This is a genomic window from Sphingobium sp. TomTYG65 (genome assembly GCF_055395525.1).
Map to the genome: position 1 here is coordinate 54,478 of NZ_AP027330.1, position 108,082 is coordinate 162,559.

Below are 108,082 nucleotides of genomic sequence, written 5' to 3' on the forward strand. Positions count from 1 at the left end.
GGTGCGATGACCGAAGCATGTGTGGATAGACGGACGCTGCTGCTGAGCGGCGTTGCGGCGGCTGGTGGGTTGATGCTGGGCGGGACGGCTTCTGCCGCGCCCTTCACGTCGCGGCGGATCGCGGTGACGGTGCGGGGCGCCGGGCGCGACGTGCTGTTGATCGCTGGCCTGGCGAGTGGGCCGGGGCTTTGGAACGGGTTGATGGCGGCGGTGCCGGGCTATCGCTGGCATCTGGTGCATGTGCGCGGCTTTGCCGGGCTGGCGGCGGACGCCAATGCCAGCGGGCCGCTGGTGCAGCCGCTAGCCGATGAGATCGCCCGCTATGCGAGTGCGGCGGGGCTGGTGCGTCCGGCGGTCATCGGCCATTCCATGGGCGGTACGCTGGCGATGATGCTGGGGTTGAAGGGCGTAGTTGGGCGGCTGATGGTGGTGGACATGCTGCCGGAGGGTGCGGCCATGGTGGGCGGCACGGCGCAGGGCATGGGCTATCTGGCCGATCAGCTGGGCCAGTATTTTACCGGGACCAAGGCGGGCCGCGCCTATCTGGCGCAGATACTCGCGCAGGCTCCGGGCGCGAAAGGGAGCGACCCTGACGTCATCACCAATGCGCTGCGGGACCTGGCCAATATCGACCTGGGGCCGCAGCTTGGGCGGATCGATGCGCCGATGCAGGTGGTCTATGCGGTGGGCAGCGACCCTGCGCAGGCCAGTGCGATCGGGCGCACCTTCCGAGCTGCTTATGCCGCGAAGAAGGGCGTGCGGCTGGTGCCGATCGGTCCCAGCGGGCATGTCGTCATGGCGGACCAGCCTGCGCGCTTTGCAGCGACGGTCAGGGACTTTCTGAGCCCCTGATCAGGGGGCCAGCACGGTATCCACTGCTTCGGGCAACATGTCGGGATAATCGAGCGTATAGTGTAGGCCGCGGCTTTCCTTGCGGCGCAGCGCCGATCGGACGACGAGCCGCGCGACCTCCAGCAGGTTTCGAAGCTCGATCAGGTCGGGCGTCACGCGGAAATGGCCGTAATATTCGTCGACTTCCTTGGCGAGCAGGTCGATGCGGTGCTGCGCGCGCTCCAGCCGCTTGGTGGTGCGGACGATGCCGACATAGTCCCACATGAAGCGGCGGATTTCCTTCCAGTTATGCTGGACGATAACCTCTTCGTCGCTGTTGGTGACGCGGCTTTCGTCCCACGGCCGGATCGGCGGGGGGGAGGGGAGTTCATCCCAATGGGCGCGAATGTGGCGGGCGGCCGTCTCGCCAAAGACGAAACATTCGAGCAGCGAGTTGGAGGCGAGGCGGTTCGCGCCGTGCAGCCCGCTTTCGGTGACTTCGCCAGCGGCATAGAGGCCGGGCAGGTCGGTGCGGCCGTCGAGATCGATCACTACGCCGCCGCAGGTATAATGCTGCGCCGGGACGACCGGGATCGGTTCCTTGGTGATGTCGATGTCGAGATCGAGCAGCCGCGCATAGATGGTGGGGAAGTGCGTGCGCACGAATTCCGGCGGCTTGTGGCTGATGTCGAGATGGACATAGTCGAGGCCAAGGCGCTTGATCTCATGGTCGATCGCCCGGGCGACGACGTCGCGCGGAGCGAGCTCAGCGCGCGGGTCGAAGCGAGGCATGAAGCGCTCTCCGCCGCCGGGAACGCCGGGGGGGAGCTTCAGGTGCCCGCCTTCGCCGCGCACGGCTTCGGTGATCAGGAAATTCTTGACCTCCAGATTGTAGAGGCAGGTCGGGTGGAACTGGTTCATCTCCATGTTGGAGACGCGGCAACCCGCGCGCCAGGCCATGGCGATGCCGTCGCCGGTCGCGCCACGCGGGGCGGTGGAGAAAAGATAGGTGCGGCCTGCCCCGCCGGTGCAGAGGATCGTCGCCTTCCCAAGCAGCGCATCGACATGCCTGGTCTTTTTATTGAAGGCGTAGACGCCCCAGACATGGCCGTCGCCGGAATATTTCTCCCCATGGCGGCTGGTGATGAGGTCGATCGCGACCATGTCTTCCACCAGCGTGATGTTGGGATTGGCGCGGGCGGCCTTCAGCAGGGCGACCTGTACGGCATGGCCGGTGGCGTCATCGACATGGACGATGCGGCGATGGCTGTGCCCGCCCTCCCGCGTCAGGTGCCAGCGTTCGCCAAACTCTTCGCCCCCGTTGAAGGGCACGCCGAGTTCCGCCAGCCGGTCGATGGCGGCAGGGGCTTCGGAGACGACGAACTCGACCGTTTCGCGATTGTTGAGGCCAGCGCCCGCGACCATCGTGTCGTGGACATGCGCCTCGAAACTGTCACCGGCGTCGAGTACCGCGGCGATGCCGCCCTGCGCCCAGTTGGTCGACCCACTGTCAAGCGCGGCTTTGGCGAGCACCACCACCTTGCGATCCTGCGCAAGGTTGATCGCGGCGGTGAGGCCGGCGGCGCCGGAGCCGATGATGACAACGTCATGGGAGGTGGTGGGCATTCGAAACCTTACTCCCCTCCCATTGACGGGAGGGGCTGGGGGTGGGCCTGCGCAAGCGCCGCCTGGATATGCGACACGACGCCTTCAAGGTTTTCCATCACATCGGCATTTGAAAAGCGCAAGATTTGATAGCCTAGGGAGCGACAGTAATCTTCTCGGCGGGCATCATAATCAACGCCATGGTCGTGGCTCGATCCGTCTATTTCGATGATGAGGTTCAATTCGCGGTAGAGAAAGTCTGCGAAGTAAGAGCCGATGGGCATCTGGCGGCTGAATTTGTGGCCAAGTTTGCGGGCGCGGAGTTGTTGCCATAGGAGGCGTTCTGGCGTGGGAGCAGCGTTTCTCAATGCCTTGGCGCGCGCTGTGTCGCGTCGTTTGAAAGGTTGCGCCTGCCCACCCCCTAGCCCCATCCCGCCAGCGGGAGGGGGAACATTAGGGCTCTCTATCACGCAGCCGCTGTCAGGTGGAGGAACACATCCTCCAGGTCCGGGTCGCGTGTTACCACGTCGACGATGGAGAGGCCGCTCGCCTGCACGGCGCTCAACACCTGTCCGGCGTTGGCGCGGTCTTTCATGTAGGTGATCGTTAGCGTGCGGGGATCGGACAGTTCGACCTTTTCGAAGCAGGGGGCGTCAGGCGTGGAGGTTATGTCGCGGTCAACGGTCACCTGCACCACCTTTTCCTGCGCCATGGCGATCAACTCGCGCGTGGGCTTGTCGGTGATGACGCGGCCATGGTTGATGATGCCGATGCGGTCGCACAGCTCCTCGGCCTCTTCCAGATAATGGGTCGTCAGCACGATCGTCACGCCGCGCGCATTAAGTTCACGCACATATTCCCAGAGCTGCTGGCGCAGCTGCACATCGACGCCGGCAGTGGGTTCGTCCAGCACCAGGATCGGCGGGCTGTGCACCATCGCCTTCGCCACCAGCAGCCGCCTTTTCATGCCGCCTGACAGGGTGCGGGCATAGGCGTGCGCCTTGTCCTCCAGATGGACGGCGCGCAGCAGTTCCAGCGAGCGGCGGCGGTCCTTGGGCACGCCATAATAGCCGGCCTGATTTTCCAGCGTCTCGAAGGGCGTGAAGAAGGGGTCGAAAACGATTTCCTGCGGCACGATGCCGATCGAGTTTTTGGCATTGCGCGGGTTCTGGTCGATGTCGAAGCCCCAGATCCTCGCGGTGCCGCTGGTCTTGTTCACGAGGCCAGCGAGGATGTTGATCGTCGTAGACTTGCCCGCGCCATTGGGGCCGAGCAGGCCGTAAATCTGGCCGCGCGGGATGGACAGGTTGATGTTGTCGAGGGCGCGCTTGCCGCCTGCATAGACCTTGGTGAGGTTCGTGATCTCTATGGCGGGGGCTGGGCTGGTGTCGGTCATGGCTGATCTTTATGGGGATCAGGTGCGGCTATGGAAAGAGACTGATTGTCCGAACAGATTTTCCTTAGAAGGCCGGTCAGAAATCCTCGGCGATATCCATGAGGCCGAGCAACTTCCTGGGAGCGACCTCGCGCCAGCTTTTGTGTAGCCGATCCCCGATATGGTCCCAATCGGTGTCGCCGAGGTCGAGGCGAATGCCGACCCAGCCGTCGCCGAAATAGGCCGGGCGGAAATAGCGCGCGGCGTCGCTGTCGATCAGCATTGCCTGTTCTTCCGGCGCGGTCGTCTTGACCAGCAGGGCGGTGATGCCATTGCCGTGATGATCCTGGCTGAAATAGGCGAACTTCTTGCCCTTTTCGATGCCGAAGCAGGGCATGCCGTGCGATGTGACCTCATCCGCCTGGGGCAGGGCGAGGGCGTGTTCGCGGACCTTGTTCAGCAGCCATTCGGGCTGGCGCTCGCGGGTCACGAAGTCGGCAAGCGTGCGGGAATAGAGCTGATGCTCCGCGATGAGGATGCGGGCGGCCAGCGTGTCGGCGGTGTCGCCGGGCAGGATGGCGACCTCCGTCTGGGCAAGCACCGGCCCATCGTCCAGTTCGCTGGTCACGACATGGACGGAGCAACCGGCATGGCTGTCGCCCGCGTCCAGCGCCTTCTGGTGGGTGTCTAGGCCCTTATATTTGGGGAGCAGGCTGGGGTGTATGTTGAGCATCCGGTCTGCCCAGCCGTCGACGAACTCCGGCGAGAGCAGGCGCATGTAACCGGCGAGGGCGACATATTCGGCGCCCGCCTCGCGCAACTGCGCATCGATGATCTGGTCGAACTCGGCGCGCTTCAGACCCTTGTGGCTTTGCGCGAAGGTGGGGATGCCTTCCGCCTGTGCGAGGGTTAGGCCAGCGGCTTGCGGGTCGTTGGCGGCGACGAGTACGATTTCATACGGGCAGGACGGATGCTTGGCGGCGTAGAGCAGCGCCGCCATGTTGGACCCGCGTCCGGATATGAGAACGCCGACCTTGGCTTTTGACATAAGGAGAACTCCCCTTCCGCTTGCGGGAGGGGGCGGGGGAGGGCCTGTTAGGCCGACCCCTGCAACATGCCCTTCCCTGACCCCTCCCGCAGGCGGGAGGGGGACTATCACCCTAGGTGCGTGGCGGTCCAGGCGGCTTTTGCGCTCCAGGTTTCCTGGCTTCCCTTGACGGTGCAGCCCTTTTCGCCCGCTTCCACGACGCCGACGCGCACGACGGTTTCACCCGCGGCTTCCAGCTCAGCCGCCACGGCATCGGCAACGTCCGCATCCACCGCCAGCACCATGCCAACGCCGCAGTTGAAGGTGCGCGCCATTTCCTGCGGCTCGATATTGCCCTGCGCCTGGAGGAAGGCCATGAGGCGCGGCTGTTCCCAACCATCGGCATCGACCACGGCATGGCAGCCTTCGGGCAGGACGCGCGGGATGTTTTCCAGCAGGCCGCCGCCGGTGATGTGGGCGAGCGCATTGATCTTGCCCCCGCGCACCAGTGGCAGCAGCGCCTTCACATAGATGCGGGTCGGGGCCATCAGCGCGTCGATCAGCAGCACTTCATTATCGAAGATCGCTGGGCGGTCGAGCTTCCAGCCCTTGTCCGCGGCGAGGCGGCGGACCAGCGAGAAGCCGTTGGAATGCACGCCCGAGGAGGTGAGGCCGAGCAGCACATCGCCTGCCTTCACCTTATTGCCGGTCAGCGCTTGGCTACGCTCCACCGCGCCGACGCAGAAACCTGCGAGGTCATAGTCGCCCGCCGCATACATGCCGGGCATTTCGGCGGTTTCGCCACCGATGAGGGCGCAACCGGCCTGACGGCAACCTTCGGCGATGCCAGCGATGACACGCTCGGCGACGCCGCTCTCCAGCTTGCCCGTCGCGTAATAGTCGAGGAAGAAGAGCGGCTCCGCCCCTTGGACGATGAGGTCGTTGGCGCACATGGCGACCAGGTCGATACCGACGCCGTCATGGCGATCATGGTCGATGGCGAGCTTCAGCTTGGTGCCCACGCCATCATTGGCCGCGACCAGCAGCGGGTCGTCATAGCCAGCGGCTTTCAGGTCGAAGAAGCCGCCAAAGCCGCCCAGTTCGGCGTCAGCACCGGGGCGGCGCGTCGCCTTGGCAAGAGGGGCGATGGCGCGGACCAGGGCGTTGCCCGCGGCGATATCGACGCCAGCCTTGGCGTAGCTGTAGGATTCGGTGTCGCTCATGACCGCGCGCACTAGAGCATTTTCGAGCCAGATGGAAACATCTGGCGGCTCGGAAAATGCGACCAGCCGAAAAGAGTGCAAGTGAGGGGAAAACGGAACGGGAAATGGGTTGCCGCTTGGCAGATGGGGGAAATCCCGCCAAAAGGGCGCGCGTGAGCCTGTCCCCTGCCTTGCCCCGCCTGAATTTCCGGCCATTGCAGCTGCTTCGCCTGCTGTCGCGTCCCGCGCAGATATTGGGCGCGATCGTCCTCGGCCTCGCTGCGGCGGCGCTGTTCGCGCAGATGGAAGGGGAACGCGGCGTTCCCCCGATCGCCAGCGGCGGCGACTATCAGGTGAGCGGAATCAAGGTTGATGTGCTGGGCAAGGACGCCAATAGCGCACGTCTTGCCGGATGGCGGCTGGCGCAGCGGCAGGGCTGGCGCATGCTCTGGACGCGCACCCATGGCGCGGCGGGCGTGCCGAACCTTTCCGATTCGCAGCTGGAAGGCATGATTTCCGGCGTCGAAATCGAATATGAGCAGATCGGGCCGACCCGCTATGTCGCGACGCTGGGCATTTTGTTCGACCGCGCGCGCACCGGCCAGCTACTGGGTGTTTCCGGCCATGTCATGCGGTCGCCGCCGTTGCTGGTCATCCCCGTCTTGTGGGACGGGGGATCGGCCGTGTCCTACGAGCGGATCAATGAATGGCAGAAAGCCTGGGCGCGTTTCCGCACCGGCGACAGCGCCATAGATTATGTGCGTGTGAGCGGATCGATCGCCGATCCGGTTCTGCTCAATGCCGGGCAGGTGGGCCGTCGCGGGCGTCTTTGGTGGCGCGTCTTGCTCGACCAATATGGCGCGGCCGATGTGGTCGTGCCGATCGCGCGGCTGGAGCGGCAATGGCCGGGCGGCCCTGTCACCGGCACCTTCACTGCGCGCTATGGCCCGGACGATCGCCTGATCGGCAGCTTCTCGCTGCGCGCGTCGGCCGAAAGCGCGATCCCGCAGATGCTGGACGAGGCCACGCGTCGGATCGACCAGCTTTACACCGCCGCCCTCAATGACGGGCGCCTGCGGCCCGACCCCTCGCTCATCATCGAGGAGCCGGTCGATCCGGACGCGCTGGCGATCGAGAATGCGACGGATGTGCCGGTGGAAACGCTCGAAGCGCCGACACCTGCGGCGACGACAGGCAGCTTCTCGATACAGTTCGACACGCCGGATGCCGGATCGGTCGCGCAGGGCGAGGCGGCGATCCGGTCTATCCTGGGCGTGCGGTCGGCGATCACCAGCAGCCTGGCGCTGGGTGGCACATCGGTCATGCAGGTGAGCTTCGACGGAACCGCCGATGCCCTGCGCGCCGCGCTTCAGGCACGGGGCTTTACCGTTTCCGGTTCGGGTTCCGCGCTGCGCATCCGGCGCGGGGGCGCAGCGCCTGCAGGAGCAGCACCGCCGCAATGAGCCAGATCAGCCTGCCATTTGAATGGCCGGGGCAGGGGACGGACGGGGACTTCCTGGTCAGCGATGCCAACAGCGTCGCCGTCCGCCATCTGGAAGGCTGGCGGGACTGGCCGCTGGCGACGAGCGTGCTGAGCGGGCCTCCATTTTCGGGTCGCTCGATGCTGGGGCGTCGCTTCGCCGCAATGAGCGGCGGTAGGGTGATCGACGATGCCGAAGGGCAGGAGGATCGCCTGCTTTTCAACGCCTGGAACGATGCGCAGACCAGTGGCAGACCGCTGCTGCTGATCGGATCGCGCGCGCCGACGCTGTGGGACGTAGCTCTGCCTGACCTGCGATCGCGCCTTGCCGCCGCGCCGCATGTCGAGATTGCGGAACCCGATGAGCCGCTCGCCCGCGCGCTGATCGAACGCGCGCTGGGGGCGATGGGCGCCAATTATGCGGCCGATCTGCCCGACTGGCTGCTGCGCCGGATCGAACGCAGCTATGCCGCGATCGCGCAGGTTACGCGGCTGCTGAACGAGGCGGCGCTGTCATCGGGACGTAAGATTTCTGTCGCTATGGCGAAAGAGGCCCTGCAAGCGGCCGGATTCTTGCCTATAGTGCCGGATGATCCGCACACCTCATCAACGTGAGAGACATGTGGCCGAAGCTGATCCCTCTGCCAGCCTGACACTTCCCAGCGACCGTTATTTCAACCGGGAGCTGTCCTGGCTAGCGTTCAACCAGCGCGTGCTGGAGGAGGCGATGAACCGGCAGCATCCGCTGCTTGAGCGGCTGCGCTTCCTGTCGATTTCGGGCGCGAATCTGGACGAGTTTTTCAGCGTGCGCGTGGCGGGGCTGAAGGGGCAGCAGCTGCAGGATGTGGACATGCGTTCCGCCGACGGACTGACCCCGGCGCAGCAACTGGGCGCGATCGCCGAGGAAACGACGCGGCTGATGGCGGCGCAGCAGAAGGTGTGGGGCGCGCTGCACGGCGAACTGACGCAGGTGGGGATCGAGGTGATCGGACCGGCCAGCCCGCTCCATGAGAGCTGCGAAAACTGGCTGCGCGAACATTTCCTGTCGCAGATTTTTCCTATCCTGACACCTCAGGCGCTCGACCCGGCGCATCCCTTCCCCTTCATCCCCAACCAGGGGCTGTCTATCGTCTTCGACCTGGAGCGGCTGTCCGATAAGCAGCCGATCCGCGAACTGGTGATGATCCCATCCTCGCTGGCCCGCTTCGTGCGGATGCCTGGTAGCCCGGCGCGCTATATGGCACTGGAGGCGGTGATCCGCCGTTTCTCCGGCGATCTCTTCCCCGGTTACCGGGTGCGCAACAGCGGCGTGTTCCGCATCATCCGCGACTCCGATATCGAGATTGAGGAAGAGGCGGAGGATCTGGTCCGCTATTTCCGCAGCGCCATCAAGCGGCGGCGGCGGGGGCGCGTGATCCGCATGGAGATCGAGGAGCGCATTCCCGAGCCGGTCGAGGAGATGCTGCAGGACATGCTTCAGGGGCATGAGGCGATCATCGCGGAGGTCGAGGGCTTTGTCGGCATCGGCGACCTTTCCGGCGTGGTCGATGAGGATCGGCCCGACCTGAAGTTCGAACCCTATGCGCCGCGATTCCCTGAACGAATCCGTGAATATGGCGGGGATTGCTTTGCGGCGATCCGGGCGAAGGACATTGTGGTCCATCACCCTTATGAAGCCTTTGATGTGGTCGTTTCGTTCCTGAAACAAGCGGCCAGCGACCCGGATGTCGTTGCGATCAAGCAGACGCTCTATCGCGCGGGTAAGCAGTCCGCGATCATCCGTGCGCTGATCGACGCGGCGGAGGCGGGCAAGTCGGTGACGGCCGTGGTCGAGCTGAAGGCGCGGTTCGACGAGGAGCAGAACCTGATGTGGGCTGACGCGCTGGAACGCGCGGGCGTGCAGGTGGTCTATGGCTTCATCGACTGGAAGACGCATGCGAAGGTATCGATGGTCGTTCGGCGTGAGGGCGAGGCGTTCCGCACCTACTGCCACTTCGGCACCGGCAATTATCACCCGATCACGGCGCGCATTTATACGGACCTGAGCTTCTTCACCGCCGACCCGGCCTATGGCCGCGATGCGGCGGCGCTGTTCAACTACATCACCGGCTATGTCGAGCCGCAGGCGCTGGAAAAGCTGGTCATGAGCCCCCGCGACCTGCGCAATCGGCTGTGCGAACTGATCGATGCGGAGATTGTGCATGTCCGCGCCGGGCGGCCCGGTACGATCTGGGCCAAGATGAACTCGCTGGTCGATCCTGCGATCATCGAAAAGCTCTATTCCGCCAGCAATGCCGGGGTGCAGATCGACCTCATCGTGCGCGGCATTTGCTGCCTGCGTCCGGGCGTGCCGGGCATGTCGGAAAATATCCGGGTGAAGTCGGTCGTCGGCCGCTTCCTGGAACATAGCCGCATCACCGCGTTCGGCAACGGCAAGGCGCTGCCCAACAACGGCGCGAAGGTGTTCATCAGTTCGGCCGACTGGATGCCCCGGAACTTCGACCGGCGTGTGGAATTCCTGGCTCCTGTGGAAAACCCGACGGTGCATGACCAGATTCTGGACCAGGTGATGGTGGCGAACCTCATCGATACCGAACAAAGCTGGGTGCTGGACAGCGATGGTCATTATGATCGCGTGACCGCAAGCGACCGGCCGTTCAACCTGCACCGCTATTTCATGACCAATCCATCGCTGTCGGGCCGGGGTGCGGCGCTGGATAGCGGGGCCGTCCCGACGCTGCGTTTGCGCGGGCGAGCCTGACGCGCATGAATTCCATGCTGAGCCAGGTGCGCGCCATCGCCGAGACGATGGCGACATCGCCAGAGCATGCCAAGGCGCGCACGGCGATCATCGACATCGGGTCCAACAGCGTACGGCTGGTGGTGTATGACGGGCCGCGCCGGATTCCGTTCATCCTCTTCAATGAAAAGGTAATGGCTGGGCTGGGTGCGTCGCTTGGGAAAACCGGGCGCATCGAGCCGGAAGCGATGGAGCGCGGCCTGCGCGCCGTGGGGCGTTTCGCTCATCTCTGCCGTGAAATGGAGGTGCAGGACGTCCGTTGCGTTGCCACCGCAGCCGTGCGCGACGCGGCGAATGGCGAGGAATTCATCCGGCGCGCCCATGCGATCGGGTTGAAGGTCGAGCTGCTTTCCGGTGCGCAGGAAGCGATTGCGGCGGGCTATGGCGTGCTGTCTGGCATCCCCGGCGCGAATGGCGTGGTGGGGGACCTGGGCGGTGGCAGCCTGGAACTGGCGCGGGTGCGCGATGGCGGGGTGCATGAAACCATCTCCCTGCCGCTGGGCGTGCTGCGCCTGCCCCAGATCCGGGCGAAAGGGCCTGCGGTGCTGGAGCGGCAGGTGAAGAAGATGCTGGAGAAGGCGGGCTGGGTCGTCGAGCCGGGCGTGCCTTTCTATCTGGTGGGCGGGTCATGGCGCGCGCTTGCCCGGTTCGACATGCAGCTCACCCATTTCCCGCTGCCGGTGGTGCATCAATATGCCATGCCCGCGTCGCGCGCGGAGCAGCTGACCCGGATCGTGTCGCATGTCGGCCGCGCACGGCTGAAGGATATTCCGGCGATGACCGGATCGCGCGTGCCGACGCTGCCGGACGCCGCCGCGTTGCTGTCGGTCGTGGTGCGGCAGCTGAAATCGAGCGAACTGATCGTGTCGGCTTATGGCCTGCGCGAAGGACTGTTGTTCGAGGATCTGCCGCCGGAGATTCGCGCACACGACCCGCTGCTAGTCGCGGCCGAGGCGGAAGGGGAAGCGCAGGGGCGCTTCGCCGGTCATGGCGACATGATCGAACGCTGGATCGCGCCGCTGTTCGAGGATGACGAGCCAAGCTGGCGGCGCATCCGCCGCGCGGCCTGCCTGCTCGCCGATGTGGGCTGGCGGGCGAACCCCGATTTCCGGGCCGAGCGTGGCGTAGAGATTGCGCTGCACAGCAATTGGGTCGGCATCACCGCACCTGAACGGGCGATGCTGGCGCAGGCGCTGCACAGCAATTTCGGCGGCGGGGTCACGGCTCCGCCTTCGGTCGAGGGCTTGGCGTCCGGTGCGACGCTGAAGCGGGCGGCGCTTTGGGGGCTGGCCATCCGGCTGGGTCAGCGGCTGTCGGGCGGGGTCGAGGGACCGTTGCTGGCGTCGAAGCTGGAGATGGTCGGCGATACGCTGGAGCTGCGGCTACGGAATGTGGACGCGGACCTGTTCGGCGAAGCGGTCGAACGGCGGCAGCGGCATTTGGCGCAGGCCATGGGGGTCAAATATCGGATGGCCTGGTGATTTAAGTTTGGCGCAGAGACGCAGAGGGCCCCGAGATAGGCCGCCCATGTTTCCGTTCGCCCTGAGCTTGTCGAGGGGCTATGCATTCAACAACAGGAGTGGGCTTCGACAGGCTCAGCCCGAACGGCTGTAGTTTCTTATTTCTCCCCACCCTCTGCGCCTCTGCGCGAAACCAGAACAGCCCAAAACTTGCCCCCGCACCCATTAGGCCCTATGCGCGCGCGCATGAATAATAAGCACGCCCCCGATCCCGCGCTCCTCGCCAAGGCTGAAACCCTCGTTGAGGCGCTGCCTTATATGCAGCGTTATGCCGGGCAGACCTTTGTCGTCAAATATGGCGGCCATGCCATGGGCGATCCCGAAGCCGCGCGCGATTTTGCCGAAGACGTGGTGCTGATGAAGGCGGTCGGCATCAATGTCGTCGTCGTTCATGGCGGCGGCCCGCAGATCGGCGCGATGCTGAAGAAGCTGGGTGTCGAGTCGCAGTTCGTCGGCGGCCTGCGCGTGACCGACAAGGAAACCGCGCAGGTCGCGGAAATGGTCCTGGCTGGTTCCATCAACAAGGAAATTGTGGGCTGGATCGCTGGTGCGGGCGGTCGCGCGGTTGGCATTTCGGGCAAGGACGGCGGGCTGGTCCTGTGCGAAAAGGTGCTGGGCAAGCGGGAAGCTGATCCCAATTCCGGGATCGAGCGCAATGTCGATCTGGGCTTTGTCGGCGATCCGGTGAAGGTGGACCGCTCCATCCTCGACACGCTGTCGCAGAACGGAATCATCCCGGTGGTCGCGCCGGTGGGCATCGGTGCGGATGGGCATACCTATAACGTCAATGCGGACACGATGGCTGGCGCGATCGCGTCCGAGCTGCAGGCGTCGCGCTTTTTCCTGCTGACCGATGTGGCGGGGGTGCTCGACAAGCAGGGCCAGTTGCTGACCGACCTCGACCCCGCAGCCATCAAGGTGCTGCAGCAGGACGGAACGATCAGCGGCGGCATGATCCCGAAGCTCGAAACCTGCGTAAAGGCGGTCGAGGGCGGGGTGGACGCTGCCGTCATCCTGGACGGCCGGGTGCCGCATGCGATGCTGCTCGAAATCTTCACAAAGCGCGGTGCGGGCACTTTAGTGCGCCGGTAAGTTGCCGGACATTTCGTGATCCCCGCGAAAGCTTGGGTCTCCTGCGGTTGGGCTGTGTCTTTGGGGACAGAGATGCCAGCTTCCGCTGGCATGACGAAGGGAGGGGCAGCAAATCCTTCGCTAAGCCTTGTCGCCTGCTGTCCCCCTCGGCTAGAGCATCCGCAGTCAATTTGGAGACGGCATGGCCTACGCGCTCTATCAGATCATCGTCATCCTGCTCGATGTGCTGTGGTGGATCATCATCATTCAGGCGATCATGAGCTGGCTGATCGCCTTCAACGTCATCAATACCTCCAGCGATGTGGTGCGCACGGTCATCATCGCGCTCGATCGCATGACCGCGCCAATCTACAATCCGATCAGGCGGGTGATGCCCGATCTGGGGGCGCTTGACCTGTCGCCCATGGTCGTGCTGCTCGCCATTCTCATCATCCGTCAGGCCATATTACCGCCGCTGTTCGGGCTGGTGTGAGCGTCTGGCGGCAGGACGGGGGCGACCTGCTGCTGTCCGTCCGCCTGACGCCCGGCGCCGCGCGGGAGGATTTGAGCGGAAAGTGGACCGACGAGAAGGGCGCTGACTGGCTGGGCGCGCGCGTTCGCGCCGTGCCGGAAAAGGGCAAGGCTAATGCGGCTCTGATCGCCTTGCTCGCCAAAGAGCTGGAATGGCCGCGCAGCGCGATTTCGCTGGAATCCGGCGACAGCAACCGGCTAAAGCGGCTGCGGATCAAGGGCGGCGGTGAAGCGTTGGCGCAGGAGCATTTCCAAGTCAGATTGAATGATCTGACGACTCGGGAAATGCGGCATCGCTGACTCCGCGGCTTTCTACCATCATCAAGGGACGGGTTGAGGCAGCATGACCATCGGCAAGATCATCGACGGCAAGGCATTCGCCGCCACGCTGCGGGGCAAGGTGGCGGACGGCGTCGCTGCCTTCGTCAAAAGCACCGGCCGCAAGCCGGGCCTGGCCGTGGTGCTGGTGGGCGAGGACCCGGCGAGCGCCGTCTATGTCCGCAACAAGGGCAAGATGACGGTCGAAGCCGGCATGGAAAGCCTGGAGTTCAAGTTGCCCGCCAGCATCGGCGAGGAAGAGCTGCTCGATCTGGTCGAAGAGCTGAACGCGGATGATCGGGTGGACGGCATCCTGGTCCAGTTGCCCCTGCCTGGCCATATCGATGAAGCGGCGGTGATCGGCACGATCGACCCGGCCAAGGACGTGGACGGCTTTCATGTCGTCAATTCCGGCCGCCTGGCGACGGGTCAGGATGCGCTGGTGCCCTGTACGCCGCTTGGCTGCATCATGCTGCTGAAGGATGAATTGGGCGACCTGACGGGGATGGAAGCGGTAGTCGTCGGCCGATCCAACATCGTGGGCAAGCCGATGGCCCAGCTGCTGCTCGCCGAAAATTGCACCGTCACCATCGCGCACAGCCGGACGCGGGACCTGGCCTCGGTCGTGCACCGGGCTGATATCGTGGTGGCGGCGGTCGGCCGGGCCGAGATGGTGAAGGGCGAATGGATCAAGCCGGACGCGACGGTGATCGATGTCGGCATCAACCGCGTCACCGATACGGAGGACGGCAAGAGCCGGATCGTCGGCGACGTCGCCACGGCCGAGGCGCTGGCCCATGTCCGGGCGATCACGCCGGTGCCGGGCGGGGTGGGGCCGATGACGATCGCGGTACTGCTGCGCAACACGTTGGTCGCCGCGCATGCGCGTGCGGGGCTGGCAAAGCCGGAGGGGCTGTGAAGCCAGCGCGGGCGGTTCTGATCGCGGCCAGCCTCGTAGGGCTGGTGGCCGCGCGGCCGCCGATGCGGTATCAGCCTGATCCGAGTTCGGTCTTTGCCGCCGAGATCGCCTTCAATCGCCTGGCGCGGGACAAGGGGCAGTGGACCGCCTTCCGCGAAACCGCCGCCGAGGATGCGGTGATGTTCGTGCCGCAACGCGTACTCGCGAAACAATGGCTCAAGGGCCGGGCCGATCCGCCGAAGCCCGTGACTTGGACGCCGTCCGTCATCCATGTGTCCTGCGACGGCAATCTGGCCGCCAGCACGGGCAATTGGCAGCGGCCGGACGGTTCAGTCGGCTATTTCACGACCATCTGGCGGCGCGACAAGAATGGCGCGTGGAAATGGGTCCTCGACCATGGCGACACCCTGACTGCCGCGCGTGCAGCGCCGGAGTTTCTGGTGGGGAAAGTGGCGACGTGCAAGCGGCGGGAGCATGGGCCGGAAGCCCGGCCCGCGCCTGGAGCGAAGAAGCCCGCGCCGCCTGCCGACGACAGCCTGATCTGGAGCGCTGATGTCGCCACAGATGGCAGCCGCCATGTCATGGTGCGCGCGTGGAATGGCAGCGCTTATGACGTCGTGATCGATGACAAGGTGGCGGCGCCCGGCGCATGACCGAGCTTTTCATCTCCGCCTTCGTGACGCTGTTCGTGGTCATCGATCCGCCGGGCTGTGCGCCCATCTATGCCAGCCTGACGACCGGCGCCAGCCATGCCCAGCGACGGGTCATGGCGATCCGCGCGGTGGGCATAGCGGCGGTAATCCTGCTGATCTTCGCGCTGTGGGGAAAGCAGTTGCTGGGGCTGCTCGGCATCGCGCTCGACAGTTTCCGCATCGCGGGCGGCATCATGCTGTTCATCATCGCGATGGACATGGTGTTTGAAAAGCGCACGCAGCGGCGCGAGGACCGGGCGCACAAGATCGCCGAGACGCCCGAAGTGGAGGATGTGTCGGTCTTTCCCATGGCGATGCCGATGATCGCGGGGCCGGGATCGATCGCCACGGTGATGCTGCTGATGTCGCAGGCCGAGGGGCTGACCGAGCGGCTGGTCGTGATGGGCGCGGTGCTGGTGACTCTGGCGCTAATGCTGGGATCGCTGCTGGCGGCCGGGCCGATCATGGCGCTGCTGGGCAGCAAGATCGAAGCGGTGATCACCCGACTGCTCGGCGTCCTGCTGGCCGCCCTGGCGGCGCAGTTCGTGATCGATGGGTTGAAGGCGAGTTTCTAGCTCGCCCCGTTCGTGACGAGCGAAGTCGAAACGCAATGTGCGGCTTTTCGACTTCGCTCGGCACAGAAGGCAATTTACGCCCTGACGTCGTTTTCCGTGACCGGCGCGATCTTGATTTCGACGCGGCGGTTGCTGGCCTTGCCCTCGGCAGTTGCGTTGGAGGCGATCGGCTGGGTTTCGCCGAAGCCGCGCGTTGCGATACGTGCCGACTGGACGCCGTGGCTGGTCAGATAATCCGCCACGGACTGGGCGCGGCGTTCCGACAGCGTCTGGTTATAGGCGTCGGCCCCGTCGCTGTCGGTGTGGCCATATACGTCGATATAGGTTTTGGGATATTGGGCCAGCACCGACGACACATCGTCCAGCGTGGGCCGGAACTGCGGCTGAACGGCGGCGCTGTCCGTGGTGAAGGTGATGCCGGACGGCATGCGCAGCACCAGATTGTCGCCATCGCGGATCACATCGACGCCGCTGCCCGCGGTTTCCTCACGCAGCTTGCGTTCCTGCGCGTCCATATAGGCGCCGATGCCCGCACCCGCGACCGCGCCGATGCCCGCGCCGAGGATCTTTTCCGTCCGGTCGCGCCGTCCGCCGACCAGGTCGCCCAGCAGATAGCCGCCCAGTGCGCCGCCGATGCCGCCGATCGCCGCCTTCGAAATCTGCCGCTGTCCGGTGTTGGGATCGGTCGTGCAAGCCGTTGTCGCCAGCATCGCGGCCAAACCCGCCGCGCCCATGATGCGATGAGAAATCCGCATAGATTTGAGTTCCCTTATTATCGTGCGCCCGAATGGATCGGATGCACCCCCAAATGGTCGAGCGCCGTCCTTTGTTCCACAAGCGAACTGAACGACGGGTGATGCGGCGGTTGTGAAATTGTAAGAAACAGGGTTATAGGGCGTAGCTGACCGCCATGGCCACGATCCCCCCGCACGCTCCGACGCCCTTCCCTTGGGCAGATCTCGTCATCATCCTGGCGCTGGTGGCGTTGAATGGCGTTTTTGCCATGTCGGAACTGGCGATCGTGTCCGCCCGCAGGCCGCGACTGCAGGCGATGGAGAAAGCCGGACGACGCGGCGCGCAGACGGCGCTGGCGCTGGCGAGCGATCCGGGCAAGTTCCTTTCCACCGTTCAGATCGGCATCACGTTGATCGGCATCGTTGCGGGCGCCTATTCGGGCGCCAGCCTGGGCGGGCCCGTGGGTGAGCGGCTGCAGGGGCTGGGCCTGTCGCCCAACAGCGCTGCTAATCTCGGCTTTGCGCTGGTCATCGGCCTTACCACCTACGCTTCGCTGATCATCGGGGAATTGGTGCCCAAGCAGTTCGCCCTGCGCGCGCCTGAGCCCATTGCGGTGGTGATGGCGACGCCGATGCTGTGGTTGGCGAAGCTGACTGCGCCGGTCGTTTGGGTGCTGGACGGGTCGAGCGCGCTGATCTTCCGCCTGTTGCGGATGACGCGCGAATCCGACAGCCATGTGACGGCCGAGGAACTTCACCTGATCGTCGCGGAGGCCAGCCGGTCGGGCGTGATCGAGGAGAGCGAGCGCGCCATCATCTCTGGCGTCGTGCGCCTGGCTGACCGCCCGGTGCGGGAAGTGATGACGCCGCGCATGGACGTTGATTGGATCGACATCAGTGCCGATGATGAAACGATCCGTGCGCGATTGCTGGAAACCCCGCACACGCGCCTGCCCGTGGGTCGCGGCACGGTCGAAGATATTATCGGCGTCGTCCAGGCGCGCGACATCATGACCGCTCTGTTCCGCGGAGACACGCTCAACCTCGAATCGCTGATGCGCCGGGTGGAGGTCGTCCCCGATCAGGTCGACGCCATGGATGCGCTGGAAGTGCTGCGCCGCGCTGATGTGCCGATGGTGATGGTCCATGATGAATATGGCCATTTCGAAGGTATCGCGACGCCCGCCGACCTGCTGTCCGCGATAGCGGGCCATTTCGCGTCGGACCGGGATGCCCATGACGAGCCGGATGTCGTGGAGCGCGAGGACGGCAGCTTGCTCGTTTCGGGGCAGATGCCGGTCGATCTGCTCGCCGACCGGATTGGCATCGACCTGCCGGAAGACCGGGACTATGCGACTGTCGCGGGCCATGCGCTCTGGCTGCTGAAGCGACTGCCCGAGGTAGGCGATTTCGTCGATGATCAGGGATGGCGATTCGAGATCGTCGATATGGACGGACGCAAAATCGACAAGCTGCTGGTGGCGGAGCGGTGACTGCCCCGCCGGGCGATATGCCGGGCAACGATGGCAGGGCCGTTCAAGCGGTAGAGCATCTCGTCGAGCAAGCCCTGTCCCGCCTGAACTCCTCTCTGACCGTCATCGGTCTATGTGGTGCGCAGGGGAGCGGAAAATCCACGCTGGCCCGCGCATTGAAGGAGCGGTTCGATCGAAAGGGCGTGCCCACTGCGCTGCTCTCGATCGACGACCTTTACCGCACAGGCGCTGAGCGGGAGGCGCTCGGCCGTACCTGTCATCCGTTGCTGCGTACGCGCGGCGTGCCGGGGACGCATGATATCAACCTTGGCCTTGCGGTTATCGATTCACTGGAGCGTGGGCAGGCGGCGCGGCTGCCGCGGTTCGACAAGGCGGCCGACGACCGATTGCCGGAAAGCGCATGGGATGAGGCAGCGCCCGGCACGCGGCTGCTGCTGTTGGAAGGCTGGTGCGTCGGCGCTCGCCCTCAGTCGGAGGCCGATTTGGCCTGCCCCGTGAACGAGTTGGAGCGAGAAGAAGACGCAGAGGGCGTCTGGCGCCATTTCGTAAACAGCGCGTTGGCGAGCAGTTACCAGGCGCTGTTCGCCAGGATCGATCGGCTGATCTTCCTCGCTGCACCAAGTTTTGACGTGGTTTGGCGCTGGCGGAATGAGCAGGAGGAGGAATTGCGCAGCCGCGCGCCTTCGCCGGGCGTGATGTCCGACGAAGAGATTGCCCGCTTCATCCAGCATTATGAACGGCTGACGCGCCATATGCTCGATGACCTTCCCGGCCGGGCCGACATGGTCATCGAATTGGCGGAGGACCGCTCCGTCAAAGCCATTCGCGAGCGGGACGGTTTGCCCTGAGCATATCGAGCCGGGAAGGGCTTTGATCGCCTGCTTGCGACAGGCTCAGCCCGAAGGGTCCTTGTTCGACGCCATAGGCTATAAACAGAAACGGGCGCGGCAATCAGTGCCGCGCCCGTTTCGATTAGTGAAGCCTGTTACTTGCCGGCAGCGGCCGGGCCAGTGGCGGGAGCCGCGTTGGCCGGGGCCTTGCCTTCGACGCTTTCTGCCGCGTTGGTAGCGTTGCCTGCGGCTTCGGCCGGAGTGGCGCTGGCGGCGGCCGGGGCCGCGTCAGCGGCGGGCAGGGGCAGGTTCGAACCCTGCGTGTTCAGCCAGGCGATGAGGTTGGCGCGATCGGCCGGGTTGCCGAGGCCCGCGAAGGTCATCTTGGTGCCGGGCGCGAACTCACGCGGGCTGGTCAGCCAGTGATCGAGATTTTCGAAGGTCCAGTTGCCGCCCTTGCTCTTCAGAGCGTCGGAGAAGGCGAAGCCGCCCTTGCCCTGGCCGATGCCTTCGCCAACGGTCGCGTAGAGGTTCGGACCGATGCCGTTCGCGCCGCCCTGGTTCACGGTGTGGCAGGCGGCGCACTTTGCGAACACCTTCTCACCGGCAGCGACGTCGGCGCTGGCGAGCAGCGTGTTCAGGCCCGGGCCAGCAGCAGCGCCGCCTTCGCCCTCGGCTTCCACGCCTTCGATCGCATAGCCCATCTTTTCCGGGCGTTCGGCATGGAAATATTTGGAGCTGACGATACCGCCACCCAGCGCAACGATCCCCGCAAACAACGCCCAGCCTGCAACGGTGTTGAAACGATCGGCCATTTCGCTTGGATTCCCTTGAATTTCTGTTCTGGCGGCTTGGTGTCCGCGCCCCCTTTAGCGCGCTGCCATAATGGCGCAAGAGCGAACGCGCAAGCATGGTTGAACGCACTATTGCCCGCTTTTGCTGGAGCGCCGCCTTGCGCGTGCTTGCGCGCGTGCGAAGGAGTGCCTAAGCGCGCTCGCACCCATGGAAAACTATCCCGCCCCCGCCCGCGTCATCGTCGCGGACCTGGCCGCAAAGGCGGCAGCCGATCCCTCGCGCGCCATCGCCTATCAGGGCGCGCCGGGCGCGAACTCGCATCTTGCCGCATTGGACTATGCGCCCGATTGCGTGCCGCTGCCCTGTTTCGCCTTTGAAGACGCCATCGATGCGGTGCGCAACGGCCAGGCGGCGCGGGCGATCATTCCGATCGAAAACAGCCTGCATGGCCGCGTCGCCGACATGCATTTCCTGCTGCCCGAATCGGGGCTGCACATCATCGACGAATATTTCCTGCGTATCCGCCACTGTCTGATGGCAGTGGATGACACGCCGGTCAAAAGCGCGATCAGCCACCCGCAGGCGCTGGGTCAGTGCCGCCATTATCTGCGCGAGCGGGGCATCCAGCCGGTCGCTTATGCCGACACCGCAGGCGCCGCCGCGCTGGTCGCGGAATCGCGCAAGCCCGGCGATGGGGCGGTTGCGCCCTATCTGGCGGCCGAACTGTACGGCCTGAAGCTGGTGGCGGAGAATATCGAGGATAGCGACGATAATATGACGCGCTTCCTGGTGCTATCGCGCGAGCCCAAAATGCCGGAGCCGGGCGTCGGTCCGGTGATGACCACTTTCCTGTTCGAGGTGAAGAATGTCCCCGCCGCACTGTACAAGGCGATGGGCGGCTTTGCGACCAACGGCGTCAACATGACCAAGCTGGAAAGCTATCAGCGCGGGGCGAGCTTCGCGGCAACCGAGTTCTTCTGCGATATCGAAGGGATGCCGGGCGATCCGGCGGTCGACCGGGCGCTGGCGGAACTGGAGTTCCACAGCAAATGGGTGCGGATGCTGGGCAGTTACCGGCAGGCGCGGCCGCGTACTTGACGGGGTGACGCGTCTGATGGGGTGACGGGGGAGGCGGCGCTCCCTATAGTTCGAGACGATGGCCGTCGCGCTCCTCCTTTCCGCCCTTGCCATGAGCGCCATCGTGGGCGTGCGCTATCTGCTGACCAGCGGTGGCTTCGCGTTGGCGACGCATATGCGGCAGCCGGGTCTTTATGCGCAGCTGGGAGGCCAGATTCGGCGGGAGATCGGCTGGTCGCTGGCGTCCGCGCTGATTTACGGCATACCGGCGGGCATCGTCGCCTGGGGCTGGCAAACGCATGGCTGGACGCGGATCTACACGGACGTTCATGCCTTTCCGGTCTGGTATCTGCCGGTCTCGGTGCTGCTCTATCTCGCCGCGCATGACAGCTGGTTTTATTGGACGCATCGCTGGATGCACCGGCCGCGCCTGTTCCGCATCGCCCACGCCGTCCATCATGCCAGCCGCCCGCCCACGACCTGGGCGGCGATGAGCTTTCATCCATGGGAAGCGCTGACCGGCGCTGTCGTCATTCCGGCGCTCGTCTTCCTGATCCCCATCCATGTGGCGGCGCTTGGCGTGGTGCTTGCGATCATGACGATCATGGGCGTGTCCAACCATATGGGTTGGGAGATGTTTCCGCGCTGGCTGGTGCAGGGTCCTGCTGGGCGCTGGCTGATCACTGCCAGCCATCATCAGCGGCATCATGAGCTTTATGGCTGTAATTACGGGCTTTATTTCCGTGTCTGGGACCGGCTTTGCGGGACCGATCGGGGATTGGGCGACTTTGAAAAGGGGCGTGCATGAGGGCGAGATCGCTGTTTCTGGCGGCAATGTTGGCCGCGCTGCCCGGCGCCGTCCCGGACAGTCAGCCGCAGCCGCTCAGCATGAGCGTGCAGGATTTGCGGTCGGGCAAGGGCAATCTGCTTGTTTGCATTGTCCGCTCACCTGCCTATTTCCCCGATTGCAGCCGTGATCCCGACAAACGGCATTTGACCGTCTCGGTGTCGTCGGGGGCAATCGCCTTGGGCGAAGTCGCGCCCGGTGATTATGCAATCGCCATCATCCATGACGAAAATGGCAATGGAAAGCTGGACACATTCGCAGGGATCCCGCGGGAGGGCGTGGGTTTTTCCCGCAATCCGGCCATCCGCTTCGGCGCGCCCAGCTTTCGTTCCGCGCAGTTCCCGGTGACAGGATCAGCGGTCCGGCAAGAAATAAAGATCAAATATTTCCTCTGATTGCGCTAATCCGGAACCGTGATGGCAGCGAAACATTCTAGGCTGCTGATCATATTCGTGGAACAGGGGATTTATGAAGCATCGTCGATTTCTGGCCGCTGGGCTGGCCTTCCTTGCGCTGAGCGCCGCAAATCCCGCTATGGCCCAAGTAGAGGACAGCAATGTCCTAACAGTGGGTGTCGGCGCGGCAGTCATTCCCAGCTATGAAGGCTCGGATGACTATCGCGTGATCCCGGTGCCGCAACTGCGTGGCAAGGTCAGCGATTTCGCTTTCTGGACGCGCGGGCCCAGCCTCTACATCGACGCCATCCCCAATAGGGGCGACGGCATTGATTTCCAGCTGGGGCCGGTCGCTGGCGTGCGGTTCGACCGCAGCAGCCGCAAGAGCATCAAGGACGCCGCTGTTCGTGCGCTCGGCGAGCGGGATGTGGCGGTGGAATTGGGCGGCTTTGTGGGGATCGGCAAGACCGGGGTCCTGACCAGCGACTATGACAATCTTTCCGCCCGTGTCGCCATCACCAAGGATGTGGCGGGCGCGCATGACAGCTATGTCATCACCCCGGCAATCGAATATTTCGCACCCTTGTCGACGCGCAGCTTCGTGGGCCTTGGCGTGTCGGCTGACTATGTCGGCAAGAAATATGGCCGCTATTATTATGACGTCGATGCGGCGGAGGCGCTGGCGTCGGGGCTTCCCGCCTATTCGAAGGCCGGCGAGGGTTCCGGTTTCAAGAAAGTCGGCGTGAACCTGACCGGCGGGCTCTCCCTCTCCGGCGACCTGCGCAAGGGCTGGGCGTTGTTCGCGCTGGGCGGCTATTCGCGCATGCTGGGTGACTATGCCGACTCCCCGGTGGTCAGCATCGCGGGGTCGAAGAACCAGTGGATAGGTGCGGTCGGCGTCGGCTATACCTTCTGATCTTGTGCGGACAGGGTGACGCCCCACATAAGGCGCTGTATGGAGGCGGCACCCAACCGCATGAAGGCAGGAGACGAAGACAGTGGCGACCCTTGGACTGAGTGACAGCGACAAGGCGGCGGTGGAGGCATTCCGCCGTGACGTGGTGGACCCGTCGCGCACCAGCCTCGTCATCGTCGATTTCTGGGCCGAATGGTGCGGCCCCTGCAAGCAGCTGACGCCGGTGATCGAGAAGGTCTGCGCCGACTATGCGCCCAAGGGCGTGAAGCTGGTGAAGATCAATGTCGATGAGAATAAGTTCATCGCCGCGCAGTTTCGCGTGCAGTCAATCCCGACCGTCTATGCCGTGTTCCAGGGCCAGCCTGTCGCCGACCTGAGCCAGGCGCGGACTGAGGGGCAGCTGAAGCAGTTCCTCGACCAGATGCTCGCCCAGTTGCCGATCGAATCGGACGAGAAGGCACAGCTTGAGGAAATCGCGCCGCTGATCGAAATGGGCGAGGAGATGCTGGCCGGCGGCGAGAATGAACGCGCGCTTTCGGTGTTCGAGCAGATCGCGCAGATGGCGCCGGATAATGCGGAGGTCGCGTCCGGGCATGCCCGCGCGCTGGTCGCGCTGGCGCGGCTGGACGAGGCGGAGGCGGTGCTCGCTGCGCTGCCGGCCGATGTAGCGAAGGATCAGGCGGTAGATCGCGCCCGCGCCGCCATTGCTCTGGCTCGCGATGCCAAGCCCGTGTCCGACCTGTCGGGAATCGAAGCGAAGGTTGCAGCCAATCCCGACGATCATGAGGCGCGGTTCGAACTTGCAGGCGGGCTTATGGCCAATGGCGATCGGGACCGGGCGGCCGACGAACTGCTGGAGATTGTCCGCCGCGATCGCGAGTGGAATGAAGGCGCGGCGAAGGCACAATTGCTGAAACTGTTCGAAGCGACCGGCCTGGAAGATCCCTGGGTAGCGGCGCAGCGACGGAAATTGTCGCAAATCCTCTTTTCCTGACGGTTCGCGCACGTGAACCGGGCCCGCGTCTCCATCTTCCCGCTGTCAGGCGCGCTGCTGCTGCCGGGCATGGAATTGCCGCTGCACATCTTCGAGCCGCGCTATCGGGCCTTGATCCATGACGCGATGGCGCGCGACCGGCGCATCGGCATGATCCAGCCGCGCGGGGGCGGGGTGAAGCCTGCGCTGTTCGACGTCGGCTGCCTTGGCCAGATCAGCCAGATCGAGGCGTTAGAGGATGGCCGCTTCAACATCATCCTCAAGGGGCTGGCGCGCTTTCGCCTGATCCGCGAACTGGATGTAGCCACCGCCTTCCGCCAGATCGAGGCGGATGTGGAGCAGGCTCCGGAGGATGAGGTGCTGCACGCCGTCGAGCGCGCGGCGCTGGAGCAGGAATCGCGGCGCTTTGCCGATGCGCTGGGCTATGTGGTCGATTGGACGGCGGTGTCGCGGTTGGACGACATGTCGCTCGTCAACGGCATCGCCCAGATCGCGCCTTTCGACCCTGCGGCCAAGCAGACGCTGCTGGAGGCGGACACGCTGAATGAACGGTGTGAACTTATCATCCAGTTGATGCAGATATTCGGCCGCGTCGAACGCGACGGCGGGGCGACGATGCAATGAGCGAGGGAGTGGACCCCTATCTGCTGTCGAAGCTGGTCTGCGCCGTGACCCGCACGCCGCTGCGCTGGGATGCGGAGCGGCGCGAGTTGATCTCCGACACTGCCGGGCTGGCCTATCCGGTGCGGGATGGCGTGCCGGTGCTGGTGGTGCGTGAGGCGCGGGCGGTATAAGCCTCGTCATCTCAGCGGAAGCTGGGATCTCGTTCTTGAGTCAGGAGATCCCAGCTTTCGCTGAGGTGACGGATTTAAGGGGATCGGAAGGAAAAGGCCGGCCCCGTTTCCGGAACCGGCCTTCCTTCGCGACCGTAGGGGAAAGGTCAGAACTTGAAGTCCAGCCGCGCGTAATAATAGCCGCCCGACGTGCTGTAGGGGCCGTGGCCATAATAGCTGTTATAGGCGCCCGCACCGTTCTGATAGGGCGATACGCCGACCGGCACGGTCACGCCCTGCAGCAGCTTGGGTACTTCGGGCCGCTTGTTGAACAGATTGTTCGCACCGACCGAGAATTTGACGAAGTCGGTGAAATCATAGCCCACTTCCAGATCGGTGATCGCCGTCGCCTTCACGACGCCGTTGAAGTAGAGCTGGTTAGCGCCGCCCGCACCGTCGGCGATCAGGAAGCCGCCCTCAGGTATCACGATCGACCCAGCCGAGCTTGACGTGAAGGCGGGACGCACCAGCACGCTGGTCTTGCCGTAGAAGGTTTCACGAAGGTTCAGCGAGAACTTGCCGCTCTTGAACAGGGCGTTGGCCACGACCTTATAGTCGGGGTTGGATCGTTCGATATTGCTTTCCGACGCCGCGTTGAAGATCGGATAGCCGACCTTGTTATCGGTGATCTTCGTCTTGTTGTAGTTGGCGGTCAGCGACAGGTTGAGCGAGCCGAAGTCCAGCGCCACCGGATAGGTGGCGGAGAAATCGATGCCCCAGGTCCGGGTGTCGATGCCGTTGGTGAAGCTCGACACGCCGATCGTGCCGTTGGTGAAGAGCGCGCTATCAAGCACGATGCCTGCTGCGCTGAGCGCGTTCAGGATGTCGGCTGCCCCAGGCTGCACCACGCCGTTCAGCACCGCGTTGCGCGCCGCCGTTCCGGTGATGCGATCCTTGATCTTGATGAGGTAGCCATCGATGGTGATCGCCAGCTTCGGCACCGGACGCAGTACGACACCGGCCGAGAAATTCTTCGACTTTTCCGGCTTGAGCGGGCCGAAGCCAAGCAGCGCGGCGGCAGGCGTACCAGCGGGCAGCTGAGCAACGGCGCTGGTTGGGCCGACATTGATGGTCGAATATTTCTGTTCAGCGAGCGTCGGGGCGCGGAAGCCGGTGCTGACGGTCCCGCGGATCGCGATGGCGTCCGAGAAGTCGTAACGCGTCGTGGCTTTCCAGATCGCCGTGTCGCCGAAGTCCGTATAATCTTCGTAGCGCCCGGCAAGATCGACGCTCCAGCGGTCGACCGGCTCGGCGATCAGGTTCAGATAGACGGCCTTGGAGCTGCGTTGATAATCGCCCGCGTCGGTCGCCTTGTAGCCAGGGAAGGATTGGACGCCAGTCTTGTAAGTCGAGACCGCATCCCCCTGAAGGATTTCATATTCGTCCTTACGGTATTCACCGCCGAACGCCAGCGTCAGCGGGCTCGCCATGCCGACTTCAAATTCCTTGCGGATGTCGGCGGTGATGGTGGTCTGGGCTAGCTTGAAGCCGCCGTCATAGGCACTGCTGGGCGTGATCGCCCGTGCTACGCCGCCAGCGGCGAAGCTTTCCTGCCAAAGTTCGCGGTGCGCGGACTGTTCGGTGTAGATGCTGTCCTTCTGCGCGCCGTAGGTGCCGCTGATGTCATAATTCCAGCCGCCGCCAAATTCGCCCTTCGCGCCGATGGTAAAGCTATATTCGTCCTCGACCACATGCTGGAGCGGGACCATGCCCCAGACGCCTGTGTCGCTGTAGCAGATGCTGGGGTCGTAAGCGGCCGGCGTGACGCTGCCGCCCAGATTTCCAGCTTCATAGCAGATGCGCTTGGGATGACGGTAACCCTGCTTGGCCCAGCCTTCGCGCCGGGCATAGTCGCCGAAGCTGTAGAGTTCGACGCCGCCGAAATCATAGCCCATATTGTAGAAGCCGAGCGTCAGCTTCGTGCGGGGCTGGCCGCCATTGATGCCCGCCAGGGCGTCGCCCGCCAGGTTCGACCATTGTGCTGGCGTGTTGGATTGCAACGTGCCGTCAGGCTTGGTGATCTGCACCTGACCGGTACCGACGGTGGTATAATCCTGCCTGCGGTGGAAAAGCGTCAGGTTGAAGAATCCGTCTTCGCCCAGCTTGAAGCCCATATTGCCGGAGGCGGAGAAGAGTTCGCCTTCGCTGTCATAATATTGGCCGCCAGTGACCTTGAAGGTTCCGCCTTCATCTTCGTCCTTGAGGATGAAGTTGATGACGCCCGCGATCGCGTCGGTGCCATAGACGGCCGCTGCGCCTTCCTGCAGCACTTCGACGCGGGCTACCGAATCCGGCGGGATAAGGTCGATGCTGGGAGCGGCCGAACCTTGGAATGCGCCGGAAATGACCTGGAGGATGCCGTTGCCGTGGCGCCGCTTGCCATTGACCAGCACGAGCGTGTGGTTGGGGCTGAGGCCGCGGAGTCGGGCGGAAAGGGAGAAGCTGGAAAGATCGGTGCCCTGGGTCTGCGCGGTAAAGCTCGGGACGATCTGCGTCAGCACCTGGTTGAGATTCGGCTGCCCGACATGGCTGATCGCCTCTTCGCTCAACACCTGAACCGGCGCGGCTGCTTCGGCGGCCTGCATGCCGACTGCGCGCGTGCCCGTAACGATGATCGCGCCGCCGTCATCGGCCTGCGGCTCCTGGGGCGCTTCCTGCGCGATGGCGCAGGCCGACCATGAGGATGCGAGAATAAGAGAGAGTCTAAGAGCGGATAGTCGTTTCATCTATTGCCCCCTGCTTGTTGATTTATCGTGCAGTGGGAAAGACGAAGAGGTGCGGTTTAGCCGCTATTGCAGCGCACAATGCGCTGGTTGAGAATCGTGCAACTTGACTGCGCATTTTGCATGCAAAACGCGTGGGGGATTTTGAGCCGTCGTTCGTAGTGGCAATTTCAAGCGGTAGCCTCAGGACGCCAGCGCCGCGTCGATCAGGTCGCGGCCTTCCTTGCTGTTCCAGTCCAAGGCGCCCACCACGCGGGCCATTTCCTTGCCCTGCGCGTCATAAAGGACAGTCGTCGGCAGCATGCCGGTGTTGTAGTGGAAGCCGAACTGATTTTCCGGATCGATCCAGCCTTTGAGGTTGGGCAGCTTATGCTTCTGGAAAAATGCCTTCACCACGCTCTCGCCCTGGCTGTCCTGCGAGATGGTGAGAACGGCCAACCCCTTGGGTCCGTAGCTCTTCGCCACCGCGTCCAGCGTCGGCATTTCCGCCACGCACGGCGCGCACCAGGTCGCCCAGAGATTGACCAGCATCGGCTTGCCCGCGAAGTCCTTGAGCGTAGCGTCCGCGCCGTCCGGCCCCGCAAAGGTGAAGTCGGGCGCGGGCGTGCCTGCCTTCGATCGGTCGAGCGTGTAGCTGAACTCTCCCTTGCCGCTTTGGGCGGGTCCTTTCGCCTCGCCGCTCGCCGCCGGCACTTCCGCGCTGCTATTTGCTTGACCTTGCCCCGGAGCCGGTGATTGCCTATCGCACGCGCCGAGGCCAGCCAGCAGGAGCAGTGTCATTACGCAGGGCAAAGTTGATCGGGACGGGGAAGATCGCACGGGAGACAGCTCCAACAGCATGTGGGGCGGGCGCTTCGCGGCAGGCCCGGCTTCGGTCATGCGCGAGATAAATGCCTCCATCCCGTTCGACAAGCGATTGTGGAAGCAGGACATCGCCGGATCGAAGGCGCATGTCGCGATGCTGGCCAAGCAGGGCATCGTCAGCGCGGAAGATGCGCAGGCGATCAGCGCCGGGCTCGACACGATCGCGGGCGAATATGAAGCCAATGGCGTGCCGGTGAACCTGGACCTGGAAGACATCCATATGGTCACGGAGTCGCGGCTGGCCGAGTTGATCGGTCCGGCGGCAGGGCGGCTGCATACCGCGCGCTCGCGCAACGACCAGGTGGCGACGGACTTTCGCCTATGGGTGCGCGACGCGATCGATGAGGTCGAGGCGGGGCTGGCGCTTTTCCAGCAGGCGCTGCTGTCGCGTGCGGAGGAGCATGCCGATGCGGTCATGCCGGGCTTCACCCATCTCCAATCTGCGCAGCCGGTGACGCTGGGCCACCATCTGATGGCCTATCATGAAATGATCCGCCGCGATCGCAGCCGCTTTGCCGATGCGCGCGCGCGGGCGAACGAATGTCCGCTGGGCGCGGCGGCGCTGGCCGGGACCGGCTTCCCGATTGATCGCCATGCGACCGCGGCAGCGCTGGGCTTCGCGAAGCCGACCGACAACAGCCTCGACAGCGTTTCCGACCGCGACTTCGCGCTCGATTATCTGATGGCGGCGACCCAGTGCAGCCTGCACCTGTCGCGCCTGGCCGAGGAATTCATCATCTGGGCGAGCCAACCGTTCGGCTTCGTCAAGCTGCCCGACGCCTATTCGACCGGCAGCTCGATCATGCCGCAGAAGCGCAACCCCGACGCTGCCGAGCTGGTGCGCGGCCATGCCGGACGGATCATGGGTTGCATGACCGCGCTGTGCGTCACGATGAAGGGCCTGCCGCTCGCTTATTCCAAGGACATGCAGGACGACAAGCCGCCGGTATTCGAGGCGCATGACCTGCTGGGCCTGTCGATCGCGGCGATGACCGGCATGGTCGAAACGGTGACCTTCCGCACCGATCGCATGCGGGCGCTCGCCGAAAGCGGCTTCGCGACGGCGACGGATCTGGCCGACTGGCTGGTGCGCGAAGCCAATGTGCCTTTCCGCGAAGCGCATCATATCACGGGCCGCGCGGTTGCGGCGGCGGAGAGCGCGGGCACGCCGCTCGCCGACCTGCCGATCGAGACGCTGAAAGCCATTGACCCGCGCATCGATGAGCGCATCTATGCGGTACTGACGGTCGATGCTTCGGTCGCCAGCCGCAAGAGCCATGGCGGCACCGCGCCCGATCAGGTGCGCGCGCGCATCGCGCAGGCGCGAGAGGAGAAGGCATGAGGATCACGCTCGCCCGCGGAATGGCGCTTGGTGCATTGGCGCTCGCCCTGGCATCATGTGGCGGCCGCCAGCCATTGAAGCCGATCGAAGGGCAGAAGATGCCGGCCGTTCCGGTGGGCGCTGCCGCCGCGCCGACAGCGCAGCAGCTCATGACACCTTCGACCCAGGCGCGGCCAGAGCGAAACGTTGAACTGCTCACCCAGTCGCAGGAGCGCAAGGATGATCCGTTCGACCTGCCGCCTGAAAAGCAGCCCTGACAAGACCCGCTAGGACAAAGAAGCCTTGGACCATTTTGACTATGTAAACGGCGCCATGCATGTGGAGCAGGTGCCGATGGCGGATATCGCGCAGGCGGTGGGGACGCCCGTCTATATCTATTCCACCGCGACGCTGACGCGCCATGTGAACGTGTTCCGCGACGCGCTGTCGCGGCTGGATGATCCGTTGATCGCCTTTGCGGTCAAGGCCAACCCCAATGGCGCGGTACTCGCGACGTTGGCAAAGCTGGGACTGGGGGCGGACGTGGTTTCCGGTGGTGAACTGCTGCGGGCGATCGCGGCGGGCATTCCGGCGAACCGCATCGTCTTTTCCGGCGTCGGCAAGACCGCCGAGGAAATGCGGCTGGCGCTGGAGCATGGCATCTACCAGTTCAATCTGGAGAGCGAGCCGGAAGCGGAAATGCTGTCCGAAGTAGCGCTGTCGTTGGGCAAGAAGGCTCCCGTTGCTTACCGGATCAACCCCGATGTCGATGCGGGCACCCATGCCAAGATTTCCACCGGCAAGTCAGAGAACAAGTTCGGCATTCCCTATGACAGGGCGCTGGAAAGCTACGCCGCCGCGCGAGATCTGCCTGGCCTCGATGTGCAGGGCGTCGCGGTGCATATCGGCAGTCAATTGACTGACCTGACGCCATTGGAAGCCGCCTTCACCAAGGTCGGCGCGCTGATCGAGCAGTTGCGCGCGGCGGGTCATGTGATCCGCACCGCCGATCTCGGCGGCGGCCTTGGCGTGCCTTATGATCCCTCGCTCCCCATTCCGCCGCTGCCCGCTGCCTATGGCGAGATGGTGACGCGCGTGACGCAGGGTTGGAATGTCCGCCTGATGTTCGAGCCCGGCCGCGTCATCGTTGGTAATGCAGGCGCGCTGCTGTCGCGCGTGGTGCGGGTGAAGCAGGGAGCACAAGCGCCGTTCGTTATCGTCGATGCCGCGATGAACGACCTGATGCGGCCCAGCCTTTATGACGCCTGGCACGACATTCGCGCCGTCCATCCGGCCGGTACGCGCGAAACCGCCAATGTGGTGGGGCCGGTCTGCGAAACCGGCGACACCTTCGCGATGCACCGTGACATGGATGTGGTGCAGGCGGGCGATCTGGTCGCCTTCATGACGGCGGGCGCCTATGGCGCGACCATGGCGGGCACCTATAACAGCCGTCCGCTGACCCCTGAGGTATTGGTTTCCGGCGATAAATGGGCGGTCGTTCGCGCACGGCCGCCGATTGAGGCGCTGATCGAAGCCGACAGCATTCCGGACTGGGTTCGCGACTGATGCAGAGCCTGCCCGTCTTCCTGGTGCTGAGGGGCAGGCCGGTGATCCTGACCGGGGAAGGGGAGGCCGCGGACGCCAAGCGGCGGCTGCTGGAACGCGCCGGAGCTCACATCGTGGGGGAGGCGGACGAGGCTGCTCTCGCGATCGTCGCGGATGGCGATGAGTCTGCGGTAGCCCGGCTCAAGGCACGGGGCGTGCTGGTGAACGCCACCGACCGTCCGGAGCTGTGCGATTTCACGCTGCCCGCCATCGTCGATCGCGATCCGGTGCTGATCGCCATCGGCACGGGCGGCGCATCAGCGGGCCTTGCCAAGGCGCTGCGCCAGCGAATCGAGGCGCTGTTGCCGCAGAGTTTGGGCGCACTCGCCGCCGCTCTTTATGGCGCGAGGGCGGCCATCCGCGCACGTTGGCCGGAAGCCAGCGCCCGCCGCCGGGCGATCGATGCCGGGCTGGCTGCTGGCGGGCCGATCGACCCGATGCGCGACGACGCTGCCGATGGGGTGCCGCTTTGGCTGGCGGAGCAGGGTGACGCTGCTGCGTCGCGCCTCGTTCATCTCTCTCTACTGTCCGGCGATCCCGACGATCTGACGCTGCGCACCGCGCGTTTGCTCGGGGAGGCCGACCGCATCTATCACGCACCCGAAGTGCCGTCCTCCATTCTCGATCGCGCCCGCGCCGATGCAGTGCGCATCCCCGCATCCGCGCCGCCTGCCTATCCCGGCGAGGGGCTCTCGCTCTGGCTGGAGCTGCCGAGATGAGCCGGGTGTTCGTCAATGAAGGCGGCCATGCGCGTGAAATCACCCTCGATGCCTTTTGCGCAGAAGCCGATCATGCTGCCTTCAGCTGGGTCCATGCGGATGGTTGGCGGGAGGACGCGCGCGATATCGTTTCCCGCTGCGATCATATGCCGGAGGCCGCTCTGTCCGCTTTGCTCGCGCAGGAAACCCGGCCCCGCTGCACATTGATGGCGCATGGCGCGCTCATCAACCTGCGCGGCCTGGGCAGCGAAGAGGACGCCTTGGGCGATCCGCTCGTATCGATCCGCCTGTGGGCGGAGCATGCGCGCGTCATTTCGGTCAGCTATCGCCCGCTCGCCGCCTTCGAACCGGTGATGAAGCGCATGCTGGCTGGCGCAATCCATGATCCGGGTGATCTGATCGCCGCCTTCGCGCAGGAAATCACCGAAGCGCTGGACCCCGAAATTGCCCAACTGGGTGACGATTTGGACGAGATTGAAAGCACGCTCAGCGACAATGGCGCGCCCGAAGTGCGGCGCAACGTGGCGGAAATCCGTGCTACGGCCATCAGCTACCGCCGTTTCATCGCGCCGCAGCGGCAGGCGCTCGAACGGCTATCGGCCGCCGACGCGCCATGGCTCCACCCTGACGACCGGCTGCATCTGCAGGAAGCGGCAGACCGCTGCGCCCGTATGGCCGAAGAACTGGAGGCGGTGCGCGAACGGTCAGCGCTGGCGCATGAAGAACTGACTGACCTGCGTGCGGAACAGATGAACCGTCAGGCGCTGATCATATCGGTCGTGGCGCTGGTCTTCCTGCCGTTGACCTTCCTGACCGGCCTGCTCGGCATGAATGTGAATGGCATCCCCTTCGCCCATGAAGCCTGGGCATTTTGGGGCGTGGTCGCAGTATGCGTGGCGATGGCGGCGGGGATCAGCGGCTGGTTCGTCGCGACCCATTGGCTAAAGCGCTGATCGTCAGGCCCGGCTCGCGCTCAATCGCGCAATTTCTTCGTTCAAGGCCTGGATCGATGAGACCAGCCGCGCCCGGTCGGCCTGTAATTCCTGCAGGGCATCGCGCGTTTCGCCCAACTCCACCGCCCGCCGGGCGATGCGGGCATCCAGTTCGGCATTATGTCGGGCGAGCGCGCTCAGTTCGTCGGCGCGCTGGCACAAGTGGCGGAGCCGCGCGTCCAGCACGTCGAAGTCGAACGGCTTGGTGATATGATCGTCGGCCCCTGCCTCCAGCGCTTCCACCACGCTGATGCTGTCATGACGCCCGGTGATCATGACGAAACTGGCCTGGCCAGCCAATCCGGCGGCGCGGATCTTTTTCATCGTGGCGATGCCGGGCAGAATGACGAGGCTCATGTCGATCAGGATGACGTCGACGGGACGGGCAAGCAGGCGGTTCAGCGCCACAAACCCGTTTTCCGCGAGCGCGACATCGTAGTTCAGATGCGACAGACGGCGCGCCATCACCGCGCGAGCGGTGTCATCCTCATCGATCAACAGCAAGCGGCGGCGGCGCTGCGGAACGCCGGTCCCGGTCCTGTCGCTGTCCTCGTCCCGCCGAGCGGCGCTGACGCTGGGCTTGAAAAACTGCATGGCGTGCATCTCCTGGCACACCTTGATCTAGGATAACCAGGCAAATAAATGGTTAATGCGCGCTTGCCTGTAACGCAATTGCCGCGTCAGGCGCATAGGCGCGCAAAAAACAATCGACGGCATAGGCGACGTCCGCCTGGACCTGCTCTGCAGAGGGCGGCTCGCTATTGCCCCAGATCATCTGCTGGTGACAGCCTGACAGGGTTAGGACGACCAGAGTCCTTGCCGCCAATTGCGGATCGTCGCGCCGCAACCGGCCGCGCTCCATGCAGCCTTCCAGAAAGTGCGCCAGCAGATTGCGCGTGTGCAGTGGCGCCAGCTCCAGGAAGATCGCGCCCATTTCCGGGAAGCGATTCGCCTCCGCCGCGACGAGCCGGTGCAGCGCGATCGCTTCGGGCGATGTCACCTTGCGCAGCAGATCATGGCTGAAGCGCAGCAGCGTGGGTTCAAGCTCCCCGGCCGGGTCGAGCAGCTGGATCAGGCTGGCATGATAGGTTTCCGTCGCGTCCCGCAAGACGGCGGCGAACAATTCCTCCTTGCCCGGGAAATAGCTCCATAGCGTGCCCTTCGATCCGCCAAGTTCGGCAGCGATGGAGGACATGGTGGTCGCGGCATAGCCATTTTCGAGGAACGATCGACGCGCCACTGCGATTATAGCGCCGCGCCGATCGCGGCGTCGCGCTTCGCGGCGGGACAAACAGGGGGCTTCCGTCGATTCTGTCATAAAAGCGTACCATATAGTACGATATTTTTATTGACAAGGCCTTGCAGCAGGAGCAAGGGCATTTTTCATACCAGTCAGTACGGTTTTCTATGTCGGTGAGTCGTTCCATCTTATCTTCACGCACGGCAGTATCTGCAGCGGCGATGCTGGCCCTGGCCGGCTGTGCATCCGTCCCTGATCTCGGACCCGCGCCCACGCCCCGCACGGCAGAAAGCGTCGCGGCTTTTCAAACGTTGGGGCAGGGCAGTGCGCTCTGGCCCGACGAAGCTTGGTGGAAGGTCTATGGCGACCCTCAACTGGATGCGTTCATGGAGGAGGGGCTGGCCGCCTCGCCTGACATGGCCGCCGCCGCCGCCCGTTTCCGCCAAGCGTCCGCCGCGGCGCAACAGGCCGGAGCGCCGCTGCTCCCCTCGGTCGATCTGAATGCCTCGGCCGACGCGACCAAGCAGAGCTACAATATGGGCTTCCCCAAGGATTTCGTGCCCAAGGGGTGGCTCGGCACCGGACGGGTCGCGCTGGACTTTAATTTCGACCTCGACTTGTGGGGGAGGAATCGCGCAGCGCTGGCCGCAGCCACATCGGAAGCGGATGCGGCGCGCATCGATGCGCAGCAGGCGCGGCTGGCGCTGACCACCGGGGTTGCGGACGCCTATGCCGATCTCGCGCGGCTCTATGATCAACGCGCGATCCAGCAGCGGGCGCTCGACATCCGGTCCGCCAGCCAGAAGCTGGTGACGCAGCGGCAGCGCAATGGCCTGGAAACCCGCGGCAGCGTCCGGCAGGCGGATGCCACGGTTGCCTCTGCGCGGGCGGCGCTCGCTGGCATCGATCAGTCCATCGCCGTCCGGCGTCATCAGATCGCGGCGCTGATCGGCGCGGGTCCTGACCGCGGGCTTGCGATCTCGGAGCCCCGGCTCGGCAATCTCTCTCCGCTCGGCCTGCCCGCCGACGTCACCACCAACCTTGTCGCGCGCCGCCCCGACATCGCCGCCGCGCTCGCCCGGACGGAGGCGGCGGCCAAGCGCATCAAGGTTGCGCGCGCGGATTTCTTTCCGGCGATCCGGTTGAGTGCGCTCGTGGGTGTCCAGTCGCTTGGATACAACACCTCCTTTATCGATCAATCAGTGACGGGTCCGCGCTCCTTCCTCGACACGCTGTTCAGCAAGGATTCGCTGTTCGGAAATGTCGGCCCGGCGGTCAGCCTGCCGATCTTCCATGGTGGCGAATTGAGGGGGCGCTATCGCGGCGCGCGCGCGGCATTTGACGAAGCGGTCGCCAATTATGACAAGACGGTACTCGGCGCTTATCAGCAGGTCGCTGACGCCGTCACCGGCAGGCGCATATTGGATCAACGGCTGACGGAAGCGCGTGCTGCGCTTGCCGCTTCGGAAGAAGCCTATGCGATCGCGCAGAAGCGATATCAGGGCGGCCTTTTCACCTATCTTGATGTGCTGAATGTCGAAGACCAGCTGCTTGCGGCGCGCCAGTCCGTCGCGGAACTGGAAGCCACCGCATTCACGCTCGACATTGCTCTCATTCGCGCGCTGGGCGGCGGCTTTGTCGCCAGCGCCACTTCGTCCAAGGACCTTTCCAATGGCTGACGCAGCCCCCGAATTCATGTCCGAAACCGTCCCGGCCGAGAAGAGCGCGCGGATGGAGCAGCGCAAGAAGTGGCTGGTCCGCCTAGGGCTGGCGGTGCTCATCATCGGGGCGCTCTATGGCCTTTATTATGTGCTGATCGGGCGCAATCATGTCAGCACCGACAATGCCTATGTGAATGCGGAAATCGCGCAGGTGACGCCGCTTATCTCCGCGCAGGCGGTCGAGGTGCGGGTGACGGACACGCAGGCTGTGAAGCGCGGCGACATATTGGTCCGGCTTGATCCCACCAATGCGCGCATCGCGCTGGCGCAGGCGGAAGCCGATCTTGCCGAGGCGCGCCGCCGCTTCCGCCAGACTTCCGCGACCAGCAGCTCGCTGGCTGCGCAGGTGCAGGCGCGCGGAGCGGATATCGCGCAGGCGAACGCTCAGCTCGCGGCCGCGCAGGCCGATTATGACAAGGCGCGCGTGGACCTGCAGCGGCGTGAGGCGCTTGCCCCCGAAGGCGCGGTTTCGGGCGACGAAGTCACCAGCGCGCGCAAGGCGTTTGCCGCTGCACGTGCGGGTCTCGAGCAGGCGCGCGCGGGCGTGGCGACCGCCAGGGCCACCCAAGGCGCGGCTGAAGGGCAGCTCGCCGCCAATGATGCGCTGGTGCGTGGTTCGACGGTCGAAACCGATCCCGCCGTACTCGCGGCGAAGGCGAAGCTGGAAAATGCCCGGTTGGACCTTGAACGCACGATCATTCGCGCGCCCATCGACGGTGTCGTCACGCGCCGCCAGGTGCAGGTCGGCCAGCGGGTCGCGCAAGGTACGCCGATCATGAGCATCGTTCCGCTGGCTCAGGTCTATGTCGATGCCAATTTCAAGGAACGGCAGCTGCGCCGCGTTCGCATCGGAATGCCCGCCACCGTCATCGCGGACATCTACGGCGGCGATGTGGTCTATCATGGCAAGGTTGTCGGTTTTTCAGGCGGCACCGGATCGTCCTTGGCGCTGATCCCGGCGCAGAACGCGACTGGCAACTGGATCAAGGTGGTTCAGCGCCTGCCGGTGCGTATCGCGCTTGATCCCAAGGAACTCGCCGCGCATCCGCTTCGTGTGGGGCTTTCGACCGAAGTCGAAATCGATCTGTCGGGCGATTGAGGAGCCTTGCGGTGACCGGCCAGGCCGAAACCTTCCCCCTGAACCCGCGCCAGCGCATGCTGGCCGGGCTGGTGCTGGCGTTCAGCAATTTCATGGTCGTTCTGGACCTGACGATCGCGAACGTGTCGGTGCCGCACATCGCGGGGAACCTCGGCATTTCGCCTGACCAGGGTACTTGGATCATCACATCCTACGCTGTGGCGGAGGCGATCTGCGTGCCGCTGACCGGCTGGCTGGCCCAGCGGTTCGGGACGGTGCGCCTTTTTACCTGGGGCATGATCGGCTTCGGGCTGTTCTCCTTGCTGTGCGGCCTGTCGACCACGCTCGGCATGATCGTCGCCTGCCGCATCGGGCAGGGGCTGTGCGGCGGTCCGCTGATGCCCATGTCGCAGACGCTGCTGATGCGCATCTATCCGCCGGAACAACGGGCAAAGGTCATGGGGCTGTGGGCGATGACCACGCTGGCGGGGCCGGCGGTGGGGCCGATCATCGGCGGCTATATCAGCGACAATTGGAGCTGGCACTGGATCTTCTTCATCAACCTGCCGATCGCAGCCGTTTGCGTCTTCGCGGCGATGGCGTTGCTGGGGCCGGTGGAAACCGAGCGGCATAAGCTGCCGATCGACTATATCGGTCTTGGCCTGCTGATCTTCTGGATCGGATGCCTTCAGATCATGCTGGACACCGGGCGCGATCATGACTGGTTCGGCGATCCGATGATCGTCGCGTTGGCCGTGATGGCGGCAATCGGCTTCCTCGTCTTCATCATATGGGAATTGACGGAGGAACATCCGATCGTCGATTTGCGGGTATTCCGCCATATCGGCTTCACATCGGGCGTGATCACCCTGTCGCTGTGCTTCGGCGCTTATTTCGCCGGCATCGTCATCATTCCGCAATGGCTGCAAATGTCGATGGGCTATACGGCCTATTCGGCAGGCTTCGTCACTGCCTTCACCGCGATGACCGCGATCTTCGCCGCTCCCTTCGCTGGGCGTGCAGTGGGGAAGATCGACGTGCGCTTCCTGATATCGGGGTCGGTGATCTGGATGGGGATCGTCACCATGTGGCGATCGAGCTGGACCAGCACGGCTGATTTCTGGACGCTGTCGTTGCCGCAGGTCGTTCAAGGCTTTGCCATGCCCTTCTTCATGATCCCGCTGACGACGCTGACCCTGGGCTCGGTACCGCCGGAGGAAACCGCTTCGGCAGCGGGCATGCAAAGCTTCCTGCGAACCCTTGCAGTCGCGATCTCGACGTCGATCGTCCTTACCGGCTGGGGCAATGGCCAGCGTGTCGCGCGCAACGAACTGGTGTCCGCGCTTGATCCGGGCGTAGGCTCCTCGCTGGCGGGGACCGGCATATCGGCGGCACAGACGCCGCAGATGATTGCCGATCTGGTCGATCAGCAATCGACCGTGCTGTCGATGAACCATGTCTTCTTCGTCGCCGCGCTGGTCCTGTTCCTTGCAGGCGCGCTGGTCTGGATCGCGCCCAAGCCGACCGCCCGGGTGGACATGTCGGCGGCTCACTGACCGAGGCGGATTTCCCGATTTATGCCGATGGCGCGCAGGAACGGCTCGTCATGGCTCACGACGATCAGCGCGCCGTCATAGCCAGCCAGCCCCTGTTCGATCGCTGTGATGCTGTCGAGGTCGAGGTGATTGGTCGGTTCGTCCAGCATCAGCAGCGGCGGTAGCGCCGCGCCACCCAGCACGCAGGCGAGGCCCGCGCGCAGCAACTGCCCGCCGCTAAGGCTCCCTGCACTTTGTAGCGCGAGATCCGCCCGGAACCGGAAACGCGCTAGCGCGGCTCGCACTTCATTATGCGTGGCTTGGGGGTGCAGACGCGAGAAATTGTCGGCGATGCTGGACTGCGGGTCGAGCAGGTCGACGCGCTGGTCGAGCAGCGCGCAATCGACCCGCCGCTCGATGTGTCCGGACAGCGGGGGCAGGGTGCCCGCGATGACATGCAGCAGCGTTGATTTGCCTATGCCGTTGGCCCCTGTAATGGCGATCCGCTCCGGTCCAGTGACATTTAGGGAAAAGCCGTCGAGCACTGGTTTGCGCCCAGCATGACCGGCTGTGATATGGTCCAGCACGACGACCCGTTGGCCGGCCGATAGTCCCGTGGACGGCAGCGTGACCGTCAGACTCTCGACCCGTTCGATCCGCTCGCGTGCAGCACTTGCGGCCTCGGTGGCCTCCAGCCGCAAGCGCTCCGCAAGTCGGGCCGCTTCGCCGCCTGAACCCTCGGCCCGGTCCTTGCGCATGCCGATCAGGATGCGCGGCATATCGCCCTTCGCTCCTTTTCGCGCGCCTGCGGCATCGCGCCGTTGCTTGCGCTCAGTCGCGGTCTGCGTTCGCTTGGCGACGTCTTTCATCCGCCTTTCGGCCTGGGCTAGGTCCTGCTCCGCCGCTGCGAGTTCGACCGCCTTGCGCGCCTGCCAGGATGAAAAGTTCCCTCCGTGACGGCTGATGCCCAAGCTGGTCAGTTCGGCAATCGCATCCATCTCCTCCAGCAGGGTGCGGTCATGGCTGACAATGATCGCTCCCGCACGCCAGCGTCCCAGCAGCGCAATGAGCGCGGTTCGGCCTTCCGCATCCAGATTGTTGGTCGGCTCGTCCAGGAGAAGGAAGTCCGGTTTGGCGAAGACGGCTGCGGCAAGCGCCGCCCGCGTGCGTTGGCCACCGGACAGTTTATCCAGCTCCGTGTCCGGGCCGGCGGTGAGGCCGACCTCCGCCAGCGCTTCCTCCATCCGGGCCGGCAGCGTCCAGTCGCACGCCTCCAATTCGTCGACTGTGGCGTCCCCCCGCTCTGCCTTGGCGAGCAGGGCTATTGCCTCCCGCACGCCGAACAGATCGGCGATTGTTTCGCCAGGGCTGACCTGCACGGTCTGGCGCAGTTCGGCCAGGGTGCCGTCGATCTGGACGGTTCCGCCGCTTGGCTTCAGCCTGCGTGCGATGATGGCGAGCAGCGTCGATTTGCCGACGCCATTGCGCCCGACAAGTCCGATCCGCTCGGAAGTGAAACGAAAATCGAGATCCGAAAGGACCGTGGTGCCGTCAGGCGTGGACCAGCTTAGGCGAGAGAGGATGATGGCGGGCATGGACAAAAAACTTCCTGAAAGCAGAGCGTTGGGGCTGCGCGATCAGGTGCATGTCCATGTTGATGATCCTCCGGAAACTGGCCTGTGCTAATATAGCAGCGGCGACGCGATGGCAACCGGGGCCAACCGGCACCGATTGACGCGGCGCAGCATCGCGGTCACTGAAGGGCCAAAAGGGCTGGGTCAGATGCGAATCGTCATCATCGATGACAGCGGCCTGCGCGCGACGGTTCTGGAAGAAGGACTGCGCGAGGCGGGCTATGACGATATCCATATCGTTCCCCCGCGCGGCGGCTTCGTCGCGCGGCTCGAACGCATGGCGCCCGACGTGGTGCTGATGGACCTTGGCAGCCCCAGCCGCGACACGTTGGAGGAAATGCTTTCGGTCAGCCGTGCGCTTGCCCGGCCGATCGCCATGTTCGTCGATCAGTCAGATGAATCGATGATCGGCGCTGCGATAGACGCAGGCGTGTCCGCCTATGTCGTCGATGGCCTGCGCAAGGAGCGGGTGAAACCGGTGCTGGAACTGGCGGTGCGCCGTTTCAACGCTTTTGCCCGGTTGCAGACCGAACTGGACGAAGCGCGTACCGCGCTGTCTGACCGGAAGATCATCGACCGCGCCAAGTCCATCCTGATGAGCCAGCGCGGCCTCAACGAACCCGACGCATACGCGTTGTTGCGTTCGAGTGCGATGAACCAGGGAAAGAAGATCGTGGATGTCGCGCAGGCCCTGATCACGGCCAGCGACCTGTTGGGAGGGGGGCTATGACGAGCATTGGGACGACAGCGCTGCGCATTGCCTATCTGCCGCTGACCGATTCCGCCGTGCTGGCGGTAGCGCGGGAAAAGGGCTTCGCTGAGGAAGAGGGCATCGCGCTCGACCTTGTCCGCACCACCAGTTGGGCGACGCTACGTGACCGGCTGGTCTTCGGGCAGGTGCAGGCCGCGCATATGCTGGCGCCGCTCGCCATCGCCGTCACGCTGGGCCTCAGCCAGCAGCCCGCGCCGCTCTCTGCGCCTTACAAGCTCAACGTCAACGGCAATATGCTGGTGATGGCGAAGGAATTCGCCCAAGCGCTCGATCCGGACGTCGCCGCCAGGCTGGATGATCCGCTGGGAACGGCGCATGATTTCGCCGCCGCCATTGGGCTTTGGAAACGCAAGCCCGTGATCGGCATCGTCCATCGTTTTTCCAGCCACGCTGTCATGCTGCGTTATTGGCTGGCAAGCGCGGGTGTCGATCCCGACCGGGACGTGCTGCTGCGCGTCGTGCCGCCTTCGCTGACGGTAGAAGCCATGCGCGCGGGCGAAATTGACGGCTTCATCGCGGGCGAGCCTTGGGGCAGCGCGGCGGTAGATGCCGATCTGGCCGAAGCAGTCGCGATTGGCGAGCGTATCTGGCAGCGCGGCGTCGAAAAGGTGCTGGCCTTCCGCACGCCCTGGCTTGAGGAAAATCCGCAAGCCGTGGATGGTCTGATCCGGGCGCTGGTAAGGGCGGCGGCCTGGTGCGATGAGCCCGTCAACCATGAAGCGTTGGCGCATCTGCTATCCCAGCCGCATTTCGTCGATCAGCCCGCCGACCTCATCCTGCGTGCACTGTCCGGCCGCATCACAGCGCGGGCCGACATGCCGCCGCTGGAAATGCCGGACTTCATGCTTTTTTCTCGGGAGGCCACGCCCTTCCCGTGGCGCAGTCAGGCGCTCTGGCTCTATTCGCAGATGGTCCGTTGGAAGATGGTGGAGCATACGCCGGAGAATGTAGCTAAGGCCGGGTCGGTATTCCGCCCCGACATTTTCCGCCGGGCGCTCGCGGAAAGCAATGTGCCGATCCCCGGAGCCAGCATGAAGGTGGAAGGCGCGGTTGCCACGCCGCTGGCCGTGGGATCGAAGCGCGGTGAACTGACGTTGGGGCCGGACAGGTTCTTCGATGGACGCGTGTTCGATCCCGAAAGAATAGAGGATTTTCTGGCGAGTTTTTAGCCCGGGCCTGACGCAGCGGGCGGAGTGGTCCGCTTCTGCGAAAAAATTGTGCCTTGCAACATGAAACGAATCATTAGATAAGATCAAGATCGCGCGACGAAGCGCGTTTATGGATGAGCACGCCCAAGGATGGGGTCGGGCTCTCCTCAAACAGAATTTGCAGCAAAGCCGCTGGCCGGATCTCGTGAAGAACGAGCGTCCGGAGAGCGGCTTTTTTTGTGTCCATTTCACAAGATTGAAGGACGTCATCATGGCAACTGCTTATTGGGACAGCGAGAAAGGCGCAGAGGGGCAGGCGGCTCCGACCAGCTTCTGGAAAGCTGGCCACACGCCGACGCTGATCGCCGCTTTCCTCTATTTCGACCTTGCCTTCATGGTGTGGGTGCTGCTCGGTCCCCTCGCGCCGTCGATTTCGAAGACGCTGGGCCTGACGCCCGCTGAAAAGGGGTTGATGGTCGCCGTCCCCACGCTGGCGGGCGCGCTGCTGCGCGTCGTCAACGGCCTGTTGGTCGATCGCATTGGCTGCAAGCAGGCCGGCGCGATCAGCCAGGTGATTGTTATCCTTGGCCTCTTCGCTGCGTGGTTCATGGGCGTTAACAGCTTTGGCGGCACGTTGGCGCTGGGCGTGATCCTGGGCTTTGCCGGTGCGTCCTTCGCCATCGCGCTGCCGCTGGCGAGCCGCTGGTATCCGCCAGAGCATCAGGGCAAGGCCATGGGCCTCGCCGGCATGGGCAATTCGGGCACAGTGCTCGCCTCGCTCTTCGCGCCGGTGCTGGCCAAGCTGTTCGGCTGGAACTCGGTGCTGGGTCTTGCCTGCATTCCGCTGACCATCGTTTTCATCGCCTACATGATTATGGCGAAGAACGCGCCGAACGCGCCCGCGCCCAAGAAGCTGACGGACTATTTTCGCCCCCTGAAGAGCGCCGACGCCTGGTGGCTGATGGGCTTTTACTCAGTGACGTTCGGCGGATTTGTCGGACTGGCCGCGTCGCTCCCCATCTACTTCACCGATCAGTTCGGCCTCACCCCGATCGTCGCGGGCTACTGCACGGCAGGTTGCGTCTTCGCTGGCTCGCTGGTCCGTCCGATGGGTGGGGCGCTGGCTGACAAGATCGGCGGCGTGAAGGCGCTGATGATGGTCTATATCGCTGCTGCCCTGGCGCTGGCCGGTGTTGCTTACGCCCCGACGCTCTTCTCGGCGCTTGGTCTGTTCGTCGCCGCGATGCTCGCGCTCGGCATCGGCAACGGCTCGGTGTTCCAGCTCGTGCCTCAGCGGTTCCAAGAGGAAATCGGTGTCATGACCGGGCTGGTCGGAATGGCTGGCGGCATTGGCGGCTTCTATCTTGCGTCGTCGCTGGGCATCGCCAAGCAGTTCACCGGCAGCTTCGCACCGGGCTTCCTGATCTTCGCGGGCCTTGCCGTGGTCGCTTTCCTCGGCATCTCGCTGGTCCGTGCCCGCTGGCGCGCAACATGGAGCAGCGGCGCGCGCATCTGATACAAGTTACGTGGAGGGGAGGCGGCGGCACTCGAAAGAGGAGCCGCCGTCCTTTTGCATCTGCGAAAGAGCAGGTGGTTTGGGAAATTAGCCGAAGGAATCGCTTGACCCTCCCTGCCTTTCGCTTATGCTGCGATGCAAAGGACGAGGTTGTCCTTCTACCATAGTCGAAGCCGCCCGCTGATGGGCAGTAGAGACGTTAATGATGGCAAAGCCGCCATCCAGACCTCTGGGTTCAAAGCCCAGGGGTCCGGATGGCGGCTTTTTTTATTCTGGAGTCAAGGGATGGATTTTCAGAAAAACAGCGGACCGGAGACGGCCAACGAAGAGGAAATCTTCGTGCCTTCGGACGATGTTCGTGAACATCTGGTGGTTGTCGGCAACGGTATGGCCGGTTGCCGCGCGATCGAGGAACTGCTGGCACGCGATGCGGGGCGCTATCGCGTCACCATCTTCGGTGCAGAGCCTTATGTGAACTATAACCGCATCATGCTCTCGCCGGTCCTGGCCGGGGAAAAGAGCTTTGATGACATCATCATCAACAGCCGCGAATGGTACTCGGAAAATAATATCGAGCTGATCGCGGGTGATCCGGTGACGGCGATAGACCGCACCGCCAAGACCGTCACGAGCCAGTCGGGTCGCACTGTTGGCTATGACAAGCTGTTGATCGCCACCGGGTCGGATCCCTTCATTATCCCGGTTCCGGGGAAGGATCTGCCCGGTGTCATCAGCTTCCGCGACATGAAGGATGTCGACACCATGCTGGAAGCCGCGAATAACGGCGGCAGTGCGGTGGTGATCGGCGGCGGTCTGCTCGGCCTGGAAGCCGCGCATGGCCTGACCCTGCGCGGCATGAAGGTGACCGTCATTCACCTCATGGACACGCTGATGGAGCGGCAGCTCGATGAAGCGGCGGGCTGGCTGCTCAAGACCGCGCTGGAAGGGCGCGGCCAGACCATCCTGACCGGGGCTAATACCGACGAGATTTACGGCGACGGCAAGGTCGAGGGCGTCCGCCTGAAGGACGGCCGCGAAATTCCGGCGAGCCTGGTGGTGATGGCGGTCGGCATCCGCCCCTCGACCGCTCTGGCGCGCGAAGCTGGTCTGGAAGTCAATCGCGGCATCAAGGTCGACGACCACATGGTCACGAGCGACCCTGATGTCCTCGCGGTCGGCGAATGCGTCGAGCATGACGGTAATGTCTACGGCCTCGTCGCGCCGCTGTGGGACATGTGCCGCAGCCTCGCCGACGGCCTCACCGACCAGCACACCGGCTATAAGGGCTCGGTCACTTCGACCAAGCTCAAGGTCGCCGGTCTGGATGTCTTCTCGGCTGGCGATTTCTCGGGCGGCGAGGGCTGCGAGGACATCGTCCTGCGCGACGCCTCGCGCGGGGTCTACAAGCGCGTTGTCGTTAAGGACGACAAGATCATCGGCGCGGTGCTCTATGGCGATACCGTCGATGGCGGCTGGTATTTCGACCTGCTGAAGCGCGAAGAGGATGTCGCCGACATCCGCGACCTGCTGATCTTCGGCCAGGCTTTCGCCTCGGGAGGAGGCGCGCTGGACCCTAAGGCGGCCGTTGCGGCGCTCTCGGATGATGCCGAGATCTGCGGCTGCAACGGCGTCAGCAAGGGCCAGGTCGTCGCTTGCATCGAAGCGGGCAATTGCAGCCTCGATGCTGTTCGCGGCAGCTGCAAGGCTTCCGCAAGCTGCGGCAGTTGCACGGGCTTGGTGGAAAACCTGCTGGCGGTAGTTTTGGGCGATGACGTCCCGTGGGGTCCCAAGACGCTGTGCAAGTGCACCAGCTTCGGCCATGACGATGTCCGCCGCGAGATCGTGGCGCAGAATATGCGTTCGATCCCCGAGGTGATGCAGAAGCTGCACTGGTCCACGCCGGATGGCTGCTCCTCCTGCCGCCCCGCGCTCAACTATTATCTGCTCTGCGCGCTACCCGGCGAATATGTCGACGATCAGCAGAGCCGCTTCGTCAATGAGCGCATGCACGCCAACATCCAGAAGGACGGTACTTACTCGGTGGTCCCGCGCATGTGGGGCGGCCTGACCAATCCACGTGAATTGCGCGCGATCGCCGATGTGGTCGAGAAATATGATGCGCCGATGGTGAAGGTGACCGGTGGCCAGCGTCTCGACATTTTCGGCATCAAGAAGGAAGACCTGCCCGCCGTTTGGGCCGACCTGAATGCCGCGGGGATGGTGTCGGGTCACGCCTATGGCAAGTCGCTGCGCACGGTGAAGACCTGCGTTGGGTCGGAATGGTGCCGCTTCGGCACGCAGGACTCCACCGGCCTTGGCGTCAAGACGGAGCGGATGACCTGGGGGTCGTGGATGCCCCACAAGTTCAAGATCGCCGTATCCGGCTGCCCCCGCAATTGTGCGGAGGCGACGATCAAGGATTTCGGCGTGGTCTGCGTGGACTCAGGCTATGAACTGCATGTCGGCGGCAATGGCGGCATCCATGTCCGGGCCACCGACCTGCTGTGCAAGGTCGCGACCGAGCAGGAAGCGCTCGATTATTGCGCTGCCTTCATCCAGCTGTACCGCGAGGAAGCGCGCTATCTGGAACGCACCGCGCCGTGGATCGAGCGCGTGGGGGTCGAATATATCAAGAGCCGGATCGTGGAAGATGAGGCCGGCCGCGAGGCGCTCCGCAGCCGGTTCCTCTATTCGCAGAGCTTCTCTCAGGATGATCCCTGGGCGCAGCGCGCAGCCGGTGCGGACGCCGAACTGCACCAGCCGCTTGAACCCATCGCCATCGCTGCGGAGTGAACGACATGACCGACTGGATCGACATCGGAACGCTGGCCGACATTCCCCAGCGCGGCGCCCGCACGGTGCAGATTGCCGGGGAAAAGGAAATCGCGGTGTTCCGCACCGGCGACGACCATGTTTTCGCGCTGGTCAATGAATGCCCGCACAAGAAGGGGCCGTTGAGCCAGGGCATCGTCCATGGCCACAGCGTCGCCTGTCCGCTGCACAACTGGAACATCGCCCTGAAAACGGGCGAGGCGCAGGGCGCGGACGAAGGCTGCACGCCGACCATTGAGGTCCGCCAAGAGAGCGATCGCATCCTGATCGCTCGTCCTACGGCGCTCAAGGCGGCTGCGTGAGCTTCCGGTCCCCAGCCATAACGGCGGGGATCTGGGTGGGGGCAGCCTGCTGGCCATCCCTTGCGGCATGCGCCTCCACCCAATTCTTGTTCCTCGGGAAGAAGAGGTAAGAGCATGACTGAGGCCATCCGCACCACCTGCGCCTATTGCGGCGTCGGTTGCGGCATTTCGGCCACGCCGACCGGACCTCGGTCGGTGACGATCAAGGGCGACGAAGCGCACCCGGCCAATGGCGGGCGCCTCTGCTCCAAGGGCACGCATCTGGGCGAGACGGTGGGGCTGCAAGGCCGCCTGCTGCATCCGATGATCGGCGACAAGCGGGCTAGCTGGGGCAAGGCGCTCGACACGGTGGCGAAGAAGTTCCGCGAAACGATCGATCGCTATGGCCCTGACAGCGTGGCTTTCTACGTCTCGGGTCAGTTGATGACCGAAGACTATTATGTCGCCAACAAGCTGATGAAGGGCTTCATCGGCTCATCCAACATCGACACCAACAGCCGCCTCTGCATGTCGAGCGCGGTGGCTGGTCACAATCGCGCCTTCGGCGAGGATGTGGTGCCCGCCAGCTATGAGGATCTGGAGCAAGCGGACCTGATCGTGCTGGTCGGCTCCAACACCGCCTGGTGCCACCCCATCGTCTATCAGCGCATCCAGGCCGCCCGCGCCGAACGCGGCACCAAGCTGGTCGTGATCGATCCGCGCCGCACCGAAACCTGCGAAGGTGCGGACATACATTTGCCGGTCAAGCCCGGCACCGACGTTGCGCTGATGAACGGCCTGCTCGCTTGGGTAGCGCAGGAAGGCATCATCGATCCTGCCTATATGGCCGATCATGTGAACGCCCCCGAGGGCTTCTGGGAGCACATCCGCACAGGCCATGACCTGTGGACCACCGCCAAGACCTGCGACATTGCGCCCGCGCTGCTGGAGCAGTTCTTCAGGCTGTTCGCCGCGACCCCGCGCACGGTCACGATGTTCAGCCAGGGGATCAATCAGTCGATCCGCGGTACGGATCAGGTCAACGCGATCATCAACGTCCACCTTGCCACCGGCCGCATCGGCAAGCCGGGCGCGGCGCCTTTTTCGATCACGGGCCAGCCCAATGCGATGGGCGGCCGCGAAGTCGGGGGGCTTGCCTCGACGCTCGCCAGCCACATGGACTTCGCGCCGGAAAATGTGGAGCGTGTCGGCCGCTTCTGGGCTGCGCCGAAGATGGCGACCAAGCCGGGTCTGAAGGCCGTCGACCTGTTTCGCGCGATCAACGAGGGCCGGATCAAGGCGTTGTGGATCATGGCGACCAATCCCGCCGTATCGCTGCCCGACGCCAATCGCGTGCGGGAAGCGCTGGAGTCCGTGCCGTTCCTGGTCGTGTCGGACATCATGACCGACACCGACAGCAGCGTGCATGCTGACGTCCGCTTGCCCGCCGCTGGTTGGGGTGAGAAGGACGGCACCGTCACCAATTCCGACCGCACCATCAGCCGCCAGCGTCCTTTCCTGGCGCTGCCTGGCGAGGCGAAGCCCGATTGGTGGATCGTCACGGAAGTGGCCCGTCGAATGGGCTGGCGCAACGCCTTCGCCTATGACCGGCCGGCCGACATCTGGCGCGAGCATGCGCGTCTGACCGCTTATCAGAATGACGGGCAGCGCGTGCTCAACCTGCGCGCCCAAGCTACCATCGGCAATGATGCTTATGACGCGATGGAGCCCTTCCGCTGGGGTGGAGAGAAGCCCTTCGCCGATGGACGTTTTTCGACTCCCGACGGCAAGGCGCGGCTGGTCCTCACCAAGCAGATGGACCTGCAAGAGCCACTGAAAGCATGGCCGATGACGCTCAACACCGGCCGTTATCGCGACCAGTGGCACACCATGACCCGCACCGGCCTTTCGCCCAAGCTCGCCCGTCACCGCGAGGAGCCGCTGGTGGACATTCACCCGGCAGACGCGGAGGAACTCGGCATCCTCGACGGCGACCTTGCCCGCGTTCAGACCGCGCAGGGCAACAGCATCTTCCGCGTCAGCTATAACGAAGGCCAGCGCCGAGGCGAGATCTTCACCCCGATCCACTGGACGGACCAGATTTCGACCGGCGGCCGCACCGGCCTGCTGCCCCGTCCGCTGGTCGATCCGCATTCCGGTCAGCCCGGCTTCAAGCTGACTCCCGCCAGTATCGAGAAGGTGGCTACGGAGTGGAAGGGCTTCCTGATCCTGCGCGGTGAGCAGCCCGCCAAAGTGCCCTGCCTATGGGCGACCCGCGTCACCGTGCCGGGCGGCGCACTCTACGAAGTCGCGGGAAATGGCGATGCCGCCCGCCTCGAAGCTTGTCTGCCCAAGGGCGATCGGGTCGAAGCCATCGACATGACGCGCGGCACCCGCCGTGTGGCGATCATCGCGGATGGAAAGCTCGCGGGCATCCTTATCGTCACTAAGACCGGCCTGCTTCCCTCACGCGATTGGCTCATCAGCCAGCTGGAGGCCGAAGACGTGGGAGCGTCGGTCCTCGCTGCGCGGGGTCCCGGCAACCAGCCGGACAAGGGGCCAACCATCTGCGTCTGCTTCGATATCGGCCTTAATCAGATCATGGCCGCCATCCGCGAGCAGAGCCTGGTGGATGTGCCTGCCATCGGCAAGGCGATCGGCGCGGGAACCAATTGCGGATCGTGCCGCCCCGCGCTCGCCAACATCCTCGCCCAAATTCCGCAGGAGACGCTCCATGCAGCCGAATGACCTTATTGCTCCCGGTGAAGTATGGCTGGTCGGCGCGGGGCCGGGTGACCCGGACCTCCTGACGCGCAAGGCGGAGAAGCTGATCGCGGCGGCGGATATTGTCTTCTACGACGCGCTGGTCGGTCCCGGCGTCCTCGACCTGATCCCCGAAGGTGTCGAGCGGGTCAGCGTGGGGAAGCGTTCGGGTCGCCATAGCAAGGCGCAGGAGAGCATCAACGACCTTCTCCTCGCCGCCGCGAAGACTGGCAAGCGCGTCGTGCGCCTGAAGGGGGGCGACCCATCCATCTTCGGGCGCTCCGCCGAGGAGATGGAGCATCTCGCCGCTGACGGCATACGCTTCCACATCTGCCCGGGCATCACCACTGCCAGTGCAGCGGCGGCGAGCGGCAGCGCTTCGCTCACCCTGCGCGGGGTGGCGCGCGGCCTGACGCTGGTGACGGCGCATCTGAAAGCTGGCGAGCCGCTGAAGCTCGATTGGGATGCGCTCGCTCGCCCTGGCGGCACGCTCGGCATCTATATGGGCCGCGCCGCTGCTGGAGAGATCAGCCGCCAGATGATCGCCGCCGGGCGCGATCCCGAAACGCCGGTGATGGTTGCGGTCAACGTGTCGCTTCCCACCGAACGGCTGATCCGCGGCAAGCTGTCCGCGCTCGCCTTCCTGGTAGCGACGATCAGCGATGAAGATCCGACCCTGCTTCTGATTGGTGAAGCGGTGGCGGGCACGGCCATGCCTGTGGAGGTCGCGACGAGCGTCGCTCTGCAAGCCTGAACTCTGGACCCTCCGCAGCTTCGCCCTGAGCCTGTCGATGTCCCTACCTTAGTTGGAAGGAAGGCAAGGGGCATCGACAGGCTCAGACATCGCCCAGCCCGGCCAGATCTTCCGGCCGATTAATGTTGGGCAAAACTATATCCGGTCGCTCGACGATCCGCGCCCCGATCCGCTCCAGCCAGCCATAGATGGACCGGTTATTCTCCTCGGCCAGATGCGCGTCCAGTTCGGCCGCGAGCGGAGCAGGCCAATATCCCGCCAGCTGCTGTCCCTTCAGCACCGCAGCTCCTTCGCCGGTCAGCGCCTCCGCGAGCGCAGCCGGGTAAAGCGGCATGTCGCATCCGGTCGTCAGCACCGCGTCATAACCTTGGGTAGCCGCATGATGCAGCGCGGCGTTGAGGCCGCCGAGCGGCCCCATGTCCGGTGCGGGTCGGTCTGTGAGGCTCATCATGCCCTCGACCGTCCGCCCGCAAACCACCACGGCTTCCACATGCGGCCCGATCGCGGCCGCCGCATGCTCCAGCAGCGTCCGTCCGTCCGCCAGCACGGCAAGCGCCTTGTCGCTTCCGAACCGGCTGGATCGCCCCCCGGCCAGCACCGCGCCCAGCAATCGCATCGATCCACTCCTTGGCAGAACCTTGTCTTTCCCCTATGGCGCGGCGCGTGAGCGGGCAACCGTTCACGACAAGAAGATCGCGCCGGAAAGGGAATGCGGTGCGGGCGAGCTTTCGCCCAATTCCGCGGCTGTCCCTGCAACTGTAAGCGGTGAGCGCGATGCACTTGGGAACCCGTAGCCTTCGAAAGGGGAAGGCGAGGGTGACCGGCCACTGGGCAAAAACAGCCCGGGAAGGCCCGTGCATCGCTGCCCTGACCCGCGAGCCAGGAAACCTGCCGGCGCATGGTCGCTCTTGCCTTGGGTCCAGGGACCGGCCCGGGCACGGTGTTTTCCGTCTGAGCGACGCGAAGCGGCGGGGGCCGCATCGGTGTGCGGGGCGGGGCGCTGGCGTCTGTCCTTTGCCGCAAGCCGGCCGTTCGAGCGGAAGCCTCCGTCCCAGAGTCGCTTGACGCTCAGGGAAGACAAAGATGATCAGGACCGGAATTTCGCTGCTGGCGCTGCTCGCCGCTACCCCCGCGCTTGCGCAGGACAATGACGACATTATCGTCACTGCTCTCGGCATCCAGCAGCCGCGCGATGAAGTCGGCCAAGCCGTCACCGTTATCGATGCCAAAACGATCGAGACCCGCCAGAATGTCAGCATCGCCGATCTGATCGCCACCACGCCTGGGGTGCGGTTCAACCGCGCGGATGCCGTGGGCGGCGTCACCGGCATTTCGATCCGTGGCGCGGAAACGACGCAGACGCTCGTGCTGCTGGACGGCGTTAAGGTGAATGATCCGAGCGGCATCGGCGACATGTATGATTTTGGCAATTTGCTGACCGGCAATATCCGGCGCGTCGAAATCCTGCGCGGCTCGAACTCGGTCGTCTATGGCAGCCAGGCGATCGGCGGCGTCATCAACATTATGAGTGGCGAGCCGGGCGAGGGCTTCGGCGGCACCGCCTCGGTCGATTATGGCTATGCCGACACGCTGAATGCCAAGGCCGATGTGTCAGGCACCAGCGGCATTGCCTCGGGCGGTGCGGGCGTCGCCTATTTCCGGACGGATGGGATTTCCGCTGCACAGGGCGGCACGGAGAAGGACGGTTATGAAAATATCGCCACCCACGCCAAGCTGAAGCTCAGCTTCACCGACAATCTCAGCCTGGATCTGCGTGGCTATTATATTCATGCGGATCTGGACACCGATGTGTTCTTCGGTGCGCCGATGGACACCGCCGACAAGAGCAAGCTTGACCAATATGTTGGTTATGCGGGTCTCAATCTAGCGTTGCTCGATGGCAAGCTGACCCAGCGTGCCGCCGTCACCTGGTTCCGCAATGACCGCGATTATTTCTCTCCGTTCGGCGACTATGGCTATTCCGGCACCAACCTGCGCTTCGAATATGAAGGTGTCTATCAGCCGGTCGATCAAGCCAAGCTGATCTTCGGTTATGAGCATGAACGACCCGACTATGATTTCACCGGCTTCGGTTCGACCGAAAGCCACCGGGCGAATATCGACAGCGTCTATGCACTGGCGGTGGTGAAGCCGCTCACCGGGCTGGCGCTCACCGGGGGCGTGCGTCATGACGACCATAGCCAGTTCGGCGGCGCGACCACGCTGGGCGCCAACGCCAATTACACGCCCAATGCAGGGCAGACCAACTTCCGCGCAAGCTATGGCGAAGGCTTCAAGGCGCCATCGCTCTATCAGCTTTACGACAGCTTCAGCGGCAACAGCACCCTTAGTCCTGAACAGTCGAAAAGCTATGATATCGGCATCGACCAGCGGCTCGACGGCAATCGGGCGATCCTCTCGCTCACCGCTTTTCAGCGGGACATTCGCGACCAGATCGACTTCGACTTCGGCACATCGCGCTACTTCAATCTTGGCCGCACGCGCGCCAAGGGGGTGGAGGCGATGCTGACGCTGAGGCCGGTCGATGCGCTGGCGGTCACGGCCGCCTACAGCTATATCGATGCGCGCGACCGCGATACCGGCGCTCGCCTGCCGCGCCGCCCCACCAACGCCGTCAGTGTTTCGGCCGATTATGACTGGTCGTTCGGCCTGTCCACGGGGGCCACGCTGACCATGGTGAGTGACAGCTTCAACAATGCGACGTTGACGCAGCGGATCGATGGCTATGCGCTTCTGGGCGTCCGCGCCTCCTTTCCGATCACGCAGAATCTGGAAATATACGGCCGCATCGACAATCTGACTGATGAGGCATACGCCACCGTCTATGGCTACAACACCTACGGCCGCTCGGCCTTTGGCGGCGTGCGTGTCCGTTTCTGACGGCAGGCTGGAGGGGCGGGCGTGATCTTTCGCCCCTCAATGGCCCGACGTGGCGTTCACCTGAGCCACGATGCTGCGGGCGGCCTCTACATAGGCGGGGCCGCCGCACACCGTCCAGGCTTGCGGCACCCGGATGCGCGGGATGGATCGCAGCACCGGATGCTGCAGCATCTCCGTCCCTTGATCGACCACCTTCTCGCTTCCGCTCTCGACGATCAGCCAGTCGGGCTTCGCCGCAATCAACTGTTCCAACGGGACCTGCGCCAGCGCCGGTTTGCCGAGCTTCGCCGCAAGATTGGTGAGGCCGGCACGCCGGATCAGCTCATCCACCAGCGTGCCCGTTCCCGTCATATAGCCGCGCCGCTGATAATAAGCCGCCACTCCGCTGCGCCGGGCCGGGGAAAGGCTGGCAAGATCGCGCTCCATGGAGCGGATCAGCGTCTCACCGCGCTCCCGATGGCTAACCGCCGCGGCGACTTGCCGGATCTGCACGCGGATGGACGCGAAGCTGTCGGCGCTTGTCAGCCCAAGCTTGCGCCATCTGCCGGGCGGCGCACCTACGACGCCGCCGGCACCGTCCGCAAAACCGATCAGCAGATCGGGCCTGATCGCCAGCACCTCTTCCGCAGGTCGTTTGAGCGTGCGGAAATGCCGTGCCTTGGCCACCGCGGCCGACAGTTCCGGATCATGGCCATAGGGGCTGAGCGCGGCGATCTGCGCCGGATCGGCGAGCGCCAGCACATATTGATCGGCGCAGGTGTTGAGCGACACGATGCGCTGGGGCGGGGCAGGGGCTGCGCCCGTCAGGCTGAGCAGGCACAGCGCCTTCATGATCTTTTTGCGCATCAACCCTGCCTCGATAAAGCGCCGTGTTACTGCCTTCGCAGGAGCACCTCTATCAACGGCGTCGGAGTGCGCAAGCCATGACCGCCCGGCGTCACCCGCTGCTGCTCCCCGCGCTCATCGCTCTTGTTCTGATCGCCGCGCTTGGCTCCATCACTCTGGGCGCAGTCCCGCTTGCGCCCGGCCGCATCTTCGCGGTCCTCACCGGAGGCGGCGATGAGGTTGCCCGCGCAATCCTCATCGATCTGCGGATCCCTCGCATGCTGCTCGGCCTGATCGTCGGCGCGATGCTGAGTCTCGCGGGCGCGTCGCTCCAAGGCTATTTGCGCAACCCTCTCGCTGAGCCGTCGGTCCTCGGCGCTTCAAACGCGGCAGCTCTTGGCGCCGTCTGCGCCCTCTATTTCGGCTTGGCGCACCTGCATCCCGTCATCCTTCCCTTGCTCGCCATCACCACCAGCCTCGTCGCCATCACCGCCCTGTTTTTGCTCGCCGGTCCTTCGGAAAGCCCACTCACCCTCATTCTCGCGGGGATAGCCGTCGCGACATTGACAGGGGCGGGGATCAGCCTGTCGCTCAACCTCTCACCCAATCCCTTCGCAGCGATGGAGATTATGAGCTGGCTGATGGGCAGCCTGGAAAACCGCAGCTACGCGCATGTCTGGGTCGCGCTCCCCTGCGTCCTTATTGGTTCTGCGCTGCTTATCGCGGATGGCCGGAACCTCGATGCGCTGACGTTGGGGGAAGAAGGGGCGCAGGCCCTTGGTGCGGATCTGGCCAAGACCCGTCTGCGCATCATGTTGGGTGTGGCGATCGGCGTCGGTGGTGCGGTGGCTGTCTCTGGCGCGATCGGCTTTGTCGGGCTCATCGTGCCCCATCTCGTTCGCCCGCTAACCGATCGATCCCCTTCCGCCATATTGCTTCCCTCGCTGCTGGGTGGCGCGGCGCTGCTCACTTTGGCCGACATTGGCGTGCGCCTCATCCCCACCAGCAGCGAACTCAAGCTTGGCGTGCTGACCGCACTGCTGGGCGTCCCGGTCTTCCTCCTCCACCTGATGCGGGAGCGGCGGCTATGGTGACGATCCGTACAGAGCAGCTCACGGTACGCCTCGGCCGCCATCCGGCCGTGAGCGGCATCACGCTCGATCTCGTTCCGGGCCAGCTGGTTGGCATCGTCGGCCCCAATGGTGCTGGCAAATCGACCCTCATCCGCGCCATGCTCGGCCTGGCAAAACCGATCAGCGGCGCTGTTTCGATAGATGGAACCGCCATCGCCCGCCTCTCGCGGCAGGAGATTGCCCGCCGCATCGCTTATTTGCCGCAGGGCCAGACGCTGCACTGGCCGCTGCTGGTGGAAAGGCTGACGGCGCTGGGCCGCATGCCCCATCTCGGCCCGCTCTCCCGCCTATCGCCGCAGGATGAGGCGCTTGTGGATGCCGCACTCGCCCGCGCGGACGTCTTTCACTTGAAGGGCCGCATCGCCACCGAACTGTCCGGCGGAGAACGCGCCCGCGTTCTCCTTGCCCGCGCGCTTGCCGTCGGCGCGCCCGCCCTCATCGCTGACGAGCCGCTGGCGGCGCTTGATCCGGGTCATCAGATCGACGTCATGGATCTGCTCAAAGCTGAAGCGCGTGGGGGATCGCTGGTCGTTACGGTCCTTCACGACCTCGGTATGGCCGCTCGCTATTGTGACCGGCTGCTGCTGATGGACAAGGGCAAGCTCGTCGCTGATGGCGCGCCGCTTGACGTTCTGACAGAGCAGAGCCTTGCAGAGGTCTATGGCATCTCCGCTTGCATTGATGCCAATGGAGACTGGCCCTTGATCCTGCCAACCGGCCGGATCAAGGGTTAACGGCCTTATTCCGCAAAGCCGCGGGGAGCCGCCGCCACTACCGTGTAGGTGCCGGCCCCAATCTCTGACACCTCCAGCGCCCGTTCCGCCACGCCATTGCGCCCGAAGCGGAACGCCCCGTCGATCCCGGAGAAGCCGCCGGAGTCGCGCAGCCTTGCCGCCGGGAAGGCCGTGCCGGGGCGCCAATCCCGCGCGATGCGCACCGTCAGTAGCACCGCATCATAGCCGAGCGCCGACAGACGGAAGGGAGAACTGCCATAGCGCGCGCGATATTTGCCCGCGAGTTGACCATAGAGTCCGTCGGAAACGCTGGCGAACCACGCCCCCCGCAAGACCGGACTCGACGCCAGGCTGTTGTCGGTATTCCACAATTCCGTTCCCAGCAGCCGTGCGCCTGCGCCACCATTCTTCCGCACGATCGGCGCGATCTGCAGCGCCACGCGCCCGCTGTCCGCGATCAACAGCGCGTCATAGCTGGACGATGCGTGCAGCTTCTTGACCGCCGCCGTCATGGAAGCCGCAGTCCGGTCGAAGGTCTGCATCGACACCACCGTGCCGCCTGCGCTCTCCACCGCGCGCAGCAGCGCCGTGCCCGACCGCTCGCCATAGACACCCTTTGGCACCAGAGCCGCGAACTTCGACAGGCCCTTGCCGCGTGCGAATTCCACCACCCGCTCGATCGACTGGTTGGGGTTGTAGCCCATGATATAGACGCCGTTGCCGGCGACGCTCACATCATTGGAAAAGCTTATCACCGGCACATTGGCCCGTGCCGCGATCGGCCCCACGATCCGTGCATCCTCCGCCAGCAGCGGCCCCAGGATCAGCCGGTTGCCCTCTGCCAGCGCCCGGCTGACGGCCGCCGCAGCTCCCATGCCGGTGTCATAGGTGGTGATGCGCACCCGGTCCGCCTTGGTATCCAGCAGCGCCAGCGTGGTTGCATTGGCGATCGACTGGCCGACGCCTGCATTGGGTCCGCTCAGCGGCACCAGCAGCGCAACGCGATGGCGCATCGTGTCGGTGGGAAGGCCCTGTGTCACATCGGGGCCGGTAGGGGTGGGCTCAACTGGCGCCGGGCCAGCGCCCCTCGGGACGACTGACTGACAGGCGGCGACCAGCAACGCGCTGGCCGCGAATAAAATCCGTGCACCGCGCTTCATGGCCGCGAACATGTCCGCTTGCCGGAGGGCATCCGTCTCTGTCATCTGGCGTCCTTATGGAAACTCGAACTTCTAGGCTGGAGCCTGGGCTTTACATCGTTGCTGGGCCGATCGGCAACCTCGGAGACCTTACCCCCCGCGCGGCCGAAGTCCTGCGTCTGGCCGATGTGATCGCCGTGGAAGATACACGGGTGAGCGCACGACTGCTGCGCCATGCCGGGTCCGACCGGCCGATGATCCCCTATCACGACCATAGCGCAGAAGGCGTCCGCGCCCGTCTGATCGAGCGGATGGCGAGCGAATCGGTCGCGCTGCTTTCCGACGCGGGCACTCCGCTCATCTCCGATCCAGGCTACAAGCTGGTGCGCGACGCCCGCGTTGCCGGGCGCCAGATCACGACGCTTCCAGGCCCCAGCGCCGCTATTGCCGCGCTTACTCTCTCGGGCCTGCCGACCGACCGTTTCCTCTTCATGGGCTTCCTTCCCGCCAAGCAGAAAGCCCGCGCCGATGCTCTGGCGGAGGTCGCCCCCCTGCGCGCGACGCTTATCTTCTACGAAAGTGGCCCGCGCCTTTCCGAAAGCCTCACCGCGATGGCCGAGGGGCTGGGGGACCGCGAAGCCGCCGTCAGCCGGGAGATCAGCAAGGCGTTCGAGGAGACCCGGACTGGGACCCTCACCGAACTCTCCGCCCGCTATGCCGACGCGCCACCCAAGGGCGAGATCGTCGTAATTGTTGGCCCGCCTGGCGAAGCGCCGCCCGCCAGCGCAGAGGATGCCGACGCCGCCCTGTTGGAAGCGATGGAGCGCTTGCCCGTCTCGAAGGCAGCCGGGGAAGTCGCCAAGAAGCTCGGCCTGGACCGCCGCGCGCTCTACGATCGTGCACTGGAACTGAAGGGATGAAGCGGCAACAGGCCGAAAAGCGGGGTCGCCAGGCTGAACGCATCGCGGGCTGGTGGCTTCGCCTCAAGGGCTGGCAGATTGTCGCCCGCCGTCTGCGCACGCCAGCGGGGGAGGTGGACCTTGTCGCCCGGCGCGGCTCAATGCTGGCCTTCGTCGAGGTGAAGGCCCGCGCGACGGGAGCCGATCTGGACCTCGCCATTGACGAACGCCGCCTTTCGCGCGTCGCTGCGGCGGCGGAAATGCTCTTCTACGATCTCGCCAAACCGGGAGACGACATGCGGATCGATGTGATCCTCCTTGCGCCCGGCCGTCCGCCGCGCCATCTGGCGAATGTCTGGCATGGGGGGTGAAGACCGCCCAAGGCTCCACCTCCCGCTCGAAACGAACGGTGCTTGTAAAAGGGCTTTTTGGATGACCGATCTTAACCCCCTCACCGTCGCCGTGCAGATGGACCCGATGGAAGGGATCAACATCAAGGGCGATTCGACCTTCCACATCATGTTGGCAGGGCAGGCGAGGGGGCACCGCCTTTACCATTATCTCGCGCCCGACCTCACCTATCGCGACGGCCGCGTGCTGGCGAACGCGCGTCCTGTGAAGGTGCAGAAGGTCGAAGGCGATCATTTCGCCTTTGGAGAGGCCGAATTGCTGGACCTTGGCCGGGATGTCGATGTTGTGCTGATGCGCCAGGACCCGCCTTTCGACCTCAGCTATATCACCGCCACCCATCTGCTCGAACGGGTGCAGTCGGAAACCCTGGTGGTAAACGATCCCGCCTCCGTGCGTAACGCGCCGGAAAAGCTATTCGTCCTCGACTATGCGCGCTTCATGCCGCCGACGATGATCACCCGCGACCTCGCGGAGGTCAGGAGCTTTCTTGCGGAGCATGGCGAAGTCGTCGTGAAGCCGCTCTACGGCAATGCAGGCAACGCCGTCTTCCATGTCGGCCAGTCCGGCGCGAACCTGTCGGCGCTGGTGGAACTGTTCAACGCCTCATGGGTCGAGCCCTTCATGGTACAGGCCTTCATCCCCGGTGTAGCGCAAGGCGACAAGCGCATCGTCCTGATCGATGGCGAAGTCGCGGGCGCGATCAATCGCATTCCGGGCGCTGGGGAGATCCGCTCCAACCTAGCGGTGGGAGGCTCGGCGGCCAAGACCGAACTCACCGACCGTGAGCTGGAAATCTGCGCCGCCATGGGTCCGGAATTGAAGCGCCGGGGCCTGCTGTTCGTCGGTATCGATGTGATCGGTGGCGAATGGCTGACCGAAATCAACGTGACCTCGCCTACCGGCATCGTCTCCATAGACGCCTTCAACGGCACCGATACGGGCGGCATGATCTGGGACGCCATTGATGCCCGTCTGGCGGCGCGGGTGGCTGCTTGACAACAGAGGCAATGCGCTTTCCCGAAATTGTCCGCTGGGATGACGAATAGATGACCCAATGGGTCCTCCACCTAATCGACGCGGGAGGCTATTGGGGCATCTTCCTCCTGATGGTCATCGAAAATGTCTTCCCGCCCATCCCATCCGAACTGATCATGGGCATTGGGGGCATTCGCGTCGGCCAAGGCCGCATGGCGATGGAATGGCTGCTACTCGCCGGCACTCTCGGCACCACGCTGGGCAATTATTTCTGGTATCTGGTCGGCCATATATTGGGCTTCGCGCGCCTTAAACCGGTTGTTGATCGTTATGGCCGCTGGGCGACGCTGGAATGGAAGGATGTGGAGGCGCTCGACCATATCTTCGGCAAATATGGCCAGATCGTCGTCTTCGTTTTCCGCTTCCTCCCCGCTTTCCGCACGATGATCTCGCTGCCTGCGGGCCTGTTCCGCATGGGGCATGTGAAATTCCTCGCCTGGACGGCGGGAGGTGCGCTGATCTGGAATATCATCCTGGCCTATGCAGGCTATATGCTCGGCCAGAATTTCCGCGACATCGACAAATATGTGGGACCTGTCGCGACGGCCTGCGTCGTGGGAGCAATCGCTCTCTACCTCTGGCGCCTCGCGACTTGGAAGCCGAGGGGCTAATTCAAATCCCCTTCCTTCGCCCGACGGGAACGGAGGTTAGAGTTCAAGCCCGCGGATGTGCATTTCGGTACACATCCAGCAGGTGCGCCGCATCCACCTGCGTATAGATCTGCGTTGACGACAGGCTGGCATGTCCCAGCAATTCCTGCAGCGACCGCAAATCCGCCCCGCGTCCCAGCAGGTGCGTCGCGAAACTGTGCCGCAGTGCGTGCGGGGTGGTCCGATCCGACAGCCCCAGCCTCCCACGGGCGCCTTGCACCGCGCGACGGATGATTGCCGCCGACAGCGGCCCGCCCCGCGCGCCTCGGAACAGCGGCTGATCCCGCGCCACGGGATAGGGGCAAGCCGCCACATAAGCTTCGATCGCCGTCCGTACCTGCGGCAGCAGCGGTACGATCCGCGTCTTGCCCCGCTTGCCGGTCACGCGCAGCGTCTCGTCCAGCGGCACAACATCCCCCATCAGGCCCACGGCCTCGCCGATCCGCAGTCCCGCGCCATAAAGCAGTAGCAGCACTGCCCAATCCCGTGCGCCGATCCACCCTTCCCGCGCGGTTTCGGCGATGTCCTCGGCTAAGGCCACCGCCTCATCGGGTGAGACAGGCCGAGGTAGCCCCCGCTTCACCCTAGGCCCCTTTAGTGCCGGCACGCGTGCGTCCTCGCCCCCGGTGAATTTCAGAAAGCCCCGCACCGCCGACAATTCCCGCGCCGCCGACACATTGCCGATCCCGTCCATCCGTCGCGACGTCAGGAATGCGCGCAAATCCGCCTGCTCGATCTTCGCCAGCAGCCCCGCCGTCACCGCTTCGCCGCGATGCTCCTCCAGGAAGGTGATCAGCCGCTCCGCCGTCGCCATATAAGCGCGCACGGTATGGCTGGACCGCCGCCGGTCCAGCGCCAGATGACAGCGCCACGCTTCCACAAGATCATTCAATGTCCGGCTCTCCGTGAGGATTGATAGTAGGCCAGCCCTTATCCAAACGGAATCCCTCATCCCGCGCGCCCTTGAAAATCCCTGCCAAATGGGCACATGAGGCGCATGGCCACCGCCCCAGACCCAGCCGATATGCCCACAGGCGCCCTGCTTCAGATTTCGCCGTTGGTGGGGCGGGTGCTGGCGCCCAATCCATCGCCCTTCACCTATACCGGCACTCAGACCTATCTGATCGGCATCACCGATCTTGCCGTTATCGATCCCGGCCCGGATGATGCGAATCATCTTGCCGCGCTGCTCGCCGCCATCGGTGGTCGCCCTGTGCGCGCGATCCTATGCACTCACACCCATCGCGACCACAGTCCCGCCGCGCGTCCGCTCAGTCAACAGACCGGCGCCCCCGTTATTGGCTGCGCGCCGTTGACGCTGGAAGATGACGGCCCCCGCGCCGACGCCGCCTTCGACGCGACCTATGTGCCCAATCGCGTCCTCGCCGATGGCGAACAGGTGGCGGGGCAGGGCTGGACGCTCGAAGCTGTCGCCACGCCAGGCCACACTTCCAACCATCTCTGCTTCGCGCTGATTGAGGAGAATGCGCTCTTCACCGGCGATCATGTGATGGGCTGGTCGACCAGCGTCATTTCGCCGCCCGATGGCGACATGGCGGATTATATGCGGTCGATGCAGCGCCTGCTCGACCGGCACGACGCCATCTATTACCCAGCCCATGGCGATCCGGTGGAAACGCCCCGGCGACTGGTGCGGGGCATGATGGGCCACCGTAAGCAGCGCGAGGGGCAGATTTTGCGCTTCCTCGAACGCAACGGCGTGTCGAAAATCCCCGATATGGTGGCGGAGATGTACAAGGGCGTCGATCCGCGGCTTCACCCCGCCGCAGGCCGTTCTGTCCTCGCCCATCTCATCGACCTCGACGGCCGGGGGATCGCTGCGGCGACGGGGGACGGCCGCTGGCAACTGCGCTGAGCGATCAACAGATACTGGCCAATCCGCGCAACGCCCGCTAGGGGCGCGCTGAAAGGCCCGTGAGGAGTAGGGACATGAACGCCATCACCGGAATTCCGCAGGGTATCGATCTGCGCGCGGAAATCGACCGCCTGCGCAAGGAACGTAACGCCGTTATCCTGGGTCATTACTACCAGAAGCCAGAAATACAGGACTTGTCCGATTTCGTCGGCGATTCCCTCGAACTCTCGCGCAAGGCAGCTGAGACGGACGCGGACGTCATCGCCTTCTGCGGCGTGCGCTTCATGGCGGAGACGGCGAAGATCCTTTCGCCCGAAAAGATCGTCGTGCTTCCCGATATGGATGCGGGCTGCTCCCTTGAGGACAGCTGCCCCCCCGCGCAGTTCAAGGCGTTCCGGGAAGCGCATCCAGATCATATCGCGCTCAGCTACATCAACTGTTCGGCGGAGGTGAAGGCGCTGAGCGACATCATCGTCACCAGCTCGTCTGCCGAAAAGATCCTGGCGCAGATTCCCAAGGACCAGAAGATCATCTTCGGCCCCGACAAGCATCTGGGCGGCTATCTCTCCCGCAAGCTGGGCCGCGAGATGCTGCTCTGGCCGGGCGTCTGCATCGTCCATGAAGCATTCAGCGAGACAGAGCTGTTGAAGCTAAAGGCCGAGCATCCCGACGCCCCCATCGCTGCGCATCCCGAATGCCCGCCGCACATCGTCGATCACGCCGACTATATCGGGTCGACCAGCGGCATCCTTGAGTTCTCCAAGAAGATGCCCGGCGACACGCTGATCGTGGCGACCGAACCGCATATCATCCATCAGATGCAGAAGGCGGTGCCGGAAAAGACCTTCATCGGTGCGCCCGGCGCAGACGGCAATTGCAACTGCAATATCTGTCCGTACATGGCGCTTAACACGATGGAAAAGCTCTACCTCGCGCTGCGCGACCTCCAGCCCCGCATCGAAATGGAGGAGGGCCTGCGCCTCGCTGCGAAGAAGAGCCTCGACCGCATGCTCGAAATGGCGAGCGGCACGGTGGGGCAGGGCGATCTGGGCAACCGCTGAGCATGTCGTTCACGCTCCCGGGCTTCGATCTCGACGCCTTCATCGCCTCCACTTTGGCTGAAGACCTTGGCCCTGAAGGCCGGGACGTCACCAGCGAAGCGGTGATCCCGGCGGATGCGATCTTCGATGGCGTAATGGACAGCCGTGATGCGGTAACGCTCGCTGGTCTGCCCATCGCCGCCGCCTTCTTCCGCGCGCTCGACCCTCAGGTGGAGATCGAACTGCTGAAGCAGGATGGCGAGCGCGTCTCCCCCGGCACCGACATCATGCGCATCCGGGGCCAGGCGCGGGCGATGCTCACGGCCGAGCGATCCGCGCTCAACACCGTCCAGCATCTGACCGGCATCGCCACCATGACGCGCGCCTATGTCGATGCGATCATGGGCACGGGCGCTACGCTGCTCGACACGCGCAAGACGATCCCCGGTCTGCGTGTGCTGGAGAAATATGCGACGCGCCAAGGCGGGGCGACCAATCACCGCATGGGCCTGTGGGACGCGGCGATGATCAAGGACAATCACGTCGCCGTCGCGGGGTCGGTCGAAGAGGCCGTGCGCCGCGCCGCCGTCGCGGGGATCGAACGCATCATCGTCGAAGTCGATCGCATCGACCAGATTGAGCCCGCGCTCTCGGCCGGAGCCACCCATTTGCTGCTCGACAATATGGATGCGCCCACCCTGCGCGGCGCGGTCACCCTTGTGGGCGGCCGCGTGCCGACGGAAGCGTCGGGCGGCGTCACGCTACAGACCATTCGGGCGAAGGCGGAAACGGGCGTGACCTATATCAGCGTCGGCCGCCTCACCCAGTCAGCTCCCGCCGCCGACATCGGCCTGGACTTTGCCTTTGCTTGAACGGGTCGCGGCCGCCTTGCTGCTGGCCGCGCCCGGAACGGCCTTCGCCCAGGCGGTTCAATGCAGCCTACCTGCTCAGACGCCGCGCCCTCGCCCCGAATCTCAGCCCGGCAACGAACCGCGCCGTTTCCTCCCGATCGCGGGCTATACGCTGGCGCTCAGCTGGTCGCCCCAATATTGCGCCACTGCCAGGGGAGCTGGCAGCGCCTTCCAGTGCAGCGGCAAAAACGGGCGCTTCGGCTTTATCCTGCATGGTCTCTGGCCCGAGGGTCTGGCCAGCGATTGGCCGCAATATTGCCGCGCCACCGATCTGCTTCCCCGCCAGGTCATTCGCCAGAATCTCTGCGCCACGCCGTCTGCCCAACTGCTCCAGCATGAATGGGCTAAGCATGGCAGCTGCATGACCACCAGGCCGGACCTTTATTTCAACCTTTCTCGCGCCTTGTATGAATCGGTTCGCTACCCGGACATGGCCGCATTGGCGCGCCGCGAGACTCTGACGGTCGGTCAGTTCGCCACCGCTTTCGCCCGGGCCAATCCGCACCTTCGACCAGAGATGATTTCCGTACAGAACACGCGCGGCAATCGTCTGAGCGAAGTATGGCTCTGCATGGATCGGACGATGGAGTTCGTCCGCTGCCCCGTTCGCCAGCGCGGCGCGACGGCCGCCAGTTTCCTGCGCATTGAACCGGGTCCAGCCATGCCGCGTTCCAAAAGAGCCACGCCGGTTCCCGCTCGGCGGCCTGCGCTGATCCTCGAGCTTGATCCCAATGCGCAGGTGCCGGCGGATTAGCCCTCGATCGTCACGGTCGAAGGATGATGTTTATCCAGATGTTTGCGGATGATCCGCAGATTCTTGGTGTTGGATTTGAAGAGGAAGTCGAACACGTCCCCTGCGAAGGGGATCGCACCCACCAGCGTGTCGAACCCCACATTGGCGGCCATACGCGCCAGCTGCCACTTGGGCATGCCTAGGTTCCGCGCTTCCCACACGATCCACGCGCCCATGGCGGCCGTCGCCAGGTCACCCACCACGGGGATCAGCCCAACCAGACTGTCCAGTCCCACGCGACGGTTGGTGCCGGGGATGACGAATAGCCCCTCCAGCATGGCCTCCATGGCCTCGATCCGCCGCCGGATCGATGCGGGATCGCGACCAAAGCCGGGCAGGTCGCGCACCATGCGATCAAACTGGTCCTGCGAAAACGCCATTCTTGCTCCTCCAATGGAGCCTAGTTGGTGCTGCGGAACAGATGGTTCAATGGGTGCCGGGCTCGGGGGGAGGGCATGAATCCGTTCAGTCGCCGGGTTACGAGCGACCAGCGTATAGGAGCGCCAAGCGCGATATAGCCGTTATGCGCCTGCATCAGCGCTTCAGCTTGCGCGATCCGTGCCATCCGCTCGGACAGGCTGCTGGCAAGGCTCGCGGCTTGCAGCTGGGCGTCGGCCTCTGCCGAACAATGCACCTTCCGCGCACAGCCAATCCGGCCGAGATACCAGAGCGCGCTGTCATATGCGGCAACTTCGTCGATCAGGCGCAGATCGGAGTCGTCCTTCATCGCCACTCGGGCGACCCGCAGGCCGATCAGCCCCAGATCATGCCGGAGAAGGCCGAACAATGTCGTCGCCCCTGGTCCATCGGGTAAGGCGACGCGCAGCACCGGCGGATGGCCATTGTCGCTGCGCCAGCGTGTGACCGCCGCGCTCGCCTGCGCCCGCCGCTCCTCCATCGTCATATCCGACCAGTCCGGCTGGGTTGGAGGCTGCTGAAGGTCAAGCTGGCCGGGTACGATCTGCTCAGTGATTGCCCAGCCGCCCAACGGGAACAGGACCGGCAGCTGGCTTCGGTCGATGGCCATGTTGATCGCCCGCCGCACAGTATCATCGTCCAGCAGCTTGCCCTTGCCCGTCACTGCCAGCCCCAGCAGCCCCTGCACCGGGTCGACCCGCACTGCGTCGCGATCGATCCCGGCGGGCACTAGCAACGGCAGGTCGGCAAAGCGCCCGCCCAGCACCATGGCGGTGTTGCCCTCGCGAAAGCGGATGATCGCCAGCGCCGATCTCTCCGCTCGCAGAATGCGCGTTTCCCAAGGCTGCGGAGGCTGGTCATCCTCACCATTGCCGGGCTGGTCCACAGGGCTGAGAATCAGCGCCTTGCCCCAACGTTTTCCACGGTAAGGACCTGTTCCCCCTTCACTCGACAGCAGTGCCATTTGCGGCTGCGCCAGCATCTGCAACAGGTAGGGTCGCGGAGCCGCAAGCCGAATTTCTATAACCTCGCCAGTCATCGGCACCACCGCTTCTACCGCATCGAGAGGGCCTTCCGGATCCAAGCGCCGCAGCGATTCGATCCGCGCCATCAGCAGCCGTGCGATCACCGCCGCAGTGACCTTTTCTCCATCGGGCCAGTTGGCACGGCGCAACCGGAAGATGTAGCTGCGCCCCTCATCCTCGACGATCCAGCGCTGTGCCAGCGCGGGTAAAATCTCGCCCGCTGCGTCGAATGCGACCAATCCCTGGGCCGTGGCTTCCAGGATCAGCTTGGCGCCCGGATCAGGCAAATTCTCCAGCGGCTTGGCGAAATCGGCGGGCGATCCGATGACGCTGACCGCCACAGGCCCGCTGGCTTCCTGCGAACAGCCTGCAAGAAGCGCCGTTGCGCCCATCAGGACGGCAATCGATCGGAGCAGGGGGGCGGCCACGGTCATGCGTCCAACAGGCTTAGAGTCTGTCTCGCCCGAGTTGAAGCTTTACATCGGAATATTCTTTGTCAGGAAATCGTCGATGGGCGGGGGTGCCGAAGGGAAGGGGATTTAGCGACCTGCCAATGTAGCCATAAACATGTCCCATCCCGGAACAGCATTTTGTTAACCATGACTTCGCATTGGACGGAGGGCTGGGTGCGCCTATGACTTTCGATATGCGTTTCTTATCCACCACGCTGCTCGTCTTTGCGGCCGCCGGAGCGGCTGCCTTGGCGCAAGGCACGCCCACTCCCTTTACCTTGGCGGAAAGCGGGCGGAGCTTTGGCTCGCTCAAGGATGCCGTGGCGGCCATCGGCAGCGGAAAGGGTACGGTGCTGATCGCGCCGGGGACCTATGCCCAATGCGCTGTGCAGGAGGCAGGAGATGTCGCCTTCCGCGCGCAAACGCCCGGCAGCGCGATCCTCAATGGCGTGGCCTGCGAGGGTAAGGCCGCCCTTGTCTTGCGCGGCCGGTCGAGCAGTGTCGATGGCGTCATCTTCCAGAATGTGCGCGTGCCCGACGGCAATGGGGCGGGCATAAGATTGGAAAGCGGCGATCTGACGGTCACGAACAGCCTGTTCCGCAACAGCGAAGAAGGCATATTGAGCGGGGACGCGCCGGGCAACCGCGTCACCATCGATAAATCGACATTTCGCCATCTTGGCCGCTGCGACCGTGATCTGGATTGCGCTCACGGCATCTATATCGGTCGTTATGGCAAGCTCACCGTTACCCGCTCTCGCTTCGATCAGGGCGATGGCGGCCATTATCTCAAGACTCGTACGCCGCGCGTCACCATCACCGACAACAGCTTCGACGATAGTGGCGGGCGCCTCACCAACTATATGATCGACCTGTCCAATGGCGCGAGCGGTGAAATCAGCCGCAACGAAATGGTGCAGGGCCGGAACAAGGATAATCACAGCGCCTTCATCACTGTTGCGCCCGAAGGCCGGGAGCATGACAGCAGCGGCCTGTCGATCGCGGGCAACAGCGCATCTTTCGTGCCGGGCTTGCAGCGCAACAGCAGCTTCGTCGCCAATTTCACCGATGACGTGGTGAAAATCGGATCGAATCGCCTGGCGAGCGGGATCAAGCAGACCGACCGCCGCTGAGCGCCCTCAGCTTGCGCGAGTCGCCGTCCCGGTCGATAACGCGGCGATGCGCAGCACTAATGATTCCGCCACCGTACGCCTCTATCACCTGAGCGACTCTGAAGAGGGAGGCGCAGCGACGACCCTCTTTTACGGCCCGTTAAGCCAAGCTGTGCTTATCGCGGAGCAGCAGCCGCAAGATATCCAGGACGGGCTGTTCATCGCCACTGATAATGACGTGGTCGCCTGGCTTGATTTGCGGGAGGCTGAATAACTGCCTCCGTGCTGAGGAGGGAATGTGCGCAAGTTGGAAGGCTTTTTCGAAGTCAGTTATGACAGCAGCCGCAAGCTGATCAAAATCACGACCTATGGTTTCTGGAATCTCCAGGTAGTCGAGAAGTTTGCGCAGGCGATCGCCGACATTGGCACGGTCGCCGAGGATGGTTGCGATACGCTGCTCAACACCTGCCGCACCGAAATCCATACGCTGGAGGTCAGTGAGGCGCTGAGCCGCATTTCCTATGCAAACAGGGAGGCCAAACCGGGCCGCATCGCCATTGTGTCCCCATCCATGCTCCTGCGGATGCAGACCAAGCGGCTGCAGATGGCTGACGGCAACTATGGCTATTTCGATACCGAACAGGAGGCGTTGGAGTGGCTTGCAGCCGCCTAGCGCCTGCATCTCCGTTCCAGCTTTTCCGCACCCCTCCGGCTCTATAGAGTTGTGAAATCCGGCCGGGCAGGAGAAGCGTCCATGTCTTACACCCTCATCACCGCCAATCGAAATTATTCGAGCTGGTCGCTTCGTCCCTGGGTGTTGATGAAGGCGCTCGGCATTCCATTCGTGGATAGGCTCGAGCCGTTCGCGCAGAGCGTCAATTATGCCGCGTTCCGCGCCTTCTCCCCCACGGGGCAGGTTCCTGTGCTGATTGACGGGAGCCGGACGGCTTGGGACTCGCTTGGCATCACGCTTTATCTTGCCGATCGGCATGCTGGGGTTTGGCCGCAGGATGAGGACGCACGCGCCTTTGCCCAATGCGCCGTCGCCGAAATGCACAGCGGCTTTTCGACTCTGCGGAACGAATGTCCGATGAATGTCGGGGTGCGCGTGGAACGGGACCTGCCTTCACCGCACCTCAACCGCGACATTGCGCGGCTGGCCGAGTTGTGGGGCGAGGGGCTGAGGCGATTCGGCGGACCCTATCTCACGGGACCGGCGTTCACGGCTGCGGATGCCTTTTACGCGCCCGTCGCCTTCCGCGTTCGGACCTATGACCTGGATGTAGGCCCCGTGGCACGCAAATGGGTCGATCATATACTGGTTCATCCCGCGATGCAGGAATGGGAAGCCGCTGCTCTGGCGGAGACATGGCGCGAAGAAAGCCATGAGGCGGAGGTGGGTGCAGCAGGACGCATCATCCAGGATGATCGCGCATCGTAAAGCTCCGTCGCAGTCTCGCTATCTCCGGAAACAGGAAATATTGGCTTCCTTCCCCCTTTCGCCGGACCCCGTCTGGGTCTAGGGGGAGACTGTTATGGTCAAGCCCCGCACGTTGTACGAGAAGATTTGGGACGCGCACGTCGTTGAACGCCGTCCCGACGGAACCTGCCTCATCTATATCGATCGTCACCTCGTTCATGAGGTGACGAGCCCCCAGGCATTCGAGGGCCTTCGGCTGGCTGGCCGACCAGTGCGCCGCCCCGATCTGACCCTCGCCGTGCCGGACCATAATCTGCCGACCACGCCCCGCCGGGATGCGCAAGGCAATCGCATCCCGATCGCCGACCCCGAAAGCGCACAGCAACTCGCCGCGCTGGAGCGGAACGCCCCGGAATTCGGCGTGCGCCTGATCGGTGACGCCGACCTCGAACAGGGTATCGTTCATGTCGTTGGGCCGGAGCAGGGCTTCACTTTGCCGGGCACGACGCTGGTCTGCGGCGACAGCCACACCAGCTCGCATGGCGCATTGGGCGCGCTGGCGTTCGGCATCGGCACGTCCGAAGTCGAACATGTGCTCGCCACCCAGACGCTGCTCTTGAAGCAGTCGAAGACCATGGAAGTGGTCGTAGAGGGCGAACTGGGCTTCGGCGTCACGCCCAAGGATGTGGCGCTGGCGATCTGCGGCCGGATCGGCACTGCCGGCGGCACGGGCTATGTCATGGAATATCGCGGGTCTGTCTTCCGGGACATGTCGATCGAGGGCAGGCTGACGGTCGCGAACATGTCGATCGAGGCTGGCGCGCGATCGGGATTGTTCGCGCCTGACGAGAAGACCTTCGCCTATCTGAAGGGGCGTCCGTTGGCGCCGAAGGGCGCGGAATGGGACGCGGCAGTCGCCTATTGGAAGACGCTGCGTACGGACGAAGGGGCGCAGTTCGACAAGACGGTCGTCATCGACGCGGCGGACATTGTGCCCAATGTGACCTGGGGCACCAGCCCTGAGGATGTGGTGCCGGTCACCGGCGTCGTACCGAGTCCTGACAGCTTCGCCGATCCGTCCAAGCGGGCCGCTGCGCAGAAGTCCCTCGATTATATGGGCCTGTCTGCCGGGCAGCGGATGGAGGATGTGTCGGTCGAGCATATCTTCATCGGCAGCTGTACCAACAGCCGCATCGAAGATCTGCGCGCCGCCGCTGCGCTGCTGAAGGGACGTCACATCGCTGGCGGTATCAAGCAGGCGCTGGTCGTGCCCGGATCGGGCCTCGTCAAGCAGCAGGCCGAAGCCGAAGGGCTCGACCGTATCTTCAAGGATGCCGGGTTCGAATGGCGCGAACCAGGCTGTTCGGCTTGTCTCGGCATGAATCCTGACAAGGTGCCCGCAGGCGAGCGTTGCGCTTCCACCAGCAACCGCAATTTCATGGGCCGCCAGGGCCCGGGATCGCGGACCCACCTTGTGTCTCCCGCCATGGCTGCTGCGGCCGCCATTACGGGGCATCTCACTGACGTGCGAGAATTGCTGAACGAAAAACAGGGAGAGGTGGTCGCATGAAGAAGGTGTTCTGGCTGCTGGCGCTCGGTGCGCTGGCCAGTGCTGCGATGGCGGCGACCCTCGGGCGGGCGGAAGATACGCGCCGCCTGGAGAACAAGCAGGCGAATTGATGGAAAAGCTGACTATCGTTGACGGGCGAGCCTATCCGTTCGGGATGAAGAATGTCGATACGGACATCGTCATCCCAGCCCATTGGCTAAAGACCATATCGCGGGCGGGGCTTGGCAAGGGCGCCTTTGAGGTGCTGCGCAAAGAGCCCGGCAATGTCTTCGACGATCCGGAATATGCCGGTAGCCCCATCTTGATCGCGGGCGATAATTTCGGCTGCGGGTCGAGCCGTGAGCATGCGGCCTGGGCCTTGGCCGACCTTGGCATCAAGGTCGTGATCGCGCCCAGCTTTTCGGACATCTTTTCCGGCAACGCGTTCAAGAACGGCATATTGACGGTGGTCCTGCCGCAGGAGGCGATCGACCGGCTGATGGAAGTCGCCAAGACCGATCCGATCCACGTCGATCTGGAGCAGCAGACCGTTACCACGCAGTTTCAGGATCGCTTCCAGTTCGAGATCGATCCGTTCCGCAAGCACTGCCTGCTTGGCGGGCTCGATGAGATCGGGCTGACGCTGGGGCAGGCGGATACGATCAGTCAGTTCGAGGCGAAGGACGCCGGTCTGCGGCCTTGGCTCGTTCCCGCCGTTGCGTAACCGTCCCGATCTTCCTATTTCATCTGATAATCCAGCTTCTTTTTACAGGGCACAGGCATGACGACTTTCGACGACCGCGAGAAGGCCTTTGAAAATATGTTTGCCCACGACCAGGAGATGCAGTTCCGCATCCAGGCGCGGCGCAACCGGTTGCTGGGCGAATGGGCTGCAGCCAAGATGGGGCTGACCCCGGAAGAGACCGATGCTTATGCCAAGGCGGTCGTGCAGGCGGATTTTGAGGAAGCCGGCGATGAGGACGTGATCCGCAAGCTGGTGGGCGACATGACACAGGCTGGCGTCGACATCGACGAGGCGGGCGTTCGCGCCGCTCTGGAAGAGCAGCAGGTGATCGCTCGCCGCCACTTCATTGAAGCCCAGTAAGCAGGACGGACCTTTCTCATGCCGATGGCTGCCGATGAAATTGCGGACATGATCCGGGCGGCCATTCCGGACGCTGAGGTAGAGATTACCGACCTTGCTGGCGATGGCGATCATTATGCCGCGCGAGTGGTGTCGGAAAGCTTCCGGGGCATGAACCGGGTGGCGCAGCAACGCGCCGTTTATGCCGCGCTGGGCGGCCGTATGGGCGGCGTGCTTCACGCCTTGCAACTGACCACCGCCGTTCCCAACTAACCGCTTACGATTTTCATGCGCCGCAGCCATTCACCGGCGCCTTAGAGGACTGGACCGACCCATGACCGACGCCGTGCAGCAGCGGATCGCCGATATCGTGAACAGCAATGACGTGGTGCTTTTCATGAAGGGGACGCCCCTGTTCCCGCAATGCGGATTTTCCAGCCGCGCCGTCGCCATCCTCGACCATCTGGGCGTCGCCTATGAAAGCGTCGATGTGTTACAGGACCAGTTGGTCCGTCAGGGCATCAAGGCTTTTTCAGACTGGCCGACCATTCCGCAGCTCTATGTGAAAGGCGAATTTGTCGGCGGCAGCGACATCATGATGGAAATGTATGAGGCGGGTGAGCTTCAGCAGCTTATGGCGGATGAGGGTGTGGCTTCGGCCAACTGAGGGCGATCCTAGATCCGGACAATCTCCGGAAGAATCGCATCGAGTAGCAGCATCGCTGCTGGCGTAAGGCGCAGCCTTTGGGTGTCGCGCTCTAGCAGGTCCAGTTTTGTCAGGCGGATGACCGCCTCATGATCGACGAGCATGTCAGGTTCCAATCCTGACATCTTGGAAATCCGCTGGAGATCAACGCCCTCCGCAAGGCGCAGCCCCATGATCAGCGCCTCTCGAGCGCGATCGGCCGGCGCGAGCGGTTCCTCGCTTTGCAGGCCATGGCCGTTACGGAGCACAGCCGCCATCCAGTTTTCCGGCTTTTTGTGGCGCAGCGTCGCCAAACCCCCACGGCGGCCGTGGGCGCCAGGGCCGATTCCCGCATAACTGCCGTACCGCCAATAGGTGAGATTGTGCCGGCTCTCCTGCCCTGGCTTGGCATGGTTGCTGATTTCATAGGCGGGCAGCCCCGCCGCCTGGGTCATGGCCTGGGTCTGCTCGTAGAGCGTAGCCGCATGATCGGGGTCGGCGGGGGTCATCTTGCCCTGAGCGACAAGGGTAGCGAAACGGGTGCCAGGTTCGATCGTCAGCTGGTAGAGTGAGAGATGATCGGTGCCGAAGGCAAGACCCCGGGCCAGTTCCGCCTCCCACTCGGCTTCGCTCTGGTCCGGCCGCGCGTAGATGAGGTCGAAATTCACCCGGTCGAAAACGGATTGGGCGACGTCCAAGGCAGCGAGCCCTTCTGCCACATCATGAGCCCTGCCGAGGAAATGCAGGGCCTGATCGTTGAGCGCCTGAATGCCGAGCGATACGCGGTTGACGCCCGCGCTCGCCAGATCAGCGAAGCGTGCAGCCTCCACCGAACTCGGGTTGGCCTCCAGCGTGATTTCCATGTCGCTCGTCGGCTGCCAGTAGCCCGCTGCCGCATCGACGATGCCCGCAACAATGGCCGGCGGCATCAGCGATGGCGTGCCCCCACCGAAGAAGATCGAGGAGAGCGGGCGTCCCCTGTTCAGCGCCGCTTCATGGGCCAGATCGTTTAGCAGCGCATCGCGCCACGCGTCGGTATCGATGGCGGCCCGGACGTGACTGTTAAAATCGCAGTAGGGACATTTTGAAACACAAAATGGCCAATGCACATATAGGGCCATAGGTTCGGGCGCAGGCGCGGGGGACTCGAGCGGGGACAGGGGCATGATTGGGGGCGTCTTTAGACGGCTTTGGGCTGCGCGGCCAGCGATCGCGGCGGCAGCCATACTAGCTATTCCAGGCTTTGTGGGGACTGGCAGCATCGCAGCAGCGCCAGCGCGGCGGACGGCAACGACGCAAACCGTCATGCCGGCCGCTTATTATGGCATGGACGAGGCGGAGCGCGACGACGGGCTGCTCCGCGATGTCGTTCTGGGCATGCACAATGATGAGCGGGAATCGCTGGGCCTTCCGGCACTCGCCTGGGATGCGGCGCTGGCGCAGGATGCAGCGCGCTACGCCCGTCAGATGGCGGTCACCAATCGCTTCCAACATTCGCCGCGAGCATCGCGCTCTATCCCAAGCGGCGAGAACCTTTGGATGGGGCCGCGCCGACTTTACGAGTATGAGGTGATGATCGGCGCGTTCCTTGAGGAGAAGCGGCTATTCCGTCGAGGCGGCAAGCTGCCCAATATCAGCACATCGGGGCGCTGGGCTGATGTCGGCCATTATACGCAGATGATCTGGCGCGGCACTCGCAAGGTCGGCTGCGCGCTCGCCGATGGACAGAATTATGAATATCTCGTCTGCCGCTATTTCCCCGCCGGTAACGAATTCGGCAAGGGGCCACTCGACGCGGAAGACAACCCTCGCGGGCCGCTCTTTGCAGGTGGGGGCGAATAGACGCCCCACCTGCTGTTTTTAGAAGACGGTCGAGACCAACTGCGCGAAAGCGTCGGCGCGGTGGCTCATCGCATGTTTTTTCGCGGGGTCCATCTCGCCAAAGGTGATGGCGTGACCAAGCGGCTGAAAGATCGGGTCATAACCAAAGCCCTTGTCGCCGCGTGGCGGCCAGGCGATCGTTCCATCAACGCGGCCTTCAAACGCTTCGACATGCCCGTCGGGCCACGCCAAGGCCAAGGCGCAGATGAAATGCGCGCCATGTCCCGCGCCCGGTCCCTTGGCTTCGATCGCGTCCCAGACCAGCCGCATCGCTATGCTGAAATCCTTCGTTTCTCCAGCCCAACGGGCGGAGAAGATGCCAGGGTCGCCGTTCAAGGCTTCGACACAGAGGCCGCTGTCGTCCGCCAGCGCGGGCAGGCCGGAAAGGTCGGCCGCCTGCATCGCCTTCAGCTCTGCATTGGCGATGAAGGTGGTGCCGGTTTCTTCAGGTTCCGGTAGGTCCAGCGCGGCCGCTGACACGGTTTCTATGCCATAGGGCGCGAGCAATTCGCCGATCTCCCGAACCTTGCCGGGATTGTGACTCGCGATCACCAGCTTGCCGGGTCCCAGCTTGCGGATCGCCTGTTCCTGTCCGAAGTCGTCGCTCATCTTTGTACCTTATTGCCGTTCGCTTCGAACCTGTCGAGACGCGCGTAACGTGGGGCACGCGTTTCTCGACCTGCTCGAAACGAACGGATGTGGCTTAGCGCCCGGTCGCCTTGTCCTGCGCCGCGAAAATCTGTGCGCAACCGATGCGGGCAAGGCGCAGCAGGCGCAGCAGTTCTTCCTCGTCATAGGCCGCGCCTTCGGCAGTGGCCTGGACTTCGGCGAACTTGCCGTCTCCAGTAAGGATCAGGTTGGCGTCCGTTTCGGCATTGCTGTCTTCGGCATAATCCAGGTCGAGGACGGGCGTGCCATTGTAGATGCCGCAGCTGATCGCCGCGACCTTCTGCACGATCGGGTCTTCGGTGAGTGCGCCGGACGCCAGCAGCTTGTCGATGGCGATGCGCAGGGCGACCCAACTGCCCGAGATGGCGGCGGTGCGGGTGCCGCCATCGGCCTGAATGACGTCGCAATCGACGACGATCTGGCGCTCGCCCAGCTTCTTCAAATCGACCACGGTGCGGAGCGAGCGACCGATTAGCCGCTGGATTTCCTGGGTGCGGCCCGACTGCTTGCCCTTGGCCGCCTCACGGCTGCCGCGCGTGTGGGTGGCCCGGGGAAGCATGCCATATTCGGCCGTTACCCAGCCCGACCCCTTGCCGCGCAGGAAGGGTGGAACCTTTTCCTCGACCGACGCAGTGCACAGCACCCGCGTGTCGCCGAAGCTGACGAGGCAGCTCCCCTCGGCATGGATGGTGAAGCCGGGTTCCATGGTGATGTCGCGCATCTGGTCGGGCGCGCGGCCGGAAGGACGCATAAAATTCTTTCTCCGAAGCGATCAGTCGATGGGGCTTAGCGCCGGGCGTGGCGTCATGCCAGTGGCGATACGCCGGAAAGATGATAGGAAGCCAGGCATGCAGTTGCGATGGATGATGATTTTGGTGGGCGCTGCCCTGACGGCGGGTTGCACGGGGGAAAGGCCGGAGCTGGAAAAGCCCCTGGCCGCAGGCGACACGATCCGCTTTTCGGCGGGGCCATGCTTCGGCGCATGCCCCAGCTACAGCCTGCAAGTTACGCCGGATGGATCAGGGCTGCTGGAGCCGGAGCGGTTTACGGCCGTGCCTGGCGCAACGCGCTTTACCGTCTCGCCTCTTCAATATCGCCGTTTCCGCTCGGCGCTGGCGCAATTTCGGCCTCCCGCCGGGACCGTCAAACGCATAGCCCATGGTGAGAATTGCACGCGCTTTGCGACCGACATGCCTGCCTACACGATCGAATGGACCCGGGGCGATCGGCCCGCGACCCGTCTGGAATTCCAGTCAGGTTGCATGGACCCTGCTTATGGCAAGCTGCGGGCGACGATAGCGACCATTCCCAAGATGCTGGACATCAGCGCGATGGTGAAGCCCGCGCCCAGCCGTTAAGCGCGGCTTGAGTGCGGGCCGGTGCTTGCCTAGATAGAGGGCCATGGCGGTCACACCGGTCACTGAACTCAACGATAGGGCGCGCGATGTATTCCGCCTGGTGGTCGAGAGCTATCTCGGCACCGGATTGCCTGTAGGTTCGCGCACCATCAGCAAACTGGCGACGCTCAGCCTTTCGCCAGCCTCCATCCGCAATGTCATGCAGGACTTGGAGGAGCTGGGCCTGCTCGCCGCGCCTCATACTTCGGCAGGTCGGATGCCGACCGAGACGGGCCTACGCCTCTTTGTCGATGGTATGATGCAGGCGGCGGAGCCTTCCGCGGAGGAACGGCGCGCAATCGAAGCTGGCATTGCCGAAGGCGGCCCAATCGAGGAGGCGCTTTCGGCGGCGACTGCGGCGCTTTCCGGACTGTCGGCCTGTGCGGGCATCGTGATGGTGCCCAAGCGGGAGCCGGTGTTGCGCCAGTTCGGCTTCGTGCCGCTGAATGAGCGGCAGGCGCTCGCCGTGCTGGTGGGGCAGGACGGATCGGTGGAGAACCGCGTGCTCGACATGCCGCAGGGTGTGACGCCGGTGATGTTGAATGAGGCTGCCAACTTCATGTCCGCCCGCTTTGCCGGCATGACGCTGAGGGAAGCGGGAGAGGCGCTGCGTCGCGAGATGGAAAGTGAGCGGAGCGCGCTTCAGGGGGCGGCGCGCGAACTGGTCGAACGGGGCATCGCCGTCTGGTCACATGACGCGGACGATCGTCCGGTGCTGATTGTTCGGGGTCAGGCGCATCTGCTGGACGACGGCACGGCGGCGGACCTGGAGCGGGTGCGGCAGTTGCTGGACGAATTGGAAGGCAAGCAGGAGATTTCCCGCCTGCTGGAAAGCGCGCTGGCCGGGAGCGCCACCAAAATCTTTATCGGCTCGGAAAACAAGCTCTTTTCCCTGTCCGGTTCTTCGGTCATAGCCGCGCCCTACAGGGGCGGCGATGGCCGCGTCGTCGGCGTGGTCGGGGTGATTGGCCCCACACGCTTGAACTATGCGCGGGTGATCCCCATGGTGGACTTCACCGCGCAGACGCTATCGAGATTGATGAGATGAGTGAAGACAAGCTGAATATCGAAAATACCGAAGTCGTTGACGAACTGCCCGAAGATGCAGCGCCTGCGGGCGATGCGGCGGCGGAGCGCGTTGCTGCTCTGGAAGGCGAGTTGGCGGCGGCGAAGCAGGAGGTGCTTTACGCCCATGCCGAGACGCAGAATGTCCGGCGGCGGCTGGAAAAGGAGCTGGCTGACGCGCGCTCCTATGCCGCGACTTCCTTTGCCCGGGACATGCTGTCGGTCGCGGACAATCTGGGACGGGCGCTGCAGGCCATTCCACCGGAGTTGCGGGAGGACGAGAAGTTCAAGGGACTGGTCGCCGGGCTTGAAGCTACGGGCCGGGAGCTGGACAGCGTGTTTGGGCGGAACGGCATCGAGAAGATGGTTTCGGTCGGGCAGCCGCTCGACCCTAACAAGCATCAAGCGATGATGGAAGTGCCGTCTGATGAGGTTGAACCGGGGACGGTGATGATCGAAATGCAGCCGGGTTATACGATCAAGGACCGGCTGCTTCGGCCTGCTCTGGTGAGTGTGGCGAGGAAGCCTGACTAACCGAATTTCCCTGGGCGTTTTACCCCCTCCGGTCCGTGGGCCGGAGGGGCTTTTTAATGAAGGAAATGGCGAGAAGAACGCGCTCTTGATTTTCAGCGCATTTAAGATATATCGTAGTGTATCTAGAAACTACGAGAATAGGTTTATGCACTTTTTTAGATCTGAATGCAGCCGGGGGCATCATGGGCGCTTTGCGGCTATGGCTGGGCATCATGGCGGGCGCGGCGGCGGGCGTGGGCGCTTTGGCGATGCGCCGATGGGCGGCGGTGGCGGCGGGGGAGGGCGCAGGCGGCTGTTCAGCAATGAGGCGCTGCGGCTGATCCTGCTGCAACTACTGGGCGAAGCGCCGCGGCATGGATATGACTTGATCCGCGAGATTGAGAGCCGGTCGGGTGAGGCTTATGCGCCGAGCCCGGGTGTGGTGTACCCGACGCTGACGCTGCTGGCGGACATGGGCCTGATTGACGAGCAGCCGGGAGCGGGCAGCCGCAAGCTGTTCGCGATCAGCGACGCGGGCCGCGCGCATCTGACGGAGAACAGGGCGGCGCTCGATGAGGCGATGGAGCGGCTTACGTCGCTGGCGCAGCGGGCCGAGCAGGTCGACGGCGCGCCGATCCGGCGGGCAATGCACAATCTGTCGATCGCGGTGCGGGCGCGGCTGGAACGGGAAGGAGCGGACCGGGAGACGATGTTCGACGTTGCGTCCCTGATCGATGAGGCCGCGAGCAAGATTGAAAGGCTCTGACATGATTTTGACAGCGAATGTGCCGACGGCTCAAGGGAGCCGCTACCTCCAGCAATTGTGCAAACATTGGGGGCATAAGTTCGAGACGGAGTTCGACGCGGAGAAGGGCGTGATCGCCTTTCCCATGGGGCCGATCCGGCTGGCGGCTGGGGCGGATGTGCTGACCGTCACGATCGAGCCGCAGGAGGATGCTGACGTCGAGCGTTTCAAGCAGGTGGTGGCGGAGCATCTCGACCGCTTTGCGTTTCGGGAAGCGCCTTTGCGGTTTGATTGGCATGCTGCGTAGGTCGTCCTGCCAGCGGAAGCTGGCATCTCGGCTGCTATAAAGGAGTCGCGCTTGACGGCACGAGATCCCAGCTTGCGCTGGGATGGCCAGGGGAGAGGTCAGGCGCGCGGGATGCGGCGGGCGCTGGCGAGGTGATGGGCGTGGGTGATGGCGACGGCCAGGGCGTCGGAGGCGTCCGGCCCTGCAACCTTCGCGCCCGGGAGGAGGCGGGCGACCATGGCGTGAACCTGGTCCTTGGACGCGTTGCCGACGCCGACGACCGACTTTTTGACGAGGCGCGCGGCATATTCGCCCACTTCCATGCCGGAGCGCGAGGCGGCGAGCAGGACCACGCCGCGGGCCTGGCCGAGCTTCAGGGTCGATTGGGGGTTCACGTTGACGAACACTTCCTCGACCGCCGCGCCGCCCGGCTGATGTTCGAGGATAAGGTCGGTCAGCGCGAGGTCGAGCGCCAGCAGGCGCGTGGCCAGCGCCATGTCGGAGTCGGTCTTGATTTGACCGTTGGCGATGTGGGTCAGGCGGTTGCCGTCAGCGGCGATGAGGCCCCAGCCGGTGGTGCCGAGGCCGGGGTCCAGGCCCAGGATGATCATGGCTGGAAATCCGTTCGGTTCAAGCGAAGTCGAGAAGCGCTTGCGCTACCGTCTCTCCACTTCGCTCGACACGAACGGAGGTGAAGCATCTTAACCCAGCTTCTCCATGACGTCGTCGGAGACTTCATAATTGCCCCAGACGGTCTGGACGTCGTCATCATCTTCCAGCGTGTCGACCAGCTTCATGAGCGTGGCGGCGTTGCTTTCGTCGACTTCGACTGTGGTCTGCGGCTTCCAGGCGAGCTTGGCCCCTTCGGCTGGGCCGAGCTTGGCTTCGAGTACCTTGGCGACTTCGTGGAGCGCGTCCATGGCGGTCCAGATTTCATGTTCGTCTTCGTTGGACGACACGTCATCCGCGCCTGCTTCCAGAGCGGCTTCGAAGATCGCGTCGGCATTGCCGGCGCTGGCCGGATAGGTGATGAGGCCCATGCGGTCGAAGCCGTGGCTGACCGCGCCGGACGCGCCCAGATTGCCGCCATTTTTGGAAAAGGCGGTGCGGACGTTGGTGGCGGTGCGGTTGCGGTTGTCGGTCAGCGCCTCGACGATGATCGCGACGCCGCCCGGGCCGTAGCCTTCATAGCGGATTTCTTCGTAATTTTCCGTGTCGCCGCCGATCGCCTTGTCGATCGCGCGCTGGATATTGTCCTTGGGCATGGACTGCGCCTTGGCCGCGTTGACGGCGAGACGGAGGCGGGGGTTCATGTCCGGGTCGGGCATGCCCATCTTGGCCGCGACGGTGATTTCGCGGCTGAGCTTGGAGAACATCGACGAGCGCTTTTTGTCCTGCGCGCCCTTGCGATGCATGATGTTCTTGAATTTGCTATGGCCGGCCACGGCCTGCTCCTAAACTTGTCTGTGATCCGAAGCGCGCTCTCTAGCGGGCGCGTCCCGGTCGTGCAACTTTGAGGTTGAGTGGATGCGTTGAGTACTCGCCTGCTCGGTGAGGCCTGCGCCTGGGGATCTTGTATGCTGAAACGAGTCCAGCATGACGAAGCGGGACGCCCCTATTAGACGAGAATGGCCGTGCCCGAGGCGGAAACCATCAGCATGGAGCCGTTGGAGCCCAGCACTTCATAGTCGAGGTCGACGCCCACCACAGCGTTCGCGCCGAGCGTGGCGGCGCGCATCCGCATTTCGCCGATAGCCTGTTCGCGGGCGCGCTGGAGGACATCCTCATGAGCGCCGGAGCGCCCGCCGACGATGTCGCGCACGCTGGCGAAGAGGTCGCGGAAGAGGTTCGCGCCCACGATCACCTCCCCGGTGACGATGCCGAGATATTCCTTCGCCGGACGCCCTTCCAGGCGGCTGGTGGTGCTGACGATGATCTCGGACATGCTTCTCTCCCGCGTCTGCCTGAGTGATCGAAGCGCCTGTCTTGAAGAAAGAGAGGCGCTTCGACAAGCTCAGCGCGAAGGGAGGAGCGGGAGGTTATTCCATGCCCAGGGCGGACAGGTAGGTCTGAAGGATAGCTTCCATTTCCTGCCGGTCATGCTGGGGCATTTTGCGCAGGCGGACGATCTGGCGCATGATCTTGGGGTCGTATCCGTTGGCTTTTGCCTCCAGATAAACGTCCTTGATGTCGTCGCCGATGCCCTTCTTTTCTTCCTCGAGGCGCTCGATGCGCTCGATAAGTAGGCGTAGCTGATCGGCGGCGACGTTGCCCTCGCTCATGTGCAATTCTCCGGTAGAATGTGAATCGGTTGGCGCACGCCTCTAGAGCATTTTCACTTCGCGTGAAAACGCTCTTCGATTTTTTGATGCCGCATTTTCCAAGCCGTTGACCGCACAGCGGCAACTTGAAAATGCTCCTAATGGTTGTCGGCGTTCTTCGCCACACTCTCCTGCATCTTTGCCAATTGTTCGGGGGTCGCTTCGCTCTGGTGGCGCTTTTTCCATTCCGGAAAGGGCATGCCATGCATGATTTCGCGGGCTTCTTCGCGGCTGAGCGACCCGTCGGCTTGCGCGATCCAGTCGGCCAGGCAGTTGCGGCAGAAGCCTGCCGTGCCCATCAGGTCGATATTCTGAACGTCGGTGCGATGCTGCAAATGCGCGATGAGGCGGCGGAAGGCGGTTGCGGCAACCGCATCTGTGAGTATGGTGTCGGCCACGGCGATCCTTTCGCTGATCTACATCATCCTGTCGTGCAGCACGGATAATCGAAAACGGCGCCCTGGCAAGCCGGAGGCGACCATGACGGTCAGGAGCTATTTGGAATGACGAAATTGCCGCCCCGTTCGCGCAAGGTCCGCATCCTCGCGACCCTTGGCCCCGCGAGCGATAGCCCGGAAGTGATTCGGGCGCTCTTCGTCGCCGGGGCAGACGCTTTCCGCATCAACATGAGCCACGGCGCGCATGAGGATCATGCGGCGCGGATCGCCACCATCCGGGCGCTGGAGAAGGAATTCGGCCGGCCGACCACGATCTTGGGCGACCTGCAGGGGCCAAAGCTGCGCGTGGGGACGTTCAAGAGCGGGCTTGCCGTGCTGGAAACCGGCGCGTCCTTCGTGCTGGACCGGGACGAGAAGCCGGGCGACGCCAAGCGCGTCAACCTGCCGCACCCGGAGATTTATGAGGCGCTGGTGCCGGAAACCCGGCTGTTGCTGGACGATGGCAAGCTGGTGCTGCGGGTGAAGAAGGTCGAGGGTGGGCGCATCGACACCATCGTCGAGGTCGGCGGGACGCTGTCCAATCGCAAGGGCGTGAACGTGCCTGATGTGGTGGTGCCAGTGCCTGCGCTGACCGAGAAGGATCGGCGGGACCTCAGCTTTGCGGTCGAGCAGGGGTGTGATTGGATCGCGCTGAGTTTCGTGCAGCGGCCCGAGGACCTCGCCGAGGCGCGCAAGCTGATGGGCGGCTATGGTTCGCTGATGGCGAAGATCGAAAAGCCCGCCGCCGTGCAGCGGCTGGAGGAGATTATCGAGCTGGCCGATGGCGTCATGGTGGCGCGCGGCGACCTAGGCGTGGAATTGCCGCCGCAGGCTGTGCCGCCGTTGCAGAAGCAGATCGTGGCGACTGCGCGGCGCATGGGGCGGCCGGTGGTCGTCGCCACGCAGATGCTCGAATCGATGATCAAGGCGCCGACGCCGACGCGGGCGGAAGTGTCGGACGTTGCCACCGCCGTTTATGACGGGGCCGACGCGATCATGCTGTCGGCGGAAACGGCGGCGGGCGACTGGCCCGAGGAAGCGGTGGCGATGATGGACAGCATCGCGCATAGCGTGGAGCGGGACCCCGGTTATTTCGCGCGGCTGCACTTTACCGAAACCAAGCCGGATGCGACCACCGCCGACGCGCTGGCCGAAGGCGCGGCGGGCATCGTATCGGTCGTGGGGGCGAGCGCCATTACCTGCTTCACCTCATCGGGCAGCACGGTGCGGCGCGTTGCGCGCGAGCGGCCGCTGACGCCGATCCTGGCGCTGACGCCGCGGCTCGATACCGCGCGCAAGCTGGGGCTGACCTGGGGCGTGCATGCGGTGCGGACCAAGGATATCGGGACCTTTGAAGAGATGGTCGGCAAGGCGCGGCGCATGGCGTTGCGGCACGACATGACCCAGAAAGGCGGCAAGATCGTCGTGCTGGCGGGGGTGCCGTTCGGGACGCCGGGCTCCACCAATGTGCTGCATGTCGCGGCCGTGCGCGGGGACGAGCTTAAAGGGCGGGAATAGCGTCCAGCAGCCCGCGCGCGACGAGATCGCGGCGGAGCGTTGGCGCATCGCGGAACAGATGGCCGTGGATGCCCAGCGCCTCGGCCGCCGCGATATTTTCTTCGCGGTCGTCGATGAACAGCGTTTCTTCCGCGCTGAGGCTGAAGCGGTCGAGCGCGAGGCGGTAAATGGCGGGGTCGGGCTTAACCAGCTTTTCCGCGCCGGACACCAGTATGTCGCGGAAGTGCGCGAAGAGAGCGGCTTCACGGGCGTGGAAGGGCGTCCAGAATTCGGCGCTGAAGTTGGTGAGGGCGTAGAGCGGCACGCCGCGCTGATGGAGGTTGCGGACCAGTTCGGGCATGCCGGTGACGGCGGGCTGGACGCTGTCGATGAAACGCTCGCCCCAGAGGCGGATCAGCGGTTCATGCTCGGGATGGCGGGCGATGAGTTCCGCACTGGTTTCGGCGAAGGGTCGGCCCCTGTCATGCTGGACATGCCAGTCCATGGTGACCACATCGCGCAGAAACGCGTCGAGCGCCCGATCATCATCGATCAGGCGCTCGTAGAGGAGCCGGGGCTCCCAATGGTAGAGGACCTTGCCGACGTCGAAGATGACGGCGGCTACCTCCCCGCAGCCTTTAGTCATCGCATCGCTTAAGCGGAAAACCGGTTCCCACTTTTCCTCGCGATGCTTTGATTAGCCCTGGCGGGCCTTGAAGCGGCGGTTGGTCTTGTTGATGACATAGGTGCGGCCGCGACGGCGGATCACGCGGTTATCCCGGTGACGGCCCTTGAGCGACTTGAGCGAGTTGCGGATCTTCATGGAACCAGCCTTTGATGAATCTTGCGTGATCGGAAAATCGAAGCGCAGCCCCTATGGGCGGGGCAGGCGAAAGTCAAGGGTGGCACCCCCCTCTTTTGCCCCGTTCATCCTGCATGCAGCAAAGCCGTGGCTTCACGCGTTGAAGGAAATGCCGGTGCGGCGGCGTGTATGGGCTGAACGCATCCCCTGTTGGAGACTAGCATGATGAAGCAGATCCTCCTGTCCTCCCTTCTGGCGTTGTCGCTGGCCGGATGCGCGACCGCGGTCCCGCCGGTTGAAGTGACGCGATTCCATGTGGGGAACCCGGCGCGCAGCGGCACCATCGCTGTGGAGGAAATGCCCGATAATCCCGATGCCGGGCTGGAATTCCGTACCTATGCGGCGGCCGTCGATCAGGAGTTGCAGCGCGTGGGGTTCGCCCCGGCGGCGACGGGTGCGTGGAGCGACTATGTGGCGCTGGTGGGTTTCCGCCGGACCTTCAGGCCGACCGGATACGGCAATGACGGGCGGCCGGTGAGCGTGGGCGTAGGCGGCGCTGTGGGCAGCGGCGGCTATTCAGGAATGGGCCTGGGAATCGGCATCAACCTGTCCGGGCGGCCCAAGGATATCGTCACCACCGAACTGCAGGTGCAGATCAAGCGTAGGGCCGATTCGGCGGCGGTCTGGGAAGGACGGGCGGTGAGCCAGGCGCGGGAGGGAACCGCCGCCGCGCAGCCGGGGCTTGCCGCGCAAAAGCTCGCGAGCGCGCTGATCGGGGGCTATCCGGGGGAATCGGGGCGCACTATAACCGTCAAATGAGCATATCGATCACCAGCGCCTTCGACAGCGGCAATATTCGCGTTCTTTCCATCACGGACAATAGCGAGCGGGTTCGAGCATCGCTGGAGATCGTCAAGGACCGGCAGAGCGACTTCTATCAATGGTTCCACTTCCGCGTGGCAGGCGTGGCCGGGCGCGAGGTGGAGCTGGCGATCACCAATTGCGGGACGTCGGCCTATCCGGACGGCTGGCCGGGCTACAAGGCACGGGTCAGCGAGGATCGGGAGACCTGGACCCAGGCCGAGACGAGCTATGCCAATGGCACGCTGACGATCCGCCTGTCGCCGGATGTGAACGCAATCTGGGTCGCCTATTTCGTGCCCTATTCGATGGAGCGACACCATGACCTGATCGCCTGGGCCGCTTGCCAGCCCGGGGTCGAGCATCGCGAGTTGGGGCTGACGCTCGATGGGCAGGCGCTGGACCTGCTGACCTTAGGAGAGGGGCCGAAGAAGGTGTGGCTCTATGCGCGCCAGCATCCGGGCGAGAGCATGGCCGAATGGTGGATGGAAGGCGCGCTGGAGCGGTTGTGCGACGAGGAGGATTCGGTCGCGCGGCTGCTGCGGGCCAAGGCGACCTTTCATATCGTGCCGAACATGAACCCGGACGGCAGCCGCCGGGGGCATTTGCGCACCAATGCGGTGGGCGTGAACCTGAACCGCGAATGGCACGAGCCGTCGATGGAACGGAGCCCGGAAGTATTTCTGGTGCGGCAGGCGATGGACGAGACCGGCGTCGATTTCGCGATGGATGTGCATGGCGACGAGGCGATTCCGGCGGTGTTTCTGGCGGGGTTTGAAGGTATTCCGGGGCTGACCGAGAAGCAGCAGCAGCTTTATGAGCGGTTCCGGGATACGCTGGCGCTGCGGACGCCCGACTTTCAGACCGAGCGGGGCTATCCCGTGTCCGCGCCGGGCAAGGCGAACCTGACCATGTCCACGAACCAGATCGCGCAGCGCTTCGGCGCGGTGGCGATGACGTTGGAAATGCCGTTCAAGGACAATGACGACCTGCCGGATGCGGAGTTCGGCTGGTCGCCTGCCCGGTCGATGCAGTTGGCCAAGGATTGTTTGGGCGTGTTGGCGGAGATGATTGGGGAGGTTTGAGGGGGATTCCTCGACCGTAACCCAGCGCTCATCCCGTCATCCCAGCGAAGGCTGGGATCTGTGGCGTGGGGGTCCGCTTAGCCGCGGGAGATCCCAGCTTTCGCTGGGACGACGGCGTGGAAGCGCTTCAGGGTAGGATGCAGGTCAGGCGAACAGATCGCCCAGGAAATCCTTCATCGAGCGGAAGCTGCGATGGTCGGCGTTGGCATTATAAGCCAGGCCCTTTTCGGGCATGTTGACCGCATGATCGGTGAAGGCGTGGCCGGTGTGGCCATAAGCGTGAATCTGCCAGTCGCAGCCTGCCTGCGTCAGCTCATTGGCGAGGGCGACCGTCGCTTCGGGCGGGGCGATGGGGTCTTCCCAGCCGTGGCAGATCAATAGCTTGGCGCTGATGGCGGCGTTGGGGAAGGGCGGGGCGTCATAGACGCCGTGGAAGCTGACGCCGCCCGCAATGTCCGCGCCGCTGCGGGCGAGGTCGAGCACGCATTTGCCGCCGAAGCAGAAGCCGATGGCGGCGGTGCGGCTTTCATCTGCTTCTTCGAGGGATTTGAGGACGGCGTGGGCGGCGTTCGCCCGGTCACGCAGCAGGGCGCGGTCGGCGTTGAGTTCGGCCATGTAGCGGCCCATGTCGGAGTCTTCGCGGGTGGTGCGCTTGCCCCGGCCGTACATGTCCGCGACGAGGATGGTGTAGCCCAGCGCGGCGACCTTTTCGGCATAGGCGAAGTCGGCTTCCTTTGTGCCGAGGACGTTCGGGAAGAGGAGGATGCCGGGACGAGGGCCTTGCACGGAAGAGTCGAAGACGGCGAGGCTTTCGAATGTACCGCCGGGTCCTTCATGGGTGGTTACGCGGCGGGTGATGGTCATGATGGGCCTCGCTGAGTGGTAAGGGCTCGTCATAAATGAATGCCCTTCGTCATCCCAGCGAAAGCTGGGATCTGGTGACAGTGAGTGCCATTTGGCTTGAGACCCCAGCTTGCGCTGGGGCGACGGGGTTAGGAAGGTTAGGCTTCGGCTGTCACAAACTCCCGAAGCCCGGCGCTTCGCCTCTGGCCTGGCTGTCGATGCGCTTGGGGCGTTTCCAGCCGATGCGGGGGCGCTTGCGGAGGCGCAGCGTGGGCCAGTCGCCGCGATCGGCGCGCTCGGCGAGGCGCATGCCCTGCGCCCGATAGGCGGCGAGGACGGCGTCGGCCTGTTCCTTGAGCAATCCGGCGAGGACGATGGTGCCGCCCTCATCCACCATCGCGCAGAGGGACGGGGCGAGTTCGATTAGCGGGCCCGCCAGGATGTTGGCGATCAGCAGGTCGTAGGGGGCGCGGGTGGCGAGGGCGGGATGATCGACGCCAGCGGCCGTATAGAGGGCGAGCTGGCCTTGTCGGCGACCGAGCGCGACGCGGTTGGCGACGGCGTTCTGCGCGCTGATATCAACGGCCACGGGATCAATGTCCGACGCCGTCGCATAAGCGCGGGGCCAGAGGTAAAGGGCGGCGAAGGCGAGCAGCCCGGTGCCGGTGCCGATATCCGCGACATTGCCGAACCGCATGCCGACGCGGCGCATGCGGTCGAGCATCATCAGGCAGCCAGCCGTCGTTTCATGCTGGCCGGTGCCGAAGGCGCGGCTTGCTTCGATGAGGAAATTGACATGGCCGGGCTGCTCCGGATCGGCGGCCAGGTTGCGGACATGGAAGCGCCCGGCTGTGACGGGTTCGAGCCCCTGCTGGCTTAGCGTGACCCAATCCTCGTCCGGCAGCTTTTCGATTGCCGGTTTCGTGCCGGCGGCGCTGGGCACCAGGGTGCGGAGGAGCTTGATGGCGGCGGGACTTGGTTCGCCCTCGAAATAAGCGTCCAGGCGCCAGGCATTTTCATCGTCGGGCGCGGCTTCGCTGGTCATGAGGACCGGCGGCTTGTCCATGAGGGCGAAGGCCGCAATGTCACCGTCCAGCGCTTCTGCTTCGGCGCGGGTGCAGGGCAGGGTGACTTTCCAGCTTTGGGCAGCGGGGGAGGCAGCGTCAGTCATGGCGCGGCCTTTAGAACTTTGACGAGGGGAGGGGAAGCGGGTGGTGCTTCCCCCCTCTCAACTTGTTTCGTCATGCCAGCGACAGCTGGCATCTCCTATCGATGGTGCGGATTGGCCGCATGAGATCCCAGCTTTCGCTGGGATGACGGGACGGTGGCGGTTGTGGGTAAGGCTCAGGCGACCTGGCGGCCGAAATCCGAGGAGGCGGCGCGCAGGCTGGCGAGTTTGCCTTCGACGCTCATGAAGCCGCGCTCGAGCTGGTCGATTTCCGAAGCGACAACCTCGGTGTCCTGACGGATCGCCGAGATGGTGCTGGACATCGAATCGGCGGCGAGCGCGGTTTCATCGACGGCGGCCGTGATCATCGTCACGGTCTGCGCCTGAGCGTCCATGGCGTGGCGGATGCGGTCGGCGCTCGATTGCACTTCGCCGACCGTGTCGCGGATGCGTTCGTTGGTTTCGACGGACTGGCGCGTCGACGCCTGGATATCGGCGATCTTGCCCGCGATTTCGTCCGTCGCGCGGGCGGTCTGGTTGGCGAGGCTCTTCACCTCCTGCGCGACGACGGCGAAGCCGCGGCCTGCGTCACCGGCACGGGCGGCTTCGATCGTGGCGTTGAGGGCGAGCAGGTTGGTCTGGCCCGCAATGTCGCGGATGAGGCCGAGGATCGATTCGATCGACTTTGCATGTTCCGACAGGGTCGCCGACATGGTGACGGCGTCGCCCGACTGGCGCGCGGCGCGCTGAGCGACGTCGGCGGCGCTTTCGACTTCGGTGCGGGCGTCCTCGATCGCGCGGATGAGGCCGGCGGAGGTGCGGGCGGCTTCGCGCATGGCGATGGCGGACTGTTCGGCGGCGGCGGCGACTTCCGATGCTTTGCCGAGCATGCCGCGCGTGGCGGCGGAGGCGTCCTTCGCCTGTTCGCGCAGCGATTCGCCAAGTTGCGACGCGCCGTCGATTTCGCCCATGATGCGCTGTTCGAACAATGTGCTGATCCGCTGGCGCTCATCGCGCTGCGCTTCGGCTTCATCGCCGGCAAAGGCGTTCGTCATCATGCTGGCGTCGACCATGCTGACCATGGTGATGACGTTCACGAGGCGCTGGCGCGTCGCGTCGTCCGGCGCCTTTTGCCACACCATGTTGGTGAGCTGCTTGTTCGCGTCCGATACGGCGGTCAGCACGACGCCCAACGGCAGGTTGCGCTTGCGCGCCAAACGGACGCAGGCGATGCAGGAGCCCGCCCAGCTGCCCGCTTCATAGAAGCTGAGTTTCTGCCGCACATATTCATGCGCTTCCGTCTCGATCTTCGCGATCGTCGAGGCGGCGAGGGTGCTGCGCAGATGCGAGTTTTCCATATAGCTGTCGAAGAAGGTGCGCGCGGTAAGGGATGCACCGTCGCCGATCAGGTCGCGGATTTCCCGCAGCCCGGCGGCCAATTCGCCGGTGGGATCGATCTCCGCCATGCTGGCTATCATTGCGCTCTTCGATGTGGCGACGGACGTCATATGCGGCAAACCTCAATTCTCTTGTTTGTCCGCAGCCTGATAGCGCGATCTGGTTAATCAGTTCTTAGCCGTGATCGGCCCGGCGCGGGGCGAGGGCGGCTTGCCCTCTTGACCGATCGTGCCTAAGGGGACGGGAATCAGGGACAAGCATCAGGGACGTAGGTAGATATGGCGCGAACCACGAGCCGGCCGCTCTCGCCGCATTTGACGATCTGGAAATGGGGGCCGCACATGGCGATCTCCATCCTGCACCGCGTGACCGGCAACGGTCTGGCCACTGTCGGCATCATGGGCGTGGTCTGGTGGCTGATGGCAGCGGCGATCGGTCCCGACGCCTATGCGACCTTCGTCAAATGCGCCACTTCGCCCTTCGGCTATCTGGTGATGATCGGCATCAGCTGGTTCTTCTTTCAGCATATGATGTCGGGGCTGCGCCACTTCGTGCTGGATATCGGCGCGGGTTATGAGCTGAACACCAACAAGACCTGGTCGCTGGTGATCCCGGTCCTGTCGACGCTTGCCACCGTGGCGCTGTGGGCCACGATCTTTTCGGGGAAAATCTGATGGGAACGGGAACCGGAATCGGCCGCGTCCGTGGCCTGGGTTCGGCGCGTCATGGCGCGCATCACTGGCTGGCGCAGCGTTACACCGCCGTTGGCAACCTGCTGCTGGTGCTGTGGCTGATCTTCAGCCTGGTGAGCCTGCCGGGGCTGGATTATCAGAGCGTCCATAACTGGATCGCCAATCCGCTGGTCGCGGTGCCGCTGATGCTGATGCTGGTCAGCGTTTTCTGGCACCTGCGCCTGGGCATGCAGGTGATGCTGGAGGATTATGTTCACGACAAAGGGCTGAACTTCTTCGCCATCCTGCTGCTGAACTTCTACACCGTCGCTGGCGCCGCAGCTGGCATCTTCGCGATCGCCAAGATCGCCTTCACGGGGATCGTCAAGTAATGAGCGAAGCCTACAAGATCATCGATCATACCTATGACACGGTCGTGGTGGGCGCTGGCGGTTCGGGCCTGCGCGCTACGATGGGCAGCGCCGAAGCGGGCCTGAAGACCGCCTGCATCACCAAGCTGTTCCCGACCCGCAGCCACACCGTGGCGGCGCAGGGCGGCATCGCCGCGAGCCTTGGCAACAACTCGCCCGACCACTGGACCTGGCACATGTACGACACCGTCAAGGGGTCGGACTGGCTGGGCGACCAGGACGCGATCGAATATATGGTGCGTGAAGCACCCGCCGCCGTGATCGAGCTGGAACATGCCGGCGTGCCGTTCAGCCGCAACGAGAATGGGACGATCTACCAGCGTCCCTTCGGCGGCCACATGCAGAATATGGGCGCCGGCCCGCCGGTGCAGCGCACCTGCGCGGCGGCCGACCGCACCGGCCACGCCATGCTGCACGCTCTGTACCAGCAGAGCCTGAAGTATGATGCGGACTTCTACATCGAATATTTCGCCATCGACCTCATCATGGAAAATGGCGAGTGCCGTGGCGTGATCGCCATCTGCATGGAAGATGGCTCGATCCATCGCTTCCGCAGCCATGCGGTCGTGCTGGCGACGGGCGGCTATGGCCGCGCCTATTTCTCTGCCACTTCGGCGCATAGCTGCACCGGCGACGGCGGCGGCATGGTGCTGCGCGCGGGCCTGCCGCTGCAGGATCTGGAGTTCGTGCAGTTCCACCCGACCGGCATTTACGGCGCGGGCGTGCTGATCACCGAAGGCGCGCGCGGCGAGGGCGGCTACCTCACCAACTCCGAAGGCGAGCGCTTCATGGAGCGCTATGCCCCCTCGGCGAAGGACCTGGCGTCGCGCGACGTCGTGTCGCGCTCGATGGCGATGGAAATGCGCGAAGGGCGCGGCGTGGGTCCGAACAAGGATCACATCTACCTGCACCTCGACCATATCGATCCCAAGGTGCTGGCCGAGCGTCTGCCGGGCATCACCGAAAGCGGCAAGATCTTCGCGGGCGTCGACCTGACCCGTCAGCCGCTGCCTGTGACTCCGACCGTCCATTACAATATGGGCGGCATCCCCTGTAACTATCATGGCCAGGTGGTGACGAAGGTCGGCGACGATCCGGAAGTGGTGGTGCCGGGCCTCTATGCGGTCGGCGAAGCGGCGTGCGTGTCGGTCCATGGCGCGAACCGCCTCGGTTCGAACTCGCTGATCGACCTTGTCGTGTTCGGCCGCGCGACCGGCCTGCACCTTAAGGAAACGATCAAGCCGAATGGCTCGCATCGTCCGCTGCCCAAGGATGCGGCCGATCTGGCGCTGGGCCGCCTGGATCATTATCGCAACGCCAAGGGCGGTTCGCCCACGGCAAAGATCCGCCTGGAAATGCAGCACACCATGCAGAAGCACGCCGCCGTGTTCCGCGACAGCGCGCTGCTGAGCGAAGGCGTCACCAAGATGGCGCAGGTTAATGCCAGCTTGGCTGATGTGGCGGTGTCGGATCGCTCGCTGATCTGGAACACCGACCTCATCGAGACGCTGGAGCTGGATAACCTGATGAGCCAGGCGGTCTGCACCATGGTCAGCGCGGAAAATCGCAAGGAAAGCCGTGGCGCGCATGCGCATGAGGATTTCCCGAACCGCGACGACGAAAACTGGATGAAGCATACCGTCAGCTGGTTCGAAGGCTGGGGCGGCAAGGGCGGCAAGGTGTCGCTCGATTACCGTCCGGTGCACGACTATACGCTCACGGATGAGGCCGAATACATCAAGCCCAAGGCGCGCGTTTACTGAGACGCGTGCGTTAGCTGAGATGATGAAGAGGGCGGGCCGCAGGGCTCGCCCTTTTTCGTTGCCGGCGGTATGTCTTGGCAGAGGCGGGGCATGGAGGAGGTGAGGGATGACTGACACGCAGGTCCATGGTGGCCAGTGCCATTGCGGCGCGGTGCGGTTCGAGGTGGCGTTGAGCGATGGCCTCAACAGCGCGCGGCGGTGCACCTGTTCCTATTGCCGGATGCGGGGCGCTGTCGCCGTGACGGCAGGGCTCGGCGGCCTGAAAATCCTGCGCGGCGAGGATGTGCTGACAAGCTACCGTTTCAACACAGGGGCGGCGCAGCATTTCTTCTGCTCGCGCTGCGGCATCTATACGCACCACCAGCGCCGGTCGAACGCCAACGAGTATGGCGTCAATGCCGCCTGCCTGGACGGCGTCAGTCCATTTGATTTCGCCGAGGTGCCGGTGATGGATGGGGTGAACCATCCCAATGATAGCGGGGTGGTGAGGCGCGTGGGTACGCTGCGGTTTGTTCCTGCGGAATGACGACGTGGGAGGTCTGGGTTTGGGCAGTTGTCGCCATTGCAGACGTATTGGCGACTACCGAAACCTGACATTCCTCGCCTTTAAGCGGCGGCAGCTTGTTCTTTGTGAATAAATGGCTCCACGACCGAAGCGGCACGCCTGACGTATAGTTCTTTCTCACCTACCGGTGCGACATAATGCATCGCCTCTTCTGCGGCTCGCATTGAAGCGCCACGCGCAATCATCCATGTGGCAAGATATTGCGAGGCCAAGCATCCGCCCGCCGTCGCGACATTCCCATGCGCTATGAAGGGCGCATCAATAACATCGACTCCTGCCTCTATGACCCAGTGTTTTGTGGTTAGATCGGTGCAGGCCGGTAAAGCGCCAATCAAGCCCAACCTCGCCAAAATCAGCGTCCCCGAACATTGAGCGCCAATTAGCTGGCGCGAAGGATCCAGATTGATAAGGGAAAGGAGATCCACGTCAGCAGCTATCTCACGCGTCTTGATGCCGCTGCCAATTAATACCGCATCTGCATCGGCGGCGAACTCCAACGGCTTCTGGCGCTGAACAGTTACCCCGTTCATCGAAGTCACCTGTTCGGTCGGCGATGTGATATGCGCCGCCCAATCATGGGCTTTCATCCGGTTCAGGAGTGCTGATGCAATGAACGAGTCCAGTTCATTAAACCCATCAAACGTCAAAACCGCGATCTGCACAACGCCTCCTATGGCTACAAGTTACCGCCACTATATGGCCCAAACGGGGCGGCAGCGCATCGCCGCGTCAGATGCCAGTTGTTTCAGAGAGGACCTTCTCCAAACCACCCATCCAAGACATTCCCCTCCCGCAGGCGCGAAGGGGAATAGCGGCTTGTCGTGCCGCTCAAGTCTTTCGGCTGGATCGGGCTGACCTTCTGCGCGGATTCTGAGATACCAGCTTTCGCCGGCATGACCTGGGCGTTTCCGGGCAATGGGTTCGCATGTCTAAGCCTGCGCTTCGCACATCGATGAACGCGAAGCGCTGCCTACTCCCAAACCCCTCTGGCGCACAGGCCCCGCGCTCGCTAAGTCTTTCCCTGATGACGATCGATCCCCTGGTCCTGTTGCAGGCCTATGCCATCGGCGTGTTTCCTATGTCCGATGATCGGGATGCGGAGGAGGTCTATTGGATTGAGCCGAAGCGGCGGGCGATCATGCCGCTGCGTGGCTTTCATCTGTCCCATTCGCTGGCCAAGACGATCCGGCGCGAGCGGTTCCGGGTGACGGCCAATCGCGACTTTGCCGGGATCGTCCAGCTATGCGCGCAATCGGCGGAAGATCGGCCTTCGACCTGGATCAACCGCGAGATCGAGCGGACATATCGCCATTTGCATGAGATCGGCTTTGCCCATTCGATCGAGGTGTGGGACGGCGAGGAACTGGTGGGCGGGCTTTATGGCGTGGCGCTGGGACAAGCCTTTTTCGGGGAAAGCATGGTGTCGCGGCGGACCGACGCGTCAAAGGTCGCGCTGGCCTGGCTCACCGCGCGGATGCTGTTTGCCGGGTTCACACTGCTCGACTGCCAGTTCATGACCGAACATTTGCGGTCATTGGGCGCGATCGAGATCAGCCAGCGCGATTATCTGGCGCTGCTGGGCGGAGCGGTGGGCGATGTGCCGCTGGGAGCCGGGCGATCCGTGCTGGCGGAAGGTCCGGGGGTCTGGGCGGAGCTGGCGTTCGCGCCGCTGGCGGGCGAGGCGTCGGCCGGAGGCTCGCCCTTGCCGCCGAGCTTCACCGTATCGGGGCCGCTTTCGGGCCAGGACATCGTGCAGCTTCTGACCCAGACGTCATAAATGGGGTGCTGAACCACGTTGCGGTCCGGCCGTTCTTTGAACAGCCAGCCGGAGAAGTTGCGACGCCATTTATTGTCGGCGGTGCTGCGCACGTCGAGTTGCACGAAGGCGCCGGTTTCCTGAACATTTTCCCAGGGCGCGGTGGTCTCGCACGCCTGGAGGCGGACGATCGCATCGCCCACGCGCAAGGCGTCGCCCGGCTTCATGGTGAGGTCCGTGGTGATGCCGTTGCGCTTGTTGAGCAGCCCGATCACGGCCACGCGCTCCGCCATCGGCGTGCCGGGCAGGGCGGATGAGTCGCCGTTGCGGATCTTCTGCCCCTCAATCTTCACCGGGCCGGTCTGATTGGCGGTAGGAAGCTCATCGCCGCCACAACTCGCCAGCAGAAAAGCAAGGGGCAGGATCGGTAGGGCCGTCCCCGCCGGACGCCGGATCATGATGCGTCGGGGCTCCATGCCTCATAATCGCCGGTCGCGCGCTGACGCTGACCGCCCTTTTCCAGCGCGCCCGATGGGCGGTAGGCGTTGGGCGTGCCGGTGGCGTTGGGCGTATAGTCGCGTTCCCAGATGCGTGGCGGCGGCAGGAAGCTTTCCGGCGTGCCTTCGATCGTATGATGCAGCCAGCCATGCCATTCGGACGGCACGCGGCTCGCGTCATTATTGCCGTTGTAGATCACCCAGCGGCGCGTGCGGCCGTGGACGTCCGAGCCGCCTTCATAATAGATATTGCCCTGATGGTCCTCGCCCACCTTCTTGCCCTTGCGGGAGGTGTAGAGTGCGGTGCCGATGGTCGCGCCATTCCACCAGGTGAAGATCTTGGCCAGGATTCCCATGGGCGAAGCGCTTAGCGCCTGCTGTGGGGGATTGGCAAGGCGGATATGGCGTCAGCGGGGCTGTTGCGGGCAGAAATCGAGGCCGGGCCGGCTCTTGCCCGCGGGGTCGGCGCATTTGCCCCAGGAGACCCGGTCCCCTTCGGCTATGCCCAGTTCCGCCGCGCGCCCGCCGCGCAGTTCAAGGACGGCGGTGACGGGGACGCCCGCAGACATGGGCTCGCGCGAATAGGGTTTGGTGTTGGCGGCGATGAAGGCGATGCTGCCGTCCGTGCGAATGAAGAGCATGTCGAGCGGGATCAGCGTGTTCTTCATCCAGAAACTGGCCGTGCGCGGTGGGTTCATCGGAAAGAGCATGCCGCCGTCGGCGTCCAGCGACTTGCGGAACATGAGGCCCTGTTCCTGCTGCTTTTCGGTAAGCGCGGTTTCCACGGCGAAGCGGTGCGCGCCCTTCGCGGTGTGGATGGTCAGGGGGAGGAGGGCGGCCTGCTGAGTAGCGGGGGCGGTGGTCTTCTCCGCCTTGGGCGCTGTGGGCGAGCAGGCGGCGAGGAGGGAGAGGAGCAGGAGAGGGAGGCGCTTCATGGGTAGGAGTTAGCCTATGGGAGAGGGGTTGCGCCATAGGATTGAGTTGCATTTTTCAGTTCGCGCAGAGGCCGCGGAGGCATCTGGCCAAAGGCGTCATGAAATATGAGGAAAGAATGGCGTTTGCCGGGGGTAGGAGCCCACTGGCGGAAAAAATTCTCTGTAGCCTCTGCGCTTTTGCGCGAACAAAAGCGGCTGCCTCCCAAGATCGGTCCGTCTATTCTGGGGCTTCGGGCGGTTCTCCCGGCGCAGCATCGGTCCAGCGGCGGGCGATTTCGTAGCTGTGGCCGGCGCGCAGGAAGGCGGCGACCCATTTTTCGCGCTGCTTGGGATCGGGGCGGTCTTGGGCGTAGGGGCCGAGGCGCTTGCGGCGGGCGAAGCGTTCGGCGGCGGTCCATGCTTCGCTGCGCGTATGCGCATCGGCTTCTTCGCGGTCGGCTTGCGCTATGCCGTCAGCGCGCAGGGTTTCGGCCACCCGGCGGGCGCCATAGCCGCGCCGGGCGAGGGACGCACTTTTCATGACGGCGAAGCTGCGGTCATCGACATAGCGCAGTTCCGCCAGCCGATCGACCAACTGTTCCGGCTGCGGTGGGTTATCGCCACCCCAGCCGCGCTCTTGCAGCTTGCGGTTCAGATAGGCGAGCAGCTTTGCCCGGCTGGTGGCGAAACGGCCGACATAGCGCAGCGCAAGTTCGCGCAGGCTGTCGCTGTCGAGCGGGGGGCGGGGACGTTTGCCGGTCATGTCAGCGCCTTCATGGGCAATGCTTATGCAGCGGGCGCCTTGATTATGCCACAGTGGGGCCGGAATTTTACCGCGCCTTATGCTGTAGAAGACGACGCTGGAATGCAATATCCGGTGCATCGCTGCTTCAAAGATGATAGCGGGCCGCCCGGATGACAAGATTGACATTGGGTGACACCAATATGACGGGTTCGCAAAGCATGATGGCACCGACGCCGACCAATGACGCCCTGCCGCGCCGCTTCTCGGATTTCGAGACGCTGGGCGAGGCCCTGGATTACGCGGCGCAGGGGCAGCGCGGCCTGAATTTCCATGATGCGCGCGGCAATCTGGCGCGGCCCTATCCTTTTTCCGAGCTGCGGGACGACGCCGTCGCCTGCGCGCACCGGCTGATCGCCCATGGCGTCAAGCCGGAGGATCGCGTGGCTTTGGTGGCGGAGACGGGCGCGGACTTCGCCCAGCTGTTCTTCGGCATCGTCTATGCGGGCGCATGGCCGGTGCCGCTGCCGTTGCCGACCAGCTTTGGCGGCAAGGAAAGCTATATCGACCAGCTGAACGTCCAGCTGTCGAGCTGTGACCCGATGCTGTTCCTCTTCCCCAAGGAACTGGAAGAGATGGCGGGGGAATCCGGCCGTCAGAAGAATGTCGAGAGCATCGCGTTCGAGGATTTTCTTGCCCGTGAGGTGATCCCGGCGGAACTGCCGCAGGCGAAGGGCGAGGAAATCGCCTATCTGCAATATTCGAGCGGTTCGACCCGCTTCCCCCATGGTGTCGCGGTGACGCACCATGCGCTGCTGAGCAACCTCGCCGCGCACAGCCATGGCATGGAGCTGCAGGATAGCGATCGCTGCATCAGCTGGCTGCCCTGGTATCATGATATGGGTCTGGTCGGCTGCTTCCTGTCGGTGGTCGCCAACCAGGTTTCGACCGATTATATGAAGACCGAGGATTTTGCCCGCCGTCCGCTGGCGTGGCTGGACCTCATCAGCCGCAATGAGGGTACCTCGATCAGCTATTCGCCGACCTTCGGCTACGACATTTGCGCGCGGCGCATGTCGAGCCAGACGAAGGCCGCGGATCGCTTCGACCTGTCGCGCTGGCGGCTTGCGGGCAATGGCGCGGACATGATCCGTCCGGACGTGATGCAGAGCTTTGTCGATGCGTTCGGCGATGCGGGCTTTTCGCCCAAGGCGTTCCTGCCGAGCTATGGCCTAGCCGAAGCGACGCTGGCCGTCACCATCATGCCGCCCGGTGAGGGGATTATCGTCGAACTGGTCGAGGAAACCGACCTGTCCGGAGGCGACGCGACCGAGGGACGGCCGCAGCGCTTCCGCTCCATCGTGAATTGCGGCAAGCCTGCGCGCGACATGGTCGTGGAGATACGCGACGAAGACGGGGCGAAGCTGAACGAGCGGCAGATCGGCAAAGTGTGGACCACCGGGCCGAGCCTGATGGTCGGTTATTTCCGCGATCAGGAGGCGACCGACGCCTGCATGCTCGACGGTTGGCTGGACACGGGCGACATGGGCTATCTGAGCGACGGCTATCTTTATATTGTCGGCCGCGCCAAGGACATGATCATCATCAACGGCAAGAACCACTGGCCCCAGGATATCGAATGGGCGGTGGAGCAGTTGCCGGGCTTCAAGCAGGGCGACATTGCCGCCTTCGCCATCACCACGCCGGGCGGCGAGGAAGCGCCCGCCGTGCTGGTGCATTGCCGCACATCCGACAATGACGAGCGTACGCGCCTGCGCGACCAGATCCGCGAGCGGGTTCGGGCGATCACCGGCATGAACTGCGTCGTCGAATTGGTGCCGCCGCGCACCCTGCCGCGCACCAGCTCCGGCAAGCTCAGCCGGTCGAAGGCGCGCAATCTCTATCTGACGGGCGAAATCCGGCCTTACGATATCGCCGCCTGAAGCAGCGCTAATCGCTCGTTGCTGCCCGCGCATCGCGTGCGGGCTCGGGCATTATGCTTCGGTGCGGATTTCCGTTCGGAGGGTCGGGAGGAGCCTAGCGGCCCTGCAGCTGTCGCTCGACTCCGGTCCACAGAGTACCGAACGCCTGCGCGGGCGGTGAGCTGCCGGCGAAGGCCCCGAGCGGCTTGCGGCGGACGGCCATTTGTTCGACGGCGCTGGCCATGGGGATGGCGGGCCAGCCGGGCTGGGCTTCCAGCGCAGCGCGGTGGAGGGCGCGGCGGCGATCGACCATCGAATAGACAGGCATGATCGGGGGATGGCTGCCGCCCCGCTGGACGAGATAGCGTGCGACCTCTCCCATCGCACGCTGCGCCAGCGGCGAAGGGATGACCGGGATGACGATCATGTCGGCGGCGCGCAGCACCTGCTCGCTGGTTTCGGTAAGGCCGGGCGGGCAATCTAGGATGATGCGGTCGTAATCCTTGCCCACGGTCTCGATCAGCTTGGCGAGCCGCTTCTTCTTGTCCATTTCACGGAACAGATGATCCAGGCTGCGCAGCGACGTGTCGGCGGCGATCAGGTCAAGGCCCGGCACGGTGGAAGGCTGGATCAGCTTGCGGACCTCGACATCCTTGCTGAAGATCGCCTGCGCAGCGTCGCGGCTTTCGCTGTCGGTGGAGATCAGCCAACTGGAGGCGGCCTGGGGATCAAGATCCCAGAGGAGCGTCCGCCTTTTCGAGATACAGGCAGAAGCCCAGGCGAGATTGATCGCGAAGGTGGTTTTACCCACGCCCCCCTTGAGGCTGTAAACGGCGATGGTCGCCAATGCCGGTTCCTTTGCCATATGCGGAGGCTATATTGCTGCACCGCAAAAGCAAGAACCCAATCATGGGAATGTTACTCCCTTGTGACGGGCTGCGCGAAGGGGGCGGGGACTGCGCAGCCCGTCGTACCACCCTAGATGGGGCGGTAAATGGCGTAGACTTTCTTCACATATTCGCGGCTTTCCCAGCTGCAATGCGCGCCTTGCTCCACCAGGAAGATATCGCCCTTGCGGAATGTGCCCTCGCGGCCCGCGCCGTCGACGAAGGTGACGCTGCCTTCCAGCAAATACATCAGTTCATAATGGCGGTAGGCCATGGACAGCCGGTGATAGGGCGTCGAATCCCAGGTGCCGCAAACGAACTCGCCGTCGCCTGACCGATAATCGGTGAAGTTGCGGCAGCTGGGGGTGGGGCCGACCAGCAGCTCGGCCAGCGGCGCACCCGAAGGTTCGAGCGGGGCGCTTTCGTCGATCGGAACGATTGCGGGCGGAGCGGCCGGGCCGCCGTTGCGGCGCATCGCGATCAGCCGAGCCCCTTCCCGCGAGGACCAGGTGAAGCCGGTGCCCTTGGTCACGACGGTGCTCTGATCGATGGAGAGCTGAGTGGCGCCCTCGTCGGTTTCGAGGGTGAGCGCGCCGTCGAGAAGGATCAGGAACTCGTCATCGGGCAGGCTTTGCACCCGGCCGCGGCCCTGGGGGAGGGCGATGAGGTAGATCGACACCGCGCCTTCGGGCAGGCCGAGGGAGGCGCGGCTGGCGAGGAAGGGGTCGCCATGGGCTTCGGCCGGAATTGCGGCGGTGCTGGCAAAGGCGCGCAGATCGTAGAAGCTGCGGGTGTCGACGGCCATGGCTTGGGTCATATGTAGTCCTTCTTCCCTCAGCCTGAACAGAGGTGAGCTTGGTCTGATCGGAAGAGAGGATAGGATTATGCGGGCGAAATAATCCGCTCAAACACAGAGGGTAGGCAGGCGATCATGCCATAAAAAATGCCGCCGCGAGCCATTCACGCGGCGGCATTATATTTTGTCCCGTTGCGAAGTGTCAGGCCGCGGCCCGGCGCTCCTTCAGTTCCTCGTTCAGCATTTCCGCGAGCAGGAAAGCGAGTTCAAGGCTCTGCGCCGCGTTCAGGCGCGGGTCGCAATGGGTGTGGTAACGATCAGCGAGACCCTCGTCGGTGATGGCGATGGCGCCGCCGGTGCATTCCGTCACATTCTGCCCAGTCATCTCGGCATGGATGCCGCCGCCGAAGCTGCCCTCGGCGCGGTGCACGGCGAAGAAGCCGCGCACTTCGGCCAGGATGCGGTCGAAGGGCCGCGTCTTGTAGCCATTGGCCGCCTTGATGACGTTGCCGTGCATCGGGTCGCAGGACCAGACGACCGGATGGCCTTCCTTCAGCACCGCGCGCACCAGCTTGGGCAGGCCAGCCTCGATCTTGTCATGACCATAGCGCGTGATGAGCGTGATCCGCCCCGCCTCGCGCGACGGGTTCAGGATGTCGAGCAGGCGGATGAGCGCGTCGGGCTCAAGGCTGGGGCCGCACTTCATGCCGATCGGATTGCCGATGCCGCGCAGATATTCGACATGCGCCGAACCTTCGAACCGCGTGCGGTCGCCGATCCAGAGCATATGCGCGGACGTGTCGTACCAGTCGCCCGTCAGCGAATCCTGCCGCGTCAGAGCCTGCTCATAAGGGAGCAGCAGCGCTTCATGGCTGGTGTAGAAGCTCGTCCCACCCAGCTGCGGCACGGTTTCGGGCGATAGGCCACAGGCACGCATGAAGTCGAGCGCCTGGCCGATCTGGTCCGCCATCGCTTCGAACTTCGCCGCCCAAGGCGAACGGCCCATGAAATCCAGCATCCAACCGTGCACGCGATCCAGGCTGGCATAGCCGCCGGTCGAGAAGGCGCGGAGCAGGTTCAGCGTCGCCGCCGACTGGTTATAGGCGCGGATCATGCGGTCAGCGTCGGGCTCGCGCGCTTCGGCCGTGAAGGCGATGTCGTTGACATTGTCGCCACGGTAGCTGGGCAACTCCACGCCGCCGATCGTCTCGGTATCGGCCGAACGGGGCTTGGCGAACTGGCCCGCCATGCGGCCGACCTTCACGATCGGCAGCTTGGACGCGAAGGTCAGCACCACCGCCATCTGCAGCAGCACGCGGAATGTGTCGCGGATATTGTTCGGGTGGAACTCCGCGAAGCTCTCAGCGCAATCGCCGCCCTGCAGCAGGAAAGCCTCGCCATTGGTGACCTTGGCGAGTTCATGCTTCAGATTGCGCGCTTCGCCTGCAAAGACGAGCGGGGGAAACTGGCTGAGCTGGCCCTCCACGGCGGCAAGCGCCTCCGCGTCACGATAGACGGGCATCTGAATGCCCTTATGCTCCCGCCAGCTTTCCGGCGTCCACTTCGCCGCCACAGTGAGTCTCCCAAAAGATGTAAAAATAGGGGCCGCACCTACGCTGATGAAGGGGGTAACGCAAGTTTATAGCTGTGGCGGCCGGGAGGGGTGAATTTGGTTTGCGCAGAGGCGCAGACGGCGCTGAGACAGTTGGAATTTGGTTCACGCGGAGGCGCGGAGAGGAGAGAAGCTGGCGCAGCCTCTCTCATCTTCATCTTCGTCGAGCGATGGCTAAATGGCTAAATGGCTTTGCCGCTTAGTGCAACTGCTCCGGGTCTCAGCGCCCTCTGCGCGAAATCCGTTACTTCTGGCAGGGATAGCGGCCATTCAGCGCGACGCTGACGAGGACGGAGGCGGGCGCCTTGCGCTGATCGGGATAGCGTTCGAGATAGGCGACGACGATGCGCCGTACTTCTTCGGCCTGCATCTGGTCGGGCCAGCAATTGGGTTGGGCGCGGCCGATGAAGACGTCCTTCTTTATCCCGTCCACTGCGCCCACGATGTAGGCCGTGCAGGCGAGCGCATATTCGGGCGCCTTGTTACGGCATTTGGCGAGCAGGGTCGTGCCGGTTTCGAACATGAACACCTGCGCCTTCGCTGGGGCTGGTGCAGCCGCCGCGAGGGCGCTCATGATCGCCAAAATGTGCCATTTCATGGGCGGAAGGTGCGCTCTTCGCGATCTGCTGTCCAGCGGCGCCGGCGCAGCGGGGGCACGGTTCGGCTTATTATGCCGCTACCGTAACGGTTTGGTAAATAAGGCCTTTACCCTAAGTTCAAGCGCCAGTCCCAGCGGAGGGGATCGCCGTCCATCACCTCCACGCCGCGGGCGATCAGCCCGTCCCTGATCTCGTCGGAAAGGGCAAAGTCCTTTTCGGCCCGCGCGGTCTGGCGGCGATCGAGTTCCGCCTCGACCTCTTCCGGAGTGATTTGAGCGTCCTTGGGCTGGACGCGCAGGTCGGCGCGGCCCAGCGTCAGCAGGTTGAGGCCGAGCGCCTGGTCAAAGGCGGCCAGCAGGCAAAGCTTTTCATCAACCGGCACCTTTTTGAGCGCGATCGTCTCTTCGAGCAGCGGCAGGGCGCGGGGCGTCATGAGATCGTCGCTCAGCGCCGCGTCGAACTGCTCCAGCAGCGGAGCCAGCTTTGGGTGAAGGTTGGCGCGCAGATAGTCGAGGCGCGGCGATTGCCAGGTGACCCCTTCGGCCCGGCTCTTGAGGTTCTCCACGCCCATGACCAGGCGCTTGAGGCGCGTAAGCGCAGCCGCGACGCTTTCGGCGCTGAACTCCAACTCGCTGCGGTAGTGGGCTCCAAGGCACAGCAGGCGGTAGGCGAGCGGGTGAACGCCAGCGTCGATCAGTGAGAAGAGCGTGGTGAAACCGCCCTTCGACTTGCTCATCTTGCCTTGGCGATCGACGAGGAAGTTGTTGTGCATCCACCAGCGTGCGCCGGTGAAGCCGGGCTGAGCGTCATTGCAGCCGCAATAGGCCTGGTTCTGCGCAATTTCGTTCGGGTGGTGGATTTCGCGATGGTCGATACCGCCGGTGTGGATATCGAACGGATGGCCAAGCCGCGCCTCGCTCATCACCGAACATTCAAGGTGCCAGCCCGGCGCGCCCTTGCCCCAGGGGGAGTCCCATTCCATCTGGCGCTGCTCGCCGGGCGGGGATTTGCGCCAGATCGCGAAATCGGACGGGTTGCGCTTGCCTGCGACCGGATCGATGCGGGCATGGGCGGCGTCATCGCGACCGCCAGCCAGCGCGCCATAATCGGGCACGGTGCTGCTGTCGAAATAGAGGCCGGTGTCCAGTTCGTAGCAATGTGCAGGTGCGATCTTCTTCGCGAATTCGATCATCTGCGGGACATAATCGGTGGCGACCGTCCATTCGCTGGGCGCGATGATGTTAAGGTCGGCGATATTGCGTTTGAAGGCGTCGGTATAATGGGCCGCTATGTCCCAGATGCTCTTTGCCTGAGTGCGGGCGGCCGCCTCCATCTTGTCATCGCCCGCGTCAGCGTCGCTGGTCAGATGGCCGACATCGGTGATGTTGATGATGTGCGTGACATCCAGCCCCTTCCACAGCAGCGTGCGGCGTAGCGTGTCGGTGAAGACATAGGCCCGCAGATTGCCGAGATGGGCGTAATTATAGACCGTCGGGCCACAGCTATAGACGCGCGCATTGTTCGCATCGATCGGGGCGAAGGGTTCGACTGCGCGGGTCAGGCTGTTGAAGAGGCGCAGGGGGGCGTCGGCATGCTGCTCAGCGGGGGTGAACTGGTCGCTCATGAGGAGGAGCCATGCGGCGGTTCAGCGCGGGCGTCAACTGGCGGTGATGCTCGGCGAAAGGGTAAATGCACGAACGTCATCCCAGCGGAAGCTGGATCTAGAGTGAGGCAGCGCAACCCGGCCTGAGATCCCAGCTTCCGCTGGGATGACGCGGGTTTGCTTTGTAACAAATTATTGCTGACGGGCAGGCGCTTTGCGCCAACCCTTGCGCTAGGGCGTTCCTCCACCGATATTGCTTGTGCGGGCCGGGCCCCTCTGGCGGCTGGCTTCCCTGTAGGGAGCCGGGCGTGATGTCGGACCGCATCGAGTGCGCTCGGTGCAGGTTCGTGGGCTTTTGCGCCCCCCTCGAAAGCCTCACGAAGACCGCGCCGGGCCACTCGATCCAAGCAATGTAGTTTGAAGGATGGAGTTTTAACGCCGTGAACAATCCCGTTCGTACACCGAATTATGGGACGACGCAGGCGGCGCAATATGACGCCGGGCTGCGCAGTCACATGCTGGGCGTCTTCCGTAACATGGGGATCGGCCTGGTCATCACTGGCCTGGTCGCTGCCTTTATCGGCAACACGCCCGTACTGGCCGCCGCGATCTTCGGCACACCGCTGAAGTGGGTGGCGATCTTCGCGCCGCTGGCCTTTGTGTTCTTCTTCAGCTTCCGCATCGAAAAGATGACGACGGCGGGCGCGCGCATGGCCTTCTGGGCTTTCTCGGCCGTGATGGGCGTGTCGCTGGCCAGCATCTTCCTGGTCTTTACCGGCGGCAGCATCGCTCAGGCCTTCTTCTCGGCCGCGGTCATGTTCCTGGCGATGGCGCTGTGGGGCTACACGACCGGGCGTGACCTGTCGAAGATGGGCTCGTTCCTGATCATGGGCCTCATCGGTATCCTGGTCGCCAGCCTCATCAACATCTTCATCGGCTCTTCGGCCATGCAGATGGTGATTTCGATCATCGGCGTCGTGGTCTTCACCGGCCTCACCGCCTGGGACGTGCAGCGCATCAAGTCGGACTATTTCCACTTCGCTGGCCATGAAGTGGCGGAGAAGATGCAGGTAATGGGCGCGCTGTCGCTGTATCTGAACTTCGTCAACCTGTTCCAGATGCTGCTGAGCCTGACCGGTGAGCGCGAATAACCATGCGGACAGCTGAAGCAGTATCGGCCATGCTCTGCCCGGTCTGTCATGTGGGACTTTCCATGACGGATCGGCAGGGAGTGGAGATCGACTATTGCCCCCAATGCCGGGGCGTGTGGCTCGACCGGGGTGAGCTGGACAAGATCGTCGAGCGCTCGACGCAGGGAACGGCGCCCGTCGCCGCTGGGCCGCAACCCCACTACCGGCCGGATCGCGACTATCGCGACGATGGGCGTTACTACCAGAAGAAGCGGAAGAAGAGCTTCCTGGAGGAGCTGTTCGACTAAGGGAAGGACGGCCGCCGCGCCGTCCTTTTTCTGTTGGAGCTAGGCGCTGCGGGCGGCTAGAGGTTCGTCAGTTTCCATTGCACGAACAGGGCCATGCCGATTTCCACCGCCAATATTTTGCAGATCACCCCGGTTATTCTGGCTGGCGGTTCGGGCACGCGGCTATGGCCGCTGTCGCGCAAATCCTATCCCAAGCAGTTCGTGCCCTTGCTGGGCGAGACGACGCTGTTTCGTGCCGTCGCCCAGCGATTGTCGGGCGGGAATGAACAGTTCGCCTTTGCCCGGCCGCTGGTGCTGACCAATTCGCTGTTCCGCTTCATCATCGCTGAGCAACTGGCGCAGGAGAATATCGACCCGGCGGCGATCCTGATCGAGCCGGAAGGGCGCAACACCGCGCCCGCCATCTTGGCGGCGGCGCTGCATCTGCTGGCGAACGACCCGCAGGCGGTCATGCTCGTTGCGCCGTCCGACCATGTCGTGCCGGATGTTGCCGCTTTTCATGCTTCGGTCGGCAAGGGTCTGGCGGCCGCGCAGGGTGGCGATCTGGTGACCTTCGGTATTCAACCGACGCGGCCGGAAACGGGCTATGGCTATCTGGAAGCGGCGGCGAAGCTGGACGGGTCCGGGCGGCCGGTCAAGCTGGCGAGCTTTGTCGAAAAGCCTAATGCCGCGCGTGCGGAGGAGATGCTGGCGACTGGCAATTATCTTTGGAACGCGGGCATTTTCCTCTTTGCCGCGAAGGATCTGGTCGCGGCGTTCGAAAGCCATGCTCCTGCCATCCTGGCGGCAGTGCGGGTGGCAGTGGAGCAGGCGGAAAGCGACCTTGGCTTCCTGCGACTGGCGGCGGAGCCGTGGAGCCAGGCCGATAATGTCGCCATCGACTATGCGATCATGGAGCGGGCGGAGAATCTTTCGGTCGTGCCCTATGATTCGGAATGGTCGGACCTGGGTGGCTGGGACGCTGTGTGGAGCCATTCGCAGCCGGACGAGAAAGGGGTCGCCCTTTCCGGTTCGGCGACGGCCATCGACTGCCGCGACACGCTGCTGCGGTCGGAGAGCGAGGGTCTGGAGATTGTCGGCTTGGGGCTCGACAATATCGTGGCGGTGGCGATGAACGATGCGGTTCTGATCGCCGACAAATCGCGTACGCAGGACGTCAAGCTGGTGGTCGAGGCATTACAGCGCAAAGGCGCGCCGCAGGCCGAGACTTTCCCGAAGGATCACCGCCCCTGGGGCTGGTATGAGAGCCTGGTAGTGGGGCCGCGTTTTCAGGTTAAGCGCATCACGGTTCTGCCGGGCGCGTCGCTCAGCCTGCAAAGCCATTTCCACCGGTCGGAACATTGGATCGTCGTTGAAGGCACCGCAAAGGTGACAGTGGGTGACGAGGTTCAGCTGCTGTCTGAAAATCAGTCCGTCTATGTCCCGGTCGGGGCGGTGCACCGGATGGAAAATCCGGGCCGCATCCCGATGGTGTTCATCGAGGTGCAGACCGGATCCTATGTGGGCGAGGATGATATCGTCCGGTATGAGGACCGGTACGCGCGGAATTGACTAGGGTCATCCCAGCGAAAGCTGGGATGACGGAGCCAGCGTTAGTGCGCCGCCCCCCAGCTTGGGCCGTGGCCGATTTCCACGCCGAGCGGCACGCTCAGCTTCACGATCGGCTCGGCGGCGGTTTCCATGACGCGGCGGATGACGGTGCTGGCATGTTCGACCTGGCTTTCGGGCAGTTCGAAGACCAGTTCGTCATGGACCTGCAGCAGCATCTTCACGCCGTGGAGCCCGTCTGCAGCGAGGGCGGGTCCCATGCGGGTCATGGCGCGTTTGATGATGTCGGCGCTGGTGCCCTGGATAGGCGCGTTGATCGCGGCGCGTTCGGCGCCCTGACGCTCATGCTGGATCGGCGCCTTGATGCGCGGGAACCAGGTTTTGCGGCCGAACAGGGTTTCGGTGTATCCGCGGGCGCGGGCTTTTTCGAGCGTTTCGGTGATGTAGAGGCTGATGCCGGGGAAGCGCTCATAATAGCGGCTGATCATGTCCTGCGCTTCGTCGGCGCTGATCTCCAGCCGCCCGGCAAGGCCCCAGCGAGAAATGCCGTAGAGGATCGCGAAGTTGATCGTCTTGGCCCTACCGCGCGTGTCGCGGTTGACCTCTCCGAACAGCTGCTGCGCGGTCGCGGCGTGAATGTCCTCGCCCGCGAGGAAGGCTTCGCGTAGCGCGGGCACATCGGCGATATGCGCGGCGAGGCGCAGTTCGATCTGGCTATAGTCCGCCGCGAGGATGACATTGCCCGGCTCAGCGACGAAGGCATGGCGGATCTGACGGCCGACTTCGGTACGGATCGGAATGTTCTGGAGATTGGGATCGGTCGAGGACAGGCGGCCGGTCTGTGCGCCCGACAGCGAATAGCTGGTGTGGACGCGGCTTGAATCCTTGTTGATCTGGGCCTGGAGCGCGTCGGTATAG

General features: G+C 64.0%; 114 protein-coding genes, 1 pseudogene and 1 riboswitch (1 of these 116 cut by a window edge). Of the genes and pseudogenes, 73 read left to right on the forward strand and 42 right to left on the reverse strand.

Annotated features, from left to right (window positions below):
• The first annotated feature begins 6 nt into the window (after positions 1–6).
• On the forward strand, positions 7–852 hold the full coding sequence (locus ACZ5Y5_RS00280; protein WP_464809227.1) for an alpha/beta fold hydrolase: 846 nt from the start codon (positions 7–9) through the stop codon (positions 850–852).
• Here the strand turns inward: ACZ5Y5_RS00280 and nadB are convergent, their stop codons facing one another.
• The 5 genes from nadB to purM all read right to left on the reverse strand — a co-directional run bounded on the left by nadB (position 853) and on the right by purM (position 6,061).
• Complete coding sequence (nadB, locus tag ACZ5Y5_RS00285; protein ID WP_464809228.1) at positions 853–2,457, reverse strand: L-aspartate oxidase; 1,605 nt, start codon at positions 2,455–2,457, stop codon at positions 853–855. It abuts the gene before it with no gap.
• 8 nt (positions 2,458–2,465) lie between these two features.
• Positions 2,466–2,867, reverse strand: a complete 402-nt coding sequence (locus ACZ5Y5_RS00290; RefSeq protein WP_464809229.1) for an endonuclease domain-containing protein — start codon at positions 2,865–2,867, stop codon at positions 2,466–2,468.
• A gap of 35 nt (positions 2,868–2,902) precedes the next feature.
• Positions 2,903–3,832: an ABC transporter ATP-binding protein gene (locus ACZ5Y5_RS00295; protein WP_464809230.1), complete on the reverse strand. Its 930-nt coding sequence runs from the start codon at positions 3,830–3,832 to the stop codon at positions 2,903–2,905.
• 76 nt (positions 3,833–3,908) lie between these two features.
• On the reverse strand, positions 3,909–4,859 hold the full coding sequence (gene purN / locus ACZ5Y5_RS00300) for a phosphoribosylglycinamide formyltransferase (protein ID WP_464809231.1): 951 nt from the start codon (positions 4,857–4,859) through the stop codon (positions 3,909–3,911).
• A gap of 107 nt (positions 4,860–4,966) precedes the next feature.
• On the reverse strand, positions 4,967–6,061 hold the full coding sequence (gene purM, locus ACZ5Y5_RS00305) for a phosphoribosylformylglycinamidine cyclo-ligase (RefSeq protein WP_464809232.1): 1,095 nt from the start codon (positions 6,059–6,061) through the stop codon (positions 4,967–4,969).
• A gap of 104 nt (positions 6,062–6,165) precedes the next feature.
• On the opposite strand from purM, the gene ACZ5Y5_RS00310 reads away from it, so the two are divergent.
• The 10 genes from ACZ5Y5_RS00310 to ACZ5Y5_RS00355 all read left to right on the forward strand — a co-directional run bounded on the left by ACZ5Y5_RS00310 (position 6,166) and on the right by ACZ5Y5_RS00355 (position 15,946).
• Positions 6,166–7,503, forward strand: a complete 1,338-nt coding sequence (locus ACZ5Y5_RS00310; RefSeq protein ID WP_464809233.1) for a heavy-metal-associated domain-containing protein — start codon at positions 6,166–6,168, stop codon at positions 7,501–7,503.
• Complete coding sequence (locus ACZ5Y5_RS00315; RefSeq protein WP_464809234.1) at positions 7,500–8,135, forward strand: P-loop NTPase family protein; 636 nt, start codon at positions 7,500–7,502, stop codon at positions 8,133–8,135. The genes ACZ5Y5_RS00310 and ACZ5Y5_RS00315 overlap by 4 nt, the downstream gene beginning before the upstream one ends.
• 7 nt (positions 8,136–8,142) lie before the next feature.
• The gene (locus ACZ5Y5_RS00320; RefSeq protein WP_464809235.1) at positions 8,143–10,281 is read left to right on the forward strand and encodes an RNA degradosome polyphosphate kinase; all 2,139 of its coding nucleotides are present in this window, start codon (positions 8,143–8,145) and stop codon (positions 10,279–10,281) included.
• Between the two features lie 5 nt (positions 10,282–10,286).
• On the forward strand, positions 10,287–11,801 hold the full coding sequence (locus tag ACZ5Y5_RS00325) for a Ppx/GppA phosphatase family protein (RefSeq protein ID WP_464809236.1): 1,515 nt from the start codon (positions 10,287–10,289) through the stop codon (positions 11,799–11,801).
• Between the two features lie 213 nt (positions 11,802–12,014).
• On the forward strand, positions 12,015–12,932 hold the full coding sequence (argB, locus tag ACZ5Y5_RS00330) for an acetylglutamate kinase (RefSeq protein WP_464809237.1): 918 nt from the start codon (positions 12,015–12,017) through the stop codon (positions 12,930–12,932).
• A gap of 181 nt (positions 12,933–13,113) precedes the next feature.
• Positions 13,114–13,404 carry a YggT family protein gene (locus tag ACZ5Y5_RS00335; RefSeq protein ID WP_464809238.1) on the forward strand — a complete coding sequence of 97 codons (291 nt, stop codon included), beginning with the start codon at positions 13,114–13,116 and terminating at the stop codon, positions 13,402–13,404.
• Positions 13,401–13,742, forward strand: coding sequence for a DUF167 family protein (locus ACZ5Y5_RS00340; RefSeq protein ID WP_464809239.1), 342 nt, complete (start codon positions 13,401–13,403; stop codon positions 13,740–13,742). The genes ACZ5Y5_RS00335 and ACZ5Y5_RS00340 overlap by 4 nt, the downstream gene beginning before the upstream one ends.
• Positions 13,743–13,785: 43 nt before the next feature.
• The gene (folD, locus tag ACZ5Y5_RS00345) at positions 13,786–14,679 is read left to right on the forward strand and encodes a bifunctional methylenetetrahydrofolate dehydrogenase/methenyltetrahydrofolate cyclohydrolase FolD (RefSeq protein WP_464809240.1); all 894 of its coding nucleotides are present in this window, start codon (positions 13,786–13,788) and stop codon (positions 14,677–14,679) included.
• A complete protein-coding gene (locus ACZ5Y5_RS00350; RefSeq protein WP_464809241.1) occupies positions 14,676–15,332 on the forward strand; it encodes a YybH family protein in 657 nt (218 codons plus the stop codon). Before folD ends, ACZ5Y5_RS00350 begins: the two co-directional genes overlap by 4 nt.
• The gene (locus tag ACZ5Y5_RS00355) at positions 15,329–15,946 is read left to right on the forward strand and encodes a MarC family protein (protein ID WP_464809242.1); all 618 of its coding nucleotides are present in this window, start codon (positions 15,329–15,331) and stop codon (positions 15,944–15,946) included. The genes ACZ5Y5_RS00350 and ACZ5Y5_RS00355 overlap by 4 nt, the downstream gene beginning before the upstream one ends.
• A 74-nt stretch (positions 15,947–16,020) precedes the next feature.
• Here the strand turns inward: ACZ5Y5_RS00355 and ACZ5Y5_RS00360 are convergent, their stop codons facing one another.
• Complete coding sequence (locus tag ACZ5Y5_RS00360; RefSeq protein ID WP_464809243.1) at positions 16,021–16,701, reverse strand: YiaD family glycine zipper/OmpA-like lipoprotein; 681 nt, start codon at positions 16,699–16,701, stop codon at positions 16,021–16,023.
• Between the two features lie 155 nt (positions 16,702–16,856).
• Between ACZ5Y5_RS00360 and ACZ5Y5_RS00365 the strand changes: the two genes are divergently transcribed.
• Positions 16,857–18,173, forward strand: a complete 1,317-nt coding sequence (locus ACZ5Y5_RS00365) for a hemolysin family protein (protein ID WP_464809244.1) — start codon at positions 16,857–16,859, stop codon at positions 18,171–18,173.
• Positions 18,174–18,190: 17 nt separating this feature from the next.
• On the forward strand, positions 18,191–19,021 hold the full coding sequence (locus ACZ5Y5_RS00370; RefSeq protein WP_464810553.1) for a kinase: 831 nt from the start codon (positions 18,191–18,193) through the stop codon (positions 19,019–19,021).
• A gap of 137 nt (positions 19,022–19,158) precedes the next feature.
• Here the strand turns inward: ACZ5Y5_RS00370 and ACZ5Y5_RS00375 are convergent, their stop codons facing one another.
• Positions 19,159–19,818, reverse strand: coding sequence for a c-type cytochrome (locus ACZ5Y5_RS00375; RefSeq protein ID WP_464809245.1), 660 nt, complete (start codon positions 19,816–19,818; stop codon positions 19,159–19,161).
• 187 nt (positions 19,819–20,005) lie between these two features.
• Here ACZ5Y5_RS00375 and ACZ5Y5_RS00380 point away from each other — a divergent pair, with 187 nt between their 5' ends.
• The 7 genes from ACZ5Y5_RS00380 (at position 20,006) to ACZ5Y5_RS00410 (ending at position 24,821) form a co-directional block, all read left to right on the forward strand.
• A complete protein-coding gene (locus ACZ5Y5_RS00380; protein WP_464809246.1) occupies positions 20,006–20,896 on the forward strand; it encodes a prephenate dehydratase in 891 nt (296 codons plus the stop codon).
• Between the two features lie 58 nt (positions 20,897–20,954).
• Positions 20,955–21,683, forward strand: coding sequence for a sterol desaturase family protein (locus ACZ5Y5_RS00385; RefSeq protein ID WP_464809247.1), 729 nt, complete (start codon positions 20,955–20,957; stop codon positions 21,681–21,683).
• On the forward strand, positions 21,680–22,117 hold the full coding sequence (locus tag ACZ5Y5_RS00390) for a DUF2141 domain-containing protein (protein WP_464809248.1): 438 nt from the start codon (positions 21,680–21,682) through the stop codon (positions 22,115–22,117). Before ACZ5Y5_RS00385 ends, ACZ5Y5_RS00390 begins: the two co-directional genes overlap by 4 nt.
• 73 nt (positions 22,118–22,190) lie before the next feature.
• A complete protein-coding gene (locus tag ACZ5Y5_RS00395; RefSeq protein ID WP_464809249.1) occupies positions 22,191–23,033 on the forward strand; it encodes a MipA/OmpV family protein in 843 nt (280 codons plus the stop codon).
• Between the two features lie 82 nt (positions 23,034–23,115).
• Positions 23,116–24,027: a tetratricopeptide repeat protein gene (locus tag ACZ5Y5_RS00400; protein WP_464809250.1), complete on the forward strand. Its 912-nt coding sequence runs from the start codon at positions 23,116–23,118 to the stop codon at positions 24,025–24,027.
• Positions 24,028–24,039: 12 nt separating this feature from the next.
• Positions 24,040–24,651, forward strand: a complete 612-nt coding sequence (locus tag ACZ5Y5_RS00405; RefSeq protein WP_464809251.1) for an LON peptidase substrate-binding domain-containing protein — start codon at positions 24,040–24,042, stop codon at positions 24,649–24,651.
• Complete coding sequence (locus tag ACZ5Y5_RS00410) at positions 24,648–24,821, forward strand: Trm112 family protein (protein ID WP_464809252.1); 174 nt, start codon at positions 24,648–24,650, stop codon at positions 24,819–24,821. The genes ACZ5Y5_RS00405 and ACZ5Y5_RS00410 overlap by 4 nt, the downstream gene beginning before the upstream one ends.
• 146 nt (positions 24,822–24,967) lie before the next feature.
• On the opposite strand, the gene ACZ5Y5_RS00415 is transcribed toward ACZ5Y5_RS00410, so the two are convergent.
• Positions 24,968–27,586 (reverse strand): TonB-dependent receptor plug domain-containing protein, encoded by a 2,619-nt coding sequence (locus ACZ5Y5_RS00415; protein WP_464809253.1) that lies wholly within the window; start codon positions 27,584–27,586, stop codon positions 24,968–24,970.
• A 180-nt stretch (positions 27,587–27,766) separates the two neighbouring features.
• Complete coding sequence (locus ACZ5Y5_RS00420) at positions 27,767–28,363, reverse strand: TlpA family protein disulfide reductase (protein ID WP_464809254.1); 597 nt, start codon at positions 28,361–28,363, stop codon at positions 27,767–27,769.
• Positions 28,364–28,421: 58 nt separating this feature from the next.
• Here ACZ5Y5_RS00420 and argH point away from each other — a divergent pair, with 58 nt between their 5' ends.
• The 5 genes from argH to ACZ5Y5_RS00445 are packed head-to-tail and all read left to right on the forward strand — an operon-like array spanning position 28,422 to position 33,048.
• The gene (gene argH / locus ACZ5Y5_RS00425; protein WP_464809255.1) at positions 28,422–29,789 is read left to right on the forward strand and encodes an argininosuccinate lyase; all 1,368 of its coding nucleotides are present in this window, start codon (positions 28,422–28,424) and stop codon (positions 29,787–29,789) included.
• On the forward strand, positions 29,786–30,046 hold the full coding sequence (locus ACZ5Y5_RS00430) for a hypothetical protein (RefSeq protein WP_464809256.1): 261 nt from the start codon (positions 29,786–29,788) through the stop codon (positions 30,044–30,046). The genes argH and ACZ5Y5_RS00430 overlap by 4 nt, the downstream gene beginning before the upstream one ends.
• A gap of 25 nt (positions 30,047–30,071) precedes the next feature.
• The gene (gene lysA, locus ACZ5Y5_RS00435; protein ID WP_464809257.1) at positions 30,072–31,337 is read left to right on the forward strand and encodes a diaminopimelate decarboxylase; all 1,266 of its coding nucleotides are present in this window, start codon (positions 30,072–30,074) and stop codon (positions 31,335–31,337) included.
• Positions 31,337–32,095, forward strand: a complete 759-nt coding sequence (locus ACZ5Y5_RS00440; RefSeq protein ID WP_464809258.1) for a precorrin-2 dehydrogenase/sirohydrochlorin ferrochelatase family protein — start codon at positions 31,337–31,339, stop codon at positions 32,093–32,095. The genes lysA and ACZ5Y5_RS00440 overlap by 1 nt, the downstream gene beginning before the upstream one ends.
• The gene (locus ACZ5Y5_RS00445; RefSeq protein ID WP_464809259.1) at positions 32,092–33,048 is read left to right on the forward strand and encodes a zinc transporter ZntB; all 957 of its coding nucleotides are present in this window, start codon (positions 32,092–32,094) and stop codon (positions 33,046–33,048) included. Before ACZ5Y5_RS00440 ends, ACZ5Y5_RS00445 begins: the two co-directional genes overlap by 4 nt.
• A gap of 3 nt (positions 33,049–33,051) precedes the next feature.
• Here the strand turns inward: ACZ5Y5_RS00445 and ACZ5Y5_RS00450 are convergent, their stop codons facing one another.
• The gene (locus ACZ5Y5_RS00450; protein WP_464809260.1) at positions 33,052–33,681 is read right to left on the reverse strand and encodes a response regulator transcription factor; all 630 of its coding nucleotides are present in this window, start codon (positions 33,679–33,681) and stop codon (positions 33,052–33,054) included.
• A 52-nt stretch (positions 33,682–33,733) separates the two neighbouring features.
• Positions 33,734–34,405 (reverse strand): TetR/AcrR family transcriptional regulator, encoded by a 672-nt coding sequence (locus ACZ5Y5_RS00455; protein ID WP_464809261.1) that lies wholly within the window; start codon positions 34,403–34,405, stop codon positions 33,734–33,736.
• An 89-nt stretch (positions 34,406–34,494) separates the two neighbouring features.
• Here ACZ5Y5_RS00455 and ACZ5Y5_RS00460 point away from each other — a divergent pair, with 89 nt between their 5' ends.
• The 3 genes from ACZ5Y5_RS00460 to ACZ5Y5_RS00470 are packed head-to-tail and all read left to right on the forward strand — an operon-like array spanning position 34,495 to position 38,682.
• The gene (locus tag ACZ5Y5_RS00460) at positions 34,495–36,006 is read left to right on the forward strand and encodes an efflux transporter outer membrane subunit (protein ID WP_464809262.1); all 1,512 of its coding nucleotides are present in this window, start codon (positions 34,495–34,497) and stop codon (positions 36,004–36,006) included.
• Positions 35,999–37,147 (forward strand): EmrA/EmrK family multidrug efflux transporter periplasmic adaptor subunit, encoded by a 1,149-nt coding sequence (locus ACZ5Y5_RS00465; protein ID WP_464809263.1) that lies wholly within the window; start codon positions 35,999–36,001, stop codon positions 37,145–37,147. Before ACZ5Y5_RS00460 ends, ACZ5Y5_RS00465 begins: the two co-directional genes overlap by 8 nt.
• Positions 37,148–37,203: 56 nt before the next feature.
• Complete coding sequence (locus tag ACZ5Y5_RS00470) at positions 37,204–38,682, forward strand: DHA2 family efflux MFS transporter permease subunit (RefSeq protein ID WP_464810554.1); 1,479 nt, start codon at positions 37,204–37,206, stop codon at positions 38,680–38,682.
• Here the strand turns inward: ACZ5Y5_RS00470 and ACZ5Y5_RS00475 are convergent.
• The gene (locus ACZ5Y5_RS00475; RefSeq protein WP_464809264.1) at positions 38,676–40,256 is read right to left on the reverse strand and encodes an ABC-F family ATP-binding cassette domain-containing protein; all 1,581 of its coding nucleotides are present in this window, start codon (positions 40,254–40,256) and stop codon (positions 38,676–38,678) included. The genes ACZ5Y5_RS00470 and ACZ5Y5_RS00475 overlap by 7 nt on opposite strands.
• A 187-nt stretch (positions 40,257–40,443) precedes the next feature.
• On the opposite strand from ACZ5Y5_RS00475, the gene ACZ5Y5_RS00480 reads away from it, so the two are divergent.
• The 7 genes from ACZ5Y5_RS00480 (at position 40,444) to cobA (ending at position 50,361) form a co-directional block, all read left to right on the forward strand.
• A complete protein-coding gene (locus ACZ5Y5_RS00480) occupies positions 40,444–41,025 on the forward strand; it encodes an ANTAR domain-containing response regulator (protein ID WP_464809265.1) in 582 nt (193 codons plus the stop codon).
• A complete protein-coding gene (locus ACZ5Y5_RS00485) occupies positions 41,022–42,236 on the forward strand; it encodes a CmpA/NrtA family ABC transporter substrate-binding protein (protein WP_464809266.1) in 1,215 nt (404 codons plus the stop codon). The genes ACZ5Y5_RS00480 and ACZ5Y5_RS00485 overlap by 4 nt, the downstream gene beginning before the upstream one ends.
• Before the next feature lie 250 nt (positions 42,237–42,486).
• Positions 42,487–43,731: a nitrate/nitrite transporter gene (locus ACZ5Y5_RS00490; protein WP_464809267.1), complete on the forward strand. Its 1,245-nt coding sequence runs from the start codon at positions 42,487–42,489 to the stop codon at positions 43,729–43,731.
• A 285-nt stretch (positions 43,732–44,016) separates the two neighbouring features.
• Positions 44,017–46,524, forward strand: a complete 2,508-nt coding sequence (nirB, locus tag ACZ5Y5_RS00495) for a nitrite reductase large subunit NirB (protein WP_464809268.1) — start codon at positions 44,017–44,019, stop codon at positions 46,522–46,524.
• Between the two features lie 5 nt (positions 46,525–46,529).
• Positions 46,530–46,865 (forward strand): nitrite reductase small subunit NirD, encoded by a 336-nt coding sequence (nirD, locus tag ACZ5Y5_RS00500; protein WP_464809269.1) that lies wholly within the window; start codon positions 46,530–46,532, stop codon positions 46,863–46,865.
• Positions 46,866–46,979: 114 nt separating this feature from the next.
• Positions 46,980–49,592, forward strand: coding sequence for a molybdopterin-dependent oxidoreductase (locus ACZ5Y5_RS00505; RefSeq protein WP_464809270.1), 2,613 nt, complete (start codon positions 46,980–46,982; stop codon positions 49,590–49,592).
• Positions 49,579–50,361: a uroporphyrinogen-III C-methyltransferase gene (cobA, locus tag ACZ5Y5_RS00510; protein WP_464809271.1), complete on the forward strand. Its 783-nt coding sequence runs from the start codon at positions 49,579–49,581 to the stop codon at positions 50,359–50,361. Before ACZ5Y5_RS00505 ends, cobA begins: the two co-directional genes overlap by 14 nt.
• 82 nt (positions 50,362–50,443) lie before the next feature.
• Here the strand turns inward: cobA and mobA are convergent, their stop codons facing one another.
• Positions 50,444–50,977, reverse strand: a complete 534-nt coding sequence (gene mobA / locus ACZ5Y5_RS00515) for a molybdenum cofactor guanylyltransferase (protein WP_464809272.1) — start codon at positions 50,975–50,977, stop codon at positions 50,444–50,446.
• A gap of 24 nt (positions 50,978–51,001) precedes the next feature.
• Positions 51,002–51,271, forward strand: a riboswitch (cobalamin riboswitch).
• 173 nt (positions 51,272–51,444) lie between these two features.
• Between mobA and ACZ5Y5_RS00520 the strand changes: the two genes are divergently transcribed.
• On the forward strand, positions 51,445–53,262 hold the full coding sequence (locus ACZ5Y5_RS00520) for a TonB-dependent receptor plug domain-containing protein (RefSeq protein WP_464809273.1): 1,818 nt from the start codon (positions 51,445–51,447) through the stop codon (positions 53,260–53,262).
• 36 nt (positions 53,263–53,298) lie between these two features.
• On the opposite strand, the gene ACZ5Y5_RS00525 is transcribed toward ACZ5Y5_RS00520, so the two are convergent.
• Positions 53,299–54,108 (reverse strand): ABC transporter substrate-binding protein, encoded by an 810-nt coding sequence (locus ACZ5Y5_RS00525; protein WP_464809274.1) that lies wholly within the window; start codon positions 54,106–54,108, stop codon positions 53,299–53,301.
• A 77-nt stretch (positions 54,109–54,185) separates the two neighbouring features.
• Between ACZ5Y5_RS00525 and ACZ5Y5_RS00530 the strand changes: the two genes are divergently transcribed.
• Together ACZ5Y5_RS00530 and ACZ5Y5_RS00535 are read left to right on the forward strand one after the other, a co-directional pair.
• Entirely contained in the window at positions 54,186–55,181 is a 996-nt protein-coding gene (locus tag ACZ5Y5_RS00530) for a FecCD family ABC transporter permease (protein ID WP_464809275.1), read from the forward strand.
• Positions 55,175–55,954: an ABC transporter ATP-binding protein gene (locus tag ACZ5Y5_RS00535; protein WP_464809276.1), complete on the forward strand. Its 780-nt coding sequence runs from the start codon at positions 55,175–55,177 to the stop codon at positions 55,952–55,954. The genes ACZ5Y5_RS00530 and ACZ5Y5_RS00535 overlap by 7 nt, the downstream gene beginning before the upstream one ends.
• 5 nt (positions 55,955–55,959) lie before the next feature.
• Here ACZ5Y5_RS00535 and ACZ5Y5_RS00540 read toward each other — a convergent pair whose 3' ends face one another.
• Positions 55,960–57,159, reverse strand: coding sequence for a penicillin-binding protein activator (locus tag ACZ5Y5_RS00540; protein ID WP_464809277.1), 1,200 nt, complete (start codon positions 57,157–57,159; stop codon positions 55,960–55,962).
• 11 nt (positions 57,160–57,170) lie between these two features.
• Between ACZ5Y5_RS00540 and rsmI the strand changes: the two genes are divergently transcribed.
• The 4 genes from rsmI to ACZ5Y5_RS00560 all read left to right on the forward strand — a co-directional run bounded on the left by rsmI (position 57,171) and on the right by ACZ5Y5_RS00560 (position 60,049).
• Complete coding sequence (gene rsmI / locus ACZ5Y5_RS00545) at positions 57,171–58,013, forward strand: 16S rRNA (cytidine(1402)-2'-O)-methyltransferase (protein ID WP_464809278.1); 843 nt, start codon at positions 57,171–57,173, stop codon at positions 58,011–58,013.
• Positions 58,010–58,363: a YraN family protein gene (locus ACZ5Y5_RS00550; RefSeq protein WP_464809279.1), complete on the forward strand. Its 354-nt coding sequence runs from the start codon at positions 58,010–58,012 to the stop codon at positions 58,361–58,363. The genes rsmI and ACZ5Y5_RS00550 overlap by 4 nt, the downstream gene beginning before the upstream one ends.
• Positions 58,364–58,424: 61 nt before the next feature.
• Positions 58,425–59,399 (forward strand): glutathione synthase, encoded by a 975-nt coding sequence (gshB, locus tag ACZ5Y5_RS00555; protein ID WP_464809280.1) that lies wholly within the window; start codon positions 58,425–58,427, stop codon positions 59,397–59,399.
• Between the two features lie 50 nt (positions 59,400–59,449).
• Complete coding sequence (locus ACZ5Y5_RS00560; RefSeq protein ID WP_464809281.1) at positions 59,450–60,049, forward strand: DedA family protein; 600 nt, start codon at positions 59,450–59,452, stop codon at positions 60,047–60,049.
• Between the two features lie 43 nt (positions 60,050–60,092).
• On the opposite strand, the gene ACZ5Y5_RS00565 is transcribed toward ACZ5Y5_RS00560, so the two are convergent.
• Positions 60,093–60,980 (reverse strand): tyrosine recombinase XerC, encoded by an 888-nt coding sequence (locus ACZ5Y5_RS00565; RefSeq protein WP_464809282.1) that lies wholly within the window; start codon positions 60,978–60,980, stop codon positions 60,093–60,095.
• Between the two features lie 105 nt (positions 60,981–61,085).
• Between ACZ5Y5_RS00565 and ACZ5Y5_RS00570 the strand changes: the two genes are divergently transcribed.
• From ACZ5Y5_RS00570 to ACZ5Y5_RS00585, 4 genes are all read left to right on the forward strand, one after another.
• Positions 61,086–61,964 carry an MBL fold metallo-hydrolase gene (locus tag ACZ5Y5_RS00570; protein WP_464809283.1) on the forward strand — a complete coding sequence of 293 codons (879 nt, stop codon included), beginning with the start codon at positions 61,086–61,088 and terminating at the stop codon, positions 61,962–61,964.
• A gap of 74 nt (positions 61,965–62,038) precedes the next feature.
• On the forward strand, positions 62,039–63,025 hold the full coding sequence (gene nadA, locus ACZ5Y5_RS00575) for a quinolinate synthase NadA (protein ID WP_464809284.1): 987 nt from the start codon (positions 62,039–62,041) through the stop codon (positions 63,023–63,025).
• Positions 63,026–63,027: 2 nt separating this feature from the next.
• Complete coding sequence (gene nadC, locus ACZ5Y5_RS00580; protein ID WP_464809285.1) at positions 63,028–63,876, forward strand: carboxylating nicotinate-nucleotide diphosphorylase; 849 nt, start codon at positions 63,028–63,030, stop codon at positions 63,874–63,876.
• On the forward strand, positions 63,869–64,669 hold the full coding sequence (locus ACZ5Y5_RS00585) for a ribonuclease T2 family protein (protein ID WP_464809286.1): 801 nt from the start codon (positions 63,869–63,871) through the stop codon (positions 64,667–64,669). The genes nadC and ACZ5Y5_RS00585 overlap by 8 nt, the downstream gene beginning before the upstream one ends.
• On the opposite strand, the gene ACZ5Y5_RS00590 is transcribed toward ACZ5Y5_RS00585, so the two are convergent.
• Both ACZ5Y5_RS00590 and ACZ5Y5_RS00595 read right to left on the reverse strand, forming a co-directional pair.
• Entirely contained in the window at positions 64,666–65,088 is a 423-nt protein-coding gene (locus ACZ5Y5_RS00590; protein ID WP_464809287.1) for a DUF4112 domain-containing protein, read from the reverse strand. The genes ACZ5Y5_RS00585 and ACZ5Y5_RS00590 overlap by 4 nt on opposite strands.
• A 20-nt stretch (positions 65,089–65,108) precedes the next feature.
• Entirely contained in the window at positions 65,109–66,584 is a 1,476-nt protein-coding gene (locus ACZ5Y5_RS00595) for an ABC transporter substrate-binding protein (protein ID WP_464809288.1), read from the reverse strand.
• A 212-nt stretch (positions 66,585–66,796) separates the two neighbouring features.
• Between ACZ5Y5_RS00595 and ACZ5Y5_RS00600 the strand changes: the two genes are divergently transcribed.
• From ACZ5Y5_RS00600 to grxD, 9 genes are all read left to right on the forward strand, one after another.
• Positions 66,797–67,735 carry a right-handed parallel beta-helix repeat-containing protein gene (locus tag ACZ5Y5_RS00600; protein WP_464809289.1) on the forward strand — a complete coding sequence of 313 codons (939 nt, stop codon included), beginning with the start codon at positions 66,797–66,799 and terminating at the stop codon, positions 67,733–67,735.
• A 46-nt stretch (positions 67,736–67,781) separates the two neighbouring features.
• Positions 67,782–67,988, forward strand: coding sequence for a hypothetical protein (locus ACZ5Y5_RS00605; RefSeq protein ID WP_464809290.1), 207 nt, complete (start codon positions 67,782–67,784; stop codon positions 67,986–67,988).
• Between the two features lie 24 nt (positions 67,989–68,012).
• Positions 68,013–68,387, forward strand: coding sequence for a hypothetical protein (locus tag ACZ5Y5_RS00610; RefSeq protein WP_464809291.1), 375 nt, complete (start codon positions 68,013–68,015; stop codon positions 68,385–68,387).
• Between the two features lie 81 nt (positions 68,388–68,468).
• The gene (locus tag ACZ5Y5_RS00615; protein ID WP_464809292.1) at positions 68,469–69,155 is read left to right on the forward strand and encodes a glutathione S-transferase family protein; all 687 of its coding nucleotides are present in this window, start codon (positions 68,469–68,471) and stop codon (positions 69,153–69,155) included.
• 94 nt (positions 69,156–69,249) lie between these two features.
• Positions 69,250–70,704 carry a 3-isopropylmalate dehydratase large subunit gene (gene leuC / locus ACZ5Y5_RS00620; protein ID WP_464809293.1) on the forward strand — a complete coding sequence of 485 codons (1,455 nt, stop codon included), beginning with the start codon at positions 69,250–69,252 and terminating at the stop codon, positions 70,702–70,704.
• A 109-nt stretch (positions 70,705–70,813) separates the two neighbouring features.
• Entirely contained in the window at positions 70,814–71,407 is a 594-nt protein-coding gene (leuD, locus tag ACZ5Y5_RS00625; RefSeq protein WP_464809294.1) for a 3-isopropylmalate dehydratase small subunit, read from the forward strand.
• Between the two features lie 57 nt (positions 71,408–71,464).
• Positions 71,465–71,788 (forward strand): DUF1476 domain-containing protein, encoded by a 324-nt coding sequence (locus ACZ5Y5_RS00630; protein WP_464809295.1) that lies wholly within the window; start codon positions 71,465–71,467, stop codon positions 71,786–71,788.
• An 18-nt stretch (positions 71,789–71,806) separates the two neighbouring features.
• Positions 71,807–72,040, forward strand: a complete 234-nt coding sequence (locus ACZ5Y5_RS00635) for a BolA family protein (protein WP_464809296.1) — start codon at positions 71,807–71,809, stop codon at positions 72,038–72,040.
• A 61-nt stretch (positions 72,041–72,101) separates the two neighbouring features.
• On the forward strand, positions 72,102–72,434 hold the full coding sequence (gene grxD / locus ACZ5Y5_RS00640; RefSeq protein ID WP_464809297.1) for a Grx4 family monothiol glutaredoxin: 333 nt from the start codon (positions 72,102–72,104) through the stop codon (positions 72,432–72,434).
• A gap of 8 nt (positions 72,435–72,442) precedes the next feature.
• Here grxD and hemW read toward each other — a convergent pair whose 3' ends face one another.
• Positions 72,443–73,573 carry a radical SAM family heme chaperone HemW gene (gene hemW / locus ACZ5Y5_RS00645; protein WP_464809298.1) on the reverse strand — a complete coding sequence of 377 codons (1,131 nt, stop codon included), beginning with the start codon at positions 73,571–73,573 and terminating at the stop codon, positions 72,443–72,445.
• A 43-nt stretch (positions 73,574–73,616) separates the two neighbouring features.
• Between hemW and ACZ5Y5_RS00650 the strand changes: the two genes are divergently transcribed.
• On the forward strand, positions 73,617–74,294 hold the full coding sequence (locus tag ACZ5Y5_RS00650) for a CAP domain-containing protein (RefSeq protein ID WP_464809299.1): 678 nt from the start codon (positions 73,617–73,619) through the stop codon (positions 74,292–74,294).
• Positions 74,295–74,312: 18 nt separating this feature from the next.
• Here ACZ5Y5_RS00650 and rdgB read toward each other — a convergent pair whose 3' ends face one another.
• Positions 74,313–74,942, reverse strand: coding sequence for an RdgB/HAM1 family non-canonical purine NTP pyrophosphatase (gene rdgB / locus ACZ5Y5_RS00655; protein ID WP_464809300.1), 630 nt, complete (start codon positions 74,940–74,942; stop codon positions 74,313–74,315).
• A gap of 94 nt (positions 74,943–75,036) precedes the next feature.
• Positions 75,037–75,753, reverse strand: coding sequence for a ribonuclease PH (rph, locus tag ACZ5Y5_RS00660; protein WP_464809301.1), 717 nt, complete (start codon positions 75,751–75,753; stop codon positions 75,037–75,039).
• A gap of 97 nt (positions 75,754–75,850) precedes the next feature.
• Between rph and ACZ5Y5_RS00665 the strand changes: the two genes are divergently transcribed.
• The 5 genes from ACZ5Y5_RS00665 (at position 75,851) to ACZ5Y5_RS00685 (ending at position 79,029) form a co-directional block, all read left to right on the forward strand.
• A complete protein-coding gene (locus ACZ5Y5_RS00665) occupies positions 75,851–76,360 on the forward strand; it encodes a DUF6438 domain-containing protein (RefSeq protein WP_464809302.1) in 510 nt (169 codons plus the stop codon).
• 43 nt (positions 76,361–76,403) lie between these two features.
• A complete protein-coding gene (gene hrcA, locus ACZ5Y5_RS00670; RefSeq protein ID WP_464809303.1) occupies positions 76,404–77,447 on the forward strand; it encodes a heat-inducible transcriptional repressor HrcA in 1,044 nt (347 codons plus the stop codon).
• On the forward strand, positions 77,444–77,998 hold the full coding sequence (grpE, locus tag ACZ5Y5_RS00675; RefSeq protein WP_464809304.1) for a nucleotide exchange factor GrpE: 555 nt from the start codon (positions 77,444–77,446) through the stop codon (positions 77,996–77,998). Before hrcA ends, grpE begins: the two co-directional genes overlap by 4 nt.
• Before the next feature lie 199 nt (positions 77,999–78,197).
• Positions 78,198–78,743, forward strand: a complete 546-nt coding sequence (locus ACZ5Y5_RS00680; RefSeq protein WP_464809305.1) for a PadR family transcriptional regulator — start codon at positions 78,198–78,200, stop codon at positions 78,741–78,743.
• 1 nt (position 78,744) lies between these two features.
• Positions 78,745–79,029, forward strand: coding sequence for a DUF2218 domain-containing protein (locus ACZ5Y5_RS00685; protein ID WP_464809306.1), 285 nt, complete (start codon positions 78,745–78,747; stop codon positions 79,027–79,029).
• A 98-nt stretch (positions 79,030–79,127) separates the two neighbouring features.
• Here the strand turns inward: ACZ5Y5_RS00685 and ruvC are convergent, their stop codons facing one another.
• From ruvC to ACZ5Y5_RS00710, 5 genes are all read right to left on the reverse strand, one after another.
• Entirely contained in the window at positions 79,128–79,619 is a 492-nt protein-coding gene (gene ruvC, locus ACZ5Y5_RS00690; protein ID WP_464809307.1) for a crossover junction endodeoxyribonuclease RuvC, read from the reverse strand.
• Positions 79,620–79,709: 90 nt separating this feature from the next.
• Positions 79,710–80,453: a YebC/PmpR family DNA-binding transcriptional regulator gene (locus ACZ5Y5_RS00695; protein ID WP_464809308.1), complete on the reverse strand. Its 744-nt coding sequence runs from the start codon at positions 80,451–80,453 to the stop codon at positions 79,710–79,712.
• A gap of 173 nt (positions 80,454–80,626) precedes the next feature.
• Positions 80,627–80,953, reverse strand: coding sequence for a heavy metal-binding domain-containing protein (locus ACZ5Y5_RS00700; protein WP_464809309.1), 327 nt, complete (start codon positions 80,951–80,953; stop codon positions 80,627–80,629).
• A gap of 94 nt (positions 80,954–81,047) precedes the next feature.
• Positions 81,048–81,290 (reverse strand): DUF2312 domain-containing protein, encoded by a 243-nt coding sequence (locus ACZ5Y5_RS00705; protein ID WP_097090934.1) that lies wholly within the window; start codon positions 81,288–81,290, stop codon positions 81,048–81,050.
• 137 nt (positions 81,291–81,427) lie between these two features.
• Positions 81,428–81,727, reverse strand: a complete 300-nt coding sequence (locus ACZ5Y5_RS00710) for a DUF1244 domain-containing protein (protein ID WP_464809310.1) — start codon at positions 81,725–81,727, stop codon at positions 81,428–81,430.
• Between the two features lie 105 nt (positions 81,728–81,832).
• On the opposite strand from ACZ5Y5_RS00710, the gene pyk reads away from it, so the two are divergent.
• Complete coding sequence (pyk, locus tag ACZ5Y5_RS00715; RefSeq protein WP_464809311.1) at positions 81,833–83,284, forward strand: pyruvate kinase; 1,452 nt, start codon at positions 81,833–81,835, stop codon at positions 83,282–83,284.
• Here the strand turns inward: pyk and ACZ5Y5_RS00720 are convergent.
• Positions 83,268–83,909: an HAD family hydrolase gene (locus ACZ5Y5_RS00720; protein ID WP_464809312.1), complete on the reverse strand. Its 642-nt coding sequence runs from the start codon at positions 83,907–83,909 to the stop codon at positions 83,268–83,270. The two genes, pyk and ACZ5Y5_RS00720, sit on opposite strands and share 17 nt — an antisense overlap.
• Positions 83,910–83,960: 51 nt before the next feature.
• On the reverse strand, positions 83,961–84,086 hold the full coding sequence (gene ykgO / locus ACZ5Y5_RS00725) for a type B 50S ribosomal protein L36 (protein ID WP_004210176.1): 126 nt from the start codon (positions 84,084–84,086) through the stop codon (positions 83,961–83,963).
• Between the two features lie 201 nt (positions 84,087–84,287).
• On the opposite strand from ykgO, the gene ACZ5Y5_RS00730 reads away from it, so the two are divergent.
• Both ACZ5Y5_RS00730 and ACZ5Y5_RS00735 read left to right on the forward strand, forming a co-directional pair.
• A complete protein-coding gene (locus ACZ5Y5_RS00730; protein ID WP_464809313.1) occupies positions 84,288–84,884 on the forward strand; it encodes a DUF4136 domain-containing protein in 597 nt (198 codons plus the stop codon).
• Positions 84,881–86,011, forward strand: coding sequence for a M14 family metallopeptidase (locus ACZ5Y5_RS00735; RefSeq protein ID WP_464809314.1), 1,131 nt, complete (start codon positions 84,881–84,883; stop codon positions 86,009–86,011). Before ACZ5Y5_RS00730 ends, ACZ5Y5_RS00735 begins: the two co-directional genes overlap by 4 nt.
• Positions 86,012–86,155: 144 nt before the next feature.
• Here ACZ5Y5_RS00735 and ACZ5Y5_RS00740 read toward each other — a convergent pair whose 3' ends face one another.
• From ACZ5Y5_RS00740 to ACZ5Y5_RS00750, 3 genes are all read right to left on the reverse strand, one after another.
• Positions 86,156–86,875, reverse strand: coding sequence for a dienelactone hydrolase family protein (locus tag ACZ5Y5_RS00740; RefSeq protein WP_464809315.1), 720 nt, complete (start codon positions 86,873–86,875; stop codon positions 86,156–86,158).
• A gap of 151 nt (positions 86,876–87,026) precedes the next feature.
• Positions 87,027–88,025 carry a 50S ribosomal protein L11 methyltransferase gene (locus ACZ5Y5_RS00745; RefSeq protein WP_464809316.1) on the reverse strand — a complete coding sequence of 333 codons (999 nt, stop codon included), beginning with the start codon at positions 88,023–88,025 and terminating at the stop codon, positions 87,027–87,029.
• Positions 88,026–88,198: 173 nt separating this feature from the next.
• The gene (locus tag ACZ5Y5_RS00750) at positions 88,199–89,530 is read right to left on the reverse strand and encodes a methyl-accepting chemotaxis protein (RefSeq protein ID WP_464809317.1); all 1,332 of its coding nucleotides are present in this window, start codon (positions 89,528–89,530) and stop codon (positions 88,199–88,201) included.
• A 168-nt stretch (positions 89,531–89,698) separates the two neighbouring features.
• Between ACZ5Y5_RS00750 and sdhC the strand changes: the two genes are divergently transcribed.
• From sdhC to ACZ5Y5_RS00770, 4 genes are all read left to right on the forward strand, one after another.
• Positions 89,699–90,094 carry a succinate dehydrogenase, cytochrome b556 subunit gene (sdhC, locus tag ACZ5Y5_RS00755; RefSeq protein WP_464809318.1) on the forward strand — a complete coding sequence of 132 codons (396 nt, stop codon included), beginning with the start codon at positions 89,699–89,701 and terminating at the stop codon, positions 90,092–90,094.
• Positions 90,094–90,483, forward strand: coding sequence for a succinate dehydrogenase, hydrophobic membrane anchor protein (gene sdhD, locus ACZ5Y5_RS00760; protein WP_464809319.1), 390 nt, complete (start codon positions 90,094–90,096; stop codon positions 90,481–90,483). The genes sdhC and sdhD overlap by 1 nt, the downstream gene beginning before the upstream one ends.
• On the forward strand, positions 90,483–92,285 hold the full coding sequence (gene sdhA / locus ACZ5Y5_RS00765; protein ID WP_464809320.1) for a succinate dehydrogenase flavoprotein subunit: 1,803 nt from the start codon (positions 90,483–90,485) through the stop codon (positions 92,283–92,285). The genes sdhD and sdhA overlap by 1 nt, the downstream gene beginning before the upstream one ends.
• Before the next feature lie 106 nt (positions 92,286–92,391).
• Positions 92,392–92,811: a GFA family protein gene (locus ACZ5Y5_RS00770; RefSeq protein ID WP_464809321.1), complete on the forward strand. Its 420-nt coding sequence runs from the start codon at positions 92,392–92,394 to the stop codon at positions 92,809–92,811.
• Positions 92,812–92,891: 80 nt separating this feature from the next.
• On the opposite strand, the gene ACZ5Y5_RS00775 is transcribed toward ACZ5Y5_RS00770, so the two are convergent.
• Entirely contained in the window at positions 92,892–93,512 is a 621-nt protein-coding gene (locus ACZ5Y5_RS00775) for a DJ-1/PfpI family protein (RefSeq protein WP_464809322.1), read from the reverse strand.
• 362 nt (positions 93,513–93,874) lie between these two features.
• On the opposite strand from ACZ5Y5_RS00775, the gene aat reads away from it, so the two are divergent.
• The gene (gene aat / locus ACZ5Y5_RS00780; RefSeq protein WP_464809323.1) at positions 93,875–94,627 is read left to right on the forward strand and encodes a leucyl/phenylalanyl-tRNA--protein transferase; all 753 of its coding nucleotides are present in this window, start codon (positions 93,875–93,877) and stop codon (positions 94,625–94,627) included.
• A gap of 35 nt (positions 94,628–94,662) precedes the next feature.
• Here aat and ACZ5Y5_RS00785 read toward each other — a convergent pair.
• From ACZ5Y5_RS00785 to ACZ5Y5_RS00800, 4 genes and pseudogenes are all read right to left on the reverse strand, one after another.
• A pseudogene (locus ACZ5Y5_RS00785) lies at positions 94,663–95,082 on the reverse strand (DUF2155 domain-containing protein); the annotation flags it as partial.
• The gene (locus ACZ5Y5_RS00790; protein WP_464809324.1) at positions 95,061–95,459 is read right to left on the reverse strand and encodes an NADH:ubiquinone oxidoreductase subunit NDUFA12; all 399 of its coding nucleotides are present in this window, start codon (positions 95,457–95,459) and stop codon (positions 95,061–95,063) included. The gene ACZ5Y5_RS00790 and the pseudogene ACZ5Y5_RS00785, both read right to left, overlap by 22 nt.
• 51 nt (positions 95,460–95,510) lie before the next feature.
• Complete coding sequence (locus ACZ5Y5_RS00795; protein ID WP_464809325.1) at positions 95,511–96,038, reverse strand: DUF192 domain-containing protein; 528 nt, start codon at positions 96,036–96,038, stop codon at positions 95,511–95,513.
• Between the two features lie 217 nt (positions 96,039–96,255).
• Complete coding sequence (locus ACZ5Y5_RS00800) at positions 96,256–96,780, reverse strand: regulatory protein RecX (RefSeq protein ID WP_464809326.1); 525 nt, start codon at positions 96,778–96,780, stop codon at positions 96,256–96,258.
• Positions 96,781–96,980: 200 nt separating this feature from the next.
• Here ACZ5Y5_RS00800 and ACZ5Y5_RS00805 point away from each other — a divergent pair, with 200 nt between their 5' ends.
• Complete coding sequence (locus tag ACZ5Y5_RS00805) at positions 96,981–98,702, forward strand: fatty acyl-AMP ligase (protein ID WP_464810434.1); 1,722 nt, start codon at positions 96,981–96,983, stop codon at positions 98,700–98,702.
• A 94-nt stretch (positions 98,703–98,796) separates the two neighbouring features.
• Here ACZ5Y5_RS00805 and ACZ5Y5_RS00810 read toward each other — a convergent pair whose 3' ends face one another.
• The 5 genes from ACZ5Y5_RS00810 to cysS form a co-directional block, all read right to left on the reverse strand.
• Positions 98,797–99,546 carry a ParA family protein gene (locus tag ACZ5Y5_RS00810; protein WP_464809327.1) on the reverse strand — a complete coding sequence of 250 codons (750 nt, stop codon included), beginning with the start codon at positions 99,544–99,546 and terminating at the stop codon, positions 98,797–98,799.
• A 113-nt stretch (positions 99,547–99,659) separates the two neighbouring features.
• Entirely contained in the window at positions 99,660–100,385 is a 726-nt protein-coding gene (locus ACZ5Y5_RS00815; RefSeq protein ID WP_464809328.1) for a cupin domain-containing protein, read from the reverse strand.
• Positions 100,386–100,566: 181 nt separating this feature from the next.
• Positions 100,567–101,937 carry a class II 3-deoxy-7-phosphoheptulonate synthase gene (locus ACZ5Y5_RS00820; protein WP_464809329.1) on the reverse strand — a complete coding sequence of 457 codons (1,371 nt, stop codon included), beginning with the start codon at positions 101,935–101,937 and terminating at the stop codon, positions 100,567–100,569.
• Between the two features lie 283 nt (positions 101,938–102,220).
• Positions 102,221–102,550 carry a Rap1a/Tai family immunity protein gene (locus tag ACZ5Y5_RS00825; RefSeq protein ID WP_464809330.1) on the reverse strand — a complete coding sequence of 110 codons (330 nt, stop codon included), beginning with the start codon at positions 102,548–102,550 and terminating at the stop codon, positions 102,221–102,223.
• Positions 102,551–102,681: 131 nt separating this feature from the next.
• Entirely contained in the window at positions 102,682–104,199 is a 1,518-nt protein-coding gene (gene cysS, locus ACZ5Y5_RS00830) for a cysteine--tRNA ligase (protein WP_464809331.1), read from the reverse strand.
• A gap of 419 nt (positions 104,200–104,618) precedes the next feature.
• Between cysS and ACZ5Y5_RS00835 the strand changes: the two genes are divergently transcribed.
• The 3 genes from ACZ5Y5_RS00835 (at position 104,619) to ACZ5Y5_RS00845 (ending at position 107,167) form a co-directional block, all read left to right on the forward strand.
• The gene (locus tag ACZ5Y5_RS00835; protein WP_464809332.1) at positions 104,619–105,329 is read left to right on the forward strand and encodes a Bax inhibitor-1/YccA family protein; all 711 of its coding nucleotides are present in this window, start codon (positions 104,619–104,621) and stop codon (positions 105,327–105,329) included.
• Positions 105,330–105,331: 2 nt separating this feature from the next.
• A complete protein-coding gene (locus tag ACZ5Y5_RS00840) occupies positions 105,332–105,616 on the forward strand; it encodes a TFIIB-type zinc ribbon-containing protein (RefSeq protein WP_464809333.1) in 285 nt (94 codons plus the stop codon).
• 93 nt (positions 105,617–105,709) lie between these two features.
• Positions 105,710–107,167, forward strand: a complete 1,458-nt coding sequence (locus ACZ5Y5_RS00845) for a mannose-1-phosphate guanylyltransferase/mannose-6-phosphate isomerase (RefSeq protein WP_464809334.1) — start codon at positions 105,710–105,712, stop codon at positions 107,165–107,167.
• A 41-nt stretch (positions 107,168–107,208) separates the two neighbouring features.
• Here ACZ5Y5_RS00845 and polA read toward each other — a convergent pair whose 3' ends face one another.
• Positions 107,209–108,082: the final stretch of a DNA polymerase I gene (polA, locus tag ACZ5Y5_RS00850; protein ID WP_464809335.1), read on the reverse strand. The gene runs 1,913 nt beyond the window's last position; only the last 874 of its 2,787 coding nucleotides appear in the window; the start codon falls outside the window, past its right edge; the stop codon is at positions 107,209–107,211.

What these genes read in the sequence shown, in the direction of transcription:
- ACZ5Y5_RS00315 (WP_464809234.1), top strand. Translation starts at nt 7,500, where the DNA reads ATGAGCCAGATCAGCCTGCCATTTGAATGGCCGGGGCAGGGGACGGAC.
- ACZ5Y5_RS00770 (WP_464809321.1), top strand. Translation starts at nt 92,392, where the DNA reads ATGACTGACACGCAGGTCCATGGTGGCCAGTGCCATTGCGGCGCGGTG.
- gshB (WP_464809280.1), top strand. Translation starts at nt 58,425, where the DNA reads ATGACCGATCTTAACCCCCTCACCGTCGCCGTGCAGATGGACCCGATG.
- aat (WP_464809323.1), top strand. Translation starts at nt 93,875, where the DNA reads ATGACGATCGATCCCCTGGTCCTGTTGCAGGCCTATGCCATCGGCGTG.
- ACZ5Y5_RS00535 (WP_464809276.1), top strand. Translation starts at nt 55,175, where the DNA reads ATGGTGACGATCCGTACAGAGCAGCTCACGGTACGCCTCGGCCGCCAT.
- ACZ5Y5_RS00680 (WP_464809305.1), top strand. Translation starts at nt 78,198, where the DNA reads ATGGCTGGGCATCATGGCGGGCGCGGCGGCGGGCGTGGGCGCTTTGGC.
- ACZ5Y5_RS00325 (WP_464809236.1), top strand. Translation starts at nt 10,287, where the DNA reads ATGAATTCCATGCTGAGCCAGGTGCGCGCCATCGCCGAGACGATGGCG.
- ACZ5Y5_RS00635 (WP_464809296.1), top strand. Translation starts at nt 71,807, where the DNA reads ATGCCGATGGCTGCCGATGAAATTGCGGACATGATCCGGGCGGCCATT.
- ACZ5Y5_RS00415 (WP_464809253.1), bottom strand. Translation starts at nt 27,586, where the DNA reads ATGAAACGACTATCCGCTCTTAGACTCTCTCTTATTCTCGCATCCTCA.
- ACZ5Y5_RS00490 (WP_464809267.1), top strand. Translation starts at nt 42,487, where the DNA reads ATGGCAACTGCTTATTGGGACAGCGAGAAAGGCGCAGAGGGGCAGGCG.
- nirB (WP_464809268.1), top strand. Translation starts at nt 44,017, where the DNA reads ATGGATTTTCAGAAAAACAGCGGACCGGAGACGGCCAACGAAGAGGAA.
- ACZ5Y5_RS00750 (WP_464809317.1), bottom strand. Translation starts at nt 89,530, where the DNA reads ATGACGTCCGTCGCCACATCGAAGAGCGCAATGATAGCCAGCATGGCG.
- ykgO (WP_004210176.1), bottom strand. Translation starts at nt 84,086, where the DNA reads ATGAAGATCCGCAACTCGCTCAAGTCGCTCAAGGGCCGTCACCGGGAT.
- ACZ5Y5_RS00810 (WP_464809327.1), bottom strand. Translation starts at nt 99,546, where the DNA reads ATGGCAAAGGAACCGGCATTGGCGACCATCGCCGTTTACAGCCTCAAG.
- ACZ5Y5_RS00730 (WP_464809313.1), top strand. Translation starts at nt 84,288, where the DNA reads ATGATGAAGCAGATCCTCCTGTCCTCCCTTCTGGCGTTGTCGCTGGCC.
- ACZ5Y5_RS00600 (WP_464809289.1), top strand. Translation starts at nt 66,797, where the DNA reads ATGCGTTTCTTATCCACCACGCTGCTCGTCTTTGCGGCCGCCGGAGCG.
- ACZ5Y5_RS00540 (WP_464809277.1), bottom strand. Translation starts at nt 57,159, where the DNA reads ATGACAGAGACGGATGCCCTCCGGCAAGCGGACATGTTCGCGGCCATG.
- argB (WP_464809237.1), top strand. Translation starts at nt 12,015, where the DNA reads ATGCGCGCGCGCATGAATAATAAGCACGCCCCCGATCCCGCGCTCCTC.
- ACZ5Y5_RS00530 (WP_464809275.1), top strand. Translation starts at nt 54,186, where the DNA reads ATGACCGCCCGGCGTCACCCGCTGCTGCTCCCCGCGCTCATCGCTCTT.
- nirD (WP_464809269.1), top strand. Translation starts at nt 46,530, where the DNA reads ATGACCGACTGGATCGACATCGGAACGCTGGCCGACATTCCCCAGCGC.
- grxD (WP_464809297.1), top strand. Translation starts at nt 72,102, where the DNA reads ATGACCGACGCCGTGCAGCAGCGGATCGCCGATATCGTGAACAGCAAT.
- ACZ5Y5_RS00410 (WP_464809252.1), top strand. Translation starts at nt 24,648, where the DNA reads ATGAGCGAGGGAGTGGACCCCTATCTGCTGTCGAAGCTGGTCTGCGCC.
- nadA (WP_464809284.1), top strand. Translation starts at nt 62,039, where the DNA reads ATGAACGCCATCACCGGAATTCCGCAGGGTATCGATCTGCGCGCGGAA.
- hemW (WP_464809298.1), bottom strand. Translation starts at nt 73,573, where the DNA reads ATGGCCCTATATGTGCATTGGCCATTTTGTGTTTCAAAATGTCCCTAC.
- ACZ5Y5_RS00310 (WP_464809233.1), top strand. Translation starts at nt 6,166, where the DNA reads ATGGGTTGCCGCTTGGCAGATGGGGGAAATCCCGCCAAAAGGGCGCGC.
- ACZ5Y5_RS00480 (WP_464809265.1), top strand. Translation starts at nt 40,444, where the DNA reads ATGCGAATCGTCATCATCGATGACAGCGGCCTGCGCGCGACGGTTCTG.
- ACZ5Y5_RS00615 (WP_464809292.1), top strand. Translation starts at nt 68,469, where the DNA reads ATGTCTTACACCCTCATCACCGCCAATCGAAATTATTCGAGCTGGTCG.
- ACZ5Y5_RS00745 (WP_464809316.1), bottom strand. Translation starts at nt 88,025, where the DNA reads ATGACTGACGCTGCCTCCCCCGCTGCCCAAAGCTGGAAAGTCACCCTG.
- ACZ5Y5_RS00840 (WP_464809333.1), top strand. Translation starts at nt 105,332, where the DNA reads ATGCGGACAGCTGAAGCAGTATCGGCCATGCTCTGCCCGGTCTGTCAT.
- sdhD (WP_464809319.1), top strand. Translation starts at nt 90,094, where the DNA reads ATGGGAACGGGAACCGGAATCGGCCGCGTCCGTGGCCTGGGTTCGGCG.
- ACZ5Y5_RS00650 (WP_464809299.1), top strand. Translation starts at nt 73,617, where the DNA reads ATGATTGGGGGCGTCTTTAGACGGCTTTGGGCTGCGCGGCCAGCGATC.
- ACZ5Y5_RS00815 (WP_464809328.1), bottom strand. Translation starts at nt 100,385, where the DNA reads ATGACCCAAGCCATGGCCGTCGACACCCGCAGCTTCTACGATCTGCGC.
- ACZ5Y5_RS00595 (WP_464809288.1), bottom strand. Translation starts at nt 66,584, where the DNA reads ATGACCGTGGCCGCCCCCCTGCTCCGATCGATTGCCGTCCTGATGGGC.
- ACZ5Y5_RS00355 (WP_464809242.1), top strand. Translation starts at nt 15,329, where the DNA reads ATGACCGAGCTTTTCATCTCCGCCTTCGTGACGCTGTTCGTGGTCATC.
- ACZ5Y5_RS00550 (WP_464809279.1), top strand. Translation starts at nt 58,010, where the DNA reads ATGAAGCGGCAACAGGCCGAAAAGCGGGGTCGCCAGGCTGAACGCATC.
- hrcA (WP_464809303.1), top strand. Translation starts at nt 76,404, where the DNA reads ATGGCGGTCACACCGGTCACTGAACTCAACGATAGGGCGCGCGATGTA.
- ACZ5Y5_RS00455 (WP_464809261.1), bottom strand. Translation starts at nt 34,405, where the DNA reads ATGACAGAATCGACGGAAGCCCCCTGTTTGTCCCGCCGCGAAGCGCGA.
- ACZ5Y5_RS00700 (WP_464809309.1), bottom strand. Translation starts at nt 80,953, where the DNA reads ATGTCCGAGATCATCGTCAGCACCACCAGCCGCCTGGAAGGGCGTCCG.
- ACZ5Y5_RS00805 (WP_464810434.1), top strand. Translation starts at nt 96,981, where the DNA reads ATGATGGCACCGACGCCGACCAATGACGCCCTGCCGCGCCGCTTCTCG.
- ACZ5Y5_RS00390 (WP_464809248.1), top strand. Translation starts at nt 21,680, where the DNA reads ATGAGGGCGAGATCGCTGTTTCTGGCGGCAATGTTGGCCGCGCTGCCC.
- ACZ5Y5_RS00280 (WP_464809227.1), top strand. Translation starts at nt 7, where the DNA reads ATGACCGAAGCATGTGTGGATAGACGGACGCTGCTGCTGAGCGGCGTT.
- nadB (WP_464809228.1), bottom strand. Translation starts at nt 2,457, where the DNA reads ATGCCCACCACCTCCCATGACGTTGTCATCATCGGCTCCGGCGCCGCC.
- sdhC (WP_464809318.1), top strand. Translation starts at nt 89,699, where the DNA reads ATGGCGCGAACCACGAGCCGGCCGCTCTCGCCGCATTTGACGATCTGG.
- ACZ5Y5_RS00505 (WP_464809270.1), top strand. Translation starts at nt 46,980, where the DNA reads ATGACTGAGGCCATCCGCACCACCTGCGCCTATTGCGGCGTCGGTTGC.
- sdhA (WP_464809320.1), top strand. Translation starts at nt 90,483, where the DNA reads ATGAGCGAAGCCTACAAGATCATCGATCATACCTATGACACGGTCGTG.
- grpE (WP_464809304.1), top strand. Translation starts at nt 77,444, where the DNA reads ATGAGTGAAGACAAGCTGAATATCGAAAATACCGAAGTCGTTGACGAA.
- ACZ5Y5_RS00380 (WP_464809246.1), top strand. Translation starts at nt 20,006, where the DNA reads ATGGAAAACTATCCCGCCCCCGCCCGCGTCATCGTCGCGGACCTGGCC.
- ACZ5Y5_RS00735 (WP_464809314.1), top strand. Translation starts at nt 84,881, where the DNA reads ATGAGCATATCGATCACCAGCGCCTTCGACAGCGGCAATATTCGCGTT.
- leuC (WP_464809293.1), top strand. Translation starts at nt 69,250, where the DNA reads ATGGTCAAGCCCCGCACGTTGTACGAGAAGATTTGGGACGCGCACGTC.
- ACZ5Y5_RS00290 (WP_464809229.1), bottom strand. Translation starts at nt 2,867, where the DNA reads ATGGGGCTAGGGGGTGGGCAGGCGCAACCTTTCAAACGACGCGACACA.
- argH (WP_464809255.1), top strand. Translation starts at nt 28,422, where the DNA reads ATGTGGGGCGGGCGCTTCGCGGCAGGCCCGGCTTCGGTCATGCGCGAG.
- ACZ5Y5_RS00720 (WP_464809312.1), bottom strand. Translation starts at nt 83,909, where the DNA reads ATGACTAAAGGCTGCGGGGAGGTAGCCGCCGTCATCTTCGACGTCGGC.
- nadC (WP_464809285.1), top strand. Translation starts at nt 63,028, where the DNA reads ATGTCGTTCACGCTCCCGGGCTTCGATCTCGACGCCTTCATCGCCTCC.
- ACZ5Y5_RS00420 (WP_464809254.1), bottom strand. Translation starts at nt 28,363, where the DNA reads ATGACACTGCTCCTGCTGGCTGGCCTCGGCGCGTGCGATAGGCAATCA.
- ACZ5Y5_RS00665 (WP_464809302.1), top strand. Translation starts at nt 75,851, where the DNA reads ATGCAGTTGCGATGGATGATGATTTTGGTGGGCGCTGCCCTGACGGCG.
- purN (WP_464809231.1), bottom strand. Translation starts at nt 4,859, where the DNA reads ATGTCAAAAGCCAAGGTCGGCGTTCTCATATCCGGACGCGGGTCCAAC.
- ACZ5Y5_RS00365 (WP_464809244.1), top strand. Translation starts at nt 16,857, where the DNA reads ATGGCCACGATCCCCCCGCACGCTCCGACGCCCTTCCCTTGGGCAGAT.
- rdgB (WP_464809300.1), bottom strand. Translation starts at nt 74,942, where the DNA reads ATGAGCGACGACTTCGGACAGGAACAGGCGATCCGCAAGCTGGGACCC.
- ACZ5Y5_RS00800 (WP_464809326.1), bottom strand. Translation starts at nt 96,780, where the DNA reads ATGACCGGCAAACGTCCCCGCCCCCCGCTCGACAGCGACAGCCTGCGC.
- ACZ5Y5_RS00375 (WP_464809245.1), bottom strand. Translation starts at nt 19,818, where the DNA reads ATGGCCGATCGTTTCAACACCGTTGCAGGCTGGGCGTTGTTTGCGGGG.
- mobA (WP_464809272.1), bottom strand. Translation starts at nt 50,977, where the DNA reads ATGCGATTGCTGGGCGCGGTGCTGGCCGGGGGGCGATCCAGCCGGTTC.
- ACZ5Y5_RS00590 (WP_464809287.1), bottom strand. Translation starts at nt 65,088, where the DNA reads ATGGCGTTTTCGCAGGACCAGTTTGATCGCATGGTGCGCGACCTGCCC.
- ACZ5Y5_RS00445 (WP_464809259.1), top strand. Translation starts at nt 32,092, where the DNA reads ATGAGCCGGGTGTTCGTCAATGAAGGCGGCCATGCGCGTGAAATCACC.
- ACZ5Y5_RS00295 (WP_464809230.1), bottom strand. Translation starts at nt 3,832, where the DNA reads ATGACCGACACCAGCCCAGCCCCCGCCATAGAGATCACGAACCTCACC.
- ACZ5Y5_RS00705 (WP_097090934.1), bottom strand. Translation starts at nt 81,290, where the DNA reads ATGAGCGAGGGCAACGTCGCCGCCGATCAGCTACGCCTACTTATCGAG.
- ACZ5Y5_RS00430 (WP_464809256.1), top strand. Translation starts at nt 29,786, where the DNA reads ATGAGGATCACGCTCGCCCGCGGAATGGCGCTTGGTGCATTGGCGCTC.
- ACZ5Y5_RS00360 (WP_464809243.1), bottom strand. Translation starts at nt 16,701, where the DNA reads ATGCGGATTTCTCATCGCATCATGGGCGCGGCGGGTTTGGCCGCGATG.
- ACZ5Y5_RS00630 (WP_464809295.1), top strand. Translation starts at nt 71,465, where the DNA reads ATGACGACTTTCGACGACCGCGAGAAGGCCTTTGAAAATATGTTTGCC.
- ACZ5Y5_RS00795 (WP_464809325.1), bottom strand. Translation starts at nt 96,038, where the DNA reads ATGAAGCGCCTCCCTCTCCTGCTCCTCTCCCTCCTCGCCGCCTGCTCG.
- ACZ5Y5_RS00825 (WP_464809330.1), bottom strand. Translation starts at nt 102,550, where the DNA reads ATGAGCGCCCTCGCGGCGGCTGCACCAGCCCCAGCGAAGGCGCAGGTG.
- rsmI (WP_464809278.1), top strand. Translation starts at nt 57,171, where the DNA reads ATGGAAACTCGAACTTCTAGGCTGGAGCCTGGGCTTTACATCGTTGCT.
- ACZ5Y5_RS00335 (WP_464809238.1), top strand. Translation starts at nt 13,114, where the DNA reads ATGGCCTACGCGCTCTATCAGATCATCGTCATCCTGCTCGATGTGCTG.
- ACZ5Y5_RS00740 (WP_464809315.1), bottom strand. Translation starts at nt 86,875, where the DNA reads ATGACCATCACCCGCCGCGTAACCACCCATGAAGGACCCGGCGGTACA.
- ACZ5Y5_RS00450 (WP_464809260.1), bottom strand. Translation starts at nt 33,681, where the DNA reads ATGCAGTTTTTCAAGCCCAGCGTCAGCGCCGCTCGGCGGGACGAGGAC.
- ACZ5Y5_RS00570 (WP_464809283.1), top strand. Translation starts at nt 61,086, where the DNA reads ATGGCCACCGCCCCAGACCCAGCCGATATGCCCACAGGCGCCCTGCTT.
- pyk (WP_464809311.1), top strand. Translation starts at nt 81,833, where the DNA reads ATGACGAAATTGCCGCCCCGTTCGCGCAAGGTCCGCATCCTCGCGACC.
- ACZ5Y5_RS00560 (WP_464809281.1), top strand. Translation starts at nt 59,450, where the DNA reads ATGACCCAATGGGTCCTCCACCTAATCGACGCGGGAGGCTATTGGGGC.
- rph (WP_464809301.1), bottom strand. Translation starts at nt 75,753, where the DNA reads ATGCGTCCTTCCGGCCGCGCGCCCGACCAGATGCGCGACATCACCATG.
- ACZ5Y5_RS00440 (WP_464809258.1), top strand. Translation starts at nt 31,337, where the DNA reads ATGCAGAGCCTGCCCGTCTTCCTGGTGCTGAGGGGCAGGCCGGTGATC.
- leuD (WP_464809294.1), top strand. Translation starts at nt 70,814, where the DNA reads ATGGAAAAGCTGACTATCGTTGACGGGCGAGCCTATCCGTTCGGGATG.
- cobA (WP_464809271.1), top strand. Translation starts at nt 49,579, where the DNA reads ATGCAGCCGAATGACCTTATTGCTCCCGGTGAAGTATGGCTGGTCGGC.
- ACZ5Y5_RS00385 (WP_464809247.1), top strand. Translation starts at nt 20,955, where the DNA reads ATGGCCGTCGCGCTCCTCCTTTCCGCCCTTGCCATGAGCGCCATCGTG.
- ACZ5Y5_RS00790 (WP_464809324.1), bottom strand. Translation starts at nt 95,459, where the DNA reads ATGGGAATCCTGGCCAAGATCTTCACCTGGTGGAATGGCGCGACCATC.
- ACZ5Y5_RS00845 (WP_464809334.1), top strand. Translation starts at nt 105,710, where the DNA reads ATGCCGATTTCCACCGCCAATATTTTGCAGATCACCCCGGTTATTCTG.
- ACZ5Y5_RS00520 (WP_464809273.1), top strand. Translation starts at nt 51,445, where the DNA reads ATGATCAGGACCGGAATTTCGCTGCTGGCGCTGCTCGCCGCTACCCCC.
- folD (WP_464809240.1), top strand. Translation starts at nt 13,786, where the DNA reads ATGACCATCGGCAAGATCATCGACGGCAAGGCATTCGCCGCCACGCTG.
- ACZ5Y5_RS00465 (WP_464809263.1), top strand. Translation starts at nt 35,999, where the DNA reads ATGGCTGACGCAGCCCCCGAATTCATGTCCGAAACCGTCCCGGCCGAG.
- ACZ5Y5_RS00685 (WP_464809306.1), top strand. Translation starts at nt 78,745, where the DNA reads ATGATTTTGACAGCGAATGTGCCGACGGCTCAAGGGAGCCGCTACCTC.
- ACZ5Y5_RS00525 (WP_464809274.1), bottom strand. Translation starts at nt 54,108, where the DNA reads ATGCGCAAAAAGATCATGAAGGCGCTGTGCCTGCTCAGCCTGACGGGC.
- ACZ5Y5_RS00460 (WP_464809262.1), top strand. Translation starts at nt 34,495, where the DNA reads ATGTCGGTGAGTCGTTCCATCTTATCTTCACGCACGGCAGTATCTGCA.
- ACZ5Y5_RS00370 (WP_464810553.1), top strand. Translation starts at nt 18,191, where the DNA reads ATGCCGGGCAACGATGGCAGGGCCGTTCAAGCGGTAGAGCATCTCGTC.
- ACZ5Y5_RS00605 (WP_464809290.1), top strand. Translation starts at nt 67,782, where the DNA reads ATGCGCAGCACTAATGATTCCGCCACCGTACGCCTCTATCACCTGAGC.
- ruvC (WP_464809307.1), bottom strand. Translation starts at nt 79,619, where the DNA reads ATGATCATCCTGGGCCTGGACCCCGGCCTCGGCACCACCGGCTGGGGC.
- ACZ5Y5_RS00470 (WP_464810554.1), top strand. Translation starts at nt 37,204, where the DNA reads ATGCTGGCCGGGCTGGTGCTGGCGTTCAGCAATTTCATGGTCGTTCTG.
- cysS (WP_464809331.1), bottom strand. Translation starts at nt 104,199, where the DNA reads ATGAGCGACCAGTTCACCCCCGCTGAGCAGCATGCCGACGCCCCCCTG.
- purM (WP_464809232.1), bottom strand. Translation starts at nt 6,061, where the DNA reads ATGAGCGACACCGAATCCTACAGCTACGCCAAGGCTGGCGTCGATATC.
- ACZ5Y5_RS00475 (WP_464809264.1), bottom strand. Translation starts at nt 40,256, where the DNA reads ATGCCCGCCATCATCCTCTCTCGCCTAAGCTGGTCCACGCCTGACGGC.
- ACZ5Y5_RS00485 (WP_464809266.1), top strand. Translation starts at nt 41,022, where the DNA reads ATGACGAGCATTGGGACGACAGCGCTGCGCATTGCCTATCTGCCGCTG.
- ACZ5Y5_RS00395 (WP_464809249.1), top strand. Translation starts at nt 22,191, where the DNA reads ATGAAGCATCGTCGATTTCTGGCCGCTGGGCTGGCCTTCCTTGCGCTG.